Origin of the sequence: Streptomyces sp. ML-6, assembly GCF_030116705.1 — a bacterium.
Taxonomy (GTDB): Bacteria; Actinomycetota; Actinomycetes; order Streptomycetales; family Streptomycetaceae; genus Streptomyces.
In genome coordinates this window covers 57,377-171,446 of sequence record NZ_JAOTIK010000001.1, presented here as the reverse complement: position 1 = coordinate 171,446, position 114,070 = coordinate 57,377, and the positions used below count along the sequence as shown (strand labels likewise).

At 69.6% G+C, this 114,070-nt stretch carries 108 protein-coding genes and 9 pseudogenes (2 of these 117 cut by a window edge); 79 read left to right on the top strand and 38 right to left on the bottom strand.

Features of this window, described 5'->3' with window-relative positions; all coding sequences use genetic code 11:
• Both OCT49_RS00855 and OCT49_RS00850 read right to left on the bottom strand, forming a co-directional pair.
• On the bottom strand, positions 1-314 hold the 5' end (the start) of the coding sequence (locus tag OCT49_RS00855; protein WP_283849954.1) for a glycosyltransferase family 39 protein. Its footprint begins 967 nt before the window's first position; only the first 314 of its 1,281 coding nucleotides appear in the window; it begins with the start codon at positions 312-314; its stop codon lies beyond the left edge, outside the window.
• Complete coding sequence (locus OCT49_RS00850; RefSeq protein WP_283849953.1) at positions 311-1,441, bottom strand: bifunctional glycosyltransferase family 2/GtrA family protein; 1,131 nt, start codon at positions 1,439-1,441, stop codon at positions 311-313. Before OCT49_RS00850 ends, OCT49_RS00855 begins: the two co-directional genes overlap by 4 nt.
• A gap of 169 nt (positions 1,442-1,610) precedes the next feature.
• Here OCT49_RS00850 and OCT49_RS00845 point away from each other — a divergent pair, with 169 nt between their 5' ends.
• Positions 1,611-2,105 carry a hypothetical protein gene (locus OCT49_RS00845; protein WP_283849952.1) on the top strand — a complete coding sequence of 165 codons (495 nt, stop codon included), beginning with the start codon at positions 1,611-1,613 and terminating at the stop codon, positions 2,103-2,105.
• 16 nt (positions 2,106-2,121) lie between these two features.
• On the opposite strand, the gene OCT49_RS00840 is transcribed toward OCT49_RS00845, so the two are convergent.
• From OCT49_RS00840 to OCT49_RS00825, 4 genes are all read right to left on the bottom strand, one after another.
• Positions 2,122-2,628: a SigE family RNA polymerase sigma factor gene (locus OCT49_RS00840; protein WP_283849951.1), complete on the bottom strand. Its 507-nt coding sequence runs from the start codon at positions 2,626-2,628 to the stop codon at positions 2,122-2,124.
• Between the two features lie 137 nt (positions 2,629-2,765).
• The gene (locus tag OCT49_RS00835) at positions 2,766-3,707 is read right to left on the bottom strand and encodes a GNAT family N-acetyltransferase (RefSeq protein ID WP_283849950.1); all 942 of its coding nucleotides are present in this window, start codon (positions 3,705-3,707) and stop codon (positions 2,766-2,768) included.
• A 4-nt stretch (positions 3,708-3,711) separates the two neighbouring features.
• Complete coding sequence (locus tag OCT49_RS00830) at positions 3,712-4,086, bottom strand: SDR family oxidoreductase (protein ID WP_283849949.1); 375 nt, start codon at positions 4,084-4,086, stop codon at positions 3,712-3,714.
• Positions 4,087-4,133: 47 nt separating this feature from the next.
• A complete protein-coding gene (locus OCT49_RS00825) occupies positions 4,134-6,716 on the bottom strand; it encodes an NHL repeat-containing protein (RefSeq protein WP_283849948.1) in 2,583 nt (860 codons plus the stop codon).
• 155 nt (positions 6,717-6,871) lie between these two features.
• On the opposite strand from OCT49_RS00825, the gene OCT49_RS00820 reads away from it, so the two are divergent.
• From OCT49_RS00820 to OCT49_RS00745, 16 genes are all read left to right on the top strand, one after another.
• On the top strand, positions 6,872-8,035 hold the full coding sequence (locus OCT49_RS00820) for an ROK family transcriptional regulator (protein ID WP_283849947.1): 1,164 nt from the start codon (positions 6,872-6,874) through the stop codon (positions 8,033-8,035).
• A gap of 258 nt (positions 8,036-8,293) precedes the next feature.
• Complete coding sequence (locus OCT49_RS00815) at positions 8,294-9,550, top strand: Gfo/Idh/MocA family protein (protein WP_283849946.1); 1,257 nt, start codon at positions 8,294-8,296, stop codon at positions 9,548-9,550.
• A 52-nt stretch (positions 9,551-9,602) separates the two neighbouring features.
• Positions 9,603-10,856 (top strand): extracellular solute-binding protein, encoded by a 1,254-nt coding sequence (locus OCT49_RS00810; RefSeq protein WP_283849945.1) that lies wholly within the window; start codon positions 9,603-9,605, stop codon positions 10,854-10,856.
• Positions 10,857-10,950: 94 nt separating this feature from the next.
• Positions 10,951-11,856 (top strand): carbohydrate ABC transporter permease, encoded by a 906-nt coding sequence (locus OCT49_RS00805; RefSeq protein WP_283849944.1) that lies wholly within the window; start codon positions 10,951-10,953, stop codon positions 11,854-11,856.
• Between the two features lie 2 nt (positions 11,857-11,858).
• Positions 11,859-12,839: a carbohydrate ABC transporter permease gene (locus OCT49_RS00800; RefSeq protein WP_283849943.1), complete on the top strand. Its 981-nt coding sequence runs from the start codon at positions 11,859-11,861 to the stop codon at positions 12,837-12,839.
• 6 nt (positions 12,840-12,845) lie between these two features.
• Positions 12,846-13,874: an NAD-dependent epimerase/dehydratase family protein gene (locus tag OCT49_RS00795; protein WP_283849942.1), complete on the top strand. Its 1,029-nt coding sequence runs from the start codon at positions 12,846-12,848 to the stop codon at positions 13,872-13,874.
• Positions 13,875-13,897: 23 nt separating this feature from the next.
• Positions 13,898-14,965 (top strand): dihydrodipicolinate synthase family protein, encoded by a 1,068-nt coding sequence (locus OCT49_RS00790; RefSeq protein WP_283855629.1) that lies wholly within the window; start codon positions 13,898-13,900, stop codon positions 14,963-14,965.
• 75 nt (positions 14,966-15,040) lie between these two features.
• Positions 15,041-15,976: a hydroxyacid dehydrogenase gene (locus OCT49_RS00785; RefSeq protein WP_283849941.1), complete on the top strand. Its 936-nt coding sequence runs from the start codon at positions 15,041-15,043 to the stop codon at positions 15,974-15,976.
• An 804-nt stretch (positions 15,977-16,780) separates the two neighbouring features.
• Positions 16,781-16,951 carry a hypothetical protein gene (locus OCT49_RS00780; protein WP_177328114.1) on the top strand — a complete coding sequence of 57 codons (171 nt, stop codon included), beginning with the start codon at positions 16,781-16,783 and terminating at the stop codon, positions 16,949-16,951.
• Positions 16,952-17,047: 96 nt separating this feature from the next.
• Positions 17,048-20,113, top strand: a complete 3,066-nt coding sequence (locus tag OCT49_RS00775) for a lantibiotic dehydratase (RefSeq protein WP_349632773.1) — start codon at positions 17,048-17,050, stop codon at positions 20,111-20,113.
• Complete coding sequence (locus OCT49_RS00770) at positions 20,110-21,411, top strand: lanthionine synthetase C family protein (protein WP_283849939.1); 1,302 nt, start codon at positions 20,110-20,112, stop codon at positions 21,409-21,411. Before OCT49_RS00775 ends, OCT49_RS00770 begins: the two co-directional genes overlap by 4 nt.
• A 66-nt stretch (positions 21,412-21,477) precedes the next feature.
• On the top strand, positions 21,478-22,323 hold the full coding sequence (locus OCT49_RS00765) for an HTTM domain-containing protein (protein ID WP_283849938.1): 846 nt from the start codon (positions 21,478-21,480) through the stop codon (positions 22,321-22,323).
• Positions 22,307-23,296 (top strand): alpha/beta fold hydrolase, encoded by a 990-nt coding sequence (locus OCT49_RS00760; RefSeq protein WP_283849937.1) that lies wholly within the window; start codon positions 22,307-22,309, stop codon positions 23,294-23,296. The genes OCT49_RS00765 and OCT49_RS00760 overlap by 17 nt, the downstream gene beginning before the upstream one ends.
• Complete coding sequence (locus tag OCT49_RS00755; protein WP_283849936.1) at positions 23,293-23,826, top strand: hypothetical protein; 534 nt, start codon at positions 23,293-23,295, stop codon at positions 23,824-23,826. Before OCT49_RS00760 ends, OCT49_RS00755 begins: the two co-directional genes overlap by 4 nt.
• A 52-nt stretch (positions 23,827-23,878) precedes the next feature.
• Positions 23,879-24,856, top strand: coding sequence for an LLM class flavin-dependent oxidoreductase (locus OCT49_RS00750; protein WP_283849935.1), 978 nt, complete (start codon positions 23,879-23,881; stop codon positions 24,854-24,856).
• Between the two features lie 206 nt (positions 24,857-25,062).
• Positions 25,063-25,749 (top strand): GNAT family N-acetyltransferase, encoded by a 687-nt coding sequence (locus OCT49_RS00745; protein WP_283849934.1) that lies wholly within the window; start codon positions 25,063-25,065, stop codon positions 25,747-25,749.
• 117 nt (positions 25,750-25,866) lie between these two features.
• On the opposite strand, the gene OCT49_RS00740 is transcribed toward OCT49_RS00745, so the two are convergent.
• Together OCT49_RS00740 and OCT49_RS00735 are read right to left on the bottom strand one after the other, a co-directional pair.
• The gene (locus OCT49_RS00740; RefSeq protein ID WP_283849933.1) at positions 25,867-26,076 is read right to left on the bottom strand and encodes a hypothetical protein; all 210 of its coding nucleotides are present in this window, start codon (positions 26,074-26,076) and stop codon (positions 25,867-25,869) included.
• Positions 26,077-26,099: 23 nt separating this feature from the next.
• Positions 26,100-26,336: a hypothetical protein gene (locus tag OCT49_RS00735; RefSeq protein WP_283849932.1), complete on the bottom strand. Its 237-nt coding sequence runs from the start codon at positions 26,334-26,336 to the stop codon at positions 26,100-26,102.
• A gap of 645 nt (positions 26,337-26,981) precedes the next feature.
• Between OCT49_RS00735 and OCT49_RS00730 the strand changes: the two genes are divergently transcribed.
• A complete protein-coding gene (locus OCT49_RS00730) occupies positions 26,982-27,722 on the top strand; it encodes a class I SAM-dependent methyltransferase (protein WP_283849931.1) in 741 nt (246 codons plus the stop codon).
• 268 nt (positions 27,723-27,990) lie between these two features.
• Positions 27,991-28,554: a hypothetical protein gene (locus OCT49_RS00725; protein WP_283849930.1), complete on the top strand. Its 564-nt coding sequence runs from the start codon at positions 27,991-27,993 to the stop codon at positions 28,552-28,554.
• Positions 28,555-28,695: 141 nt separating this feature from the next.
• Here the strand turns inward: OCT49_RS00725 and OCT49_RS00720 are convergent.
• Positions 28,696-28,809: pseudogene (locus tag OCT49_RS00720) on the bottom strand (IS5-like element IS4811 family transposase); the annotation flags it as partial.
• Between the two features lie 248 nt (positions 28,810-29,057).
• A complete protein-coding gene (locus OCT49_RS00715; protein ID WP_283849928.1) occupies positions 29,058-29,939 on the bottom strand; it encodes an SDR family oxidoreductase in 882 nt (293 codons plus the stop codon).
• Positions 29,940-29,990: 51 nt separating this feature from the next.
• Here OCT49_RS00715 and OCT49_RS00710 point away from each other — a divergent pair, with 51 nt between their 5' ends.
• Complete coding sequence (locus OCT49_RS00710) at positions 29,991-30,359, top strand: MerR family transcriptional regulator (protein WP_283849927.1); 369 nt, start codon at positions 29,991-29,993, stop codon at positions 30,357-30,359.
• 1,075 nt (positions 30,360-31,434) lie between these two features.
• Here the strand turns inward: OCT49_RS00710 and OCT49_RS00705 are convergent.
• Positions 31,435-31,779, bottom strand: a complete 345-nt coding sequence (locus OCT49_RS00705; protein WP_283855628.1) for a CGNR zinc finger domain-containing protein — start codon at positions 31,777-31,779, stop codon at positions 31,435-31,437.
• Between the two features lie 15 nt (positions 31,780-31,794).
• Here OCT49_RS00705 and OCT49_RS00700 point away from each other — a divergent pair, with 15 nt between their 5' ends.
• The 10 genes and pseudogenes from OCT49_RS00700 to OCT49_RS39995 all read left to right on the top strand — a co-directional run.
• On the top strand, positions 31,795-31,971 hold the full coding sequence (locus OCT49_RS00700; protein WP_283856031.1) for a hypothetical protein: 177 nt from the start codon (positions 31,795-31,797) through the stop codon (positions 31,969-31,971).
• Positions 31,968-33,170 carry an MFS transporter gene (locus OCT49_RS00695; protein WP_283849926.1) on the top strand — a complete coding sequence of 401 codons (1,203 nt, stop codon included), beginning with the start codon at positions 31,968-31,970 and terminating at the stop codon, positions 33,168-33,170. Before OCT49_RS00700 ends, OCT49_RS00695 begins: the two co-directional genes overlap by 4 nt.
• Before the next feature lie 1,057 nt (positions 33,171-34,227).
• On the top strand, positions 34,228-36,279 hold the full coding sequence (locus tag OCT49_RS00690; protein WP_283849925.1) for a LodA/GoxA family CTQ-dependent oxidase: 2,052 nt from the start codon (positions 34,228-34,230) through the stop codon (positions 36,277-36,279).
• Between the two features lie 34 nt (positions 36,280-36,313).
• Positions 36,314-37,465: an NAD(P)/FAD-dependent oxidoreductase gene (locus OCT49_RS00685; protein WP_283849924.1), complete on the top strand. Its 1,152-nt coding sequence runs from the start codon at positions 36,314-36,316 to the stop codon at positions 37,463-37,465.
• 74 nt (positions 37,466-37,539) lie between these two features.
• A complete protein-coding gene (locus OCT49_RS00680) occupies positions 37,540-39,414 on the top strand; it encodes a hypothetical protein (RefSeq protein ID WP_283849923.1) in 1,875 nt (624 codons plus the stop codon).
• A gap of 1,461 nt (positions 39,415-40,875) precedes the next feature.
• Entirely contained in the window at positions 40,876-41,877 is a 1,002-nt protein-coding gene (locus OCT49_RS00670; RefSeq protein ID WP_283849922.1) for an endonuclease/exonuclease/phosphatase family protein, read from the top strand.
• A gap of 470 nt (positions 41,878-42,347) precedes the next feature.
• Positions 42,348-42,706 (top strand): annotated as a pseudogene (locus OCT49_RS00665) (PIN domain-containing protein); the annotation flags it as partial.
• Between the two features lie 42 nt (positions 42,707-42,748).
• Positions 42,749-42,898 (top strand): hypothetical protein, encoded by a 150-nt coding sequence (locus tag OCT49_RS00660; RefSeq protein WP_283856030.1) that lies wholly within the window; start codon positions 42,749-42,751, stop codon positions 42,896-42,898.
• A gap of 48 nt (positions 42,899-42,946) precedes the next feature.
• Positions 42,947-43,156, top strand: coding sequence for a hypothetical protein (locus OCT49_RS00655; protein ID WP_283849921.1), 210 nt, complete (start codon positions 42,947-42,949; stop codon positions 43,154-43,156).
• Between the two features lie 127 nt (positions 43,157-43,283).
• Positions 43,284-43,823 (top strand): annotated as a pseudogene (locus tag OCT49_RS39995) (IS3 family transposase); the annotation flags it as partial.
• A gap of 394 nt (positions 43,824-44,217) precedes the next feature.
• Here OCT49_RS39995 and OCT49_RS00640 read toward each other — a convergent pair.
• The 3 genes from OCT49_RS00640 to OCT49_RS00630 all read right to left on the bottom strand — a co-directional run bounded on the left by OCT49_RS00640 (position 44,218) and on the right by OCT49_RS00630 (position 46,344).
• Positions 44,218-44,874 carry an HAD family hydrolase gene (locus OCT49_RS00640; protein WP_283849920.1) on the bottom strand — a complete coding sequence of 219 codons (657 nt, stop codon included), beginning with the start codon at positions 44,872-44,874 and terminating at the stop codon, positions 44,218-44,220.
• On the bottom strand, positions 44,871-45,191 hold the full coding sequence (locus OCT49_RS00635; protein ID WP_283849919.1) for a RidA family protein: 321 nt from the start codon (positions 45,189-45,191) through the stop codon (positions 44,871-44,873). Before OCT49_RS00635 ends, OCT49_RS00640 begins: the two co-directional genes overlap by 4 nt.
• Before the next feature lie 391 nt (positions 45,192-45,582).
• Positions 45,583-46,344, bottom strand: coding sequence for a DeoR/GlpR family DNA-binding transcription regulator (locus OCT49_RS00630; protein WP_283849918.1), 762 nt, complete (start codon positions 46,342-46,344; stop codon positions 45,583-45,585).
• Between the two features lie 406 nt (positions 46,345-46,750).
• Here OCT49_RS00630 and OCT49_RS00625 point away from each other — a divergent pair, with 406 nt between their 5' ends.
• The 8 genes from OCT49_RS00625 to OCT49_RS00590 all read left to right on the top strand — a co-directional run bounded on the left by OCT49_RS00625 (position 46,751) and on the right by OCT49_RS00590 (position 55,632).
• The gene (locus OCT49_RS00625; RefSeq protein ID WP_283849917.1) at positions 46,751-48,283 is read left to right on the top strand and encodes an APC family permease; all 1,533 of its coding nucleotides are present in this window, start codon (positions 46,751-46,753) and stop codon (positions 48,281-48,283) included.
• Positions 48,280-49,713 (top strand): FGGY family carbohydrate kinase, encoded by a 1,434-nt coding sequence (locus tag OCT49_RS00620; RefSeq protein WP_283849916.1) that lies wholly within the window; start codon positions 48,280-48,282, stop codon positions 49,711-49,713. The genes OCT49_RS00625 and OCT49_RS00620 overlap by 4 nt, the downstream gene beginning before the upstream one ends.
• Complete coding sequence (locus OCT49_RS00615; RefSeq protein ID WP_283849915.1) at positions 49,710-51,143, top strand: NAD(P)/FAD-dependent oxidoreductase; 1,434 nt, start codon at positions 49,710-49,712, stop codon at positions 51,141-51,143. Before OCT49_RS00620 ends, OCT49_RS00615 begins: the two co-directional genes overlap by 4 nt.
• Complete coding sequence (locus OCT49_RS00610) at positions 51,143-52,393, top strand: NAD(P)/FAD-dependent oxidoreductase (protein ID WP_283849914.1); 1,251 nt, start codon at positions 51,143-51,145, stop codon at positions 52,391-52,393. Before OCT49_RS00615 ends, OCT49_RS00610 begins: the two co-directional genes overlap by 1 nt.
• Before the next feature lie 429 nt (positions 52,394-52,822).
• Positions 52,823-53,173: a hypothetical protein gene (locus tag OCT49_RS00605; protein ID WP_283856029.1), complete on the top strand. Its 351-nt coding sequence runs from the start codon at positions 52,823-52,825 to the stop codon at positions 53,171-53,173.
• 141 nt (positions 53,174-53,314) lie between these two features.
• Positions 53,315-54,142, top strand: a complete 828-nt coding sequence (locus OCT49_RS00600; RefSeq protein WP_283849913.1) for a hypothetical protein — start codon at positions 53,315-53,317, stop codon at positions 54,140-54,142.
• A 100-nt stretch (positions 54,143-54,242) separates the two neighbouring features.
• Positions 54,243-54,704, top strand: a complete 462-nt coding sequence (locus OCT49_RS00595; protein ID WP_283849912.1) for a peptidoglycan-binding domain-containing protein — start codon at positions 54,243-54,245, stop codon at positions 54,702-54,704.
• A 220-nt stretch (positions 54,705-54,924) separates the two neighbouring features.
• Positions 54,925-55,632 (top strand): response regulator, encoded by a 708-nt coding sequence (locus tag OCT49_RS00590; protein ID WP_283849911.1) that lies wholly within the window; start codon positions 54,925-54,927, stop codon positions 55,630-55,632.
• Positions 55,633-55,925: 293 nt separating this feature from the next.
• Here OCT49_RS00590 and OCT49_RS00585 read toward each other — a convergent pair whose 3' ends face one another.
• Positions 55,926-56,165, bottom strand: a complete 240-nt coding sequence (locus OCT49_RS00585; RefSeq protein ID WP_283849910.1) for a hypothetical protein — start codon at positions 56,163-56,165, stop codon at positions 55,926-55,928.
• Positions 56,166-56,272: 107 nt separating this feature from the next.
• On the opposite strand from OCT49_RS00585, the gene OCT49_RS00580 reads away from it, so the two are divergent.
• Positions 56,273-56,656, top strand: coding sequence for a hypothetical protein (locus OCT49_RS00580; protein ID WP_283849909.1), 384 nt, complete (start codon positions 56,273-56,275; stop codon positions 56,654-56,656).
• Between the two features lie 17 nt (positions 56,657-56,673).
• The gene (locus OCT49_RS00575) at positions 56,674-57,681 is read left to right on the top strand and encodes an IS3 family transposase (protein ID WP_283849908.1); all 1,008 of its coding nucleotides are present in this window, start codon (positions 56,674-56,676) and stop codon (positions 57,679-57,681) included.
• Between the two features lie 33 nt (positions 57,682-57,714).
• On the opposite strand, the pseudogene OCT49_RS00570 reads toward OCT49_RS00575, so the two are convergent.
• A pseudogene (locus tag OCT49_RS00570) lies at positions 57,715-57,924 on the bottom strand (transposase family protein); the annotation flags it as partial.
• A gap of 46 nt (positions 57,925-57,970) precedes the next feature.
• Between OCT49_RS00570 and OCT49_RS00565 the strand changes: the two are divergent.
• A protein-coding gene (locus OCT49_RS00565; RefSeq protein ID WP_283849835.1) for an IS3 family transposase occupies positions 57,971-59,223 on the top strand; the annotation gives its coding sequence in 2 pieces (ribosomal slippage) (positions 57,971-58,253 and positions 58,253-59,223; 1,254 coding nt in all).
• Between the two features lie 222 nt (positions 59,224-59,445).
• Here OCT49_RS00565 and OCT49_RS00560 read toward each other — a convergent pair.
• Positions 59,446-59,903: pseudogene (locus tag OCT49_RS00560) on the bottom strand (hypothetical protein).
• An 85-nt stretch (positions 59,904-59,988) separates the two neighbouring features.
• Here OCT49_RS00560 and OCT49_RS00555 point away from each other — a divergent pair.
• The 6 genes from OCT49_RS00555 to OCT49_RS00530 all read left to right on the top strand — a co-directional run bounded on the left by OCT49_RS00555 (position 59,989) and on the right by OCT49_RS00530 (position 63,969).
• Positions 59,989-60,330 (top strand): PadR family transcriptional regulator, encoded by a 342-nt coding sequence (locus OCT49_RS00555; protein ID WP_283849906.1) that lies wholly within the window; start codon positions 59,989-59,991, stop codon positions 60,328-60,330.
• Positions 60,327-60,998, top strand: coding sequence for a permease prefix domain 1-containing protein (locus OCT49_RS00550; protein ID WP_283849905.1), 672 nt, complete (start codon positions 60,327-60,329; stop codon positions 60,996-60,998). The genes OCT49_RS00555 and OCT49_RS00550 overlap by 4 nt, the downstream gene beginning before the upstream one ends.
• 308 nt (positions 60,999-61,306) lie before the next feature.
• Positions 61,307-62,443, top strand: coding sequence for a tyrosine-type recombinase/integrase (locus OCT49_RS00545; protein ID WP_283849904.1), 1,137 nt, complete (start codon positions 61,307-61,309; stop codon positions 62,441-62,443).
• Positions 62,440-63,003: a hypothetical protein gene (locus tag OCT49_RS00540; RefSeq protein ID WP_283849903.1), complete on the top strand. Its 564-nt coding sequence runs from the start codon at positions 62,440-62,442 to the stop codon at positions 63,001-63,003. Before OCT49_RS00545 ends, OCT49_RS00540 begins: the two co-directional genes overlap by 4 nt.
• A gap of 57 nt (positions 63,004-63,060) precedes the next feature.
• Positions 63,061-63,516, top strand: a complete 456-nt coding sequence (locus OCT49_RS00535) for a site-specific integrase (RefSeq protein ID WP_283849902.1) — start codon at positions 63,061-63,063, stop codon at positions 63,514-63,516.
• Between the two features lie 45 nt (positions 63,517-63,561).
• Positions 63,562-63,969: a tyrosine-type recombinase/integrase gene (locus tag OCT49_RS00530; protein ID WP_283849901.1), complete on the top strand. Its 408-nt coding sequence runs from the start codon at positions 63,562-63,564 to the stop codon at positions 63,967-63,969.
• Positions 63,970-64,025: 56 nt separating this feature from the next.
• Here OCT49_RS00530 and OCT49_RS00525 read toward each other — a convergent pair whose 3' ends face one another.
• The 6 genes from OCT49_RS00525 to OCT49_RS00500 form a co-directional block, all read right to left on the bottom strand.
• Positions 64,026-64,211 carry a hypothetical protein gene (locus tag OCT49_RS00525; protein WP_283849900.1) on the bottom strand — a complete coding sequence of 62 codons (186 nt, stop codon included), beginning with the start codon at positions 64,209-64,211 and terminating at the stop codon, positions 64,026-64,028.
• Positions 64,212-64,301: 90 nt separating this feature from the next.
• Entirely contained in the window at positions 64,302-64,757 is a 456-nt protein-coding gene (locus OCT49_RS00520) for a GNAT family N-acetyltransferase (protein WP_283849899.1), read from the bottom strand.
• A 9-nt stretch (positions 64,758-64,766) separates the two neighbouring features.
• A complete protein-coding gene (locus tag OCT49_RS00515; RefSeq protein ID WP_283849898.1) occupies positions 64,767-64,943 on the bottom strand; it encodes a hypothetical protein in 177 nt (58 codons plus the stop codon).
• A 409-nt stretch (positions 64,944-65,352) separates the two neighbouring features.
• A complete protein-coding gene (locus OCT49_RS00510; protein WP_283849897.1) occupies positions 65,353-65,601 on the bottom strand; it encodes a hypothetical protein in 249 nt (82 codons plus the stop codon).
• Positions 65,602-65,890: 289 nt separating this feature from the next.
• Complete coding sequence (locus OCT49_RS00505) at positions 65,891-66,151, bottom strand: 6TM ABC transporter family protein (RefSeq protein WP_283849896.1); 261 nt, start codon at positions 66,149-66,151, stop codon at positions 65,891-65,893.
• A gap of 39 nt (positions 66,152-66,190) precedes the next feature.
• Entirely contained in the window at positions 66,191-66,334 is a 144-nt protein-coding gene (locus tag OCT49_RS00500) for a hypothetical protein (protein WP_283849895.1), read from the bottom strand.
• A 152-nt stretch (positions 66,335-66,486) separates the two neighbouring features.
• Here OCT49_RS00500 and OCT49_RS00495 point away from each other — a divergent pair, with 152 nt between their 5' ends.
• From OCT49_RS00495 to OCT49_RS00390, 22 genes and pseudogenes are all read left to right on the top strand, one after another.
• Positions 66,487-67,149: a hydrolase gene (locus tag OCT49_RS00495; RefSeq protein WP_283849894.1), complete on the top strand. Its 663-nt coding sequence runs from the start codon at positions 66,487-66,489 to the stop codon at positions 67,147-67,149.
• A gap of 5 nt (positions 67,150-67,154) precedes the next feature.
• Positions 67,155-67,661 carry a DoxX family membrane protein gene (locus OCT49_RS00490; protein ID WP_283849893.1) on the top strand — a complete coding sequence of 169 codons (507 nt, stop codon included), beginning with the start codon at positions 67,155-67,157 and terminating at the stop codon, positions 67,659-67,661.
• 98 nt (positions 67,662-67,759) lie between these two features.
• Positions 67,760-68,338, top strand: coding sequence for a Dps family protein (locus OCT49_RS00485; RefSeq protein ID WP_283849892.1), 579 nt, complete (start codon positions 67,760-67,762; stop codon positions 68,336-68,338).
• Positions 68,338-68,829 (top strand): annotated as a pseudogene (locus OCT49_RS00480) (FAD-dependent oxidoreductase); the annotation flags it as partial. The gene OCT49_RS00485 and the pseudogene OCT49_RS00480, both read left to right, overlap by 1 nt.
• A 67-nt stretch (positions 68,830-68,896) precedes the next feature.
• Positions 68,897-69,154, top strand: a complete 258-nt coding sequence (locus OCT49_RS00475) for an FAD-dependent oxidoreductase (RefSeq protein ID WP_283849891.1) — start codon at positions 68,897-68,899, stop codon at positions 69,152-69,154.
• A gap of 41 nt (positions 69,155-69,195) precedes the next feature.
• The gene (locus OCT49_RS00470) at positions 69,196-70,149 is read left to right on the top strand and encodes an alpha/beta hydrolase (protein WP_283849890.1); all 954 of its coding nucleotides are present in this window, start codon (positions 69,196-69,198) and stop codon (positions 70,147-70,149) included.
• A gap of 2 nt (positions 70,150-70,151) precedes the next feature.
• Complete coding sequence (locus OCT49_RS00465) at positions 70,152-72,038, top strand: amidohydrolase (RefSeq protein ID WP_283855627.1); 1,887 nt, start codon at positions 70,152-70,154, stop codon at positions 72,036-72,038.
• 14 nt (positions 72,039-72,052) lie between these two features.
• Complete coding sequence (locus OCT49_RS00460) at positions 72,053-72,793, top strand: GPR1/FUN34/YaaH family transporter (protein WP_283849889.1); 741 nt, start codon at positions 72,053-72,055, stop codon at positions 72,791-72,793.
• Between the two features lie 45 nt (positions 72,794-72,838).
• On the top strand, positions 72,839-73,153 hold the full coding sequence (locus OCT49_RS00455) for a GNAT family N-acetyltransferase (RefSeq protein ID WP_283849888.1): 315 nt from the start codon (positions 72,839-72,841) through the stop codon (positions 73,151-73,153).
• 47 nt (positions 73,154-73,200) lie between these two features.
• Positions 73,201-73,926: an alpha/beta fold hydrolase gene (locus OCT49_RS00450; protein ID WP_283849887.1), complete on the top strand. Its 726-nt coding sequence runs from the start codon at positions 73,201-73,203 to the stop codon at positions 73,924-73,926.
• Positions 73,927-74,030: 104 nt separating this feature from the next.
• Positions 74,031-75,362 (top strand): ABC transporter substrate-binding protein, encoded by a 1,332-nt coding sequence (locus OCT49_RS00445; RefSeq protein WP_283849886.1) that lies wholly within the window; start codon positions 74,031-74,033, stop codon positions 75,360-75,362.
• The gene (locus OCT49_RS00440) at positions 75,362-76,327 is read left to right on the top strand and encodes a carbohydrate ABC transporter permease (protein ID WP_283849885.1); all 966 of its coding nucleotides are present in this window, start codon (positions 75,362-75,364) and stop codon (positions 76,325-76,327) included. Before OCT49_RS00445 ends, OCT49_RS00440 begins: the two co-directional genes overlap by 1 nt.
• Entirely contained in the window at positions 76,324-77,211 is an 888-nt protein-coding gene (locus tag OCT49_RS00435; RefSeq protein ID WP_283849884.1) for a carbohydrate ABC transporter permease, read from the top strand. Before OCT49_RS00440 ends, OCT49_RS00435 begins: the two co-directional genes overlap by 4 nt.
• Positions 77,208-79,964, top strand: a complete 2,757-nt coding sequence (locus tag OCT49_RS00430; protein WP_283849883.1) for an ATP-binding protein — start codon at positions 77,208-77,210, stop codon at positions 79,962-79,964. Before OCT49_RS00435 ends, OCT49_RS00430 begins: the two co-directional genes overlap by 4 nt.
• Positions 79,965-80,097: 133 nt before the next feature.
• Positions 80,098-80,934: an alpha/beta fold hydrolase gene (locus OCT49_RS00425; protein WP_283849882.1), complete on the top strand. Its 837-nt coding sequence runs from the start codon at positions 80,098-80,100 to the stop codon at positions 80,932-80,934.
• Positions 80,935-81,039: 105 nt separating this feature from the next.
• Positions 81,040-82,125 carry an LLM class flavin-dependent oxidoreductase gene (locus OCT49_RS00420; protein ID WP_283849881.1) on the top strand — a complete coding sequence of 362 codons (1,086 nt, stop codon included), beginning with the start codon at positions 81,040-81,042 and terminating at the stop codon, positions 82,123-82,125.
• Positions 82,122-82,736, top strand: coding sequence for an FMN reductase (locus OCT49_RS00415; protein WP_283849880.1), 615 nt, complete (start codon positions 82,122-82,124; stop codon positions 82,734-82,736). Before OCT49_RS00420 ends, OCT49_RS00415 begins: the two co-directional genes overlap by 4 nt.
• Positions 82,737-82,796: 60 nt before the next feature.
• Positions 82,797-85,634: a helix-turn-helix transcriptional regulator gene (locus OCT49_RS00410; protein ID WP_283849879.1), complete on the top strand. Its 2,838-nt coding sequence runs from the start codon at positions 82,797-82,799 to the stop codon at positions 85,632-85,634.
• A gap of 137 nt (positions 85,635-85,771) precedes the next feature.
• A complete protein-coding gene (locus OCT49_RS00405) occupies positions 85,772-87,106 on the top strand; it encodes a PucR family transcriptional regulator (RefSeq protein ID WP_283849878.1) in 1,335 nt (444 codons plus the stop codon).
• 49 nt (positions 87,107-87,155) lie between these two features.
• Entirely contained in the window at positions 87,156-88,007 is an 852-nt protein-coding gene (locus OCT49_RS00400) for an alpha/beta fold hydrolase (RefSeq protein ID WP_283849877.1), read from the top strand.
• Between the two features lie 41 nt (positions 88,008-88,048).
• Complete coding sequence (locus OCT49_RS00395) at positions 88,049-88,957, top strand: helix-turn-helix domain-containing protein (protein WP_283849876.1); 909 nt, start codon at positions 88,049-88,051, stop codon at positions 88,955-88,957.
• A gap of 170 nt (positions 88,958-89,127) precedes the next feature.
• Positions 89,128-89,841, top strand: coding sequence for an alpha/beta fold hydrolase (locus tag OCT49_RS00390; RefSeq protein ID WP_283849875.1), 714 nt, complete (start codon positions 89,128-89,130; stop codon positions 89,839-89,841).
• A 102-nt stretch (positions 89,842-89,943) separates the two neighbouring features.
• Here the strand turns inward: OCT49_RS00390 and OCT49_RS39990 are convergent.
• The 4 genes and pseudogenes from OCT49_RS39990 to OCT49_RS00375 form a co-directional block, all read right to left on the bottom strand.
• Positions 89,944-90,063, bottom strand: a pseudogene (locus tag OCT49_RS39990) (FHA domain-containing protein); the annotation flags it as partial.
• Positions 90,064-90,701: 638 nt separating this feature from the next.
• A complete protein-coding gene (locus OCT49_RS00385; RefSeq protein ID WP_283849874.1) occupies positions 90,702-90,974 on the bottom strand; it encodes a DUF6225 family protein in 273 nt (90 codons plus the stop codon).
• Positions 90,975-91,110: 136 nt separating this feature from the next.
• Positions 91,111-91,875: pseudogene (locus OCT49_RS00380) on the bottom strand (transposase family protein).
• 142 nt (positions 91,876-92,017) lie between these two features.
• On the bottom strand, positions 92,018-92,191 hold the full coding sequence (locus OCT49_RS00375; RefSeq protein WP_283849873.1) for a nitrilase-related carbon-nitrogen hydrolase: 174 nt from the start codon (positions 92,189-92,191) through the stop codon (positions 92,018-92,020).
• A gap of 146 nt (positions 92,192-92,337) precedes the next feature.
• On the opposite strand from OCT49_RS00375, the gene OCT49_RS00370 reads away from it, so the two are divergent.
• Entirely contained in the window at positions 92,338-93,183 is an 846-nt protein-coding gene (locus OCT49_RS00370) for an IS5 family transposase (RefSeq protein ID WP_283849872.1), read from the top strand.
• Positions 93,180-93,578: a hypothetical protein gene (locus tag OCT49_RS00365; RefSeq protein ID WP_283849871.1), complete on the top strand. Its 399-nt coding sequence runs from the start codon at positions 93,180-93,182 to the stop codon at positions 93,576-93,578. The genes OCT49_RS00370 and OCT49_RS00365 overlap by 4 nt, the downstream gene beginning before the upstream one ends.
• Before the next feature lie 549 nt (positions 93,579-94,127).
• On the opposite strand, the gene OCT49_RS00360 is transcribed toward OCT49_RS00365, so the two are convergent.
• Positions 94,128-95,003 (bottom strand): IclR family transcriptional regulator domain-containing protein, encoded by an 876-nt coding sequence (locus OCT49_RS00360; protein ID WP_283849870.1) that lies wholly within the window; start codon positions 95,001-95,003, stop codon positions 94,128-94,130.
• Between the two features lie 42 nt (positions 95,004-95,045).
• Here OCT49_RS00360 and OCT49_RS00355 point away from each other — a divergent pair, with 42 nt between their 5' ends.
• Genes OCT49_RS00355 through OCT49_RS00345 form a run of 3 tightly spaced genes read left to right on the top strand, consistent with a single transcriptional unit; the run spans position 95,046 to position 99,059 of the window.
• Entirely contained in the window at positions 95,046-96,266 is a 1,221-nt protein-coding gene (locus OCT49_RS00355; RefSeq protein WP_283849869.1) for a homoserine dehydrogenase, read from the top strand.
• Positions 96,259-97,683, top strand: a complete 1,425-nt coding sequence (locus tag OCT49_RS00350; RefSeq protein WP_283849868.1) for an aldehyde dehydrogenase family protein — start codon at positions 96,259-96,261, stop codon at positions 97,681-97,683. Before OCT49_RS00355 ends, OCT49_RS00350 begins: the two co-directional genes overlap by 8 nt.
• Positions 97,680-99,059, top strand: coding sequence for an aspartate ammonia-lyase (locus OCT49_RS00345; protein WP_283849867.1), 1,380 nt, complete (start codon positions 97,680-97,682; stop codon positions 99,057-99,059). Before OCT49_RS00350 ends, OCT49_RS00345 begins: the two co-directional genes overlap by 4 nt.
• A gap of 112 nt (positions 99,060-99,171) precedes the next feature.
• On the opposite strand, the gene OCT49_RS00340 is transcribed toward OCT49_RS00345, so the two are convergent.
• The 5 genes from OCT49_RS00340 to OCT49_RS00320 form a co-directional block, all read right to left on the bottom strand.
• A complete protein-coding gene (locus OCT49_RS00340) occupies positions 99,172-99,612 on the bottom strand; it encodes an Lrp/AsnC family transcriptional regulator (protein ID WP_283849866.1) in 441 nt (146 codons plus the stop codon).
• 88 nt (positions 99,613-99,700) lie between these two features.
• A complete protein-coding gene (locus OCT49_RS00335; protein ID WP_283849865.1) occupies positions 99,701-100,474 on the bottom strand; it encodes a cyclase family protein in 774 nt (257 codons plus the stop codon).
• 111 nt (positions 100,475-100,585) lie between these two features.
• Positions 100,586-101,245, bottom strand: a complete 660-nt coding sequence (locus tag OCT49_RS00330) for an HAD hydrolase-like protein (protein WP_283849864.1) — start codon at positions 101,243-101,245, stop codon at positions 100,586-100,588.
• Complete coding sequence (locus OCT49_RS00325) at positions 101,242-102,624, bottom strand: amino acid permease (RefSeq protein ID WP_283849863.1); 1,383 nt, start codon at positions 102,622-102,624, stop codon at positions 101,242-101,244. Before OCT49_RS00325 ends, OCT49_RS00330 begins: the two co-directional genes overlap by 4 nt.
• A gap of 267 nt (positions 102,625-102,891) precedes the next feature.
• A complete protein-coding gene (locus OCT49_RS00320) occupies positions 102,892-103,329 on the bottom strand; it encodes a YqfO family protein (RefSeq protein ID WP_283849862.1) in 438 nt (145 codons plus the stop codon).
• Between the two features lie 183 nt (positions 103,330-103,512).
• On the opposite strand from OCT49_RS00320, the gene OCT49_RS00315 reads away from it, so the two are divergent.
• The 3 genes from OCT49_RS00315 (at position 103,513) to OCT49_RS00305 (ending at position 107,437) form a co-directional block, all read left to right on the top strand.
• Positions 103,513-104,277, top strand: coding sequence for an IclR family transcriptional regulator (locus tag OCT49_RS00315; RefSeq protein WP_283849861.1), 765 nt, complete (start codon positions 103,513-103,515; stop codon positions 104,275-104,277).
• A 706-nt stretch (positions 104,278-104,983) separates the two neighbouring features.
• Positions 104,984-105,955, top strand: coding sequence for an alpha/beta hydrolase (locus OCT49_RS00310; protein WP_283849860.1), 972 nt, complete (start codon positions 104,984-104,986; stop codon positions 105,953-105,955).
• 1,275 nt (positions 105,956-107,230) lie between these two features.
• Positions 107,231-107,437, top strand: coding sequence for a hypothetical protein (locus OCT49_RS00305; protein ID WP_283849859.1), 207 nt, complete (start codon positions 107,231-107,233; stop codon positions 107,435-107,437).
• A 590-nt stretch (positions 107,438-108,027) separates the two neighbouring features.
• Here the strand turns inward: OCT49_RS00305 and OCT49_RS00300 are convergent.
• Positions 108,028-108,678, bottom strand: coding sequence for a TetR/AcrR family transcriptional regulator (locus tag OCT49_RS00300; RefSeq protein WP_283849858.1), 651 nt, complete (start codon positions 108,676-108,678; stop codon positions 108,028-108,030).
• 95 nt (positions 108,679-108,773) lie between these two features.
• Here OCT49_RS00300 and OCT49_RS00295 point away from each other — a divergent pair, with 95 nt between their 5' ends.
• On the top strand, positions 108,774-109,148 hold the full coding sequence (locus OCT49_RS00295) for a DoxX family protein (RefSeq protein ID WP_283849857.1): 375 nt from the start codon (positions 108,774-108,776) through the stop codon (positions 109,146-109,148).
• A 555-nt stretch (positions 109,149-109,703) separates the two neighbouring features.
• Here the strand turns inward: OCT49_RS00295 and OCT49_RS00290 are convergent.
• The gene (locus OCT49_RS00290; protein WP_283849856.1) at positions 109,704-110,021 is read right to left on the bottom strand and encodes a hypothetical protein; all 318 of its coding nucleotides are present in this window, start codon (positions 110,019-110,021) and stop codon (positions 109,704-109,706) included.
• A 78-nt stretch (positions 110,022-110,099) separates the two neighbouring features.
• Here OCT49_RS00290 and OCT49_RS00285 point away from each other — a divergent pair.
• Positions 110,100-111,352 (top strand): IS3 family transposase gene (locus OCT49_RS00285; protein ID WP_283849835.1). Its coding sequence is split into 2 segments (ribosomal slippage): positions 110,100-110,382 and positions 110,382-111,352, totalling 1,254 coding nucleotides; the frame shifts between segments, so codons are not numbered across the junction.
• Positions 111,353-111,387: 35 nt separating this feature from the next.
• Here OCT49_RS00285 and OCT49_RS00280 read toward each other — a convergent pair.
• The 3 genes and pseudogenes from OCT49_RS00280 to OCT49_RS00270 form a co-directional block, all read right to left on the bottom strand.
• Positions 111,388-111,798: pseudogene (locus OCT49_RS00280) on the bottom strand (transposase); the annotation flags it as partial.
• Between the two features lie 120 nt (positions 111,799-111,918).
• Positions 111,919-112,164 carry a hypothetical protein gene (locus tag OCT49_RS00275; protein WP_283849855.1) on the bottom strand — a complete coding sequence of 82 codons (246 nt, stop codon included), beginning with the start codon at positions 112,162-112,164 and terminating at the stop codon, positions 111,919-111,921.
• A 394-nt stretch (positions 112,165-112,558) separates the two neighbouring features.
• Positions 112,559-114,070, bottom strand: partial view of an alpha/beta fold hydrolase gene (locus OCT49_RS00270; RefSeq protein ID WP_283849854.1) — the 3' portion only. The gene runs 279 nt beyond the window's last position; 1,512 of the gene's 1,791 nt are visible here — the last part of the coding sequence; its start codon lies beyond the right edge, outside the window; its stop codon occupies positions 112,559-112,561.

The window sequence follows — 114,070 nt, the reverse complement described above, 5'->3', positions numbered from 1 at the left end:
GGGTCGTACCCGTGCACGGCGATCTGCTGGTACCACCAGCCGTCCCAGCTGGCCAGGACGTCCCACGGGTGGGCCCCGCCGCCGAAGCGCGGGTGCTTCGCGCGGTAGTCCCCGGCGGAGTGCAGCAGCCACATGAAGACGGCGAAGCCGATGAGCTTGAGCGTGCCGTAGAGGGCCAGTACGGGGCCGTAACGTTCGGCTGTGTGACGCAGCCGGCTCCGGGGGTCGGGGCCCGTCCCGGCGGGCTGCTCGGACAGCCTCGCGTTCCAGCTCGGGGTGCCGGCCCCGGTCGTACGAACGACGGTCTTGATCATGCGCGGAACACCCACGTCCGGAAGAGCAGGAACCGCAGCAGCATCGCGGCCAGGTTGGCGGCGAGGAGCACGGCGAGCTCGGCGGCCTGCCCGGCCGAAGGCACCGCGTGGTGCAAGGCGGCGAGCGATCCGCCGGTGAACGCCAGACCGACCAGGAGAACGAACAGCCCCCTGCTCTGATGGCGCAGCACACCGCCGCGGCCACGGAGGCCGAAGGTGAGCCGTCTGTTCGCGGCTGTGTTGGCGACGGTGCAGATCAGCAGCGCGAGTGCATTGGCGGCCTGGGAGCCGGCCATGGGGCGCAGCCATGCGTAGAGGAACAGATACGCGAGGGTGCTGACGGCTCCTACGGCGGCGAAGCACAGGAGTTGGGCGGCGAGCCCGCCCCGCGCGGCGGCGCCGTCGTCGCGGAGCGATCTGCCGGGCGGCAGCGTGCCCCGCGCCAGTGCCCCGCCGATCCTGGCGATGCCGCGCAGGTCGGCCAGGGCCGTGGCGAGGATGTCGACCCGGGTGTCGGGATCGTCCACCCAGTCGACCGGCACCTCATGGATGCGTAGCCCGGCACGCTCGGCGATCACCAGCAGTTCGGTGTCGAAGAACCACTCCGAGTCCTGTACGAGCGGCAGCAGTTGCTCGGCCACCTCGCGCCGCACCGCCTTGAATCCGCACTGCGCGTCCGAGAAGCGCACGGCGAGGACGGAGCGCAGGAGGGCGTTGTAGCAACGCGAGGTGATCTCCCGCTTGGGGCCGCGCACCACCCGGGAACCGGGAGCCAGCCGGGTGCCGATGGCGATGTCGGAGTGGCCGGAGAGCAGCGGGGCCACGAGCGGCAGCAACGCCGTCAGCTCCGTGGACAGGTCCACATCCATGTACGCGAGTACGGGGGCCGACGAGAGGGACCAGGCTGTGCGCAGCGCCCGGCCGCGCCCCTTCTCGGCCAGCCGAAGCCACTGCGCTTCGGGCAGTTCGTCGGCCAGCCGGGCGGCGATCCGCGGGGTGCTGTCCGTACTGGCGTTGTCGGCGATGGTGATACGGAACGGGTAGGGGAAGGTCTCGCGCAGGTGCGCGTGGAGCCGCCGTACGCTCGGTTCCAGATCCTTCTCCTCATTGAACACGGGTATGACCATGTCCAGGACGGGCTCCGGATGGTGGGGTGCCACTGATGCCCGGTGCGGCAGCGGGCTCAGGTTTTTCAGGGCAACTGAACCTTGATCTCTCACGTTTGGTCCTCTTTGTGACTTGGTGCGGGGCAGGCCGAAGACACTCGGGGCTACGGCGTTACGGCGTTATGGGGTGATGAGCGAGGACGAGGCGGTCAACGGCTGGTTCCGCGCGGTCGCCGTGCCCGAAGGCGGGATCGAGGACGAGGGGGGCGACGCGCTCTCCGTGCTTCCCGGCGCAGTCTCGGTGGCCGTGGCCGTACTCCCGGTCGTGGCCGACGGCGCGATCGTGGCGGTCCCGTCCGGGGGTGCGGGGACGGTGGAGGTGCCCGAGGGGGAGGGCGCACTCGGGGACACGTCGGGTGTTGCGGGCGGGGCGGAGGCCGACGGGCTCGTCGTGGGCCGGGGGCCGGGGTGGCTGGGCTCGACCCGGGTCGCATGGCCGGGCAGCAGGGACAGCCCGATACTGAGGCCGACGACGGCCAGGACGGAGCCGACCGCCCTCCGCGCGGCGCGTCTCCGTTGGCGGGCACGCACCCTTGCCCGGAGACGTTCCCGATGCCTCGGCTCGAACGGTGCGGGCGCCGTCCCGGTGTCGCGCATCATCTGCGCCAGCTGCCGTTCGAAGTGATCCATGGGGTTCTCCTTCACCGCACCGGCTCGTTCACATGGCCCAGGAGCTGCCTCAGCCGGGCCACTCCGCGTGCGGCATGGGACCGAGCCGTGCCCACCGGGCACCCGAGCACTTCCGCCACCTGCCCCTCGGGCAGGTCCTGGTAATAGCGCAGCACCACCGCCACCCTCTGCTTCGGCGACAACTGGGCCAGCGCGGCCTCCAGCCGGGAACGCTCCGCCACGTCCGCCGACACGTCGCCGACCACAGCCGTCTCGGGCAGCTGCTCGACGGGGCGTTCGCCCCACCAACGCCGCTGTCCCGAGCGTGCCGCCGCACGTGTCATCACCTTGCGGACGTACGGCTCCGGTGCCTCGTCCGCGACCTTGGGCCAGACGAACCAGAGCTTGACCAAGGACTCCTGCAACAAGTCCTCGGCCCGGTGCCGATCGCCTCCGACGAGCAGACGGGCCAGGTGGATCAGCACCGACCACCGGGCAGCCACGAACTCGTCGAACGCACGGGCTCGACTCTGCTCCATCCGCACTGTCCCTGTTCTCGCCGGTCGCCTACACCCTGTAGAAGGCATCGGGAGGCGGCCCACGATGCACCTGCGGACCGTGATCTGGATCACAGGGCGTATCGACGGCAAGCACATCGGATCCTGGAACCGTTGGCTCAGAACGAGTCGCCATGCCAGTGGGTTGCTCCCGTGGCCTGCAGCGTGGCGCGTATCGCCTCCGGCGGGGCAAGGAGCGGGCGGGCCATACCCACCGTCTGCGTACGCTCCCGGACCTGATCCGGGGCGAGGAACCGGGGCAGGGCGGCACGGACGGCCGGGTCCTCGGGGAGGTGGGCCCGGCCGACTGCGGCGCCCGCCGCACGGGCCCGGCGGGCCACCTCGGCGAGCAACTCGCCGAGGGCCGCCGGTGCGGCTTCCGCCACCGCGCACTCGCGGACCTCGACGGCCTCGCCGATGTGCCGGGTCACGGTGTAGCCGACCGCCGTCCCCTCGTTGTCCTCGGCGATCAGCCATTCGGCGCCGGGGCCGTACCAGGCGGGCACGCGGTGGATCCAGTCGTTGGCCGTCCGCACCGCGGTGAGGGGGCGTGCGGCGTTGAATCCGGCGTGCAGTTCTGCCAGCCGCGGGGCGTCGGCCGGGGTGGCCGCACGGATGCGGAAGCGGGGGCCGGGCGGGCCGGCCACGGTGAGCGGGCCCTCGGTCCAGGAGGTGCGGAAGCCGGTCCAGCCCGAGCGCTCGTAGACCCCGGGAGTGTCCGTGAACAGCAGGGACCAGGCGCAGGACTCGGCGGTCATGGCCTCGGCGGCAAGGGCGAGCAGCCGGCGCACCAGGCCCTGGCCCCGTGCCTCGGGGCGGGTGGCGACATTGCCGATACCGCCCACCCGTTCGACCCGGCCGTGGGCGTCGCGGAGCTGCCGCGGCACGTAGCAGACGACGGCATCGACCGTGTCGCCGCGCACGGCCACGAAGGTCCGCCGGTGGCGGTCGGGGTCCAGGGCGTGCAGCGCCGGGAGGTGCGGGGCGTCGAAGCAGAGCGCCCATAGCGCGTGCACGGCTGCCTCGTCGGCCGGGTCGAGGGTGCGCAAGGTGTGTGTCATGGCGTCAAGTTCCTTCTGTGCTGACCCGGCCACCCGAGGGCGGCAGAGCTGGTTGTCGTGAGCCGCGTACGCGGTGGGGCGGATGGAAGCGCATCCGGTGCGTCTGTCCGGCGAGCACGCCGCCGTCCACGACGATCCGGGCCCCGTTGAGGTACGCCCCGGCGTCCGGGGCGAACAGCAGCAGCGCGCCCATGTTCTCGTCGGGCACCGAGTAGCGGCCGAGCGGAATGCGTTCCCGGTAGGCGGTCCTGACCGCATCGCGGTCGAAGGGGAACGCGCCGTCGACCGGCGTCCGGACCGTGCCGGGTGAGAGGGTGTCGGCGGTGATGCCGGGCGGTGCGGGTCCGACGGCGAGGGCTGAGCACCGCTTCGACGACACCGGGCCACGGCGTACGGTCGCCGTGGCCCGGTGTCCGCGCGGGTGCGTCACCCGCGCCTGGTCCGTTGGAGGCTCACCGCGTCGACGTACCCGGTCATGAGGTTCCACGCGGACGAATACAACGAGACGCGGACCGACGCCGTACCGGGCGGAGCCGTACCACTTGCCTGCGTGTCGATCCAGCGCCGCTGGTCCACGCCGCGGAGCGGTGCGCTCGCCATCCGGCCGACCGGCTGGCCGGCCCTGTCGAAGAAGCTCAGCAGCAGCACCGAATCGTCGGTGCTTCCGTCCTCGATGTACACCTTGGCACGGACCCGGTAGTACGCGCCCGCGGCAGCCGGCACCGGCTCACCGGTCAGCTCCGCCGACGCCTCGGGGCCGCTCCGGGCCGCATCGACGATCTTCATGCTGCGTCTGCCGGTGTACGCCCGCTCTTGGGAGAGGGCGAACAGGCTGCCACCACCCTGCCACCCCGGGACGGTGCCGTTGGCAGACGGCGCCACCTCGAAGCCGGCGTTGCCGACGGCCACCGCGCCGGCCGGGCCGCGGCGCACCGGGATCATCCGCAGCCGGGACTCCGCCGCCTTGCCCAGGAAGTAGATGTTCTCGTGGCCGTCGGCGTCCCGCGCCAGGGTCATGAAGGCGACTTCCTCGTCGTAGTCGCCGAGTGTCACATGGTCCATGGTCCGGGGGTCGACCACGGTGAGCTTGCCGGCCAGGGTGCTGTACAGCAGGCCGTCGGCGCCCCAGCGGAGGTAGACCGGCCGCCACATGCCGTAGTTCTTCACCGCGGGGTAGATGTTCTTGTACTTGACGACTCGGAGGGTGTCCGGGTCCATCGCGAACAGGAATCCGTCGGCCGCGCCCCACAGCAGGCCGTCGCGACCGAAGCCGAGACCGCTGATCATCTTCGGGTCGTCGAGGCCGGGAAGGCCGGGAGTGAACTCCTTGACCTTGCGTTCGCCGGCGACATCCCAGACGAACACCTTGGCCTCGGACTCGGTGGCCTCGGTCCCCAGACCGCCGTGGACGGTGGTGGAGCCGTAGATCCGTCCGCCGCGCTGGGCGAGCCCGACGACGCTCTGGTTGTGGACGATGTCGGGGTAGGTCTTCTTCTCCCCCTTGCCGGGGTCGTAGATGGTCAGCGCGCCCCCGAGCTTCCCGTAATCGGGGATGGAGCCGATGAGCAGCTTGCCGTCGTGGGCCTTCATCACGTACGGCCGGTCCTGTCCGGAACCGAGACGGAACTTCTCGGAGACGGCCGGGGCCGCCGCGTCCAGCTTCGCCGAGGAGATGATGCCTCCGGGGTAGATGCCGAAGTACATCGTGTCGCCCAGACCCGCCATGCCCTCGGCCTGGCCCATCGGGAAGCGGGTGGTGCGGCCGGTGCGCGGGTCGAAGCGGGACCCGGTACCGCCGGGGTAGCCGCTCATGAACAGTGTGCCGTCCGGCGCGGCCTCCAGGTTGTGCAGCGGGTTCGGCGCGCCCTGCACCACTGAGGGCAGCGCCTTGCTCCGCCGTGACGCGATGTCGAAAGCGGTGATGCTGCCGCCCGACTGCAGGGTGACGAGCGAGGTCCCGGGGAGGTCCGGATCATTGAGCGGTATCCAGGCGGCACCGCGCAGCGAGGTGCCGAAGGAGATTCCGGTCGAGCGGGACTCCAGCGTCGCCGTGTCGATCTCGTACAGCTCGCGGTTGTTGGTGACGTACACCTTTCCGTCCCGCGACTGAAGCTGGTTGAAGGAGAAGACCCCCGCGTCCGAAGGCGTGTTCCTGCCCACGGACTTGTCGCTCCACTTGCCGGCGCCGAGGTCGTAGAAGAGCAGCTTCATCTGCGGGTCGGCGAACTTGACGAACAGCCAGCCGTCGACGACCGCCATGTCGTAGGCGAAGGGCACCTCCTGGGGCTGCACTCCGAGGAGCGCCGGCACCTGGTCGGAGATCTTCGTCTTCGTACCGGTGGCGGTGTCGAGCCGGATGACGGCACCGACGGAGCCCACACCCGCGTAGACGGATCCGTCGTGGTAAGCGAGGGAGCGCACGTACTGCTGGCCGGGCACCAACTGCCCGTAGTCGTGGAAGTCCTTGCTCTGCGGGTCGTATCTGAACACCTTGCCGTTGGGGAAGGTGCCGATCCAGACGTTGCCCTCGGGGTCCGTGGTCATCGACCACGGCGACTTCTCGCCCGGAACGGTGCCGAGCTTGCGCACTTCCTTGCCGGCCGGGCTGTAGCTCCACAGCTCTGCCGTCTGGCCGCCGGTGATGGCGGCGATGTAGACGGTGCCGTCGGGGCCGATCGCATGCCGCCAGGACTGCTGCACGCCGGGCAGAGTGAACGAGCGCAGCAGCCGGTTGTCCCGGACGTCGATGACGTTGAAGATCGCGTTCTCGGCCGAGACCGTCGCGTACATCGTGGGCCGGCCGTCCTCCGTGCCCACCACGGCGTCGTTGATGGAGACCGTTTCCTGCTGGACGCCGAGGTCGGCCTCGGGGCCGAACCATGTCCGGTCCAGTGCCGATCTACCGGGGCCGCCACCTCCCCGGGCCGCGGCCAAGGGCGCAGGAACCGCGACCAGAACGGCCAGGGCCAACAGCAGGATGAGGAGCGGTCCAGGGCGTTTTCGGGCCACCGTAGTGCCTCCAGATTATGAGAGTCTTCCAAATAACTGGGCGTTTTGTTCGCAGGCTTGAGTGGCATCAGCGCTCGTCTGGCGCTTGACCGCTGCAATATTTTCGTGGACTCTCTGATTAATCCCTACGGTCGAAACGACGTCAAGAGGAGTACATGGACACATCCCGACCCGCCGGTGGTGACCTGGCGCAACTGCGTCGGCTCAACGCGTTCGGCGCGCTGCAGGCGCTGAGAAGTGCGGGCGCGCCGGTGACACTGACCGAGCTGGCCACGCTCACCGGTCTCTCCCGCGCCTCGGCGGAGGACCTCGCCACCGAGCTGACCGACCAGGGGTGGGCGGCCGAAGTCCCGCCCGCCCCCGGCACGGTGGGGCGACCGGCCCGCCGTTACCGGTTCCGGGCCGATTCCGGTTACGTCTTCGGGCTGGACATCGGCGCCCACAGTGTCCTCGCCGTGCTCGCCGACCTCTGCGGCACGGTCGTCACCACGGCCCGCCGAACGGTGCCGTCGGACATCCGGCGCGCCGACCGGCTTGCCGCCATCGGCGCCGTGATGACCGAGTGCCTCGACGAGGCGGGCATCGGCGCCCACCAGATCTGGACGATCAGCGCCGGCACCACCGGCGTCGTCGGCCCGGAGGGAGACGTCGTACTCGCGGGAGCCGCTGCCGACTGGACCGGCGTACGACTCGCCGAGCACCTGGGCGAACACTGTGCCGGGGCGGTCCTGGTGGACAACGACACCCGGCTGGCCGCACTCGCCGAGCAACGCCTCGGTGCGGCGCGGGACATCGAGGACGCCGTCTACATCCACGCCGGTCTCGGCCTCAGCGCGGCGCTGATCATCGGCGGCCGGGTGCACCGGGGATACGGCGGCGCGGCGGGCGAGATCGGTAGCTTCCCCGTCACCCCCTGGGCGACCGCCGCCACCCGCCTGGCGTGCTCTCCCGCCGTCCCCTCCGACGTACCCCCGCGGAACGCCGCCGCCCATGTGCTGGCCGCCGCCCGCCGGGGCGACACCGTCGCCGTGCGCGCCGTCGACCGCTACGCCAGCGACGTGGCCCTCGGCCTCGCAGCCATGGTGCTGACCATCGACCCGCAACGGGTCGTGCTGGGCGGGGGACTGGCCCAGTCCGCCGACATCCTGCTCCCTCGCCTCCGTAACCGTCTGGAGCCGCTGTGCATCCGGGTCCCCGATCTCCAGCCGTCCTCGCTCGGCGACGACCGGGTCGCGCTCGGCGCGATCTGGCGAGCCATCGAGCACGTCGAGACGACGTACCTCGCGCACAACCGGCGGCCCACGACGGCCACCCCGTGAACAGCCGTTCCGGGCCTCCCGTCATCACCCCGGGCAGCCCGTGTCCCGCATCGCAAAGACCCCTGCGCGATCCGCCTTCCGGCTTTCAGACGGCCCCGGTACCCGCCGTATGCACCGGCAGCCGGCCCCTGTCAGCCCTCCGCACCCGGTAACCGTTGACGGCCCCGCTGCCAGGCATCGCCGCGGGAGCCGCCTCCCGGCCCACCGCACGCCTCGTCCGTCGCATGCCTCTCCTTCACCTCCAGGGAGCTCTTGGGAATGTCCATGCACCTTCCGATATCCGACCGGCCCGTCCGTGTGGCTCTCGTCGGCGCCGGCAACCGCGGCCTCACCTATGCCGCGTGGATCAAAGCCCACCCCGAACGCGCCCGCCTCGTGGCCGTGGCCGATCCCCGCCCGGCGGCCCGCGCCGCGGCCGGGGCGGAGCTCGAGTTCGACGACTGGCGCCCGCTGGTCGAGAACCGCATCGCCGACGCCGTCATCGTCGCCACCCAGGACCGCAATCACGTCGAGCCCGTCCTGGCACTGGCGCGGGCCGGGTACGCGATCCTCGCCGAGAAGCCCCTGGCACCCAGCGAGGCCGAAACACGCACCCTCATCGAAGGCGTGGAGAAGGCAGGCGTACTCTTCGCCGTCTGCCACGTCCTGCGCTACACCCCCTACACCGACCTGGTGAAGGAGGTTGTCGGCTCGGGGGTACTGGGCGAACTCGTCAGCGTCGAGCACCTGGAGCCGGTCGGCTGGTGGCACTACGCGCACAGCTACGTGCGCGGGCCGTGGCGCAGCGAGAAGGACTCCTCCCCGATGCTGCTCGCCAAGTCCTGCCACGACCTGGACTGGATCTCCTACATCACCGGGGAGCGCATCGAGCAGGTCGCCAGCTTCGGCGGACTCAAGCACTTCCGGCCCGAGAACGCCCCGGCCGGGTCCGCGGAGCGCTGCCTGGACTGCGCCGTCGAGGACGGCTGCCCCTACTCCGCACTCAAGCTGTACGTGCCGAGGCTGCGCGAGCACGGCTCCATCTGGCCGGTCACCCACGTCACGGACTCCACGGACGAGACCGAGCTGCTGACCGCGCTGCGCGAAGGCCCGTACGGCCTGTGCGCCTACCGCGTCGACAACGACGTGGTCGACCACCAGGTCCTCGCCATGCAGCTCTCCGGCGGCATGACAGCGACGTTCACCATGGTCGCCTTCACCGAACAGACCGACCGCCAGACCCGGATCTTCGGCTCGCACGGCTGGCTGATCGGCGACGGCAAGCGCGTCACCGTCCACGACTTCCGCACCGACGAGGTCACCGTCCACGAGGTCGAGGCGAGCGGTTCCAACGCCGCCGAGGGACACGGCGGCGGAGACACGGCGCTGGTCGATGCCTTCGTCCACGCCGTCGCCACCGGTGACGCCGGGGCGGTCCGCTCCGGCCCCGCCACCTCGCTCGGCAGCCATCTGGCGGCGTTCGCCGCCGAACGTGCCCGGCACACCGGCACCGTACAGAGCGTGCCGACGCGCTGATTCACGTCCCCGAACCACACCCTTCCCCGCTCATCCCAGGAGGTTCCCGCTCATGTTCCCTGTCGCCCGTCGCCGACCGAGACCCCGTGCCCTCACCGTGCCGCTGCTCTCGGCTGCTCTCGCCACCACCGTCCTCGCCGGCTGCGGATCCGGGACCGACGACGACACCATCACCATGTGGACCTACCCGGTCATCTTCGACGAGGCCAAGAACAAGGCCTATTGGGACGGCCTGATCAAGGAGTTCGAGAAGAAGCACGCCGGCACCAAGGTGAAGGTGGAGACCTTCCCGTGGGCCAACCGCGACACCGCGCTGGCCACCGCGATCGCCTCCGGCAAGGGCCCGGACGTCGTCTACCTGATCCCCGACCAGCTGCCGAAGTACGAGCGGAGCATCGTCCCCGCGGACCAGTACATGCCGGCCGACGCCAAGCCGGACTACACCAAGTTTGCCCTCGACTCCGTGACCGTCGACGGCAAGGTGCTCGGCACTCCCGTCCTGACCAGCGCCAACCCGCTGATCTGTGACAAGCGGGTGTTCGAGGCGATCGGGGAGAAGGGCTACCCGACGAGCTGGGCGGAGCTGGAGGCGCTGGCGCCGAAGCTGAAGAAGAAGGGCTACTACGCCACCAGTTACGGCGGTGACACCCAGCAGACGCTGAACATGACCTTCTACCCGCTGCTGTGGCAGGCCGGCGGGGACGTCTTCTCCGAGGACGGCAAGCAGGTCACCTTCAACGACGCGGCCGGTGTGAAGGCGCTGACGTACCTGAAGAAGCTCGTCGACGGCGGCTACACCGACAAGGACCTGGTCACCACCACGCCGAAGCTGGAGCAGACCCCGACCGCCAAGGGGAAGGTGGCCTGCACCTGGCAGAACACCCCGGCGGACGTGGAGCCGTTCTGGGGCAAGGAGAACATCGTCGTCCAGCCGCCGCTGAAGGACGTCAAGTCGGTCGGCTACGGCACCGTGGGCGCGCTGTCCATGCTCAAGGGCGCCGACGTCAAGGCGGCTGGAGAGTGGATCTCGTTCGTCGCCGAGGCCAAGAACGCCGCCGGACTGCAGAAGCAGTCCGGCAACTTCCCGGCCCGTACCTCCGCCGGGAACCTCTACCCCGACGACGAGATCCTCACCGCCGTCGCCGACACACTCCCGGCCATGGATGCCGGGCCGCTGGAAGAGAAGTCCCGCGAGGTGATGGGCGTACTCGCCCCGGAGATCCAGGCCGCGATGCTCGGCAAGAAGTCTCCCCAGCAGGCCCTCGACGATGCCGCCAAGGCGGCCGGTCCGCTGCTCGGCCGCTGACATCGGCGCCCCCGCCCGTCCGCCGAACCACACGTCCGGCGGACGGGGGAGCACCGCTCCCCACCCCTTCCCCCCGTATCGCAAGGAGATCGCCGTGGCAGTGGTCGCGGAACCCACCCGCCGGGGCCGTCGCAGCGGGCCGCAGGCGCGCCGCGAGGCCCGGATCGGCCTGCTCTTCGTCCTGCCGTGTTTTCTGCTGTTCCTGGCGTTCCGGTTCGGTCCGGGTATCGCCGGGGTGCTGATGAGCTTCACCGACTACTCCCTCACGGGCGGGGGGAGTTTCGTCGGGCTGGACAACTTCACCCGTCTGTGGGACGACCCGCTGTTCTGGCAGGCGCTGAGGGTCACGGTGCTCTACACCGTGCTCGCGGTGCCGGGCACGCTGATCGCCTCGGTGTCGCTGGCGCTGATCACCCGCCGCGCGTTCCGGGGGGCGAGGTTCTTCCGGTCGGTGTTCTTCCTGCCGGTGGTCACCTCGCTGGTGCTGGCCGCCACCGTGTTCGTCTGGATCTTCTCCACCGGTGGGCCGTGGTCGACCGTGATGGGCTGGTTCGGGCTGCCGGAGGGTTCCTGGCTGTCCGACGACGTGCTGGTGCTGCCCGCGCTCGCGCTGGTCGGGGTCTGGTCGCGCTTCGGGTACGGGATGCTGATCCTGCTGGCCCGGATGCAGGACATCCCGCGGGAGCTGGAGGAGGCGGCGCTGACCGACGGCGCCGGTGCCTGGCAGCGGTTCCGGCACATCGTGCTGCCGCAGCTCAAGCCCGCCCTGTTCTTCCTCGCCGTGATCGAGACGACGGCCTCCTTCCAGGTCTTCGACGCCGTCTACACGATGACCGGCGGCGGCCCCGCCAACGCCAGCTACACGCTCGTCTTCCAGCTCTACGACGCGGGCTTCAAGTACTTCGACCTGGGTTACGCCTCCGCCATCGGCGTCGCGCTCTTCGCGCTGACCGTGGTGGTCGCGGTGATCCAGCGGCTCGTGATCGGGAAGGACCAGTGACCATGACCCCCACCCCCACCCCCGTTTCCGGCCGGGCCGAGACCCCGCCCCCGCCCGGCACCACAACCCCGCCCGCGGCGAAGACCCCCGCTTTTGACCGGGCCGAGCGGCGGGCCGAACGCAGGCTGCGCAAGCTCTCCGAGCGGGACACCGTCCCGTACGGGATGCGTCCCACCCGGGCCGGCCGGATCGGGCGCGCCGTGCTGCTGGGTGTGGCGGCGCTCGTGACGGTTTTCCCGTTCTACGCGATGGTCGTGCTGTCGCTGAAGCCGTCCGCGGCGGTCGAGTTCCCCGGCAGTCTGCTGCCGTGGCCGCTGGCCGGCGAGGCCTACGACACCGTCATGAACGCCCAGGACGTGCCGCGCTGGCTGGTCAACACGCTGGTCTACTCGGTCGTCTCGGTGGTCGGGGTGCTGCTGCTGGCCTCGCTGGCCGGGTACGCCTTCGCCAAGAAGCGCTTCCCGGGCCGGGAGGCGATGTTCTGGTCGTTCCTGTCGATGGTGATGGTCCCGTACCACGTCACGATGATCCCGACGTTCGCGATGATCGCGAAGCTGGGCGGCGTGGACACCTACTGGGGCCTGATCGTGCCGACCCTGGCCAACGCCCAGGCGGTCTTCCTGATGCGGCAGTTCATCCAGGGCCTGCCCGACGAACTGTTCGAGGCGGCCCGCCTCGACGGCTGCAGCGAATGGCAGGTCTTCCACCGCATCGTGCTGCCCCTGCTGAAGCCGATCCTGGCCACCCTGGGCGTCTTCGTCTTCCTGTGGCACTGGAACGACTTCCTGTGGCCGCTGGTCATCGGCCAGTCCACCGACATGCGCACCCTCACCGTCGGCATCGCCTCGCTCCAGCAGCAGAACGTGCCCCTCAACGTGGTGCTCTCCGGCTCCGTCATCGCGTTCGTGCCCATCTTCGCCGCCTACCTGGTGGGCCAGCGCTACTTCACCGAGGGCGTCACCGCGTCCGGAATCAAGGGATAAACACACATGTTCACCGATGAGGCCGCGCTCGAAGAGCGGCTCGCCACCCCCACCCCCGCCCTGACCGCCGACCTCGGCCGCCTGGAGGGCGACCTGCTCATCCTCGGCGCCGGCGGCAAGATGGGCCCCAGCCTGTGCCGGCTGGCCCGCCGGGCGCTGGACGCCGCCGGCCGCCCCGATGTGACCGTGTACGCGGTCTCCCGCTGGTCCGACAAGTCCGCCGCCGACGAACTGGAGGCCGCCGGCATCTCCACCGTCGCCTTCGACCTCATGGACCCGGCCGCCGACCTGGCCGAGCTGCCGGACGCCGGGAACGTCGTCTTCATGGTCGGCGCCAAATTCGGCTCCGCCGGGGCCCCTTCACACGCCTGGGCGGTGAACGCCGCCCTGCCCGACCGGGTGGCGCGCCGCTGGCCCACGGCGCGGATCGCCGCGTTCTCCACCGGCAACGTGTACCCGCTGGTGCCGGTCTCCTCCGGCGGCTGCACCGAGAGCGACCCCGTCGGCCCGGTCGGCGAGTACGCCATGTCCTGCCTGGGCCGCGAACGCATCTTCGACCACGCGGCCCTCACCCGCGGCACCAGGGTCGCCAACATCCGCCTCAACTACGCCGTCGACCTGCGCTACGGCGTCCTCGCCGACATCGCCCACCGCGTCCACACCGGCCAGAGCGTCGACGTGACGACCGGTCACGCCAACGTGGTCTGGCAGGGATACGCCAACGAAGTCGCCCTGCGCACCCTGCTGCACGCCACCGACGGCGAGGCCTTCACCCTCAACCTCACCGGCCCCGAAACCGCCCCGGTGCGCCGCCTCGCCCACTGGTTCGGCGAGGAATTCGGCAAGGAGCCGGTCGTCGCCGGCGAGGAAGCGCCCACCGCGCTGCTCTCCGACGCCAGCCGCTGCCACGCCCTGTTCGGCTACCCGGACGTCTCCCTGCGCACCCTCGTCGAATGGCAGGCCGACTGGCTGCGCCGCGGGCTGCCGCTGTCCGGCAAGCCCACCAAGTTCCAGGTCCGCGACGGAAGGTTCTGATCCCCGTGTCCACTCCCTCCCTCCTGTCCGGAACCCCCTCCGGCGCCCCTTCCGTCTCTTCCGGTGCCCTGGACGTGCTCGCCCGCGGTGCGGTGATCCCCGCGCACCCGCTCGCCCTGCACGACGACGGCTCCTTCGACGAGCGCCGCCAGCGCGCACTGACCCGCTACTACCTCGCCTCGGGCGCGGGCGGCGTCGCCGTCGCCGTGCACACCACCCAGTTCGAGATCCGCGAACCGGAAGTCGGCCTCTTCCGGCCGGTCCTGGAACTGGCGGCCGAGACCATCGACACCGAGGCCGGCCGCCCCTTCATCAAGATCGCCGGGGCCTGCGGCTACACCGCCCAGGCCGTCGCCGAGGCCGAGACCGCAGCCGAACTCGGCTACGACGCCGTGCTGCTGAGCCCCGCCGTGCCCGGCGCGGACGAGAAGGGCCTGCTGGACCGGGCCCGCGCCGTCGGCGAAGTGCTGCCGGTGATCGGCTTCTACCTCCAGGAAGCCGTCGGCGGCCGCTACCTCTCGCCGCACTTCTGGTCCTCGTTCACCGACCTCCCCAACACCGCCGCCGTCAAGATCGCCCCCTTCGACCGCTACCGCACCGCCGACGTCATCCGCGCCGTGACCGCCGCCGACCGCGCCGACCAGGTGGCCCTGTACACCGGCAACGACGACGACATCATCGGCGACCTCCTCACCCCCTACGGCACCACACCCGACGGACCCCGCTGGTTCGCCGGCGGCCTCCTCGGCCAGTGGGCCGTATGGACCAGCTCCGCCGTCACCCTCCTCGACGACATCCGCCACGCACGCACCGGAAACCACGACGCCATGGTGCGCTGCCTGGCCCGCCGCCCCGAACTCACCGACGCCAACAGCGCCGTCTTCGACGTACGCGGCGCATTCCGCGGCTGCATCGCCGGCGTCCACGAAGTACTGCGCCGCCAGGGCCTGCTGGCGAACACCCGCTGCCTCGATCCGAAGGAGGTCCTGTCTCCCGGACAGGCCGAGGAGATCACCCGGGTCGCCACGGCCTACCCCTGGCTCACCGACGACGCCTTCGTCACGGAGCACCTCGATGCCTGGCTCTCCTGACCCGGGGACGGCCCGCCTGCCGCGGGCCGTCGTCGCCGTCCCCCGCACCTGCGCGAGCAGTTCTTCACCCCCCAGGTGTGGCAGGAGCTGGAACGGGCCGCGGAGCTGACCGTCCTCGACCACCACACCGACCGGGCGGCGGTGACGGCGGCGCTGCCCGGCGCCCGAGCCCTGATCACCTCCTGGGGAACACCCCGCCTCAGCGAGGAACTCCTCGACGCCGCCGACCGGCTGGAACTGGTCGCCCACACCGGCTCGGCGGTCGCCCCGTACGTCACCGAGGAAGTCTTCCGGCGCGGCATCCTCGTCACCCAGGCCGGCGACGCGATGGCCCGCCCGGTCGCCGAAGTCGCCCTCGCCTTCACCCTCACCCTGCTCCACCGCATCCACCGCTTCGACCACGCCCTGCACAACGGAGCCGACTGGAACGAAGCCGGCCAGGCCCCGCCACGCCACGAGATCCACGGCAGCCCCATCGGGGTCATCGGCGCCTCCCGCACCGGGCGCGCGTACATCGCCCTGGCGAGGGCACTGGGGGCACGGGTGGGCGTGAGCGACCCGTACCTCTCCGAGGCGGACGCGCGGGAGCTCGGCGTGGAGCGCGTACCGCTCGACGAACTGCTGCGTGGCAGCCGGATCGTCGCCGTGCACGCCCCGGCCACCGCCGAGACCCGGCGCATGCTGGGCGCGCGCGAACTGGCGCTGATGCCCGACGGCGCCGGTCTGGTCAACACCGCCCGTTCCTGGCTCGTCGACGAGGACGCACTGCTCACCGAGCTGGCCACGGGCCGGCTGGACGCGGCGATCGACGTCTTCGACACCGAACCACTGCCAACGGACCACCCGTTCCGCTCCCTGCCGAACGCACTGCTCACCCCGCACCAGGCGGCGGGCACCACCGAATGCCGGCAGCAGCTCGGCGCAAGCGCCGTCGAGGAGGTGCTGCGGTTCCTGCGTGGTGATCCACCCTTGCACTTCGTGGGGCCGGAGGCACTGGCTCGCGTCCTTTGATCACTTGATCGCAACCACAACCGGGCCCAGAGGCCGACCAGTTGTTCCTCGACCCCGAAGGCATCCCTGTTGCCTTCGGGGTCGAGGTACTCCTGGAGGTCGTAGAAGACGCGTGGCGGGTTTCTGCTTCGGGGTGGGTGGAGGCGTGGCGGGACAAGGCCAACTCGCCACCGCCACCGGGGCCTGGTGATTCCCGCTCCCTGGGACGCCGCGGGATGAGGACAATCGCCACGATGCTGTCCAGGACGGGTCGGACGCCGTGATCACACCGGCCACCCCGACGATCGCCCCACTCGTGACCAGCTGTACCGGGACAGCCCTGAGCCGTCCAGGAACCTTCCCGGTCGCCAGGACCCTTACGTTCTCAGTGCGGATGAGGGCATTCTTTGGCCGGAAAACGACCCTGCCTCGTACTGTCGCAGCGTTTCGATGCCCGGATCGTCAGGGCCAGGACTGAAGTGGCGGAATCTTTCCCACGGGTGAAGGCCCCAGGGAGGGGGAGTGGTGGCGGCGCTTTTCACAGGGGGAGGTTGAGTGTCAAGTGAATTTTGATGACAGGGTGGCGCAATGCGACTCCCATGATCAATAGTCACATATGGGGCATAGATTGGGGAATCTTTACTTCCTTTTAAAGGGCTGTTGACACGAGTGATCATCGGCACTTAGGTTCCTGAACGGAAAGTTCTGGCGTTCGGCATGGAAGCCTGTAGCAGATATTTCTTCCTCGCAGGAGCACGAGTCATTGGGCGCGGGAAATATCCGTTACTTTCCATGCACGCCCTGACTATGAACGGGAGTTGCATCATGAGCACGGATCTTCTCATCGCAGCGGCTGACGAGGAACTGAGCGACCTCGACCTCGACGTCCACTTCATGTCGAGTGGCGACGTGGCCGACCAGATGTACAGCTGTGCGGTCGACAGCATGGGCAACGGGTCCAGCACCTCCAACGGTTGGCGCACCTGCTGCGCGTAATCATCCCGTGAGGGATATTCGGAAATGCCAGGCCTGTGAAAAGGGGCTCAGCCTTCTTTTCATGGGCCTGGCGGCTCGTTCTTATGGAGGCAGGGGATGAAGACGGGTTACTTCACGTCACAGGAACCGCTGATGCTTCGTGCGGTGGCCACCTCTCAAAGCCCGGCTGAAATTCCCTCGCCTCCGGCGAGCGAAACGTACGAATTCTGCGACATGGATCTCCTGGCCCAGATCCGGCTTCTGGCATCGGACCGACGCCTCCGCGACGCCGTGACGGTGTCGAGCCCGTCTCTCGACAAGACGCTGGAACGGCTGCTCGAGGGCGCGGAACTGCCGCGGAAGCGCCTGATGAAGATGGCCGTCTCGCTCACCAAGTACGCCCTGCGCATAGCCGGCCGGCCGACACCTTTCGGCCTGCACGCCGGAGTCTCCGTTCTGGAGACGGCGGGCACCGCGCGCGTGGAGCACACGGAGCGCCGTGTGAGAGCACGGTTCGACGAGGCATGGTTCTCCGAGGTGGCGCGGACCCTGCTGACGTACCCGAGCGTGCGCCACTCGCTGACCGTCGTCGTCACCAACCTCAGCCACGTCCGCGGGGACAGGCTCGTGCTGCCCAGCACGCAAGCCCCGGACGGCACGGGGGAGAAGGGCAGCGGCCAGGCGAGCATCCGCATGACCCGGCTCCTGGCCACCGTCCGTGAGACGGCGGCGAGGCCGATCCGGTACGCGGAGCTGGCCGACCGGCTGGCCGGCACCATGCCCGACACCCCGGCCGAACAGATCGACCGCTACCTCCTCGGGCTCGTGCAGAACGGCGTCCTGCTCACCTCGCTGCGCCCCGACCTCCTCGACGAGCTGCCGCACGACGGCACCTGTCCGGAGGCCGACACGATGCGGGAGCTCCGCACCCGCCTGCGCCGTTACGAGGAGCGCCCGGAATCGACGGAAGGGATCGAGGAGCTCAGGGCAGCCTCCCGTACGGCCAGTGGTCTCGCCGAGACGGCGAAGGGCGCCATCCAGGTGGACTTGGACCTGGGGATCCGGGCCGCTGTCCCGCCCGGCGTGCTCGCGGAGGTCAATTCGTACGCGTCCTCGATGTGGCGCATCACTCCCGACGAGCCCTCGCACCCGCACATGGTGTCGTACTTCTACGCGTTCATGGACCGCTACGGCAAGTACGGGGCGGTCCGGCTCGAGCAGCTCGTCGACTCGCACCGCGGCCTGGGCTTCCCCACCGGCTACCGCCACCCCCTCGTCAACTCCCGGGTCTTCCCCGACGTCACGGGCACGAAGGACGAGCTCCGCCAGGCGCGGCGCGAAGAGCACGTGGCTGTGCTGCTGCACAGCGGACTGACGCACCCGGACGGAGAGGTCGTCCTGGACGAGTCCGATGTGGAACTGCTCGCGGACAGCACACAGGCACCCCCGTACGACATGGACCTCTGCTTCCAGCTCAGGGCCCGGGACACCGACGCCCTGAACGCCGGTGACTTCGAGCTGGTCTCGTCACCACTGGTCGGCGCGCGTGTCATGGGTGCCACCATGGGGCGGTTCGCGGAACTGACCGGCAGCGTGGACCGGCTCGCCGCGCTCTACGCCTCCGGCCACTCCTCCGGTGTTCACGCGCAGGTCTTCTTCGAGCCGACCTCGGCGCGCGCCCGCAACGTGATGCGCACGCCGCGCCTCGTCCCCTTCACCCTCCCCATCGGCACCTTCGCCGGCCGGGAGGACGGCAGCCGTCCCATCGACTGGCGAGAACTCGTCGTCCACTCCGACGGAACGAGGCTCCGCCTTCACTGGCCGCGTGAGGACACGGAGGTGCACCCCTTCGTCCCGCACATGCTCGCACTGCAGGGGGGCGCGCCGAACCTGGCGAGGTTCCTCAGCGAACTGCGGTACACGAGCGGCCGGAAGGCCTGGCGCGAATGGAACTGGAAGGGGTACGACGCGCTGCCCATGCTGCCGCGCGTCCGTATCGGCAAGGTCGTCGCCTTCCCCAGGACCTGGCGTGCCACCCCTGCCCTGCGCCAGGCCGCGGGGGACCCTTCGGCCTGGCACGAGGCGGTCTCGCGGTGGCGCGATGCGTCACGCGTCGACCGACGGGTCGGCGTCGTGGACCAGGACCGCGTCTACGGGCTGGACCTCGACGACGCCTTCCACCGCGAGATCCTCCGCCGCGACCTGCTCAAGGGCGGGATCACCCTGATGGAGGCACCGGGCAGGGCCGAGGAGGACTTCGGCTGGCTCCAGGGCCGGTCCAACGAGATCGTGGTCCCGCTGCGCGGGAGGGCCGAACCGGACAGTCCCCGGCCGCCGCACCCGCCGGCAGTGATCGAGCCCGTGCACCACGGTCTCGGCGGCGACTGGGCGTACGTACGGCTCTACGCCGACCTCGACACCCATGACGAGTTGATCGCACACCATCTGCCGCACGTGATAAGGGAGCTGGCCGATCTGGCCGACCAGTGGTTCTTCATCCGCTTCAACGATCCGGAACCGCATGTCCGCCTGCGTCTGCACAGCGCCGATGCGAGGACGACGGACCGGATGCACGAGCGGCTGCACGAGAACCTGCGGGCCCTCATCCGCAAGGGGCTCCTCCGCCGCGCCAGTGCCGAGTCCTACGAGCCGGAGACCGAGCGCTACGGCGGCCCCGAGGCGCTGTCGCTCGCCGAGAGGATCTTCTGCGTCGACAGTCAGGTAGCCGTCAACCAGATCCGTCTGTTGAACCGTGGCCAGACCCTCGGCGTCACCGCCAACACCGTCCTGGTGGCCGACTACGCGTCCCTGCTGGAAGCCCTCGGGGTGGACTGGACCACATGGGCGGCGGAACGGTTCATGAAGTCCAGGGACGGGGCCGTCGGGCGTGACCAGATCGACGAGGTGTGCCGGATCGTGACGGCCAAGGATGTCGCACGAAGCGTCACCGAACGCCTTCCGGCCCTCGACCTGGTACGGGCCTGGGGAGACAACGCTGCTGCGCGCGGCTACGGCGAGAGCATCGCGCGGGATCCGTCCCGGTTCTCCGAGAAACAGCAGAACTACGCCATCTCCAGCCTTCTCCACATGCAGCACAACCGTCTCGTTGGTGTGAACCCGGAGAACGAGGAACGGAGCCTCATCCTGCTCGGCCACGCGGCGCGAAGGCTGCGACACCGATGACCGACAGAATCAACCACGTACACCGGGTCTGCCAGGACGTCTCGGCCAGGCTCGTCGAACCCGCCTCCGTCGTGAGGACGTTCACCGACGCGCTGGGCGACGGCGCGACCCCGGCGCAACTGGAGGCACAGACCCGGAGCCTGGGCAGCGGGCTGCCCGGCGTGGCCCTCCTCTTCGGCGACTGCGCACCTCCCGGCCTGCGGATGGACCGCGTCTCACACCGGCATTTCACCGCGGCCGTCCAGTTGCTGCAGCGCGGTCCGGCCAGTGACCCCGGCCTTCACTCCGGGATCAGCGGCCTGGCGCTGTCGCTCCTTCTGTGCCGTGGGAGCAGCAGCGGGTACGGACGCGCCCTGCAGCAGCTCGACGCTTCCCTGAGCGGCATCGTGGCAGCGATGTCCACCTCCGTCGAACGCGACCCCATCGGTGACCGGGCCCGCTTCGACACCATCAGCGGTCTGGCGGGCGTGGGCCGGTACGCCCTGCTGAGGGGCGCCCCGATGCGGGACACCCTCATGGCGGTCCTGAAGGCACTGGTCGCTCTCGGAACGAATCATTCCGTCGACGGCCACCACATCCCCGGCTACTGGACGTTGACGAGACCGCGCGGCGGGCTCGTCGCCTCGCCACGCGCCGGCAACCTGAACCTCGGCATGTCGCACGGCATCGCCGGCCCGCTGGCACTTCTGGCCCTCGCCCACAAACAAGGAGTGTCCGTACCCGGCCAGCTGAAAACGATGGAGATGCTGGCCGCCATCTACCGGGATCGGGCCCGGACGGGGGAGCACGGTGTCTCCTGGCCCGACTTCATCTCGTGGGACGCGTGGCTTTCCGGTGACACCGACGAGGAGAGCGGAAGAACGGCGTGGTGTTACGGCAGTCTCGGCATCGCCTCGGCGCTGCGCCTTGCGGCGGACGCGACCGGTCAGGAGGAACTGCGCCTGCTGGCCCATTCGGCCGTGGAATCCATGGTCCGCGTACCGCTGGACCAATGGCCGGTGCGGAGCGCCGGGCTCTGCCACGGCTGGGCCGGTGCGCTCAACTGCCTCAAGTTCTTCGCGACGGGGCCCCATGCGGAGGAGGTGAACCGCGTTCGCGGAGAGATCGCCGATGTGGTTCTCCGGCTCTACGACGAACAAGAACCCTTCGGGTTCGGATACCCGGACGAAGACGGCCGGACGACACTCGCGCTCCCGGGTTTCCTCGACGGCGCCACCGGCGTCGTCCTGGCACTGGACGCCTACGCCTCGGGAAGCACCGAGGCGGCGCCGTGGGACGCGGCGCTCCTGCTGGCCTGACAGCAGCCCGGCGGACGATCGGAACAGGTGGGGAAAACAGACATGCGGTGGTCAGGGAAATTTCGAGTGCCGCGGCCGGGCCGCGCACGCGCACTGACGACGACCGAGCAGATCAGCGCGATCACGCATCTGGTCGCAGCTCTCGAGTCGCTGACGAACGAGCGCCGGACGCGCAACGCGCCCCTCGTGGACTGGGACCTGGTCCGTGAGGAGTTTGCGTGGGCGCCTCCCCCCGTACAACGGGCCCTGGACTTCGTCGGCCGGCCGCGGGTGAGCCGGTCGATTCAGATCGCCCGCGTGGCCGCGGCTGCGACGCTCCTGGTGCCGTCGACAGGGCGCCGGACCAGAGCGGCCGCCGGATCCTTCCTCGCCCTGTCCTCCCTGGCGGTCAATCCTCGCCAGCACTTCGGGACGGACGGATCCGACCAGGTGGCCTTCACGGTGCAGGGAGTCGCTGCCGTGGCCCGGCTGAGCGAGCGGCAGCCGAAGGTGGTCGACGCCTGCCTCTGGTTCATCGCACTCCAGTCGGCCCTCTCGTACTTCGCCGCCGGCGTCACCAAGCTCGCTGGCCCGGGCTGGCGTTCGGGCGAAGCGCTGCCCGGCATCCTCCGGACCGAGATCTACGGCGACGAGGGAGCGTACCGGCTCACGCAGCGCTTCCCGGAACTGTCGAAGTACGTGAGCCACGGGGTGCTGTTGTTCGAGTGCGCATTTCCCGTGATCTTCGTGGCGAAGGGGAGGACGGCTCCTCTCATGCTGGCCGTCTCCGGCTCCTTCCACCTGGTCAACGCCCGGGTCATGGGGCTCTCGCGCTTCGTGTGGGCCTTCTTCTCCACCTATCCCGCCATCCTTTACGTGACGCGTCCGAACATGATCGGCACAGCGGAGGGACGCCGTGGACACCAGGGATGACACGCTGCCGCGCCTGATTGCCACGGTGTTCGGCACTGCTCTGCTCGCAGGAGCGGTCGCGCAGCGACGGACGGCCCGCCGGGTCGCGCGGGGGAGCGGTTCGGAGCGCTTCGTACGCACCGGCAGCGGCAGCACCATCGCATATCGGCTCAGGCCTGCACCTCGCCCCGCGCTCGCCGCGGATCCCGTGGTGGTGCTCCTGCCGGACCTGGGCGACACCGTGGAGCGATGGAGCGCGGTCGAGGCCGCGCTCGGCGAGGACTTCTCGGTCCTGGCGGCCAACCGCGCCGGTTATGGCAGAAGCCGCCTCGGAAACACCGTCGCGTTCTCTCTTGACCTGCTCGTGAAGGACACTGCGGACCTCGTGCGGGTGACGTGCGAGGGCCGTCGCGTGGTACTGGTCGGCCACGGCCTCGGCGGACTCCTCGCCCTGCGGGCCGCAGCGGACGCACCCCAGCTGGTCGACGGAGTGGTGGTGATCGACCCCCGGTACCCGGGCGAGCTGCATCGGTCGAAGCTGCTTCGATCACTCTCCGAGCAAACCGGATTCGGCTTCACCCTGATGCCGCAGTCCCTGCGCTCCGGCCTCTCCCCGCTGCTGCTGGCGCCCCCGTGGATCGAGCAGGTCCCCCGACACGTGAGGTCGCTCTGCCTGGATCAGTACCGCGCGGCCTCGACCTGGACCGCGGCGGAACGCGAGTGGCGGGCCGCACATCGGGAACTGGCCGAGCCGGCCGCGATACCGAAGGTCCCCGTCCCCGTGTCCCTGCTCATGTCGAGCCCCAGGAACGCCGAGAGCCTCGCATACCAGGAGATGCACGCGGAACTCATGGACCTGCCCGACTTCGCCGGCAGCACGGTCCTCGACGACGTCAGGCGAGAAGAAGTGCCGTACCAGGAAGGAGCGAAGAGGATCGTCCATGGGACAAGACGCTTTCTGCATGACCTCTACGAGGTGGAGACCGACCGTTGAGCCGCACTGTTCTCGACCGTTCCGTTCGCATCGCTCTCGCGGGCTGGTTCACCGCGACGGTCCTCAGCCAGCACCCCCACCGGGTGTTCGACGGGCTGCGGCAGTTCGACCGTCTCGGCCTCATCCCGAACTGGCGGTTCTTCGCGCCCATCCCCGCCCAGCACGACTACGTGGTGCTGTACCGCCTCGTGCACGCCGACCGCTCGACCGGCGGGTGGCAGCGGCCGTCGCAACCGTGCGAGAGGGGCTGGACCTCCGCCCTGTGGTCCCCGCAGCGGCGGCACGTCAAGTCCGTTCTCATGGTCTGCGGCAAGTTGAGCGGAGTCGTCGCATCCGCCGGCGTCCGGGGGATCACGGAGAACCACCTGTACCGAATCCTCCGGGAGTACGTCCGCGCCGAGATCGCCTCGTGCCCCGCGAGCGAGCGGGAGAACGCTGTGGCGTTCCAGTTCGTCGTCGTCAAGAGCGGTGGCTACGATCCGGGCGTCAAGCCCAAATTCATCTTCTCCTCGCCGTCCGTTCCGCTGTGATCGCGCCCGATTTTCTCTCGTACCTATGGGGGTTGATGTGCAAAGGAGCACGATGATGCCCGACATCGGGCTCATGATGCCCGTCGGAGGCGCGCGGATGCAGGCCGTCCTGCCCTACGCCGCGCTCGCCCAGTCGAGGGGCGGGCGCACGCTCTGGCTCGGCCAGGTACTGAGCGGCGACACCCACCATCCGTTCATTCACGCGGCGGCGGCCGGATTTCCGGTTCCCGCGGGCATCGGCGTGTCGCTGATGCCGCTGCGCCACCCTTACGACGCGGCTGTCCAGGCCCAGTCGGTGGCCGCCGCGACCGGGCACCCGGTCGTCGCCGGCTACGGTCCCGGCAGCGTCTCGTTCCAGAAGAGGCTTCTGGGCGCCCCCTACCGAAGCCAGCTGGGAGCGGTACGGGAGTACGTGAGCATCCTGAAAGGGCTGCTGGACGGGGAAGAGACAGCCGTCACGGGCGAGTACTTCTCCTTTCACGGCAGACTCCCCAAGGTCACTCGTCCCCGGGTCGAGGTGGGCCTGGGCGTGCTCCGGCCAGGGATGGCGCGGCTTGCCGGAGAGACGGCCGATGTCGCGATCACCTGGCTGGCGCCTGCCGCATACATCCGTGACGTGATCGTGCCGGCGCTGCGAGAGGGAGCAGCCGCTCGCGGCCGCGCAGTCCCGCGCGTCGTCGCAATGGTGCCTGCCGCGCTGGACAAGGCCGGTCGGGCGACGGAAGAGCTCGTCCTCGCCGGAAACCGGGCCCATCTCGCTCTGCCCCACTACCGGGACATGCTGAGGCAGGCCGGCATGGACACCGATGTGGAAGCGGACCCGGTGAAGGCGGCGAGGACCCTCGTCGATGGTGGTGTCTTCCTGTACGGGGACGCGGCCGAACTGAAGGACCGTGTGGCCGAGTACGCGGCGGCCGGAGTGGACGAAGTCGTGGTCAGCGCCGGTGGTGTGGTCGCCCTCGAGGGGCCACGAGCCGGTCTTTCGGAGACGCAGGCCCTCCTGGCCGCGTTGGGGCATCCCGCGGTCTGACCGATCGCATGCGGATCGCACAGCAACCGAGGAGAGGCATGGAGCAGTCGGAGGACCTCCGTCGCGTGGAGGCGACGCCCGGGGGTGCGCCAGGCGTGGAGCCGACGGTCGAGGAATACGTCCTGCGAGTGGGGGCACGGGATGTCGGGTCCCTTCGTCTGGCCACGGGCGGGGGAGCGCCCGTCGGCAGGATCCACTCGTTCCAGGTGGAAGACGACGATCACGAACGCCGTCTCGCCCTCCGGGCGGTGCGCGCAGCGGAGCGAGTGCTGCTCAGCGCAGGATGCGATCACGTTCTCCTGACGCTTCCCTCCTTCCGGTTCGGCGATCTCCCGATGCTGTCGCGGGCCGGATACAAGGAGTTCGCCTACGACCTGGGCAAGCGGATCGGCCCGGGCAACGGGGTCGGTACGGAACTCGGCGAGGGCTATGCGACCGTGTGCGCGTCGCAGGCCGGGCGGGAGTCGTGGGAGCGGGGCTTCCTGCGCGGGTACGCGACAGTGCTGCGCGACCTGGGGCTGCCCGGCGACTACGCGGAGTCCAGCGCACGGAAGACCCTCACCTCCCTCGCACGACTGGGTGGAACAGCGGGGTCCTACCGGCTCCAGGACTTCTTCCATGGGGGCGAGCACATCGGACGCCTATGCCTCGGCAGGAGCGCGGACGGCCGCACGGCATTCGTCCACGACATAGGAGTCGAGAAGAAACATCAGGGACGAGGGCATGGGCGAGTGCTGCTCCAAGTTGCGGAGAACCATGCCGCGTCCGCGGGAAACACCGACCTGGCTCTGACCGTGTTCAGGGAGAACACACGGGCCACCCATCTGTACCGGTCGACAGGTTTCAGCCGAACATCCATCCACCTGATGCGCCGGCTCGTTCGGATGCCGTAGAAGCGCCCGCCCAGCGGCGGATCACGGGCTTCGGTCCGGAGATGCGGCACCTCCGGACCGCACGCCCACACAACTCCAGCGGGCACTTCCTCCGCGCAGGCATCGTCCGGGCTCCTCTCATGAGACCCAGCCGACCTTCTGCCACCCATCCCCGCGCCTCGGGGGAACCTCCTCGTACATCCCGCGCTCCGCCGTGCCGGTGCCGGTGCCGGTGCCGGTGCCGGTGCCGGTGCCGGTGCCGGGACCAGGGCCGTCGCCGTCGCCGTGCCGGGTTGTAATGCCCGTGTCCGGGGCGCCCTTGGGTGCGGTGAAGGATGTGGGGCGCACCGCCGACGAATGGAGGTAGCACATCACGAGTACCGGATAGCGGTTCCGTACCCCTGGTAGATCGTCTGGGTCTCGATTGACTCGCCCGACAAGAAGCCCACCCTCGTGTGCGTGTCTGACGCCGCGACGAACCGCACCGCAATGACGGCGTCAGCTGCTTGGCTCGTGGCTATCGCCTCAAGGTTGGAGTACGCCTCGGTGAGGTTCCGGGCCTCAGCACCCCAGATGATCCAACTCAGTGCTATCTCACGCCCCGTCATTGGCGAATCAGTAGTGGTCATAGGAACCGGTTGGCTCTGTCTCCTCATCTCATCAGTGTGACGGGGAGCGCAAGGCCAATGAAGCCCTGCCACCCTGCCGCCCACGACAAAGTGTCCTCGCACCGCGAAACCCGGCGGGGGCGTCGACGTTTCCCGTCAGCCGGCAGCGGAACGGCGGTGCTTCGTGACGAGCGAGATATCCGCTGGGCGCCATGCCAGAGAAGGCCGCCCCGAATCCTGCGAGGGTGGCCGGCGCTCGGGTCGGACCGGAAGAGTGACGTCTCCGCGCCCGCATCCGCAGGATGCCCTGATGAACCAAACTCACGAACACGGCCTTCGTGCTGCCCCACTCTGTGACAGAGCACAGGATCAGACGAAGACCGCCTCCACGTCCGCTGAAAAGCGAAAACACTGACCCATTCCGATCCGCGCTCGAAACCGGCCGTTGAACGACAAGATCAGTACCTGCTCCTAAAGACCCGGGGCATGTTTTGCCAGGTCAGGAATCGAACGCTGGTGGTTCCGAGGAGAGAGCAGGGACAGCGACCACCGGCTCCACGAGATCAGTCCCGCTGGGTTTAACGGAAGGATGGCCGCCCGCTCAAAACGGTTGCTCCAAGGCAACACGCGACAGACACTGTCACGGTGTTTTCAGATGCTGACGCTGCCGCTCTGTACGACCTGCTGAACCCGTGGGATCCGGGCCGACGGCCCGAAGATGCCTTCTACTTCCCACTGGTGATGGGCGCTGAGACGGTTCTGGACGTCGGCTGCGGCACCGGGGCCATGCTGCACCTGGCACGTGAACGCGGCCATGCTGGCCGGCTGGTGGGCCTCGACCCGGACCATGCCGCGCTGGAGCGGGCCCGACGTCGAGCCGACATCGAGTGGATCGACGGCACCGCGGCGGAGGCCGAGCGCGGTGCCGACTTCGAGCTGGCGACGATGATGGGGCATGCCTTCCAGAACCTGATCACCGATCAGGACGTGCGCGCCTCGCTCGCCGGGATCCATGGCGCGCTGCGCCCGGGTGGGCGTTTCGTGTTCGAGACGCGTCATCCGCAGGCACGAGCCTGGGAGGGATGGACATCCTCGAATCCGGCCGACGTGACCGAGGTGGTCGACGAGTCCGGTCGAGCGCTTCGGTACTGGCACGGTGTCGACTCCATCGTGGGCGACGTGGTCAGCATCAGCGGCACGTTGGCCGAGTTGGATGGCACGGTGCTCCGAGGTTTCACCGAAGACCTTCGGTTCCTCGACGTCGCCACGCTCAACGGGTTCTTGGCCAAGGCGGGCTTCGAGGTCGAGGCACAGTACGGTGACTGGAACATGGCACCGATCGGCAGCTCCAGCCGCGAGATCATCACGATCGCCCGCCGCGGATAGCCGAAGACCTGTCGGGCCCTGTCAGCGCCTTCTCTGAGCCTTCTCCGGCCATGTTGCCCGGGTTGCGTTTCTCCGTTCGCCCAGCTCGGGGTTCGAACGGAGAGGCTTGGGTGGCAAGGCCGGCTGGTCGGCGGCAACGGCCAGCCTCCGCGCCTGGGCGATCAGGGGTTCTGCCGGCCGGCCGTCGCGGCGGCCCTTGGGTGACGGCGCGAGCCCGTGTGATCCAATGCCTGCGGAGCCAGGACCTCGCGAAGGGAAACACGAAGGCATGTCGACGGTCATACCTGTGCCCGACAACTGGCAGTCAACGTTCGACAGTTGGGACGATCTCCGGAACGGATACCCTGACGAGGACGAGGACGAGACGGTGCGCCACTGCGTCCGCCAACTCGAGACGACGTCGTCGGGGTCGGAGGGCGATCCCGTGCTGTTCTGGACACTGGGCCTGGTGATGCTCGCCCCCTACGTGGCCTTCGGCAACCCCGGCCCGGGAGTCGAGGACGAGGCCGTCGCCGTACTGAGCCGGGTCGCGCGCGATGACGACAGCAGGACGTGCACGCACGTCTGGCATCCGTACGAGGTCGACCTGGACGATGTGGTCGAGCATCTTCCCGCCTACCTGGAGGTGCTGGGCTCCCCAGCGAACCAGGCACTCGACAGCCTGCTTCCTGAGGATCTGCTTCCCGAAGCCTCCCTGGATGAACCCGAGGACGAGGAGACCGAACCCGCGAACCTCTCCGGTCCCGAGATGCTCGCCCGCTGGCAGTGCCCGCGTACCGCACCGGGATTCGCCTGCGCGGCCCTCGATTACCTGGGCGCAACCATCCGCTGAGGGCGACGACCCCTCGAGTGCAAGTAGTTGAGCGGTTGGTGGACCCGGCTCTCCGACCTGCGCACGACCACCTTCAGGGCAGGGACGTATCGCTGTACCTCACTGGCCATGCGCGGGGGTACGCCGACAGCCTTGATAAGCCTTGATCGTCAGGTTCGGGAAGACCTTCGCCCAGGCGATGGTGATCTCGGGGTGCATCAGCCGCAGCCGGAACAGCACTTCCTCGGCGGCGTTGCAGTCGGTCATGGGGGCCGGGGGTCTCGCAGGCCGGGCCCGCCGGTCAGGGATCGGTGTCGGTGTAGTCGGCGATGACGTCGAGCGTGGAGTCGACCGAGGCGGGTCAGGTGCCGGGTGACGGCGCGACGGTTGATGGCCGACGGAGCGTTGGCGTGTGCCATGGATGCCTTCCTGCCGGAGAACGAACGACGATTGCCTCCCCGAGAACCCCATGCAGGTCAGCGAGCACGTTCATCAGGGTGGGGTGGGGCGTTGTGCGGTCCTCGTCAGTTGAACTCGGCCGCATGGTCGATGGCCCACCTTGCGAAGGTGCCGGCCGGATGGCCGGTGAGACGCTCGACATGATCGGTGACGCGATGGGAATCCGGCCGCCGCCCCGAGGCGGCGATCAGTGCATCCACGAGCGGCCCGGGACGACCGTCGGCAAGCATTCGTGACCGCGCGAGATCGGCGGGAAGCACCTGGAATCGCAGATCGCGCCGGAGTGCAGCACCGAGGAGGGCGATCTGGTCGGCGCGGCCGAGTACCTCGGGACCGGTCAACACATGCGGGCCATAGTCCAGTTGATCGTGATGTGCGAGCAATACGGCTACGGCTGCATCAGCGGCGTCGCGCTCGTCGATGACGGCTGTGCGTGCCGTCTCTGGACCCGACACGACATCACCCGCCCGTATCTGTTGCACCCAGCCACGGGCGTTGGAGGCCAGCGTGTCACTACGCAGCACCACGGGTCGCAGGCCGGCATCGTGGAGCAGGGCTTCCATGTCCGCGTGCACTTGAACGATGGGATCACTCTGACGAGCGGCTTCGTCGTCCACAGCGCTCGAGGACAGGTAGACGACTCGCGGCCCAGCCGTGGTGAGTTCGGCGATCAGGTCGCGGGCAGCGGCGGAATCGAGCAGGGGCCAGATCAGAAATACCGTGTCGATGCTCACGAGCGCCTCGCGCACGGTACCGGGATCCGTGAGGTCGCCGACCACCCATTCGACTCCTGGTCGCGGCCTGGTCTGACCGCGCGCAAGGCATCGTACGCGCGCGCCGTGGGATCGGAGACGGTCAACGATCTCTCGGCCGAGGTTGCCGGTGGCGCCGGTCACGAGGATCGACGGACGGTACGGGGAATTCGTGGAGGGGGTGGTGTCAGGCATGATCGTGACGCTATGGGTTCAGGTCGACATGAAGGCAAGGTGCGTGTGGTGATGACGATCGGGGAAGCCGCCACAGAGCTCGGCGTCGAGGCTCACGTGCTGCGGCACTGGGAAAACGTTGGCGCCCTCACCGTGCGTCGCGATGGCAACGGCTACCGCATCTACGACGACAGCGCGCTGGAACAGGCCCGTACCGTGCTGAAACTGCGACGCGTCGGGCTCTCATTGCCCGAGGTTACTGCTGCCATGGCACCGAAGAAGTCGGCGGCGCAGGCCGTCGTGAGGGCGAAGATCGCGGCACTCGAGAAAGAAGTCGCCCATAGGCAGCAGGCAATCACTTTCCTGCAACACACTGTTGAGTGCCGGCACCGATACCTCGACGACTGCCCGGACTGCACGATGTTCGTCCGTGGAGCTTGAGCCGCACTCCCACTGGAATGGGCAGCCCCGACGGTGCTCGGCCTTCCCGGCCCGGCCGAGTGGTGAGAGCGCGGCACCGCTCTTGCCGCCGCAGGGGCAGGACACCAGGGTGAGCCCGTCGCGGGTTTGCCGACGGCCGCGCAGCCACGCCTCCACCTCCCCGGCCCCGAACCGCGGACTCTCGTCGGTGCTGAGAAGTCCGGCTGCCGGCACAGTCAGTTGACGACAGCCACGTGGCCCGCGCCCGCACGCGGCCCGATCTGCACCCATGGAATACTTCTGCCACACCGAGACCGGCCGAACTCCCTTGCGTGGCACAAGGAACTGTTGGAAGACCACCGGTCCTCCATCAGCTCCCTGGACCAGGGAGTGATCTTGCCGGTTCCGTGTCCGCGGGCGGGGACGGGCGCGGGCCGGGCGGTGTCCTGCGGGGGCGCGGGACGGTTGCACCGGGCGGCACGGATGCGCCCGGAGGCCTCGCGGTAGTGCCGCTGGGCAGACCGGCGTACCCGGCAGACGTCCACGAAGGTCTGCAACTGTTCGGCGTTGGCGGGCAGCCCGCAGCGTCTGATGATGCGCCACGCGGTGGGGCGCGCGGAGTGCGTGGCCCGGTCCCCGTCGAGGCGGACGAGGCCGCTCAGGAGTGGTGTGCCGGCTCGCTCATACTCCGAGGCGAGCGCGGAGCCGAGGGCCCACGCGGTGCGGATGACCTCCGGCGCAGGTGCGTCGAGGCCGCGGTGCCGGCCACTGCGCTCGTCTGTCGGTTGCCTGGTCCGGCGGCGCACATGCCTGTCTCCTCCTGGACGGACGCTTGCGCCTGCCCACCGAGGACCACAACACACGCCGGGTGTGCGGCACGGACCGGGACCTGATCACGGCCCGCCTCGGAGGAGACCGGGGCGACCGCCAGAACGAAGACGTCTGGGGCCACCCCGCCGTTGAAGTCGTTCGCGGACCGGTCGGGCCGACTTCTGATCGCTTCCGATGCTGCCTCGGGGGCGGGGCTTCTCGGCGAAGGAGGTCACCACGCCGCAGCTGCTTCGTGTTGGCGCAGAGGTGGCCTGCGCGTAGGAGGTCAGTTGTTGCCGGCGGGGGTGCGTGGGTCGCGGAAGCGGGCCTTCTTTGCGCGGTTGCCGCAGATGTTCATCGAGCACCAGCGGCGGTTCTGGCCCTGGCTGGTGTCGACGTAGAGGCCTCGGCAGTCGGGGTTCTGGCAGGTCTTCACCTGGCCGCGCTGGGGGCCGCCGAGGAGGGTGACGGCGTCGTGGGCGATGCGGCTGAGCGCGCCGCGCACATGGTGTCCGGTGATGGGCTGCCAGCGCAGCCCGGTCTGGGTGAGTTCGGGGCAGAGCTGCTCGTCGCGCAGGAGCCGGTTGAGCACGGCTCGATCCGTCTCGGTCGTCGGCTCGTCGTGGGCGATCGCGGTGCCGATGCGGTGGATCGCCTCACGGAGCCGCCGGGCCAGGCCGCCTCGACCGGGCTCGGGCTCCCGATGGCCGATCTGCTCTCCGAACTGCTCACCGACGCGATCGAGGCCGGGCACGGACAGGACGACTGGGCCTCGCCGGCCGACATGCAGCGCCACCGCGACCTCGACGAGGCCGGCCGGTGACCACAGGAACACCCGCCACCACCACGCCCGAACACACTCAACACGCAAGGTTGCCGTGGGCGGCACTGCTGGCGCTGGCCGCGGCGGGGTTCCTCGCGATCTTCACCGAGACCATCCCCGCCGGACTCCTCCCACAACTCTCGGCAGGGCTGAGGATCTCCGAATCCGCAGCGGGGCAGCTGGTCACGCTGTACGCGATCGGGTCGGTGCTCGCTGCGATCCCGCTCGTGGCCGCGACCCGACGGGTGAGCCGGAAGAAGGTACTGCTGGCCGCGGTGCTCACGCTGCTGGTGTTCAACACCGTCACTGCGCTCGCACCCGGGTACCCACTGATCCTGGCGGCCCGGTTCATCGCCGGTGCGGCCGCCGCGCGCGTGTGGGGTGTGCTGGCCGGGTACGCCCGCCGCCTCGTCCCGCCCGCCCAGCAAGGACGCGCGCTCACCGTCACCGGGATCGGCCAACCCATTGCGCTGGCCGCAGGAGTCCCGCTGGGGGCACTCGCCGGCTCGCTCGTGGACTGGCGGTGGGTATTCGCCGCGATCTCACTGGCCGCGGCCGGCCTGGCCGCGTGGATCGGCGCCGCCGTGCCCGATGCCCCCGGCCAGGCGCCGTCGGCGCATCTGCCGCTGCGGCGCGTGATCCTGCTGCCCGGTATCCGGGCGGTGCTGGTCGTCGCACTCGCGTGGGGGCTCGCGCACAACATCCTCTACACCTATACCGCACCCCTGCTCGCCCCGACCGGGCTGCGCCTCGACATCGGGCTCGCGATCTTCGGCATCGCCTCCTTCGCCGGGATCACCGCCACCGGCCTGCTCATCGACCGGGCCCTACGAGCAACCGTGCTCGGCGTGCTCACCCTCATGGCCACAGCCGGCCTCGCCCTGGCCAACCCGGCCCTTGGCGCCGTGCTGATCGCTGTCGCGATCGCGGTCTGGGGCCTCGGCTTCGGCGGCGCGCCCGCGCTGCTGCAGACCGCCCTGGCCGACCGGGCCGGCGAGCACACCGACGCCGCCCAGTCCGTATTCGTGACCGTGTTCAACCTGGCGGTGGCCGGTGGTGGCATCGTCGGCGGCGCGGTCCTGGCCACCCACGCGAGTGCCCCCGCCCTGGCCTGGACCGCGCTTGGCCTGACCATCGCAGCGTTCCTCGTCGTCGTCGCCCGAACCCGGGCATTCCCTGCCACACGTGCAGAAACATGACGCGCCCGCCCCTGAGACCTGGCGTTCCGGGACCGGGAAGTCCGTGATCTGGACGCAGGCTGAGGTCCTGCCCGGTGGCACGATGCGCATCCTGACCCGCCGACTCGACGGGCCCGGAGAGTGCCCCGGCTGACGAAGGAGATCCGCCGAGACGAGCTCGACGGGCCTCCCGTGGCCGCCGTGATGAACTCCTGGCCGGCCGCGACGAACTCGTGGCCGCCCGGTACCCCTGTCGCACGCATCGGGGACCCGCCGCGCATGCAGGACCCGGAAGAACTCCGGGTCCTGCATGCTGCCTACGCCGAGGAGCCGCCGGCGGCCGTGTGATGTCCGGGGAGACCTACCGGGCTCCCGCAGACTGCGGATGGGGCAGCGAACTGTCCACGACACGGCGTCGGGACCTCACCCCCACGGCCGGCCCGAACCCCACCACGAACGCCAGAACCAGCGCACCGGCCCCGAGGAAGGGCAACTGCCCCGCGCTGTACCCCGCCAGGACCGAAGGAAGTGGGCCGTGACCCGTGCCTCCCGACCAGGATCGTCGTGACCATGTGCGGGGCGAGTGGTGTGGTCGTGCTCGGTGGCCGGTCCACCTCCCGGGTTCTCTCGCGGGCCGCGTCCAGGAGACGCACCAACCGCGCGTCGGCGCGTCCGGCTGCCCGGACGGTCCCGCCTGTCATGTTCGGCGGCTGTAACGGTGCTTCCCCATTCCGGTTCGTGGACGGGTGATTGCGTGTTTGTCCGCACCACGCGGACACAGGGGCGCCGACGTCGCACGGGCGGGGCCGACGGGCGTGGCAGCCACATCAGGCGGCGCGGGGCCCACTGCCCAGTCTGGTGGAGTTCCGGGTGACATGCGACTCACCGAAGCTCACCCCGGGGCGCCGCTGCGGGACCGCCTCTCCGTGAGGAGTGCAGGTCCGCCCTTCGGTCGCGCGTCGCATGCTTGTTTGTCAGCATGGAGAACTGTACGGACGATGCACCCCTGCACAACACTCCACGAGCCCTGCGCACCCGAGTGCACCCCTGGTAGCGCCGCATCGCGGGAGATCGAGTCATGGCCGTCACTTCTGCTTCCTCGTCCTCAGGACCCTTCGAGAACGACAACCACGCCAACGGCATCCCGGTCGCCGAGCCCGACCCGGTCCAGCCCCCGTCCACCGAGCCTCCGGCGTGCGACACCCGGATCGTGCGGGCCGCCATCCACCCCGCGATCGGCGTCGCCCGGGTCGGCGACAGCGCCGACGGTTTCTTCCTCGCCCCCGAGACCGACGACGAGCCCCCACTGCCCACCGGCTCGTACAAGGACGCGACCGGCGCCCTGAAGCGGCAGGCGGCCCGGTTCCGGATCTACGGCTACAACGCGGCCGGGGAACCGGTGGCCGAGCTCACCGCGGACAACGCCGAGGTGCGCTGGACCGTGCACGTCGCCAACAAGAAAGCCGACTGGTACCAGTTCCAGCTGGCCCTGGACATCCCAGAGGCCGACCAGGCGGCCGAGAGCCAACTCCGCAACCCCCTGGTCGCCGGTGCGGACCGCCACGGGCTCGTCATCGACCCCGGCCCCCGCTCCGTGCAGGGCCCCGACCAATCAGGCGGTCCCGAACTGTGTTTTGACACAGGGAAGTTCCTCCGCATCCCGGTCTACCTCGGCGAGCTGCGCACCGACGAGGCCGGGCGGCTGATCTTCATCGGCGGCCGGGGCGTCTCCGAATCCGTGGACTTCAAGGAGGCCGAGGACTTCGCCAACAACGACGGCTGGTACGACGACGTCTCCGACGGCCCGGTCACCGCCGAGGTCCGTGTCGACGGCCGCAAGCTGCACGTCGAACCGGCCTGGGTGGTGGTCGGCCCGCCCAACTACGCGCCCGAACTGAAGTCCGTGCGCACGCTGTACGACCTCCTCCGCGACGCGTTCACCACGGCCGGAATGCTCCCCGAACCGGAGCAGGTCTCCTTCACACACGACATCCTGCCCATCCTGCGACGCCTGTGCGATCTGCAATGGGTCAACCAGGGCCTGGCCACCCTGTTCGGACACGGTGGACGCGAACACTTCCTCGCCCCCGATCTGCTGGCCGCCCTCGCCGACCCCGGCGCGCGCCACAAGGAGTTGCGCCGGCAGATCTCGAAGGCCATGCGTGACCCGGACCGGGACGGCACATCACCGATTCCCTGGCCGCCCGTCTACGGCGACGCGATGAGCCTGCCCGCCGTCTCCGCACGCCAGCACCTGGCCCTGTCCCCGCTCCAGACACGGCTGCTGGAGCGCTGGACCCGCGGCGACTTCGTCCCCGACCACGTCCCCGGTCCCGGCGCCACGCACACGGAACTCGACCAGCTGCCGCTCGCCGTCCGCCCCGCCGCCCTCGACCGCGCGGCCCTGTCCTTCTGCCTTGCCGACGCCTTCCATCCCGGCTGCGAGATCACCTGGCCGATGCGCCACACCACGCTGTACAGCGCGCCGTTTCGCATCCGTCTGCGGAGCAGCCAGGAACGTTCCTACGGCAAGGTGCTCACCCCGAAGACCGCGCTGTCGTACGACGGGCCGCTGTACGCCCAACGACCCGGCGGCCTGACCCGCTGGATGGCCGTGCCCTGGCAGACGGACACCGCGAGCTGCCGCTCCGGGTACGAACGCCGGTACGACCCGTATCTGCCGACGTTCTGGCCCGCCCGGGTGCCCAACCACGTCCTCACCGAGGAGGACTATCTGATCGCCCTCGACCCCACGCGCCCGCGTGAGGAGCGCCTTGAGGCGTTCTACCGGCGGGCCTCCTGGGACCGCTGGCTGCCCTCGCCCTACAAGGCCACCATCAACGCCATGGTGAAGGACTTCGGCAGGCTCGGCCTGGTCGAACGCCGTCCGGGCGTCACCGACGACCCCCTGCTGCCCGCCGAGATGCTCGTCGAGTCCGAAGTCTCCTTCCCCGCCGAGCCGGCCCCGCCACACGGCCGCAACCTGCTGAGCCTGCACGTGCCGCTCGCCGCCGACGAGCGGCTGCGGGACGCCGTCCTGGCGACCGCCGTCGCCCTCGCCGAGGAACCCGACGAGGAACTGTCGGCGGGCTACATCGCGAAGGTCGCCCGCTTCCCGGGCAACCGATGACCCGGCACACGACGGCCCACCCCGGCGGCCGACGGTGACGCGTCACGACGTCTACGACGCGGTCGTCGCCGGCGGGGGACCGGCCGGCGCGGTGGCCGCCCTCGTGCTCGCGCGGGCCGGGCGGCGCGTGGCGATCGTGGACGACCCACCCGCCCCCGCAGCGTGCGCCCACAAGGTCGGCGAAAGCCTGCCCTCGGCCGCCGCCCCGCTGCTGCGCGACCTGAACCTGTGGCCCGACAGCACCGCCGCGCCCCACTTGCGCTCCACCGGGATGTACGTCTCCTGGGGCTCGCCCGTGCTGCACGAGCGCGGCCCGGTGCAGGACCCGTACGGCGCGGGATGGCAGCTGGACCGCCTCCGCTTCGACGCGTTCCTGCGGGAAGCGGCCCACGCGGCGGGCGCTGAGCCGCTCCGCGGGCGGGCCATGGACGCCGTGGACGACGGCCCCGGCCTGCGCCTGCTCGTTCGCCAGGAGCACAGCACAAGGGAGCTGCGCTGCGCCTGGGCCGTCGATGCGACGGGACGGCGCGCGGCCCTCGCCCGGCGTCGAGCGGTCCGTCGGCGGCAGGACCGGTTGGTTGCCGCTCACGTCCTGATGTCACGCCAGGAAAACCCCACCAGCGGGGAGTCGGACCGGGAGACCAGGACCGTCGTCGAAGCGGTACCGGGCGGATGGTGGTACACGACGCTGACCCCCGTGGGCCGGATCGTCGCTCATCTGACGGACCCCGACCTCGCCGACCCCCGCCTGCGCACCCCCGACGGGTTCCTGGGCGCCGCCCTGCGCACCCGGTACATCGGCGCCCGCCTCACGGCCGGGGACTTCACCGGTCCGCCGGCTCCGCGCTGGAGCACCGCCCACGGCCTGCGCCTCACGCCGTACGGCGGCCGGGGCTGGCTCGCCGCCGGTGACGCGGCACTGGCCTTCGACCCGCTCTCCTCGCAGGGCATCCTCACCGCTCTGCACAGTGGAGCCCGCGCCGGCCTCGCCGTGGCCCTGTGCCTCGCGGGCGCGCCGCCCCGCCCGGTCCTGGCCTCGTACACGGACTTCCTCGACGGCGTCGCCACCGCCTACGTACACCATCACGCGAAGGCGTACGCGATGGAAACCCGCTGGTCGGAACTGCCGTTCTGGCAACGGCGGGGGGCCGTCCGCCCACACGACGGCCAGGGGCTCCGCGAGTAGAGTGGGCAGAGGGGCAAATCACCCGTTCTGGGGGTTCCATCATGGTTTCGCAGCCGCATTGCGTTCTGGACGCAGTGGAAATCACCCAAGCCGTACAGAACCTCAACCACTCGGTGACCCTGATCGCGGGAAAGACCACTGTCGTCCGGTTGTATCTCAGGAGCACCTCCGGCCCGGCAGTCTCCGTGAGGGGCGCCATTGCCGTTCGCAGCTCCCCGGCGGAACCGGCCGGCACGATCGCCTCCGTCAACGCGATCACCCTCGATCCGGTCCAGCCCCACGACCTCGCCACGTGCCGTGGGGACGCCGGACTCAGCCTCAATTTCCTGCTGCCCAGCTGGCTGACGGCCGAAGGCCCGCTCAGCGTCACGGCGGTGAACGTCGTCGACGCGGGCAGCGGGATCCCGCTGCCGCTCACCGGTTCTGCCGGACCCACGGTCTGGTTCAAGGCCGGGCCGCCGCTGCGTCTGCGCATTCTGGGTGTGCGCTATCCGTTCGGCAGTCCCGCCACCGTCCGCGCCCCACGGGAGAAGGACTACCAGGCACTGGTCTCCTGGCTCCGGCGCGCCTATCCGGTGGCCGAGGTCATCAGCACGCGCGGAGTCGTCGACGCGGTCGTCCCGCCGCAATTCGGCCCCGAGGACATCAATGCCCAGCTCGCCGCGATCCGGTCGCTCGACATGAGCGCCGGCGGGGACCAGCGCACGCACTACTACGGGCTGGTGGCCGACAGCGGCTTCTTCATGCGCGGTGCCGCCGCGGGCATACCCGCGCTGCCCGACCCCACCACCGTGGCGTCGGGACCAACCGGCTCCGCCGACTTCGGCTGGGACTTCGACGGCACGTACGGCGACTGGTACGGCGCCCACGAATTGGCCCACACTCTGGGCCGCAGACACCCCGGATTCTGTGGGGAGAGCCACGACGACCTGCTGAACTACCCCTTCAAGGACGGCCAGCTCGGCGACGAGACCCACGCGTTCGTCGGCTTCGACGTCGGCGACGAGGCCCTGGGCCTGCCGATGAAGGCGCTGCCGGGGGATCAGTGGCACGACGTGATGACCTACTGCGACTTCCAGTGGCTCAGCTCCTACACCTACGAGGGCGTGCGGCGCCGCCTGCTCGCCGAGGACGCCCTCGTGTCGGGCACCGGCCCGGTCCCCGAACCAGCCCCGATGGTTCCGCTGCTGACCACCACGGTCAGGGCGGGACTCGGTGGCAGCGGCGGGCGGCCCGACGACCGCCACCCCACGCGCACCGTGACCAGGGTGACATCGACGGGCCCCGGCGCACAGGCGGGGGCGGGTCCCGGCCCGGACGGGGCGCCCGAACAACTCGTCAGCGTCGTCGGGACGGTGAACCTGACCCGCCACGAGGGCAGCATCCGGTTCGTCAACCCGGTGGACCGGTCGGCCGTTCCCCCGAGCCCGCCGACCGGGCAGGAGGCGGCGGACGGCGTACAGGCCCCGACGGCCGTGCTGCGGATCCTGCAGTCCGGGGGGACACCGCCGCAGGAGATCCAGGTGCCGGTCAAGTTGAACTCGGAACTGGAGCCGAGCGCCGACCGGACCGGCCTGATCGACGCGGTGGCGTCGGCCGGATCCGCTCCGGAGGCGGTCGAACTGGTCGTGGACGGTCAGGTGATGGACACCTTCCGGCCGGGCGGCAGCCCGCCCGCACTGCGGACCGTGCGGTCCGCGGGCACCGAGGAGGGCATGCTCGGCATGGCCCTGGAGTTCGACCAGGACCTCGAGCCCGACCTCTCCTACTCCGCACAGGTCAGCGCGGACGGGGGCCGCACCTGGCAGACCCTGGGCGTCGGGCTCAAGGAGCCCACGGTCCACCTCGACCGCGGTCAGTTCCGGCCCGGGGACGACGTCCGTCTGCGCATCACGACGACCAACGGCTTCAGCAGTACGGCGGCGGAGACGGCACTGTTCTCCGAGTGAGGCCCGCGCGGCCCGAGAACAAGGAGGGCGCACACCGACGCGCCGGAGACGACCTCCGTCCCCGGCGCCCGGCTGTGACCCACGGGCGGACGGGGGAAGTCCCTCGGGACTGCCGTCCGGACACCGGGTCTCGCGTTTGCGTGGCGCGCGCACGGAGAATGGTCGCGTAGGCGAACTGGGTCACCACGTGAGGTGGGCTGGAGGGGGCTACCTGAGAACGCATCTGGGTCTGGTCGGAAACCGGTCGGCCTCGGTTCTGGCCGGGTCCTGTAGCCGCGCACCTTCATAAGAGGGCGTTTTCGTCTCAACTGCCCGCTTGTTAGAGGATCCTCGGAGTGTCGGGCTGCGGTGCAGGTGAGGTTGTAGAGGCGGTCGATGCCTGCGGGGCGGGTGGGGTTGCGGATGAGACGGAAGGCTACGTGCTCCTGTGGCATTTCAGGATTCCGGCCCCCGCGGCAGGGCCCTGGCTCTTCGGCCCTACGGCACTGCCCACGACGCGAGCGTCGCCTGGACCGAGGACGGCACTCCCGTGGTCTTTCACGGTCTCGACCACCCGCCACCCCCGAGGCAGCCGCCGACGAACTCCTGATCTCCGGCTTGGTAGATCTTCTCGCGTCCGTGTTGAGAGGAAGGGGGTGAGAACGGACAGCCGTACCCTTGCGGATCCTGCCAGACGATCCCCGCGAAGCCGTCGCCGCCCTTCGCGGTGGCGCCGGGCGGGACGAGGACGTAGGCGACGGATACTGCAGTGTGGGCTGATCCGGGCGGTGCGGGGTTTTTGCGGGTGTGGGCGAGGTGGCAGGTGCGGCCGACGTTCAGGAGGACGGTCGTTTTCCCTGCGGCGCCGGGTCCGGTGACGATCAGTGAGGGCCGGGCGTTCTTCCATGCTGCGGGGCGGGTCGCCGGGCCGGGGCGGGGGGACGGGGCCGGTGGTGGCGAAGCGGCGCCAGCCCTGCCAGGTGGTCAGGGGCCAGGACGGCTCGGCCCCGCCGTCGCCGGCGGGTGGGCTGCTTGCGCTTGGCGGGCTCGGGTTCACCATGCGGCGGCTTCCTCGTAGGCGTTGTAGAGCCCGAATCCGACGGCCGGGGCGGGGCTGAAGCCGTTGATGCTGTCGTCCTCGTCCTGGTGTGCCGGGCGTTACTATGCCGTGCCCATCAGCTGGCGGGCGCGGACCGACAACGTTTTCATCCTCAGGGAGGGCGAGGGCGTACGCATCGAGCTCACGCCCGATGTGCTGTAGAGAGGCGCCTGATCGTTCCTGCCCGCCACGCCTCGTCTGTGCCACCTGAGAGACGGGCGCCCCGCAGGACATCCAGCACCGATCCAAAACCTCCAGAGTGGGCGTCGCAGGATGCGGCGAACTGCCGGGCGGCCGACGAACGCAAGCGCGCCTCCTTTTCACTATGGGTAATGTCTGATTACGTTACGTATTCCGACTTGCGGCGAGCCCTGGGAGCACGTGTGACACAGATCCGGATTGCCACGTTTAACCTGGAGAACTTCGACGAGCCCGCCCCGAACGTGCCGCACCCGTCGCTGGATGAACGCATCGCGTTGATGAAGCCGCAGATCACCCGGCTGCGCGCGGATATCGCCTGCTTCCAGGAAGTCCACGGCCAGGAACGCCCCGGACAGCCGCGTGACCTGCTCGCCCTCAAGGAGCTCCTCGCCGACACCAACCTCGCCGGTGCGTCCCTGACCAGCACCAAGCCCGCTGACGACGCGGTCTTCGACATGCGCAACCTGGTCATCGCCACCCACCTGCCGGTCATCAAGCACCAGCAGTTGAAGAACGACCTGGTCAACGAGCCCCGCTACCAGCGGCTCACCGCCAACCCCCCGGACACGGCGCCGGTCACGATCGGTATCGAACGGCCCATCCTGCACGCGCAGATCGACATCGACCACGCAGCCCCCGGCCGGCTCCTGCACGTCATCAACGTGCATCTGAAATCCAAGATCCCCAGCGACATCCCCGGCCAACTGATCGGCCCCCGGAAGGACATCTGGAGCAGCGCCGACAGCTGGGCCGAAGGCAGCTTCCTGTCATCCATGAAGCGAATGAGCCAGGCCCTGGAGGTCAGGCGCCTCATCGACCAGATCCTCGACCACGACCCGGATGCGCGCATCATCGTCGCCGGTGACTTCAACGCCGAGCCTGAAGAAGTCCCGGTCCTGGCGATCTGCGGCAACGTCGAGGACACCAACAACGGCGAACTTGCCACCCGGGTCCTGGTCCCCATCGAGCACACCATTCCCAGCGAGGCCCGCTACACCCTTTTCCACCACGGCCGCGGCCAGATGATCGACCACATGCTCGTCACCCGCAACCTCCTCGCCCACTACCGCGGCTCAGAGATCCACAACGAGATCCTCCACGACGACTCCATCGCCTTCGCCACCGACATCAAATACCCCGAGTCCGACCACGCCCCCGTCGTCGCCACCTTCGACTTCGACTGACCCTCAAGCGCCCTGCCGCGCCACGGGGTCGTCCGGCCGACGCCATCGAGATTCGTCAGCCGGACGCGGTCAGTGACACCTGCTACCAGACCAGCGCCCGACCCCACCGTCGACGTCCCCGGTGCCCGGACCAGCGCCGTGCCGGAGGAACGGGCTGTCGACGGGCCGCAGACCTGGACCATCCGACTCCGACGTACGCCTCCGGGGATCCCATGGAAGCTCTGTTCAACGTCATCCCCCTCCTCCTGATCGCCATTGCGGTATACGCAGCCATCGTCCTGCTCCGCCGGTCCCGTCAGGTCAGCGACGCCTGGTCCAGATGCCCTGACACCCGGGCCCGAGGCCCGTCGCTGCCGCGACGCCCGCTTCCCGGATCACCAACCTGCCCCTCCAACCGCTGCCCAGGAACAGGACCTGGACAGCAAGCTGGACCGGCGCCTGGCCCAGGTGACCAGCCGGTGAGCGACACCATGCACATCGTCCTGGACGACACCGCGATGGCCGCAGCCGGCCGGGCAACGTCCTCGCTTCCTGTCTGATCCACCGCGCCCAGGCCGAATCGGGCTGGTTCCTGTATGCCCCGGCATGCGCGTTAGTCGAAGCCGACCGCGCCCGGCCCTGCACGGTCGAACACCTGGCTTCCCTGCCCGGAATCACCGTCCTCGATCTGGACCTGGCCGCCGCCCTGGCCGTCGCGCGACAGGAGGCGTGGGCCGCGGCGCACAGCCAGTACGCGGCGCAGCCCACCCCGGACCGTCCCGACGGCGCGATCATCGCCACCACCGCCCCGCACCGGTGGACGGGCGAGCCGGTGCGCGTACTGGATCTCAAACGGCGCCGGTGGACCACGACCGGCACCAGTCTCATGAGTTTGAAGACGCTCGACCGGCTTGCCCGGCGGCTGGCCGAACGCGTCCTGCGCGACATCGATCCGCAGTCGGTGAGCGTCTGGGACATCATCGAGCCAGACGTCCTGTCCCTGGATGACACGCTGCGGCGCCTTGGGCTTGATCCGCTTTGACGGACATCGGAGATCAGGGGCTTCGGCCCCGGAAGGATGATGTCCGTCATGGAGAGCATGGGGAAGAAGAAGCCGCGTCCTCGCCGCTCGTTCACGCCGGAATTCAAGGCCGAGATCGTCGAGCTGTGCCAGTGGGACGGCCTGACCAGCGGCGAACGCGAGGAACTTGCCGCTTCGCGGCGGGAGAACCGCAGGCTGCGGGAGGACGTGGAGATCCTCAGGCGTGCGACGTCTTTCTTCGCGAAGGAGACCCGGTGACGGTGCACCTGTTCATCGAGGCGGAGAAAACCGCAGGTCACAACGTCAAGCGTACGTGTGAACTACTCAAGGTCTCCCGAGCCGCCTTCTACGCCCGCCGCACAGGCACAACCGGACCCCGCGCGGTGCGGGACGCCGAGCTGACCGAGAGATCACTGCCGTGCACGAGCAGTCCTGGGGCACCTACGAGGCCCCGCGCGTTCACGCCGTCCTCCAGCGCGAGGGCGCCGGCTGCGGGCGCCGCAGGGTGGCCCGGCTCATGCGCCTGGCCGGACTGGCGGGGCGGCACCGCAGAAGCCGACACCGCACCACGCTCCCCGACCCCCACGCGGCCACCCGCCCCGACCCGGTCCTTCGCGACTTCCGTAGTGCCGGCCACCTCGCCTCCTACGCCGGACCCGCCCCGGCCACAAAGTCGTCGGGGACCTCGATCCACGGCGAACACGCACCACGGGGAGGCAACCGGCAGCTCAAACGGGCGATGTTCCTGTCCGCGTTCGCAGCCCTGCACGATCCCGCCTCCCGCACCTACTACGACAAGTGCAGAGCCCGAGGAAAGATCCACACCCAGGCTCTTCTCCGGCTTGCCCGGCACTGCATCAGCGTGCTGTTCGCGATGTTCCGCGACGGCACCTTCCACGAACACCGAGCACCCCGCCTCGCTTGACGAAGGACATGGAGGCCCTCGCGTCCGCGCGTTCATTTCCGTGGCCTGCGCTCAGCAGCTGCGTCGCGGTCGTCGCACGCAATTGTCCCGGTGCCGTGTTTGCCGCCGAGCAACGGCCGTAGTCGTACGTACGGGCCCCGGTGCCCCGAATCTCGCCGACGAACAAGACCGGGTGGCTGGGCAGGACGGCGGCCATCCGGGCGGGCTTCCCCTTGCTCAGGGCCCTGTCTCGGGCTCGGTGACGGGGAACTCCTCGACAACGTGACAACGCCGGCCGGGTATGCCACGGCCGTCATCTTCGACGCGGCAGGCCGGGCGGCGCTTTCATGCTCATTTCACTTCTGGATGCGGCAACGGTGGTTATGGAAAGGGACAGTTGGGACAGCGTGCCGCCTCAGTGCCAGCGCTCGTGAGAGATGTCTGCGGAAGCGCTGGTGAGCTTTGCGATCGAGCGACGGTCGGCGTTGACGGCGACGGTTCGGCGGGCGATACGGGCGAGCGGGATGTCGCTGGCCGAGTCGGTGTACAGGACCGCGTCCTCCGGGGCGAACCCCAGCGCTCGGACGGCGCCGACCTTTGCCGCGCCCACGTTGTGCGCGACGAGTCGAGGCCCTCGTGGGGTGAAGTCGAGCCGGGAAGCGGCCAGGGGGATGCCGTGCAACCCGACGCCGTCCAGAAACGCACGCGCGAGGTTCTCTTCCGAGGCTGTCGCCACGACTGTCGGACCGAGAGTGCGGGCGTACCGGCACCTTGCCACGGCTTGCTTGACAGCTGTCCGGGCTGCCATGGTCCGCCCTGTCACGGTTGCCAGTTTCTCGTACTGGCCGCAGGTCATTCCGCGCAGCGCCAAGGCTACGATCGCCCGGTGCATTGCGGGCTTCAGCGCGCCTCCGGGCGGTGTTGCCGAGGCGAGCAAGAACGGTGGGATCGCAGTGACGAACCGGAGAGGATGAGTTGCCAGACGGGCTGCGACCAGTGACGCCATCGTGTCCTCGCTGGTCAGGACGCCATCAAGGTCGAAGATCGAGGTGATGTTCTTGGCCGGGTTCACTGCGGGACGGCGTCGGCTTTCATCTCGACGAGAAGGCCTGCGGCAACGAGCGCGCCCGCCTCGACGACTGTCGTGACAGGGGAGATGCCGCGGAAGAATTCTCCGTGGCCAGCGCCCGCCGAGTCGTGGACAGCGCCCGCCGAGTCGGAGTCGGCACGACCGAAGGTCTCGCGTGCATGTGCTGCTGCGTCGGCACCTTCGGCGGGCCCGGCCGTCATGCCGGCGACGAAGGCACGCTTCCCGATTCGGACGGCCCGGGGGTACCCGAGCACAGGCTCGCGGGAGGAACACAAGAAGGTGTTCCCGCGTCGGGACATGTGTTCCCTCGATTTCAATGCGTGTGAAAGCCGGGGTGAAGCGGAGGCCCGTGCTGCCGAGTCGGCCACACTCACACACGGGGTGGTAGTGGTTCGTCCGGCCGTGGAAGGCGGGTTGCAGCGTCTCGATCCTGCCATGATGCGCCGTCGCTCCGATTGCCCGAACATGTGGAAAGTTGACTGTTTCTGTCTGTGATTGTGGACGTGCTGGGCGGAGGGAGTCAAGAGGAGGTCCAGGCGGGGGCTTCGATGGATGCCTCTGGACAGCCGCGGTGGAGCGGCTGGATTCTCACGCTGCTCCTGGGGAGGGGGCCCACCGTGCCCGATGCAAGAGGGAGTTGCCGACGCCGAAGGAAGTGGTTGGCCGTCCTGCCTTCAGGCCGCGAGGGTTTCAGGCCACGACGATGTTGTCGCCCGCCGCGCCGAGGGCGTCACTCAGGTCGTCCGGGCAAGGGCTGTCGGTGACAAGGGTGTCGAAGCCGTCGAGTTCACAGACGCGGTGGGCGGCCGTGCGTCCGAACTTGCTGGAATCGGCGAGTACGTAGCGGTGGGACGCGTTGGCCAGCATGGTGCGCTTCGTTGCGACTTCGTCGAGGTGGAAGTCGGTCAGGCCGTAGGAGGCGATACCCCCGGAGCCCAGGAAGACCGCGTCCGCGCGAAGGTTGCTGAAGAATTCGACGGTCTGGGCGTTGGAGCAGGCCAGATCGCCTCCGCGCAACCGCCCGCCGCTGACCAGGACCTCGACGTGCGGACGGGAGCTCACTTCGGCGGCCACGAGCAGGGAAGGGGTGGCGATGACGCCGACGTGGTCGGCGGGCAGAGCGCGGGCCACCTCCAGGGCCGTGGTGCCGACATCGATGACGACCGTCTGGTTGGGTTCGATCAGGGCTGCCGCGGCGCGGCCGATGGCCTGCTTCTCGGCGAGGAAAGCGCTCCTGCGCTCATTGAAGGATGCCTCCTCCCCGACGGGGGACTGGACGGCGGTGGCCCCTCCGTGGACGCGTGCCAGCTCGCCGCGGCGCTCCAGGAGAGCGAGGTCCCTGCGGATCGTCTCGTGGGAGACACCGAGCAGGCTGGTCAGGTCGTCCGTCGTGATGAATTTGAGCCGAGTGATCTCGGCGACGATCCTGCGGTGACGCTCGGCTGCTAGCACGTCCGGCCCTCTCTGATTGACTGTTTCTGTGGAACCCTGACTGCATTCTAGGGCTCATGTGATGTCCGAAACGCGCTGTCGGCGGCCTCAAAGTTGGCTTTCTCTGCAGATCAAGGCGGTTTCTGCGAGCTGATCGGCAGTGGTTCACCAGGTCGGGAGGGCGACCCCTTGACGGCAAACGGGCAAGGGTCCACACTCTCAGCAGTCAATAGTCCACACAAACGGTCACGAGGGTGCTATTGACAGGCGTCGAGGTGGCGCGCGGATCGCGCCCTTGCAGCCGTCCCACGGACAGGCTCCAGCGCATCCCTGGGGGACGCGCCTTGATGCCGATCACATTCGGTTCTCCCACCACCCGCTGGCTTTCACGGCTGTGGCGGGGCACTCTGAAGCAGGGAACGAGGGCATGGCCAAATCAGAAGCAGGTGCTCAGGCGCCAAGAACGGCTGAGGTGCAGCAGGGCGAGCCGAACCCGGTGATGGCGCGAGAGCTGGGCTGGTACGCCTCGTTCTCCGTGGCTTTCGGGTTCGTGTCGATCGCGACAGGCATCTTCACGGCCTACGGCTCGGTGCTCGCCACCTCGGGCCCGCGCGGCATCTGGGCCTGGCCGATATCCGTGATCGGCCAGCTCTGCATCGCCCTCGTCTTCGGAGCGCTGGCGGCGCGCATCCCGATCAGCGGCTACTCCTACCAGTGGGTCTCACGGATCGTCGGTCCCGTGTGGGGCTGGATCATGGGCTGGATCTCGTTCGCCTTCCTCGGGGTCGTCGTGGTCGCCGTGGACTACACGATCGCCTCCACGATCCTCCCCGAGCTGTTCCAGTACGTCGGAACGACACAGAACGCCTGGGTCATCACGGCCGGCGTGGTGCTGCTGCAGGCCCTGCTGGTCGCCGCGTCCACGCGTATCACGCACAAGGTCAACAGTGCGGCGGTGACAGCACAGCTCATCGGCATGATCGCGCTGACGGTGCTGCTGTTCGCGGTGGGCTACTTCACCGGCAAGCTCGATTTCGCCAACCTGTTCGACACCGGGACGGTCCCGGAGAGTGGCTACTACGGTCTGGGCGACGGAACCCATGCCGGCCCCTTCGCCCTGGCGTTCCTGCTCGGCGCGTTCACCATCGTCGGATTCGAGTCCGCGGCAAACCTGGCGGAGGAGACCAAGAACCCCGCCCGTGTCATCCCCAAGGCGATGGTCCAGGCCGTCCTGTCCCTGGGCGTCCTCGGCTTTCTCTTCCTGATCGCCGTGACCGCCGCCGTCGGTCAGGTCGACGGCGCCACCGAGTCGGCCACCCCGGTGGCCACCGTGATCACCGCCGTCCTCGGGTCCGTGGTGGGTAAGGCCCTCCTGGTCCTCGTCGTGGTCTCGATCTTCTCCTGCGGACTGGTGATCACCCTCAGCGGAACCCGCCTGGTCTACGCGATGTCCCGGGACGAGCGCTTCCCCGGATGGCGCCTGCTCAAGCGCATCCACCCCCGGACGGCGACGCCGCTGAACGCCACTGTGTTCATGATGATCATCGCGCAGATCGTCCTCGCGGTCTTCTCCCGTTCCACCGACGCACTGTTCCAACTTTTCTCCGCCGCCACCCTGCTGCCCGCCGTCATCTACGCCGGCACGGTCGCGATGTACGCGGCCAAGCGCTCCTCCCTGCCGCCGTCGCGCGGCTTCTCCCTGGGAAGGTGGGAGGTCCCGGTCCTGCTTCTGGCCGCGGTCTGGCTGGTGTACGAGCTGCTCATCTTCCGGGACGCCTCCTTCCGCGGTCCCTGGGCCTACGTCCTGGTGCTGTGCGGGATCGGCGCCGTCTACCTGGTGGCGCTCATCGTCCGGCGTGGCCGCGCCGCCCTGACCATGCCGGACATGGCTGACGTCGACCGGGCCCTGGACAACACCACCGTGTCCTCCGCGGCCGGCATGGAAGGGGCCCCGCGATGACCACGATCCTCGCCATCGACCAAGGCACCTCGGGCACCAAAGCCATCGTCGTCGACGCCGAGGACGGAACGGTCGCCATAGCCGAGGAGACCATCCGTCCCACCTACCTGCCCGGCGGAGGCGTGGAACAGAACCCGCACGAACTGCTCGATTCCGTCCTCACCGCCGGCCGCCGGGCCATGAGCATGGCCGGCCGGCCCATCGACGGCGTGGCCCTGGCCAACCAAGGGGAGACCGTTCTGGCCTGGGACGAAGCCACAGGAACGCCGCTGTCCCCGGCGATCGTCTGGCAGGACAGCCGTGCGGAGAGCATCTGCGCCGAGCTGGCCGAGCACCGCGAGGCCATCGCACAGCGCACCGGTCTCGTTCTCGACCCCTACTTCTCCGCGCCCAAGATGGCGTGGCTGCGCCGCAACCTCACCCGTGACGGGGTGGTGACCACCACCGACACCTGGCTCGTGCACCACCTGACGGGCGAGTTCGTCACCGACGCCTCCACCGCCAGCCGTTCGCTGATCTTCGACCTGGACGGCGCGGCGTGGGACGGGCATCTCGCCGATCTGTTCTCCCTCGGCGACGAGCGGCTGCCGCGCATCGTCGGCAGCGACGAGGTCGTCGGTACCACGCGCGCCTTCGGGCAGGAGACGCCGGTGGCAGGCCTGATCGTCGACCAGCAGGCCGCTCTGGTCGCCGAGGCGTGCCTGGAGCAGGGCACTGCCAAGTGCACCTACGGCACGGGCGCGTTCCTGCTGGCGAACACGGGGCCGATCCCCGTGCGCTCCAGCGCAGGCCTGACGACATCGGTGGCCTGGCAGGCCGCGGGGCAGACCCGGTATTGCCTGGACGGTCAGGTCTACACCGTGGCCTCGGCCGTACGCTGGTTGCAGGACCTCGGTCTTCTCCGGTCCGCCACCGACCTCGACGCGCTGGCCGCGGAGGACAGCGAGGGCGTCATGTGCGTCCCGGCGTTCGCCGGACTCGCCGCTCCGTGGTGGGCTTCCGAGGCCACGGCCTCCCTCACCGGCCTGACTCTGTCCACCCGCCGCGAGCACCTCATCCTGGCTGTACTCCAGGGCATAGCCGCCCAGGTCACCGAGTTGACGGCCCTCGTCGGCCGCGACCTCGACCGGCCCCTGAACCGGCTGCGCGCCGACGGCGGGCTGACCAACTCCGCTGCTCTCATGCAGGCCCAGGCCGACATCGCCCAGCTCCCCGTCGACATCTACCCCAACGCGCACGCCACCCCCCTCGGCGCCGCCGCGCTCGCCCGCTGCGCTCTTGACCCCGCCGTCAGCCTCGAAGAGGCCGTCGGCCACTGGCAGCCGTCGGCTGTCTACGAACCCCGCTGGTCCGAGGACCGGGCCCAGGAGTTTCGCACCACATGGGCGCAGGCCGCCGCAGCGTGTGCCACCAAGGGAGACCACTCATGACCCCCACCCCCCACCGTCCTCACCCCGAAATCTTCGACATCGCGGTGATCGGAGGAGGCATCGTCGGCTCGGCCATCGCACGCGAACTGTCGGGCCACGATGTCTCCGTGGCGCTGCTCGAAGCCCGCGACGACGTCGGAGACGGAACCAGCAAGGCCAACACCGCCATCCTGCACACAGGCTTCGACGCGAAACCGGGCACCCTGGAGTCCCGACTCGTGGCTCGCGGCTACCACCTGCTGAGCGATTACGCCAAGGCCACCGGAATCCCCGTCGAGCACACCGGCGCCGTGCTGGTGGCCTGGAACCAGGAAGAGCTCGACGCCTTGCCCGCCCTGAAGGAGAAGGCCGAGGCCAACGGATACGAGCACTGCCGCATCGTCGACGCGGACGAGGTGTACCGGGTCCTGCCCGATCTCGGCGAGGGCGTGCTCGGCGGCCTGGCCGTTCCCGACGAGTCCATCATCTGCACCTGGACCACCAACCTCGCCCTGGCCACGGACGCCAAACAGCGCGGGACGACGCTACTGCTCGAACACGCCGTGACCGGCATCGACGTGGGCGACGACGCGACGACGCTGTACACCGCCCGGGGCGACGTGCGAGCCCGCTGGGTCGTCAACGCGGCAGGCCTCGGCGCCGACATGATCGACCAGCTCTTCGGCCACGACCGCTTCACCGTCACCCCCCGCCGCGGCGAGCTGTTCGTGTTCGACAAGCTGGCACGGCCCAAGGTCGGCAAGATCGTCCTGCCAGTGCCCTCCTCCCGCGGCAAGGGCGTGCTCATCTCCCCGACGATCTACGGCAACGTCATGCTCGGCCCCACCGCCGAGGACCTCACCGACCGCACCAACACCGCCACGTCCGAGGACGGCTACGACTTCCTCCTCAGCAAGGGTGCGCGGCTCATGCCGAGCCTGCTCAGCGAGGAGGTCACCGCCAGCTATGCCGGACTGCGCGCCGCGATCGACCGCGACGACTACCTCATCGAAGCCACCCCCGAACAGCGGTACCTCCTTGTGGGTGGCATCCGCTCCACCGGCCTGACAGCCGGCATCGCCATCGCCGAGCACGTCACCGGGCTCCTGGCGGAAACCGGTCTCGGGCTCCGCAGCCGCAGCGACCTGCCTGCCCCGCCCCGGATGCCGAACATCGGCGAAGCCACCACACGCCCCTACCAGGACACCGACCTCATCGCCGAGGACACCGCGTACGGCACCATCGTCTGCTTCTGCGAACGGGTCACCGAGGGCGAGATCCGGGACGCCTGCCATGCCCCGGTGCCCGCGCGCAGTCTGGAAGGGCTGCGCCGACGCACCCGGGCCATGAACGGCCGCTGCCAGGGCTTCTTCTGCGGCGCGGCCGTCGCCGCCCTGCGCACCCAGCACCAGACCGACGACGGCTGCTGCAGCCAGCACAAGGACAAGTGATGACCCACCAGCTGCCCCTCATCGAGCCCGATGTTCTCATCATCGGTGGCGGCCCCGCAGGGCTCACCGCAGCCGCCGAACTCGTCGACCGCGGTGCCGGCCGGGTCATGGTCGTCGACCGGGAAAAGCATGCCGGCGGCATTCCCCGGCACAGCGACCACACCGGATACGGCCTGCGAGACCTGCGCCGCGTGATGACCGGCCCCGCCTACGCCCGTCACTTGACCGACCGGGCCACACGGTCCGGAGCGGAGATCCGCACCAGCACCATGGTCACCGGCTGGTCCGACCAGCACACCGTCGACGTCACCAGCCCCGAGGGCCGCTATCAGATCCGTGCCCGTGCCATCGTCCTGGCGACCGGCGCCCGCGAACGGCCCCGCACCGCACGCCGCATCCCCGGAGACCGCCCCCACGGGGTCTACACCACCGGACAACTCCAAAATCTTGTCCACCTCCACCACCAGCCCGTCGGCAAGCGGGCCGTCATCGTCGGTGGCGAACTGGTCAGCTGGTCCGCGGCCATGACCCTCCGCGAAGCCGGCTGCACCCCTGCGCTCATGATCAGCAAGTACCCGAAGGCAGAGTCCTACGGCGCCTTCAACGCGGCGGGCCGCACCATTCTCCGCGTTCCGGTCGCCACCCGCAGCCGTGTCACCCAGGTCCTGGGCAAGGGCCGCTGCGAGGCTGTCGAGATCGAGCACCTCGATACGGGCAAGCGCCGAACGGTCGAATGCGACACCGTCGTCTTCACCGGCGACTGGATCCCCGACCACGAACTCGTGCGTTCCGCGGGCATCACCCTCGACGAGAGCACCCTCGGCCCCCTCACGGACACCGCGCTGCGCACCAGCCGACCCGGGGTCTTCGCCGTCGGCAACATGCTCCACCCCGTCGACACCGCCGACGTGGCCGCCCTCGACGGCAAGCACGTCGCCCAGCAGGTGATCAACCACCTGGACGGAAGGAGCAAGCCGGCCGAAGGGGTCCGCCTGATCGCCGACGCCCCGTTCCGCTGGATCGCACCGCAGATCCTCCGCCCGGGCGATCCTGCTCCAGCCCGCGACCGACTCCTGCTCTGGACGGACGAGTTCGTCCGCTTCCCCAGGGTGACGGTCCGTCAGGACGGCCGTGTCGTCACCCGCCGCACCCTCGCCTGGCCTGCGGCCCCCGGCCGGGTCTTCCGCATCCCGTCCTCGGTCCTCGACGGGATCTCCCGCACCGGAGGCCCCGTCCACATCACGATGTAGCCCGTCGTGCTGCCCGTCTGCGGTGGTGGCCACCACCGCAGACGGGCAGCGCTTTCAGGAGCGCCGGTAAGCCGGCCGCACGAGTGACACCGGATGGCGATGAGACACTGCTGGTCGCTACGGTCGCTGGTGTATCTCGAACCCAACGACCCTGGTCACAGCGGTGAAACCGGCACCCGAAGACGACAATTGCTCACCGGCCCCCCCACCACTGCGGATGCTCCCGGTACCACCCCACCGTCCGCATCGGCCCAGCGGCGAAGGAGGCCGCGGGTCTGTGCTCGCCGGAGGCGTTCGGGTGCGTGCCGTCGTACGTGTCGCGGTGGAGGTCCCAACCAGCGCGGCGGGAGACGGGAGGCAGGGACGACCGAGGGGTGCGGAACCTCCCTCGATCCGCAGGGGTATGACCGGGCGCTGGCCGAGCTGGCGTTGCCGGGCACCATCGACGAGGCCGGCCAGGCGGCCGTTGAACCCGCACTGCAGGACGACACCGACAGCTCCGATGCAACAGGTACTTCGCCGTTCACCGACGGCGTGCGCTTGTACGTGCCGGGCGCGCACCAGACTTCGCTCGTGCTGTGCGGGGCGGGCGCCGAGCGCACCCTGGCACGTGCTCCCGCGCTGGCCTCACGCGTGCTGACCTGGCAGCACGTCCCACGCCTGGATTCCGCGCAGGTCCCCGGTGTGCTGCGCCTGTTCCACCCCTTGTGGGACACCGCGACCGACGCCGATCTGCTGCATACGGACGAGACGCGCGCACACGGCAACTTCCGCACCTGAGCGAAGACCACCTCCCACGCGTACGCCGCCCCGGACCGCCACCCCGAGCACACGGCCGATGCCGCCCTCTGCACCCGCCTTGGCCCGCGCCCCTGCCCGCCTTCACACCGGGCGATTCCCGCACGCGCGGGAAGGACCACGATGGACACCACGCCCTCCCACACCACCCCCGCCCCGGCGTCCCCGCCCGACGAGGCCGGACCCGCCCTTGACGCGGTGTCGCTGACCGCCCTGCGCGCCCCGGCCGTACAGCATCTGCTTACGCTGCGCGCCGAGCCCCGGCTCACCCGCGCCCACGTGCACACCACGGCGCAGTGCCTGAACGTCTCCGATCGCACCGTATGGCGGTGGCTGGCCGAGGCCACCACTACACCCGCCACCGCCGCCGCTCCCGGCGCCCGCCGTACCGACCGCTTCGAGATCACCCCCGAGCTGCGGGTGCTGCTGGCGTACTGGCACGGCAACGCCTCCGCGGTCCACCGCGAGCTCCTGGACGACGGCGCGGACCCGGCCACGGCCCGGCTGGCGATTGTCCTGGGGCAGCCGGTCGAAGAGATCGAGCGGCGCAAGACGACCCCCTTGTCCGCTCTCGACTTCACCTTCCGGGCGCAGGCGTCCCTGATCGTGCTGTGGATGCGGGGAGACTCCAGGACACGCCGAATCATCGAGCAGGCCATCACCAAGACGCTGCGCCGGCTCGAGGATGAGGTCGCAGAGACCCGATGGCCGTCGGGCCTGGTGATCGCGAAGTGGTGCCTCACGCCGCGCCATCGCCGCCCTGCTCCTGGCCGCCGAGGTGCTGTCCGTTCCAATGGCCTCGCCGCCACAGAAGGGCTGCGTCGGCCCGATGGTGACCTTCTGGTCCTGAACTCGGCCTGGACCGAGGTCGTGATCTGGCGGTTCCAGCCAGGTGGTCGAGCACGGCCGTCAGCTTGTTCGCCCTTGGCCTGCCCTGTTCCGTGCGGGTAGAGCGCAGTACAGGTCATCTGCCCGCGTTCCCGCCTGAGTGTGGCGGGGCCGTGCCACTGTGGTCCCACCCGCTTGGCGGGTCGTCACAGAAGGGCACCACATGCGATCGAACACGGTGAAGGCGTCGCTCGCGAGCATTGCGGCGCTGCTCGGGATCACCGCCGGGACCCTGTCGGCCTCCGGGACGGCCGTCGCGGCGACGCCGGAGAGGCACCAGAGTGTGGTCTCCGGGCCGGCCGCGGTCACCGAGGTCGAGAACCTGGGGCTGAATACTTCGCAGGCGAAGAGAGTCCAGTTCTATCTCCGCTACTACGCCGGGGTCTACAGCGGGGCGATCGACGGTCTCCTCGGGACCGAGAGCTGGAAGGGCATGCAGCGGATCCTGCGCGACAACTGGGGCTACACCGGTGCCATCGACGGCATCGTCGGGCCCGAGACGATCAAGGCCCTTCAGCGGTTCCTGAGGAGTGCCGGATACTACTCCGGTGCGGTCGACGGCATCGCAGGGGCGGGGACCCGGGCCGGGTTCGCGGCTTGGGCCAATCAGCTTCCCATGGACTGACGCCCCGACAGCCGGGGGCCTGGTCCCCGGCTGTTGCGCCGACGGGCCGCGGGGGGAAGCGCCCCCTCGCGTTCGTGTTCACCGGCCGGACGGCCGCGCAGCACACCAGCCGGATCGAGCGCCTGGAGCAGGCCGCTCATCTGGCGCTGCTCCCGTTCACGGCAGTACCACGGTGGCCGGCCGCACTCGGTCCGGCGCGGTACGCCGGAAGCCTGCCGAGTTGTCCTATGGCACCGAGTCGTCCGGCGGCCCGGTCCGGGTTTTGATCGCCGACGACCAGGTACTGCTGCGCGGCAGCCTGCGGGTGCTCGTCGACGCCGAACCCGGCCTGGTGGCCACCTCGGAGGCGGCGAACGGGATGGAGGCGGTGCGAGGTGCCCGGCAGGACCTGCCGGACGTGGTCCTGATGGACGTACGGATGCCGGGCATGGACGGCATCGAGGCGACCCGGCAGATCTGCGGTTCTCCCGGAACCGCGGCCGTCAAGGTGCTGATGCTGACGATGTTCGACCTGGACGAGTACGTCTACGCCGCGCTGCGGGCCGGTGCCAGTGGCTTCCTGCTCAAGGACACGCCGCCTGGCGAACTGATCGCGGCGATACGGGTCGTCGCCGCCGGTGACGCACTGCTGGCACCCGCGGTGACACGGCGCCTGATCGAGGAGTTCGCCCGCCGTCCGCAACCCTCGCGACCACTGCCGAACACCCTGGACGGTGTGACCGGACGCGAACGCGAAGTCCTCGTCCTCGTCGCCCGAGGCCTGTCCAACACCGAGATCGCCGAACGGCTGTACCTCGGCCTCGCCACCGTGAAGACTCACATCGGACGACTGCTCACCAAACTGGACTGCCGCGACCGCGCCCAATTGGTGATCGTCGCGTACGAGAGCGGCCTGGTCACGGCGGCACGGCCACCGACCGGTTTCTGAACGGGAGGCCAGGCCGTCGACGAGTGCGGCCCACAGCAGCAGCCCGCACAGCAACAGGCAGGGGCTTGCAGATCATTGACACGTCGTCTTGATCTTGTTGCTGGGCTCACTGGTTTGGGCGAGGACCCGGGCCCGAAGGGCTGCGAGGCCGACGGGTGGTGTCGTCGGGGGCCAAACTTTCTGTGAGTGTGCCCAGTTGCTGCCGGGACATCCCGGTCAGGGCCGCGAAGGCCTCGCCAAGTCTGTCGGTGCCCGCCTGTCACCGCCGGTGGCGCGGGCCCTCCTGGCCGGCGTCACCAACGCAGCGGGTCGCTCACCGCGTCGGTGCCCCATCGGGCCAACTGGTCAGCTATTGCGGCGAGTTCCTGTGCTGCGTAGTGGTCCGAGTGCCAGGCCGCGTACAGGGTGACCGTCAGCCGTCGCCCGTCCAGCATCAGGTGCGCGCCCTCCAGGCCGAAGCGCCGCGGTTCGATGACGATCGCAGGTCCGCGCCCGGCCCGGGCCGAGGCCTGGGCGACCGGCGCACTGGTCACCGAGTGCACCTCGATGTCGAGACCGATCCCCTCTCTGTCAGCCTTGGGTGAGACGTCCCGCTTCGTCGGGTTAGCCTGAGAGGGCACGACAGGAGAACCACCCGCTCATGACCAGCACCAACCCCGCCGGACCCGACCCGGCTGCCCGGCCGAAGCGCCGCACTTTCAGTCCCGAGTACAAGCTGCGGGTCGTGGCCGGGTACGACGCCGCGCCCAAGAACGAGAAGGGCGCGGTCCTGCGCCGCGAGCGTCTGTACCACTCGCATGTCAGGGAATGGCGGTCCGCGCGGGATGCCGGGGCCCTGGAGAAACTGGTCGACAAGCGCACCGGTCCGGCCCGGCCGAAGAAGTCCGCAGCCGAGGCGGAGAACGAGAAACTGCGCCGCCAGGTGGAACGGCTGGAGAAGGAACTGGCCCGGAACAAGGCCGCGCTGGAAGTCATGGGAAAAGCTTCCGCGCTCTTGGGAATGATCTCCGAGGGCGCGGACTGAGGGCTGCCGCCGACCCGGTGGCCGACGACGCGTTCACTGGCGTCGAGCACGAGCTCGGTATCATGGCGGCCTGCCGGCTGACCGGCCGCTCCCGGGCCACCCACTACCGCCGGCTGCGGCCCCCGCCCGAGCGAAAGCCCAGGAAACCGCAGGTCCAGCCCTCGGCCCTCACACCCGAGGAGCGGGCGGCAGTCCTGGAGCTGATGAACTCGGGCGAGTACGCCGGGCTGCCTCCCGCGCAGATCTGGGCCCGCGAACTGGATGCCGGGCGCTACCACCGCTCCATCTCCACGATGTACCGGATCCTGCGCGAGAAGGGGCAGTCCGGCGAACGCCGCCGCCAGGCCGCCCACCCGGCGAAGACGGTGCCCGAGCTGGTCGCCACCGGGCCCTCGCAGGTGTTCACCTGGGACATCACCAAGGCGGCCGTACCGGCCAGGGGCGTCTGGTACCACGCCTACGTCATCATCGACATCTTCAGCCGCTACATCGTCGGCCACACCGTCGAGGCCGCCGAATCAGCCACACGCGCCGAGGAGTTGATCCGGGAGACCATCGCCCGCAACGGCATCGTGCCCGAGACCGTACACGCCGACCGCGGCACGTCGATGACCTCCAAGAAGGTCTCCCAGCTGCTGACCGACCTCGGCGTCACGCGGTCGCACTCGCGGCCGAAGACCTCCAACGACAACCCCTGCAGCGAGGCCCACTTCAAGACCGTCAAGTACATGCCGGACCATCCCGAACGGTTCGATTCGCTGGCCCATGCCCGCGAGTGGTTCGAGGCGTTCACCGCGTACTACAACCACGAGCACCGGCATTCGGGCGTCGCCTGGCACACGCCCGCCAGCGTGCACTTCGGCACCGCCGAGGAGGTCCGCGAACAGCGGGCCGTCACCCTCGCCGAGGCATACGCCCGCCACCCCGAACGCTTCGGCCGACGCCCCCGACCACCCCGGATACCCCAGCAGGCATGGATCAACGACCCGGCCAAGCGCAGGGAACCCGCACCACAAACCTCATAGCGTCACGACCGTCTCACTGGACTTGAAATCTTCCGGGCGGACTGCTTGGTTCGCGCGGCTGATGGTCACGGCGGAGACGTTGAAGAGCTGGCCGAGGAGGTTCACTGTGGCGAGTTTGCGCAGGTGGAGCACTGTGGCCAGGATTCGGTCAGCTGGGGTGAGCTTTGCTTTTGCGCCCGTCCCGGGAGCTACCAGGCGCTCGTGACCACGAATCGCGCGGAGTGTCTGTTCACGCTGTATGAACCGCCCCGGGTGAAGTGGAGACTCGATTTCATGAAAGGATCGAGTCATGGCACGACCTTCCCGTTACCCGCTTGAGCTGCGCCGACGTGCGGTGCGCATGGTCGCCGAGGTCCGCGGCGACCACCCGACCGAGACCGCGGCCTTGCAGGCGGTGGTCGAGAAGCTGGACATCGGCTCCCGCGAGACGCTGCGGAACTGGGTCAAGCAGCACGAGATCGACGCCGGGCAGCGGCCGGGGACGACGACGGAGGAGTCCGCCCAGCTCAAGGCGTTGAAGAAGGAGAACGCCGAGCTGAAGCGGGCCAACGAGATCCTGAAGGCGGCGGCGTCTTTCTTCGCGGCCGAGCTCGACCGGCCACACACACGCTCGTAGCGTTCATCGACGAGCACAAGGGCCGCTTCGGCGGCGTCGAGCCGATCTGCAGGACGCTCACCGAGCACGACTGCAAGATCGCCCCTTCCACCTACTACGCCCACCACAAACGCCGGAGCACACCGTCGGCCAGGACCGTGCGCGATACCGAACTGAAGGAACGGATCAGCGAGGCCTTCCAGGCCAACTACCGTGTCTACGGGGCGAGGAAGATCTGGCGTGAGCTGAACCGGCAGGGCCACCGCGTGGCCCGCTGCACCGTCGAGCGCCTGATGCGTGAACTTGGCATCGCCGGAGCGGTCCGCGGCAAGCGCGTGATCACCACGCTGCCCGGCGGCCAGTCCGAACGGGCGCCGGATCTGCTGGACCGCGACTTCGTCGCCGCTGCCCCGAACCGCTGCTGGGTCGCGGACTTCACCCACGTCAAAACCTGGTCCGGTGTCGTCCACGTCGCCTTCGTCGTGGATACGTTTTCCCGCCGGATCGTGGGCTGGTCCGCAGCCACCGTGAAGGAAACGATCTTCGTCCTGGACGCCCTGGAGATGGCCGTGTGGCAACGTGACCGAGACCAACATCCGGTGCGGCCGGGCGAGTTGATCCACCACTCGGATGCCGGATCGCAATATACGAGTTTCCGGCTCGCCGAGCATCTGGACACCGCCGGCATCGCCGCCTCGATCGGATCGGTCGGTGACGCCTACGACAATGCCCTGATGGAGAGCACGATCGGCCTGTACAAAACCGAGCTGATCAAGCCCCGGCGGCCCTGGAAATCGCTCGCCCAGGTCGAGCTGGCCACCGCCGAATGGACCGACTGGTACAACCACCGCAGGCTCCACGGTGAGATAGGCCACGTCCCGCCCGTCGAGTACGAAGCCAACTACTACATGGAATCCACGAAACCCCAGGTCACAACCACAATCTGAGATCTCTACCGAACCCGGGGCGGTTCAGAGCGCCATCGGGCGCCCGTCGAGGCGGCAGACGGGACCATTGAAGTGGCTGCGATGACGACGAGGTAGGCCGGCCGTGCAGCGGGCCGACGAGCGTCGCGATCGCTTGCGTGTGTGTGGTGAGCAGGTTGCCCAGCAGAACCGCGAAGGAGGCGGTCTCGGCGCCGGCCGCGATCCGCAACATATGCACCGGGATCACGCTCCCGTGGTCGAGCCGGGGCGGACGATCATCAGGATGACGACGATCGCCCAGAGGGCGTTGAAGATGCCGGTGAGCATGGTCAGCCGGGTCGCCGCGGGACGCTGCCCGTCCTGGGGCAACGCGAGCAGGCGCTGCTGGCCGGGCAGGATGGCCATGGCCAGGATGGCCGCGGCGATCACGGTCAACGTGAGCGACGCGAGCAGCCAGGCGTCGGTGAGGACGCCGGCTGGGCGCCGGTGGCCAGCCCGAAGACCGGCACGGCGAGACCGGCGACGGCGTAGCCGCGGCAGATCCGGTGCAGGAGTGCGGCGATCCCGGCGGCTCGCCCGTCCGGATCCTGGCCGCCGGATGCCTGCAGCGCGTAGCGGGGGAACATGGACGCGGCCACTGTGATCGATCCGACCGCCAGAATCGCCGCGAGGACATGTACGGACAGCAGCACCTTGGTCACTGCGGATTCCTCCGAGCAGAAGCGTGAATGTGTTGGCTGCCAATACATACACTGCCTACGGCAATTTTGGGTAGGCTGCCTACTCATGAGGGCAGACGCGGTGCGAGGGCACCTGGACGGACTGTTGCTGGCCGTGCTTGAACCAGGCCCGCTGCACGGCTACGCGATCATCGCTGCGGTTCAACACCGCAGCGGGGGCGCACTTGAGCTGCGCACGGGCACGATCTACCCGGCCTTGAACCGGCTGGAGCGGCTCGGGCTGCTGAGCAGCAGCTGGCAATCTTCTGGTGAACGACGACGGCGATGCTACGAACTCACCGACGCCGGACGACGCACCCTGGCCAGCGAGCGCACCGCGTGGAGCGAGTTCACCACAGCGATCGGCTCGGTCCTGAACCCCGCCGCACCGCCCGGGTTTGCCACATGAACGTCACCAGCCGGCAAGCCGACCCCATCGAGGATTACATCGAGGCCCTGACAGCCGCCCTGCACGGCCCGGCCCGAATCAAGGCCCGGATGATCGAGGAGATACGCGACGGCCTCATGGACACGGTAACGGCGCACACCCGCGAAGGAATGGCCCACCAGCGCGCCGCCCACCAAGCAGTAGAAGAGTTCGGGACCCTCGATGAACTCGTGCCGAGCTGCCAACGGGAACTGACCATTGCCCAGGCCCGGCACACCGCCCGGGCCGTCGCCCTCACCGCCCCCTTCCTGGTCGCCTGCTGGTACCTGGCCTGGACCACCGACCACGATCAACCCTGGCAGCTGCCACGCACGGCTCAGATGCTGGCCGTTCATCTAGCCGGTTTTTCCAGCGTCGCAGCACTACTCGCCGCGGCGACGCTGGCCGCCACCGGCACCCTCGCCCGCTGGCTGCCCATTCCGCACCAACTACCCCTCGCGGTCGCATGGACCGGCACTACCGCCAGCGTTGTCATGGCGGTCGCGACGCTCGCGCTCGCCACCGCCTCCGTCCTGGCCACGAACTGGCCACTGCTCGCGTTCGCTGGCGCACTCGCAGCCGCGTCGCACGCCGTGGTGGCAGCCTCGGCCCGCGCCTGCCGCCAATGTGCGCGCCTGCCGGCCATGTGACCCATCGCCTCTTGGTGGCGCGGCTGACGTGCCCTCAGACACGTCACCGGGTCATCAGCCACTGGATCAAGATCACCGAATCGCCGGTGGTCACCCGTGTGCGGCCGGCTGCTGGTCGTCGGCGGCCACTGGTGCGCGAGGGCCCGGCACGGTAACCGCGGCGAGGTCCAGGCGGGCGTCCATGTCGAGGTTCACCTCCCCGTACATCTCCTTATCCGGACACCTTCGAGTGACGCCTGAACTGGTGCCGTGGCGGTGAAGGTGCCGGTCTCGTCGGGCCGTCCGAGTGCAGGCTCGGGGAGGCCGGTGTGCGGGTGGTCGAGGAACGCGATGGCGGTGTCGTACGACGGGTCCGGTTGGTGGACGGTGACGGTGAACCGGCCACGGCGGCCTGCCGGTTCCTGCATCATCTGGTCGACCGGGGTTTCTCGCCGCATACGATCTGTGCGTACGCGTACGACCTGCGGCGGCTGTTCACCTTTCTCGCTGCTGAGGGCATGGACTGGCGCGAGTTCCGGGGCCCGGATGCCTTGCGGCTGCTGGCGTTCCTGCGGCAGGCGCCGTCGCGTCGGCCCGCCCAGCGGCTGGGCCTGACGGTCGTGGTCGGCGGTCCGGAGGCGTCGGGCAGTCTGCTCGCTCCGGCGACGGTGAATCGGATCCTGGCGGCCGTCTCCAGCTTCTACGACTGGGCGGTGGCCGCCGAGGAGTACAACGGCGACTCGCCGATGCAGAAGCGCCTTGACCCCGCGCTTGCCCGGGTGCCGGACCGGCATCAGCCGTTCATGGGCCGCGCGAGCCGTCAGCAGCGGACTCGCCGCACGGTGACGGTCAAGCAGCCGCGGCGGCTGCCGCGCCCCGTGGACGAGGCGGTGCTGGAGCAGTTCATCGGCAGCTTGGAGCGGTTGCGGGACCTGGCGGTGTTCTTGCCGATGCTGGATGGCGGGTTGCGGCCGGGCGAGGTGCTGTCGCTGCACCTGGATGACATCTCCTACGGCCGCCGCCGGGTGAGGGTCCGCAAGCGTGACGATCATCCGCGCGGGGTCCGTGGCAAGTCCCGCACCGAGAGGGTGGTGGACCTGCACGAGCCTCGCACCCTGGAGGCGGTCAGCCGCTATGTGATGCACGAGCGTCCCCTCGATGCGACCAGCCCGTTCGTGTTCCTGGTCGGTGGGAAGGGCACCCGCTGTCTGGAGCCGTTGGGCTACGACGCGGTGGTGCGGCTGTTCGCGCGGCGGCTGGACAAGCTCGGCCTGCGCACGCCGGAGACCACGCCGCACGCGCTGCGGCACACGCACGCCACGGCGATGTGGGAGGGCGGGATGCGGGAGCTGTCGTTGCAAAAGCGATTGGGGCATGCGTCGCCGGAGTCGGCGAAGGTTTACACCCGGGTCTCCGACGAGGCCGTGCTGGCCGACTACGCCCGCGCCCTGGAGAACAACCGGTGACCGCGCTCACCCTGGCGCCCGCCCCGGAACCGGGCCGCCGCCGGTGCCACGCGCCGAGGCAGGAGTACTTCGCCTGGGTCCGCGCGACGTTCGCCGACGCCCCGGCGTCGATCAAGTTCCGCCGCTACTCCTACAACCGCTTCCTCGAACACTGGCCGAACCTGGAGGACTGGTTCGCCGAACCACTGCTGGTCCGCCTGGACCTGCACGGACGCGTCGCGCACGAGTCCGGCAAACGCATCGGGTCGGCCCACGAGGCAGGCCCCTATCTGGCCTACCTCTCGCTGGTGCACGGTCTCCGGCTGGACGCCGACTACGTCCTCAGCCGGAACTTCGACAGCCTGTTCGTCCCCAAGGTCGCCGTCGGGCTCGGGCTGGACCTGGATCTGCTCGATTCGTTCTCTGCCCGCATGCTCCAGCTCGGTTATGCGCCTGTCAGCGGCCGGTCCGTCCTGACCTGGACCTTCACCCGCCTTCTCCTGATGCGCGGTGACCCCGATCTGCGCGCGATCCGGCTCGACGACCTCACCGCGCTCGCCGAAGAGATCAAGCGCTACTGAGCCCGGCCGGAGGCCGGGTTCGTGCGGGCCGGCCATGTCTCCAACGCACGCCGCCGCATGCCCACGGACCAGCTCGCCGAGATCTACCAGAAGGCGTGTCTGACCCGGCTGCCCGGCGTCCATGTGCTGCTGTTCAACATCGGACAGGTCCCCGAGCCGCCATTCCACGACCTGAAGACCGCCGAACTCTGGCGAACCGAACTCACCCCTCCCGAGACGCCGTCGGCCCTCGCCGCCCCAGTGACGCGCTGGCTTTTGGGCCGGTTGCAGACGAGCGACCGCGCGGAGTCCGTCCGCCACTCACGCGACGCCCTCCGCTACTTCCTGCGCTGGCTCGCCCGGGCTCACCCCGAGATCGATGCGATGACCCAGCTGGAGCGGCGGCACGTCGAGGGCTTCATGGCCCACCTCCACGAACACACCAACGCCCGCACCGGACGGCCGCTGACAGCCCGATCCCGCTGTACCTACCTCAGCCCACTGCTTCAGTTCTTCCGCGAGACCAGCCAATAGGGCTGGAGCGATGTCCCGGGCCGACCCCTGCTCGGCCGCTCGGACATGCCCAAACTCCCCTCCGCGCTGCCGCGGTTCATCCGCCGGGCCGAGCTGGACCGCCTCATGGACGCGGTCGAAGAACTCGAAGACCCGCACCAACGAGCCGCTCTGCTTCTGCTGCGCTGGAGCGGTGCCCGGCGCGGGGAGATCGCACGGCTGACCCTGGACTGCCCGGACGCCTACCCCGACGGCTATCCGCGTCTGCGGATCCCGGTCGGCAAGACCTACGCCGAGCGCATGGTCCCCCTGCATCCCCAGGCGGCGGACGCCCTGCGCGAACTGACCGACGCGGCCAAGGTCGCGAACGCCGCGGCCCGCCACGACACATGGGCTCAGCGGCCAGTCCGCTACGTGTGGCTTCGTTCACTTCCAGGGGCAGCGTTTGTCTGGCAGTTCGGGCAGCAGTTGTGAATCTTGAGGCCCGTGAATGTTCATGAGAGATAGCAGCGCGAGCCACGCGCGGTGCGTCACTGCCCGGCGGGTGCTCGGGTGAGTCCGATTCCGACCTTGGTCAGCATCTGGCCGAGGGGGCGGAGGGCTCGTGCCCGTGTCGGCACTCCGCGCGCTGTTCCCGTCCAGTGGGCGTCGGTGAGCTTCTCTGCCGCAGCGAGGGTCCGGTCGTCGTCCTGGGCGGCCAGCGTCTTCGGCAGCAACCGCACCGCCTCACGGCCCTCACCAGCGGGCGGCGGGGAACCTGGTGTCAGGGGGCCGGCCGGTAATGGGTGACGGAGATTCCGCGCCGCTCAGTCGGTGGCGGACAGACGGAACTCCAGGATGTCCTCATCGCCGAGGACCTGCCCGGTGGGGACGAATCCGGCAGAGGTGTAGAGCGCCCTGGCCGCGAGGTTGTCCGTGCGTACCCCCAGCCGCAGCACCGGCGCGTCGAACGCTTCCCGCACGTGGGCGATGACCTGCTGGAGAGCGGCTCGTCCCAGACCCATTCCCTGGTGATCCTTGTCGATCATCAAGCGGTAGAGCCACATCTGACCGTCGTCGGGATCGGGACCGTACATCGCGAAGCCCACGGCGTGCTCATCATGCATCACCGCACGGGTCACGAAGCCCGGCAAGAAGCGACTTTCCGCGATCGAATACAGGTTGGACGCGATGAGGTCGCGCTGGTCGTCGGCCACCGTCAGGTCGGCCACCTCCTCCCAGGTCTCCCGGCACAGGTCGTCAAGGCTCACACGAATCGGCATGGGTTATCCCTACCGGATCTCCGCGCGGGCCGTCATGCGGATATTCATGCGATCAGGTGCATGTGGACGTCCACCGGGGTCTTCCAGACGCTCGTGGAAGCGGTGATCACCGAGGCCGCGGCACGCGACGACACCGATCTCGGCCTGGTCGGCGTGGATCCCACCGTTGCCCGCGCGCATCACCACGCAGTGAGCATGGCTGCCGTAACGCTGGGGGGTGGTCAGTTGGGGTGTGGGGGGTGTGTGAGCTGGGGTGTTTTCGACGGGCAGTTTTGGCCCCACTCCACACCCGCACCGCCCTGACGCGCACCGGACGGACCCGAGTCGACCAGGAGGTACTGCGCTGGGCCTTCAGCCGACTCGGCTCAGGCGTGTAGGTTGCCCCGGCCCCTCAGACAACGGCCGGTCGGCGACACGGGCCCGGGGCCCTGGGGGGCCGGGAATGACAGGGCCTTCAGGACTTTGTGCCTGTCACTCACCGTCGGTCTGGGCTGCACGGCCCTGCACGGCTGCTGTCCGGGCCGGCTGCTTATGTGAGGCGGCCCAGGGGAATTTCGCCGGCTCGGGGGTCCGCTTCCGGTCAGTGCGCCTGGCGTTACGCTTGCGGCGCGGCTTGCGCGAGGGCGTCACGGTACCCGGGGATGTGCCGGGTCGTCCGCATCTCGATCAGGTCGGACCAGGTGAGCACCGAGTCACTCACGTACTCCCCGTCGCGGTCGTGCATGCGCAGCGTGAGCCGGGCCTGGGTGTTGGCGGGGGAGCATGCCACCAGCAGGGACCGCAGTTCCGCCCAGTTGCGACGCACGCTGTCGACCCGCTGCGCATGCGTGGTGGTGCTGACCATCTTCTTGATCCGGTCGGGGTCCGTCGAGGGCTGGTTGTCGACGGTGGCGGGGTGGCCGTTGATCTGCTCGCGGAGCGCGGTGGTGATGATCCGGTCGGCCGGTGCGATGTGGCACAGCCGCCAGTCGATGTCGGCGCATGTGGCTGCATCGAGGGGTGGGGTGTCGGTGATGGCCTCGGCCTGGGCGATCAGGCTGTCGTAGTGCCGGTCCTTGGGAGCGAGCTGGTTGATTTCGGTGATACCGCCGAGGAAGGCCAGCCCTGCCCGACGCCGCCGATGACGGTGGCGGTCAGCAGCAGGGCGAGTGAGCCGGCGCCGCTGCTACCGCCGGCAGGACCAGACCGGAAGCCGGCAGGACCAGGCCGGGGATCCGGATACCGAGCGCCTGGCGGCCTGACGCTGCGATCTGGGCGGCCACGGAACAGGCGAGCATCAGCGCGACTGCACCACCGGCCAGGGCGAGGTTGCCGCTGCCGGAAAGCTTGGTGACGTAGGTCGGTACGAGGCTCAGGAACAGTCCGATCACCGAGAAGGCCAGGAAGCCGGCCATACCGCTGGAGACGAACGCGCCGCGCCTCGGGGTCAAGGTTCACCAGATCGTCTTGCCCTGGGCAGGAGGCGGGTGCCCCAGCGGGGCGGCGAACCGGCCGACGAGGTAGAGGCTGTGGCCACCCTCGTCCGTGTCGGCGGGGTTACCAGCGTCGCGCCCGTGTGCGGTTCGCGCCGGTGACACCGCACGGCTCTCGTCCTTGACCGGTTGTGCGCTGTCGTGCCAACCCCTGGGCGCAGGAGGTCAACACCGTCGGTCGGGTCGCTCATAGCTTGAAGAAGTGCCGAGCCGCGGAGGTGGCGGGCACGTTACCGATTGCTTCGAAAGGACCCCTCATGTTCGACGTCAGCAAGGTGCAGGCCGCTCCGAGCAAGGATCTGCTCACGCCCGACAACTCGGTCATGCTCTTCGTGGACCACCAGCCGCAGATGTTCTTCGGCACCGGCAGCGGTGACCGTGCCGCGATCATCAACAGCACCGTGGGTCTCGCCAAGGCGGCCAAGGCGTTCGACGTTCCGGCCGTCCTGACCACGGTCGCCGCCGAGTCCTTCTCCGGGCCCCTGCTGCCGCAGCTTGCCGAGGTGTTCCCCAAGAACGAGGTCATCGACCGCACCACCATGAACGCCTGGGAGGACGAGGCGCTCGTGGCGGCGGTCAAGGCGACCGGGCGCAAGAAGATCATCCTGTCGGGTCTGTGGACCGAGGTCTGCCTGGTGCTGCCCGCGCTCTCCGCGCTTGAGCAAGGCTACGAGGTGTACGTCGTGACCGACGCCTCTGGTGGCGTCAGCCCGGCCGCCCACGAGCACGCACTGCAGCGGATGATCGCCGCCGGCGCCGTCCCCGTGACCTGGGTCCAGGTCCTTCTGGAGCTGCAGCGCGACTGGGCGCGCCAGGAGACGTACGGCGCCGTCATGGAGATCGTCAAGGCCCACGCGGGTGCGTACGGCCTGGGGGTCGTGTACGCGCAGTCGGTCATTGGCGCGCACGCGGCAGGCTGAATCCTGTGGACACCGGCATTCTGATCCTGCGTCTGCTGGTGGGACTGCTCGTCGCCGGCCACGGTGTGCAGAAGGTCAGTTCGCACCTGGGCGGCAAGGGACTTGAGGGTGGTACCGAGGAGTTCCGCGCCGACGGCTTCCGCGGCGGTGTCCTCACCGCCCTGGCGGCGGGCGGTGGTCAGATCGGCTCCGGCCTGCTGCTCGCCGCCGGCCTCCTGACCCCGCTCGCCGCGACCGGCGCCATCGGGGTCATGACCGTCGCCCTCACCGTGAAATGGCGCCACGGGCTCTGGGTGCAGAACGACGGATACGAGTACCCGCTCGTCCTCATCGGCACCGCCGCCGCTCTCGCCGCCACCGGACCCGGCGCCTGGTCCCTCGACGCGGTCCTCGGCCTCACGCCGTACCCGCTGTGGTGGGCCGCCCTCGCGCTCGTGGCCGGTCTCGGCAGCGGCCTCCTCACCTGGCTCGTCCTGCACCGGCCCCCCGCCCCGGCGATTGCCGAGCGCTGAGCGCGAGCAACGCAGACCGGGTCCGGCCGCCCGTGTACCCCCGACCGGGCGGCCGGGCCCACCCATCTCTTTCCCCACCAGTCGATCAGGAGTACTCGATGGACACCCTCACGACCCCGCACGGCGGCGGTCAGCCGCTGCTGCATCAGAAGGGCGCCGAGACCCAGGCGTTCGGCACGCTCAAGCAGTTGCCGATCGGCCTCGGCCACGACACCCGCATGTACGCCTGCCAGCGGCTGAACCGCGTCCTCGCCGACACGCAGATCCTCTACTCCCTCTACAAGAAGCACCACTGGCTCATGCGCGGGGCGACCTTCTACTCGCTCCACCTGATGCTGGACAAGCACGCCGAGGCCCAGCTGGCCATCGTGGACGCGCTGGCCGAGCGGGTACAGAGCCTCGGCGGCGTCGCCGTCGGGGACCCGCGCCACGTCGCGGAGCTGACGGCGATCCCCCGTCCGCCGGACGGCGTCGAGCCGGTGCCCGTCATGCTGTCACGGCTCCTCGACGCGCACGAGCGGATCCTGATCGACGCGAGGGACGCCGCCGCCCGGCTTTCCGGGGAGGGCGACGAGGGCAGCGCCGACCTGCTCGTCTCCGACGTCATCCGTACCGGCGAGGCGCAGGTGTGGTTCCTGGCCGAGCACCTCGTGGACACCCCTCTGGTGCACGGCTGATGGACACGTACGACGTCGTCGTGGTCGGTGGCGGTCCGGCCGGCGAGGTCGTCGCCGACCGGACCGCCAGGTGGGGGCTGACCGCCGTCGTCGAGGCCGAGGCGGTCGGCGGCGAATGCTCCTACCGCGCCTGCGTGCTGAGCAAGGCCCTGCTGCGTCCCGGCGCCGCCCGAGCGGAGGCCCGCTCGGTCGACGGGGCCCGCCAGACGGTCACTGCGGCCCTCGACCCGGCGCGGGTGCTGGCCCGCCGGGACCGCTTCAGCGGGCGCGGTGACGACGCAGGCCAGGCCGACTGGCTCGACGGTGCGGGCATCGCGCTGGTACGGGGGCACGGACGGCTCGCCGGTGAGCGCCGGGTGGAGGTGACTGGGGCCGACGGCACGGTCCGCACCCTGCGGGCCCGGCATGCGGTCGTGGTCTGCACTGGCACGGAACCCGCCCTTCCGCCGGTCGAGGGGCTCGACCGGGTCGGTGTGTGGACCAACCGGCAGGCGACCACTGCCGACGTGGTGCCCGCGCGGTTCGTCGTCATCGGCGGGGGGAGTGGTGGCCTGCGAGATGGCCACCGCGTGGCGCTCGCTCGGCGCCTCCGTCACCCTGCTGGTCCGCGACCAGGCCCTGTTGACCGGCTGGGAGCCGTGCGCCGGCGAAGAGGTCACCCGGGGGCTGAGCGATCTGGGCGTCACCATCCGCTTCGGGGTGTCGGCCGTCCGGGTCGCCCGTGACGTCGGCACCCGCACCGTGACCGTGGACACCGACGACGGCACGACTCTCGTCTGCGACGAGGTCCTCGCCGCCGCGCGGGCGACCCGCTGACGCCCCGCCCCGTTCCGTACAACTCAGAAGGAGAACCCCTCATGAAGAACCGTCCGGTCCTCGAACCCGCCGCCCAGGCGTTCGCCGACGCCACCGCCCAGCCGCCCTACCTCTACCAGATCCCCGTCGCCGAAGGCCGTAAGGCCGTGGACGACGTCCAGAACGGTGAGGGCGTGCCCCTGCCGGACGTCGACGAGGAGTGGGTCACCGTCCACGGCGGCCCGACCGGCGACGTCCGCGCCCGGATCGTCCGCCCTCGCGGCGCCACCGGCCCGCTCCCCGTCGTCCTCTACATCCACGGCGCGGGCTGGGTCTTCGGCAACGCGCACACCCACGACCGGCTCGTCCGCGAACTCGCCGTCAGCACAGGGGCGGCCGTGGTGTTCCCCGAGTACGACCTGTCGCCCGAGGCCCGCTACCCCGTCGCGATCGAGCAGAACTACAGCGTCGCCCAGTGGGTCGCCCGCGAGGGACATCACAAGGACCTCGACGGCACGCGGATCGCCGTCGCGGGCGACTCGGTCGGCGGCAACATGAGCGCCGCCCTTACCCTCATGGCCAAGCAGCGCGGCGACGTGACGCTCGTTCAGCAGGTCCTCTTCTACCCGGTCACGGACGCGAGCTTCGAGACCGACTCGTACCACCAGTTCGGTGAGGGGTACTTCCTGCGCCGCGACGCCATGAAGTGGTTCTGGGACCAGTACACGACCGACGAGGCCGAGCGCGCCGAGCTCACCGCCTCGCCGCTGCGCGCCTCCACCGAGCAGCTCGCCGGCCTGCCGCCGGCCCTGGTCATCACGGCCGAGGCGGACGTCCTGCGCGACGAGGGCGAGGCGTACGCGGCCAAGCTCCGAGCCGCAGGCGTTCCCGTCACCGCCCTGCGCGTCCAGGGCGCCATCCACGACTTCGTGATGCTGAACGCGCTGCGCGAGACGCAGGCCGCGGAACTCGCCATCGGTCTCGCCACCGACACCCTCCGGAAGGCCCTCGCATGACCATGACCGGATTTTCGACGAGCATGCCGGTGGCGGGCCTCGTCCCCGCCCCGAGCCGGGAACACGAGCACGCCGACCTCCTCGTCCGCAACGCCAAGGTGTTCACCGGTGACACCGACCGCCCCGAGGCCCGAGCCGTCGCCATCCGCGACGGCCGGGTCACGGCCCTCGGCGACGACCACGACCTCGCCCACCTCGTCGGGCCGGGGACCAGGGTCGTCGACGCGCTGGGCCGCCGGGTGATCCCCGGTCTGAACGACTCGCACCTCCACGTCATCCGGGGCGGCCTGAACTACGTCCTGGAGCTGCGCTGGGACGGCGTACGCAGCCTCCGCCAGGCCCTGGCCATGCTGCGCGAGCAGGCCGGCCGCACGCCCAAGGGGCAGTGGATCCGGGTCGTGGGCGGCTGGACCGCCGAGCAGTTCGCCGAGCGCAGGATGCCGACCGTCGCCGAGCTGAACGCCGCCGCCCCCGACACCCCGGTCTTCGTCCTGCACCTGTACCAGTCGGCCCTGATGAACCGGGCCGCGGTGAAGGCAGCTGGGTTCACCCGCGAGACCCCCGATCCCCGGGGCGGGCAGATCGTCCGGGGCCGGGACGGTGAACCCAACGGCGTTCTCCTCGCCGCTCCGAGCGCTCTCGTCCTGTACTCGACGCTGGCGAAGGCACCCGCTCTCGACGAGGCCGACAAGCGGACGTCGACGCGCCACTTCCTGCGCGAGCTGAACCGCTTCGGACTGACGTCCGCGGTCGACGCCGCGGGCGGGTTCCAGAACTTCCCCGACAACTACGCGACGGTCGTCGATCTCGCCCAGGCGGGGGAGCTGTCCCTGCGGATCGCCTACCACCTCTTCCCGCAGACGGCCGGGCAGGAGCTCGCCGACCTCAAGCGCTGGACCGAGATGGTCAAGCCCGGGGACGGCGACGAGTGGCTCCGGCTGAACGGCGCGGGTGAGAACCTGACCTGGGCCGCGGCCGACTTCGAGAACTTCTCCGAGCCCCGGCCCGAGCTCGCCGCGGGCTACGAGACCGAGTTCGAGAGCGCCGTACGGATCCTGCTCGAGAACGGCTGGGGCTTCCGGCTCCACGCGACGTACGACGAGACGATCCGCCGCGACCTGGCCGTCTTCGAGAAGCTCGCCGCGGAGGGACTCTTCCCCGGCGGCAACCGCTGGCTCTTCGACCACGCGGAGACCGTCTCGGCCGACAGCCTCGACCGGATCGCGGCCCTCGGCGGCGCCGTCTCGGTCCAGAACCGGATGTCCTTCCAGGGCGCCGCGTTCCTCGATCGCTACGGCGCCGAGGCGGCCGCCCACACCCCGCCGGTGCGGGCCATGCTCGACCGGGGCCTGACCGTCGCCGCCGGAACCGACGCCACCCGCGTCTCCTCGTACAACCCGTGGGTCGCACTCCACTGGCTGGTGACCGGGCGCACCGTCGGCGGCACCGCCCTCTACCCGGCGGGGAACCTGATCGACCGCGAGACCGCCCTCGGCCTCTACACCCGGGGCGGAGCGCAGCTCACCGGCGAGCAGGACGTCAAGGGAACCCTGCGAGAAGGCTCGTACGGCGACCTCGCGATCCTCTCCGACGACTACCTCACCGTGCCCGAGGACGTCATCCCCGACATCGAGTCCGTCCTCACCGTCGTCGGCGGCCGCATCGTCTACGCGACCGCGGAGTACGAGGGTCTCGACGAGGCCGTCCCGCCGGTGACACCCGAGTGGAGTCCGGTGGCCCACTTCGGCGGCTACCGGAGCGGCGCCCATCAGGCCTCGCTCCTGGCCGAGGCCGTCGCCGAGTCCGAGCAGCACCGCCGGTGGCGCGTCGCGCGCGGCTCCCTCCCCGACACACAGCCGTCGTTCGTCGACCCCTGCTTCGAGCACTGAGAGAGATCCACACGATGAGTACCGCCTCACCCACCGCCGACAGCGGCGACGACGCCGTGGCCACCTCGCCGGACGCACCCCCGGAACGCCGTTTCGAACCGGACCTCCGGTCGATGACCCGGATCAACCTGCGGCCGATCGCCTCCCCCATGCCGCTCGGCTTCTTCACGATCGCCATCGCGTCCGTGATGACGGGCTGCCTCCAGCTCGGGATCTTCGGGGAGGAGGCCCGCACCGCCGTCGCCTTCACCGTGCTGCCGGCTTTCGTGCTCCAACTCCTGGTGAGTTTCCTGGCCTTCGGCGCCCGTGACGTGATCGCGGCGACCTTGATGGCGGTGTTCGCCGGCAGCTGGCTGCCCTACTCGCTCATCATGCTCAGCGACGCGGCCGACGGCCTGAAGGTCCTCGGTGTCTTCAACCTGGCGCTCCTCTGCTTCGGCGCGCTGATGACCGCCGTGACCGGGCCCAAGCGGGCGCTGTGGCTCGTCCTCGCGGTCTCCCTGCCCCGCTGGGCGGCCACCGGCCTCGCCGGCATCACCGGCGCCGAATGGCTGACGCGCACGTCCGGGGCGCTCGGCCTCGTCGTGGCGCTCGTCGCGATGTACACGGCGTTCGCCCTGATGCTCGAGGACATGCGCAGCGAGCAGGTCCTGCCCATCGGACGTAGCGGCCCCGCCCACCTCGCCGTGGAGGGCGACCTGGCCGTCCAGCTCCGCAACCTGGAACGCCAGGCGGGCGTGCGCCGCACGCTCTGATCGCAGTCACCGACCCCGTAACACCGCGACCGCACAGGAGTACCCATGGAATCCCGAGTGACCGACCGGCCCGAGAAGTCCCGGTACGAGATCCTCGTCGGCGCCGACGGCACCGAGACCGCGGGCTTCGCCGAGTACCACCTCTCGGAGGGCGAGATCGCCTTCATCCACACCGAGATCGATCCCCGCTTCGGCGGCCAGGGTCTGGGCGGGCTGCTCGCCTGCGGCGCCCTTGACCACGCCCGGGCCCGTGGGCTGCGCGTCCTGCCGTACTGCCCCTTCATCCGGGGCTGGATCGGCAAACACCCCGAATACGCCGACCTGGTGCCCGAGGCGCGCCGCGCCCGCTTCGGCCTGTGAACCACCCCACAACCACCTTCTCCGTCCACTCACCGAGGAGTTCCCCCATGCCCCGACACGCCCGCCCCACCGTCGTCCTGGTCCACGGCGCTTTCGCCGACGCGTCCAGCTTCGCCCGCGTCATCCCCGAACTGACCGCCGCCGGCATGGAGGTGATAGCCCCGGCGGTGCCCAACCGCAGCCTCGTCGACGACGCCGCGTACATCGCCTCGGTGGTCCGTGCCGTCGAAGGCCCCGTGATCCTGGTCGGGCACTCCTACGGAGGCGCCGTCATCACCCTCGCCGGGACGGAGGACAACGTCCGCGCCCTGGTGTACCTCGCGGGATACGCGCTTGAGGAGGGCGAGAGCCTGGGCGAGCTGCAGGGCGGCTTCCCCGACTCCGGTCTCGCCGACGCGCTCGTCTACACCCCGTTCCCGGTGGCCGGCTCCACCGAGACCGGCACCGATGTCTCGGTGGAGATCGAGAAGTTTCCCGCCCTGTTCGCGGCGGACGTCGACCCCGACCTCGCCGCGGTGCTCGCCGTCTCCCAGCGCCCCCTGGCCGCGCGGGCCTTCTCGGAGGCGGCGCCGGTCGCGGCGTGGAAGACCAAGCCCTCGTGGGGCCTGGTGGCCTCCGCCGACCGTACGATCAACCCCGATGTGGAGCGTTTCGGCTACCAGCGCGCCGGCATGACCATCGTCGAGGTCGACTCCTCGCACCTGATCATGCTCGCCCAGCCCAAGGCCGTAGCAGAGCTGGTCATGGACGCTGCCCGGTCCACGGCGCACTGATCCGACGCTTGAAGATCGAACGATTGGTCTATGTCGTTCGAAGGAGGTAGCTTTCCGAAACGCCCGCCGAGGACATGCGGCGGGCGATCGGAGGAAGCACACCCATGAGGTTCGGCGCGAGGCTCGCGCTCGCCGTCATCACCCTCGCCGTCACAGCCACGGCCTGCGGCACCCCGCAGGACAGCGGTTCGCGGTCGCACACCACCGCGGACTGCGCACCGTACGCCAGGTACGGCAAGCACCCCGGTACCAAGGTCACCGTCTACGCGGAGAACCGGGACCGGGAGGCCGACCTGTTCGAAGAGACCTGGGCGGACTTCGCGGCCTGCACGGGAATCGACGTCCAGTACGAGGGGGACGGAGAGTTCGAGGCCCAGATCCAGCTCCGGGTCGACGGCGGGAGTGCGCCTGACGTGGCGTTCTTCCCTCAGCCCGGACTCCTGGAACGTTTCGCGCGGGCAGGGAAGCTCAAGCCTGTGAGCGCCGGGGTCGCGACCCTGGCGAAGCAGGGCTGGTCGGCGGACTGGAACAGCTACGCGACCGTGGACGGCACCCTCTACGGCACGCCGCTGGTCGCGAACGTGAAGTCGTTCGTCTGGTACTCCCCGAAGTTCTTCCGGGACAGGGGACTGAGCGTTCCCCGCACGTGGTCCGAGCTGATGGCCGTCACGGAGAAGGTCGCGGCGTCGGGCGTCAAGCCGTGGTGCGCGGGCATCGAGTCCGCCGAGGCGACCGGCTGGCCCGTGACGGACTGGATCGAGGACGTCCTGCTGCGCCAGCAGGGCACGCACGTCTACGACCAGTGGGTCGCCCGCGAGATCCCGTTCGACGACCCGCGTGTGATCAAGGCCATGGACACCGTGGGGTCCATCCTCAAGAACGACCGATACGCCAACGGCGGTTTCGGCCCGGCCCGGTCGATGGCGTCGATCTCCTTCCAGGAGGCCGGCACACCGATTCTCTCCGGCGACTGCGCGATGCACCGCCAGGCCTCGTTCTATGCCGACATGTGGCCCAAAGGCGCCGAAATCGGACCGGACAAGGATGTCTACGCCTTCCTCCTGCCGGGAGCCGATCCGGCCGGCCGCCCTGTACTGGGCGGTGGGGTGTTCACAGCGGCGTTCGCCGACCGCCCCGAAGTGCGGGCGTTCCAGGAGTACCTGGCCTCTGCAGACTTCGCGAACGCGCGCATGAAGAAGGGCCCGTTCGTCTCGGCGAACAGGGGCGTGGATCCGGCGAACGCCGCGACCCCGGTCGACAAGCTCTCGATCCAGCTGCTCCAGGATCCCAGGACACAGTTCAGGTTCGACGGTTCGGACCTGATGCCGGCGTCGGTCGGCGCCGGGACGTTCTGGAAGGGAGCCGTCGACTGGATCGGCGGCGCGAGCACCCGGCAGGTCGCCGACTCCATCGAACGGTCCTGGCCGAGAAACTGATGTCGTTCGACTCCGTCGCCCAGCAGCCCAAGCTGCTGTATCTGCTCCAGGGCATCGCCGCCTTCGCGGCGGTGGTCTCCCTGGTCCTGCTTGCACTGCACCGGAGGCCGGTGCGGAGGAGGGCCGCGGCCCTGATCCTGCTGGCCCCGGCGCTGCTGCTGCTCACGGTCGGTCTCCTCCTGCCCGGTCTGCGCACCCTGGTGCTGTCGTTCACCGGCAGCGGGGGAGACACGTGGGTCGGCTTCGACAACTACGTGTGGATGTTCACCGACCACCGGTCGCTGGTGGCGCTGCGCAACACCCTGGCGTGGGTGGTACTCGTGCCGCTGACGTCGACCGCGGTCGGCCTGCTCTACGCGGCGACCGTCGCACGGTCGCGGTTCAGAGCGTTCGCGCTGTCCCTCGTCCTGACGCCGATGGCGATCTCCTTCGTCGGCGCGGGTGTCGTCTGGAAGTTCGTCTACGCCTACCGTCCCGCGGAAGCCGGGCAGATCGGGCTGCTGAACCAGCTCGTCGTCGCGTTCGGCGGCGAACCGCGTCAATGGCTCGTGGACTCTCCCTGGAACGTCCTGTTCCTCATCGTGGCGATGGTGTGGACACAGGCGGGCTTCGCGGCCGTCCTGCTGACCGGCGCGATCAGGGCCGTTCCCACCGAGCTGACCGAGGCGGCACGGCTCGACGGTGCGTCCCCCCGGCAGATCTTCCGGCGGATCACCCTGCCGTCGATCAGGCCCACGCTGCTCGTCGTGCTCCTCGCCCAGGTGATCGGCACCTTCAAGGCCTTCGACATCGTCAAGACCATGACCGGCGGACAGTTCGACACGGGCGTCATCGCCCACGAGATGTATGACCAGGCCTTCCGCTACGGCGAGACGGGCCGCGGCGCGGCGCTCGCCGTGCTCCTCTTCCTCCTCGTCACCCCCTTCGTCGCCCACCAGGTCCGGGCGCAGCGGAGGACGGGGTGAACGGCGTCCAGGAGCGTCTGGCCTCCCGCGCCTTCACGTCGATCGCCGTGGTGATCGCGGTCCTCTGGACGACACCGACCCTCGGTCTCCTGCTCTCCTCGTTCCGCCCCGAGCCGGAGATCAAGACGACGGGCTGGTGGACCGTGTTCGGTACGCCGCACCTCACGCTCGACAACTACGGCGAGGTGCTGTCCGGCGGCGGGAACGGGCCGGGGCGGCTCGCGGAGTACTTCGTCAACTCCGTCGTCATCACCGTTCCCTCGGTGCTGTTCCCGCTCGTCCTGGCCTTCTTCGCGGCGTACGCCCTGGCCTGGATCGACTTCAGGGGGCGCGACGCGCTCGTCGTCGGCATCTTCGCGCTCCAGGTCGTGCCGCTCCAGATGGCGCTCGTCCCTCTCCTGAAGCTCTTCTCCCAGGGCTGGCTGTTCCTGCCCGCCTGGCACCTCACCGGTCCCGCGCGGTTCGGCCAGGTCTGGTTCGCCCACACGGTCTTCGCGCTGCCGTTCGCGGTGTTCCTCCTGCACAACTTCCTCGCGGGGCTGCCCCGGGACGTGATCGAGGCCGCCCGCGTGGACGGCGCCTCGCACGGGACGCTGCTGCTCCGGATCGCGCTGCCGCTGGCCCGCCCGGTGCTGGTCAGCTTCGCCATCATCCAGTTCATCTGGGTGTGGAACGACCTCCTCGTGGCACTGACACTGTCCGGCGGAACGGCCGAGACCGCGCCGATGACCGTCAGATTGGCGAGCCTGGCCGGAACCTACGGCAACGAATGGCAGCGGCTCACCGCAGGAGCCTTCGTGGCGGCGCTCGTCCCGCTGCTCGTCTTCTTCGCCCTCCGGCGGCACTTCGCACGGGGACTCCTCGCCGGATCGGTCAAGGGATGAGCCCCGACCGGCCCGACGAGCAAGGCGGGGCGACGGGGCTGAGCCAGCCCGGGCTGCGGGGCCGCGAAGCCGAGCTGGAGCGGCTGCGCACCCTGGTGGAGACGGTGCGTGACGGGGAGGGAGGAGCGATCGCGCTCCTCCTGGGCGAGCCCGGGATCGGGAAGACCGCGCTGTTGCAGGAAACCGTCTCGATCGCACGGGCCCATGGATTCGTCGTGAGCCACGGACGTGCCGAGGAACTGCACGAGCTGGCACCGCTCGCCTCACTGGCCTCGGGCCTCCTGCACGGCGACCCGCCGCTGCTCTCCAGCACGGACTTCGCGGACCTCGCCGGCCACCACGACCAGCGCATCTGGCTCGTCGAACGGCTGGCCCAGCTGATCGAGGAACGCTCTGCGGGCACGCCCGTACTGATCGCGGTCGACGACGTCCAATGGGCCGACCCGCTCAGCCGGTTCGCCCTGAGCGTCATGCCGGCACGGCTGCTCAGCTCCCCGGTCCTCTGGCTGCTCACGGGCAGGGAGGACCCGGAACTTTACGGGCAGGGGCCGCTGACGACGACCCTCCCGCTGCGGCCGCTGTCCGATACGGCCCTGGCCGAGCTGGCACGCGACGTCCTCGGCGGGAACGTGCCGACGCAGGTCGAGGAGCTCCTCGAAGGGGCGGGCGGCAACCCCTTTCTCGCGGCCGAGATGCTCGCGGGCATTGCGGCGTCGGGCGCGGACGGGCCGGAACCGCCCGAGCGGCTGGTCCTCGGCGTACGCGGCCGGCTGGCCGACCTCCGGCCGGACACCCTGCACTTCCTGCGGATCGGCTCGGTCCTCGGCCGCGCGTTCTCGCTCGCCGACGCCGCCGCCCTGTGCGGCCGGCCCGCCTCAGGACTCAGCGCCGAAGTGGACGAGGCGATCGCCGCCGCCCTCCTCCACGACGACGGCGAAGGCCTGCTGTTCCGCCACGACCTGCTCCGCCAGGCGGTGTACGCCGACCTCGCCCCCTCCGTACGCCGGGCGCTGCACCGGGAGGCCGCGAGCCGGCTCGTCGCGGCGGGCCGGAGCTCCGTCGACGCGGTCCCGCACCTGCTGAAGAGCGCCGAACCCGGCGACATGGAGGCGATCGGACTGCTCGGCACGGCCGCCACGGACGTGAGCGCCGTGATGCCCGACCTCGCCGCCGACCTGGCCGTACGCGCCCTGGAACTCGTACCGCCCCGTGCGCCCCTGGCGTACGACGTGGGAGAACAGGCCATCGTCGCGCTGACCCGCGCGGGCCGGTACACGCAGGCACGGGAAACCGGCGACGCGCTGCTCGCCCGGCAGCCGCCCCTCGACGTCTTCGCCCGTCTGCAGTCCGTACTCGGCGACACGCTGTGGCACCTCGACGACGTCCACGAGCTGACCCGCCGCTCGACGGCGGCGCTGGCAGCCGTCACCGACCCGGTGATCCGGGCCCGGCTGACCGCCCGGCAGGCCCTGGCCCGGTCCCGCGGAGGCGACCTCGCGGCCGCGCGCGAGACCGGCGAACGGGCGCTCGCCGAGGCGGAGCGGGCCGGTGACCGGGAGGCCCGCGTCCTCGCGCTGTGGGGTCTCGGCGAGATCGCCCTCAACGCGGGCGACTGCGCCGCCGCCGTCGAACACCACACGGCGCTGAGTGTGTTCGACACGGCCTTCCTTCCCGAGGAGGCCGTCGCCCTGATCCACATGGACGACTTCGACACTGTACGGCGACTGCTCGGGACGGCGGGCGACGCTCCCCTGCGCCCCGCCATGTTCATCTGGGCCCAGGGAACCCTGAACATGGGGCTCGGCCGACTCGACGACGCGGACGCCGACTTCGCCACCGCCGAGCGTCTCGAAGCGGATCTCCACGTGCCCGGCAACCTGGTCAACATCCGCGTCAACCGCGGCCTCCTCGCGATGCTGCGCGGCGACCGCGAAGCCGCGCGGGAACACCTGGACGTCATGCGGGCGACCGTGGCTGACCGGCCGAACACGGGTAACCACGCCACACACCAGTACTTCGAGGCCGTGGTCGCCGACGCCGACGGCGACCACGCGGCAGCGGCCGAACTCGTCCGGTCCGTGCAGCGCGACCACCCCTTCCTCCGGTGGCGGCTCCTGCGCCCCCATGTCGTCCAGGCCGTGCGGATCGCCCTGCGCGGCGGGGACCGGGGCCTGGCCGAGGACCTCGCGGCCCAGGCCGCCGAACACGCCATCCGCACCCCCACCGTGCCGACCGCCCAGGGGACGGCCGCCCACGCGTCCGCCCTGGTGAACTCCGACCACGAACTCCTGGAGCGGGCCGTCCGCATCCTCCTCGCAGGCCCCCGGCCGCTGCACCTCGCCGCCGCATCCGCCGACCTCGGGCGCGCTCTCCTCACGGCAGGCGACCCCGCTGCGACACCCGCCCTGACCAGGGCGCACGACATCTACGCCCAGGCCGGGGCCGACGCCGAGGCCGACCGGGTCCGGGCCGATCTGGAGCGAGCCACAAGCCGCTCCGGCCGGCGCACCGGGCGCCTTCGGCCGCGCACCGACCAGGGCTGGAACGCGCTCACGGCCTCGGAACGCAAGGTGGCCCGGCTGATCGCCGCGGGTCACACCAACCGGTCGGCCGCGGAGGCCCTCGTCGTCTCCCCACACACGGTCAACACCCATCTGGCGTCGATCTTCCGCAAGCTCGCGGTGCGCTCGCGGGTCCACCTGGCCCGGATCGTCCTCGCGGAGGACGACGCCGGAACGGCCACCGGCGACTGAGCGACCTCTACGTCCCCGTGCAAGACGTGGTGCGCGGGACGGCAACAGGAGGTGCGCGACCGGTCCTAGCGTGACGGGCATACCGCGCCGCTCCGACGCGCGGACCAGCCACCCGAATCGAGGAAGCACCCCCATGCCGTACATCACCGTGGGCCAGGAGAACACCAGCCCCGTCGAGCTGTACTTCGAGGACCAGGGAGACGGACAGCCCGTCGTCCTCATCCACGGCTTCCCGCTCGACGGCCACTCCTGGGAGCGCCAGAGCGCCGCTCTGCTCGAAGCCGGCTACCGCGTGATCACGTACGACCGCCGCGGCTTCGGGCAGTCCTCCCAGCCGACCACCGGCTACGACTACGACACCTTCGCCGCCGACCTGAACACCGTGATGGAGACCCTCGACCTGAAGGACGCCGTCCTCGTCGGCTTCTCCATGGGCACCGGCGAGGTCGCCCGCTACGTCTCCGCGTACGGCTCCGGCCGCGTCGCCAAGGTCGCCTTCCTGGCCTCGCTCGAGCCCTGCCTGCTCAAGAGCGACGACAACCCGGACGGCATCGCCCCGAAGGAGTTCTTCGACGGCGTCGTCGCCGCCGTCAAGGCGGACCGTTACGCCTACTACACGGCCTTCTTCAACGACTTCTACAACCTCGACGAGAACCTGGGCACCCGCATCAGCGAGGAGGCCGTCCGCAACAGCTGGAACACCGCGGCGCGTGGCGGCTCCTTCGCCGCGTCCGCCGCGCCGGCGACCTGGTACACCGACTTCCGCGCCGACATCCCCGCCGTCGACGTGCCGGCCCTGATCCTGCACGGCACCGCCGACCGGATCCTGCCGGCCGAGGGCACCGCGCGCCCCTTCCACAAGGCGCTGCCGTCGGCCGACTACGTCGAGATCGAGGGCGCCCCGCACGGTCTGCTGTGGACCCACGCCGAGGAGGTCAACACTGCCCTCCTCGCCTTCCTGGCGAAGTGACGCCCCACCGCTGACCCGCCGGGGTGCCGCCGCAGCCCGGCGTCACCCCGGCCCCCCGGTTCCCGGCGAGGGAACCGGACGAGCTCAGGAGAGCAGGGACACCCCATGCAGTTCGGCATCTTCACCGTCGGGGACGTGACCCCCGACCCCACCGACGGTCGCACTCCGACCGAACGCGAGCGCATCAAGGCGATGGTCGCCATCGCGCTCAAGGCCGAGGAGGTCGGCCTGGACGTCTTCGCGACCGGCGAGCACCACAACCCGCCGTTCGTACCGTCGTCACCGACCACCATGCTCGGCTACATCGCGGCCCGCACCGAGAAGCTGATCCTGTCCACGTCGACGACGCTGATCACCACCAACGACCCGGTGAAGATCGCCGAGGACTACGCGATGCTCCAGCACCTGGCCGACGGCCGGGTCGACCTCATGCTGGGCCGCGGAAACACCGGTCCCGTCTACCCGTGGTTCGGCCAGGACATCCGCCAGGGCATCAACCTCGCCAGGGAGAACTACGCGCTGCTGCGCCGGCTGTGGCGCGAGGACGTCGTGGACTGGGAAGGCACGTTCCGTACGCCGCTCCAGGCATTCACCTCGACACCTCGGCCCCTGGACGGGGTCCCGCCCTTCGTCTGGCACGGATCCATCAGGTCCCCGGAGATCGCGGAGCAGGCCGCCTTCTACGGCGACGGCTTCTTCCACAACAACATCTTCTGGCCGGCCGACCACACCAGGCGCATGGTGCAGCTCTACCGGCGCCGGTTCGCGCACCACGGCCACGGCCGGCCGGAGGACGCGATCGTCGGCCTGGGCGGACAGGTCTTCATGCGGAAGAACTCCCAGGACGCCATACGGGAGTTCCGTCCCTACTTCGACAACGCGCCGGTGTACGGCCACGGCCCGTCGCTCGAGGACTTCACCGAGCAGACCCCGCTGACGGTGGGCTCTCCCCAGCAGGTCATCGAGCGGACCCTGTCGTTCCGGGAGACCGTCGGCGACTACCAGCGCCAGCTGTTCCTGATGGACCACGCGGGCCTGCCCCTGAAGACCGTCCTGGAACAGCTCGACATCCTCGGCGAGGAGGTCGTGCCCGTGCTGCGGAGGGAATTCGCCCAGGGGCGTCCGGCCGACGTGCCGGAGGCGCCCACGCACGCGTCCCTCCGAGCCGTCCGGGAGGTGCCCGCCGCGTGAAGCTGATCGTCGTCTCCGCAGGGCTGAGCACCCCCTCCTCCACCCGCCTGCTCGCGGACCGGCTGGCCGAATCGGCCCGCGACGAACTCGCCGGCCGGGGCCACGAGGCGTCCACCGAGGTCGTGGAGCTGCGCGAACTGGCCGGCAACATCGCCGACCACCTCGTGACCGGATTTCCACCGCCGCGACTGAGCGCCGCGATCGACGCGGTGACGGCGGCCGACGGCCTGATCGCCGTGACTCCCGTGTTCGCGGCCTCCTACAGCGGTCTCTTCAAGTCCTTCTTCGACGTGATCGATCCGGACGCCCTCACCGGGAAGCCGGTCCTGACCGCGGCGACCGGCGGTACCGCCCGCCACTCCCTGGTCCTGGAGCACGCCGTGCGCCCGCTCTTCGCCTATCTCCGTGCTGTCGTCGTCCCCACCGCCGTGTTCGCGGCCTCCGAGGACTGGGGCCCGGGTGGGGACGAGTACACCGACGGTCTGCCCGGCCGCGTCCGCCGGGCGGGCGCCGAGCTCGCCACGCTCATGGCGGCGCGCCCGGTCGGTGAAGAGCCCGAGGACGACGTCACGGTCCTCGAACGGCAACTCGCCGACCTGCGCTTCGACTGAGACGGGCCTCCGGGCCGGGCGACGGCGGGGTGGTTCATATGGTTCATACTGTTCCGCCGTATGAGCGTGAACCGAGTGACGACAAGGACCGTGCCCGAGGAGCTCGACGGCGTACGGACACCCCTCCGCGGCAGGGACGCGGAACTGGCGTTCATCGAGGCGCGGCTCGACGCGCTCGACCGGGGCGAAGGCGGAATCGTCCGCGTCGAGGGTCCGGCCGGCATCGGCAGGACCAGGATCCTGGCGGAGGCCGCAGCAGCCGCGCGGCGGCGCGGGACGAGGGTCTTCGAGGGGGCGGCGGACCCCGACGAACAGTTCGTGCCGCTCGGCCCGCTCCTCGACGGCGTGCTCGCCGACAAAGGGCCGCTGTCGGACGTCGTCCGTCTCCGGGACCTCGCCACAACACCCGGCCAGCGGTTCTGGCTGCTCCAGGAACTGGGGGACCGCTTGCGGGAGACCGTGCGAAACGGCTCCCTGCTCGTCGTCCTCGACGACCTCCAGTGGTGCGACGACCTGACCCTCCTCGCCTTTCACACCCTCGCGGCCGGACTCTCGTCGCACGCCATCCTCTGGCTGGTCGCCGTGCGCGGCGGCAGCGTGCCGTCGGGCGTGCGCACCACCCTGGACAGGATCCGGCAGGCAGGCGCACACGAGCTGGCGCTGGGCGCGCTGGGGGACCGGACGACCGCACAGATCAGCGAGGACGTCCTGGGCGCCACTCCCGACCCGGATGTCCTGCGCGTCGCACGCCGCGCCGAGGGGGTGCCACAGCTGCTGGTCGAGCTGCTCGGCTCTCTGCGGGAGGACGAGGCGGTGACGATCGAGAACGGCATGGCCAGGCTGTCCGCCGGACCCCCGGCCCCACGGGTGCTTCCCTCCGTCGTGCGCCGCCTCGACCAGCTGTCGGACGAGGCCCGGGAGCTGGTGCGGACGGCGGCCGGCGTGGGCGGCCCGGTCACCGTCGCACAACTCGCCGAACTGCTCGGCAGGTCCCCGGCGGCGATGATCAGGACGGTGCAGGAATCCCTCGACGCCGATCTGCTCGCCGAAAGCGGCGATCGCCTCGCGTTCCGCCACGACCTGATCCGCGAGGCGGTGGAAGCCGGCCTCCCCCTGCCCCTGCGCCAGGCCCTTGGCCGGCAGGCCGCCGGGCTGCCGCCGGGAAACGCACCGGCAGACGCGGCGGAGGCCGGGAGAGCGGCGCCGGGAGACGTTGCGGAGGCCGACCGGCTGCGCACCGAAGCGGCGGAACTCGCGGCCACCGCTCCCGGACCCGCCGCGGAGCGCAGCCTCAAGGCCCTGGAACTCACCATGGCGGACGCTCCGGAGCGGCCGCGGTTCATCGCCGAGACGATCCCGCTGCTCTGGCAGACGGGCCGGGCCGCACAGGCGCGTGAACTGGGAGCCTCCGCCCTGGCGACCGGCGGTCTCGGACCCGAGGACGAGGCGCTCATACGCCTCGCCCTGGCACGCCTCGCCGTACCGTTCAACTTCTCCGAGGCGGTCCGGCAGGCCCGCGCCGGGGCGGCACTGCCAGGGATCTCCGCGACCGCGAGGGGGCGACTCCTCGCCATGCTCGCCGTCAGCCTGTCGATGTCGGGCGAGCACGCGGCAGCCGAACAGGTCGCCGCGGAGGCGTGGGAGACCGCGGCCGCAGCGGGGGACCGTACCGCCGAGGCCACATTGACGACGGTCCGCTCGGCCGTGAGTTTCCACCGCATGGACCTGACCGAGGCGTTCCGGCAGGCCGAGCGGTCCGCCGCGCTGGCCGACGCCCTGGGCGTCAGCACCTCGCTGTGGGTGCCGGAGGCCTTGTGGCACGCCCTCCTGTCGAACACCACCGGACGCACCGCGGAGGCGCTCGCCGTCGCGGAGGAGGGCATCCGGATCACCAGGGAGCAGGGCCGGACAGCCGCCACCCGTATGTGGCTCATGACCCGCTCCCGCATCCTTCTGGAAGTCGGACGGCTGACGGACGCCCGGGCCGACGCCGAAGCCGCGTCCCCCACGGCCGACGATCTCGGTCCGGGCAACCTCGCCGACGTCACGCTCAGGTACGTGATGATGCGCGTCGCCCTCCACACCGACGACCAGCGGACCGCACGCGCGTACGCGGCGGAGGCGAGGCGCATGCGGAGCGACGGCGCGCCCGTCGTCCGGCACTTCGGCTCCTGGATGCTGGCACTGATGGCCGACTTCGAAGGCCGGCCCGACCGTGCCATGGCCGAACTCGACGCGGTGATGACGTCGTCCGCCGAGGACCGGCCCGCGTACGCCGGCCTGATCGACCCCGCCGACGCCCCGGTGCTCGTCCGTCTGGCGCTGAGGGCGGGCGCGCTCGAACGGGCCGCGCAGGCGGTCGCCCAGGCCGAGCGGCGAGCCGCACTCAATCCCGACCTCACGTTCCTCGCCGCCACCGCCGTGCACGCCCGGGGGCTCCTCGACAACGACCTCGACGGGCTGGTACGTGCCGTCCGGTTGTACGAGGACTGCCCGCGGGTGCTGGCCCGGGCGTCGGCACTGGAGGACGCCGGACGCAAGCTGGCGGCCACCCGTAGGTCCGAAGCGGTGCCGTACTTCGAGACGGCCCTCGCGCTCTATGCGCGAGCGGGCGCCGAACGGGACGCTGCACGGGTGCGCCGGCGCCTTCGGGCCGCCGGTGTCCGCCGGCGGCCCTCGCTCGCCGGACTCGACGGCGCATGGCCCGAACTGACGGCCGCGGAGACACGGGTGGTACGGCTCGTGGCCCGAGGGCTGACCAACCAACAGGTGGCCGAGCACCTCTCCCTCTCGCCGCACACGGTGAGTTCGCACCTGCGCCGGGCCTTCACCAAGCTGGACGTCACCTCGCGCGTGGAGCTGACCCGGCTGGTGAAGCATCGCGACAGCGGAGAGTAGTCGCTTCGTATCCCACGTGGGCGTCATGGCAATGGACGATTCATGCGATGTGCCGACGTCGTCGCTTCCTCAGAATGATCAAAAGCCGCGGAATGAAGACGTCCGCGGGGAACAGTTGATCCAGAGAGGAACAGCGCATGACCGCAAGGATCCAGCGAGCTCGCCCCGGCAGCGCCGAGCTCCAGGCGCTCGTCGACGAGCTCGCGGAGCGGCTCGGCCGGTCCGTCGCCGTCGACGACCCACTGGTCCGCATGGTCTGCACGAGCCGCCACTTCGGCGACGAGGACCCGGTGCGCATCGGCACCCTGCTGCAGGGCCGCGCCGACAACGCGACCATTCGCTACGTCCTCGCCCAGGGCGTGACCCAGTGGTCCAGGCCCGGGTTCATCGACGGCCGTGACGATCTCGGACTGCTGCCCCGTTACGTCGTACCGCTGCGTGAGCGCGGACATCTCCTCGGGCTGCTCGTGGTGGTCGTGCCCGAGAAGACGCTGGGGAAGAAGGAGACCGCTGCCATCGCCAGGGCCGCGGACGCCATGTCGGCCCAGATGTACGGAGAGCACATCGCCGCCGACACCCGGAAGACCGACGAGCGGGACCTGGCCCTCGCACTCGTCGGCGTCGACGTCGCCGCACGCACCACCGCGCGTCGGCACGGCAAGGAGCTCGGCCTGCTCGGGGCGGCGGAGCACGTCCTGGTCACCGTCGTCCAGCTGAGCTGCGGGACGGAGCTCGTACGGCAGTCCGAGGCAGCGCTGTGGGCGGCATTGGAGGGGTACCGGCAGACGCGTTCCGCCCAGGGCCTCATCGCGATCGGCAAAGAGCGGGCCATGCTGCTCCAGCTCCGCGACCGGCCGCCCGGGCCGGACGAGATCGCCGCCCAGTCCGCCCGCATCCTCGACGAACTCCGCACCTTCCTGGACCCGTCGGCGGACCCGGTGATCGGCGTCGGTGGCCGGCACCCCAGCCTGGACGACGCCTGGACATCACACGAGCAGGCGCTCGTGGCGGCACGCGCGGCACGCCGACTGCCCACCCTGAAGAGCACCGGTGACTGGGAACTGCTCGGGGAACTCGCCGTGCTGCTCCAGCTCCCCGAGCACGCCCTGAACGCGTCGCTGGTCCCGAAGCCGCTCCGTACCCTGAGCGAGGCTCATGGCGGCGACCGCCTGCGGGACACCCTGCGGTGCTTCCTCGAACACGGGGGATCGATTCCCAGGACCGCAGACACGCTGGGAATCCACCGCACCTCGCTCTACTACCGCCTGCGCCAGATCCAGGAGATGACCGGACTCGACCTTGACGACGGCGCCCACCGGCTCACCCTGCACCTCGGCCTCAGGGTCGAGGAACTCCTCGATCCGGCGGAGACGGGACCCTGTGACCCCGGACTCGCTTCGACAAAGCGAGGAGGATCCACGGCCCGATTCCTACAGCTCGCGGTGGTGCGGGCGGCGGGCCCCATTCGATGATGTCTGGGACGGGCGGGACGATGTACCGCCTCTGACCAGGGGAGAGGTCATGAAAGAACTGATCACGACGGACGGCGCACAGCTCGCGTACCAGGACACCGGCGGCGAGGGCGTCCCGCTGGTGATGCTGCACGGCTGGGGACAGACGCAGGCGGTGTTCCGCCACCAGATCGAGGGGTTGGCGCCCGCTCGTCGCGTCGTCACCGTCGACCTCCGCGGCCATGGGAAGTCCGCCAAACCGCATCACGGCTACCGCATCGCTCGGCTCTCCCGCGACGTGCTCGAGCTCGTCGACCATCTCGGTCTCGACCGTTTCGACGCACTGGGCTGGTCCATGGGCGTCTCGGTGTGGTGGAGCTTCATCGACCAGTACGGGACCGGGCGGATCCGGCGCTTCGTCGCCGTCGACCAGCCCGCGGCGGTCGCCGCCGTGCCCTGGATGACCGAGCGGGAACAGCGGGACTCCGGCGCCATCTTCGATGTGTCGGGGCTGTTGTACCTGGGCGTGGCCCTCGCGGGGCCAGAGGGCGACACGGTCCGCGCCGACTTCGTGCGCGGCATGTTCTCAGGCGAGCCCGACCCCGAGGTGCTGGCCTTCGTCGCCGAGGAGATCAGGTCGACACCCGCCTACGCGGGCGTGCCACTGCTGTTCGACCACTGCGCTCAGGATTGGCGGGACGTGCTTCCCCGGATCGATGTGCCGACCCTGGTGATCGGCTGTGAGGGGAGCCATGTGCACCCCGATTCGCAGCGCTTCATCGCCGAGCGAATTCCCGGCGCACGCCTGCACGTCTTCGCCCCCGACGTGGCGAGCTCGCACTTCCCCTTCCTGGAGAACCCACCGGCCTTCAACGCCGTGGTGGAGAAGTTCCTGGCCGAGAAGCCCGCGAACGAGGCGTGAATCCGCCCTCCGCCTGCACGAACCTACGGCTAGGAACCACCATGCCCCTCACACTGATGTCCCGTGCGCCCGAACGGGTGCCCCGGCAAGCGTCCGACCCGGCCTCGCCCTCCTCCCGCTCGGGGTGGCTGGTCCAGATGCTGTCCGAGATGCCGGACACGAGTGACCGGAACCACGTCTACCTCGGCGTCCACGTCCGTGGGCCCGTCACCGTCGTCCACGAGCGCGCCAAGACCCTGCTGGAGCCGAACGACCTGGTCTTCTGCGACCCGGCCCGACGGCACCTGCTGCGGTTCGGCGAGGACTGCCAGATGATCTTCTTCCGGGTGCCCCGCTGCTATCTGGGCGTCACGGAGTCGGAACTGAACCAGGTGCTCGGGGTCCCCGTACGTGGCGGGGAGGGGATCGGGGCACTGGCCTCCGACTTCCTGACCGCGCTCGCCGCCAAGGCGGAGTTCCGCCGGTCCACGGTCGGGGACCGGCGTGCCAGGACGGCCGTACATCTCCTCTCCGTCCTGGTCATGGAGCTCCTCGAAGCGGAGATGACGGACGCGGCCGACGACGCGTCCGGGGTCGGCAACGAGACACTGGCCCGGATCCACGCCTACATCGAAGAACATCTGATGGACCCGGACCTGTCGCCGGAGTCGATCGCACGCGCCCACCACATCTCCGTCCGGTACCTGCAGAAGCTCTTCCAGAACGACGGCAGCACGGTGAGCCAATGGGTGCGGCAGCGCAGGCTCGAGTTCTGCCGGCTCGAACTGGGCCGCTCCAACCGGAGAATCACCATGGCGGCGGTGGCACACCGCTGGGGCTTCAGCAGCCCGTCGCATTTCAGCCGCACGTTCCGCGGGGCCTATGGCATGAGCCCCAGCGAATGGCAGGCCCTGGCGACCTCGGCCTTCGCGCCGATGACCGCCGACGCCCAGGACGAGCGCAGGCTCTGAGACGCGTGTGCGCCGTCATGACAGTGCGGATGCGCGCACGTACAAGAGGCGCCGCTCCCGCAGCTCTACCGTGAGTGACGGTCGCACGGACCTCTCGCCGAACTCCGGGCCGCGCCCTGACCGTCGTGAAGACGCCCCACACGTGGCCCGACACCGAGAAGAGAACTCGCATGACCAACCCCACCGTCGTCCTCGTGCACGGTGCCTTCGCCGACGCGACCGGTTGGATAGGCGTCATCGCGGAACTGCGGAGCAGCGGTATTCCGGTGATCGCTCCGTCGAACCCGCTGCGCGGCCTGACGTCGGACGCCGCCTACCTCACCTCCGTCCTCGCGCAGGTCGACGGCCCGGCCGTACTCGTCGGCCACTCGTACGGCGGTGCGCTGATCACCGTGGCCGGCGCCGCGGAGAACGTCGTGGGGCTCGTCTACGTGGCCGCCTACGTGCCCCACGAGGGCGAGAGCCTCGGCCAGCTTCAAGCGTCCTTCCCCGAGTCCCCGCTGACGGGCAGCCTGAAGGAGTGGACGTACCCGCTCCTCGACGGCGACTCCGGGGTCGAGCTCACCATCGAGGAGACGGCCTTTCCCTCCCTCTTCGCGGCGGACGTGCCCGAGGACGTCGCCGGCGTCCTGGCAGCGGCCCAACGCCCGCTCGCCACGGCCGCCTTCACCGAGACCGCGTCCGCTGCGGCGTGGCGGACGAAACCGTCCTGGGCCCTGGTGGCCGGGGCGGACCGCACGATCAGCCCCGAGATCCAGCGCTTCGGCGCCGCACGGGCCGGAGCCGTCGTCGTCGAACTCCCGGACGCCTCCCACGCCGTCGTCCTGTCCGAGCCCACCCGGGTCGCCGACCTGATCAGGGACGTGGTACGGGCGACGAGTTGACCGCCTGGCCTCCGCAACGACAGGAGCGGGACCGCGTCGGTCGGGCCGGGCCCGGCCCGACCGACGCGGTCCCGCTCAGGAAACCCGTTGGGGACGCAGGGCTCATTCTCCGTGCTCGGGGAGCGTACTGCGGGCGGCCTGCTGCCCGTCCAGCACGATGCCGTTGGTGGACCCGGGATCCTGGATCGTGAAGAGGGTTCTGGTCCAAATCTCGTGGTGTCGGTTCCTGGTGAGTCTGTGGATCAGCGGTCATCCACTCTCTGTGGAGTCCAGCCTGCTGGTGACCGCGTGTGGGCACCGGGAGCGTATCGGCTCCATGTCCCGCCAGTCTCGTCGCGGAACCGGGTGGTGGTCTTGTCGTGGTAGCCGAGAGCGTCCGCGACGACAGGGGCCGGCAGTTCGAGCAGCTGCTGGCGAATGGCCGCGCCACGGGCTGCGGGGGCAGGGACCCCGATCTCGTTCAGGAGCGCGGACAGGTGATCCGGGCAGGACGGCTGGGCCGCCTGCGACCGAGTCAATGAAGCGCTGGAGCATGCTCAAGCCCATCCCGAGGGCGCCACCTGGTACGCAGCACCGCACATCGCCGAGTTGCTCGCCGACGCCGGACGCACCGAGGAGGCCATAGCCGTCCTGCGCCCCCACGCCCCGCAAACAGCCACGACCTGGCCGGGTACCTCATCGACCTCGGCCGCATCGAAGAAGCCGTGACCGCCCTTCAACAGGACAAGCCTCGTCCGCCACAGCCCTCCACCACCGCTTGGAGCGAAGACCCCCCGTTCTGAAGATCTGCCTGGCACAAACCCGGGCACGGCGTAACGCCCGACGCAGACCACGCATACCTGATCAGGAATACGTCTCGCTCACTCGAGGCGGTCGTACGCACCCGGCTCCCAGTCGACGAACAACGTCAGCCCTTTCTCGGTCTCGGTGCGCTCCGGTTCGGTGGCGGTGGCCGGCCACCAGTTCTCGACCCGGTGAGCGTCCACGAGAACACCCCCGCGGTATCCGCTGAAATCACCGGGATCTTCCGCGACACCGATATGGATGGGCGCGTCGTCGGGAAGGCCCTTCAAAGCTTCCCGAAGCTGCGCGGCATTCCAGACCTGCGGGGCGTGCTCAAAGATTTCAGTCATGGGCACAGGCTCCCGGAGCGGGATCTCCTGGCGGGGGAGACACGACTGTACCCCCGGGCCAGAGCACTGGTTCGGGGGCACAGGGGGCTGAGGTGTGGCTTCGTTCACGTGAAGTAGCAGTGAGCCCTTTCCAACCTCATTTTGAGCAGTTCAGGTGGAGGGTGAGGACGGCCTGGACGATAGCGGTGATACGGGTGGTGGAGCATCGCAGTTTGCGCCGGAGGCGCCAGGTCTTCAAGGTAGCCATGGCCCGCTCGCCCAGCGCGCGGATCTTCGCGTGGGAGACGTTGACGGCCCGCTGACCTGCGGACAGCTTCTCCCATCAGCCGCGATATGGAAGCCGCACGGTGCCGCCGGCGCCCTGGTAGCCCTTGTCGGCCCAGCAGCGGACGCCGGCTGCGATCAGGGCGTCGATGATGCCGTGGGTGCGGGCCGCGCGGATGTCGTGTACCGCGCCGGGCAGTGCGGACGAGGCCCACAGCAGGTTCCCAAACGGGTCGGTGATGACCTGGACGTTCATACCGTGCTTCTTGTGTTTCCCGGAATGGAACGGGCGGTCGGCGGCGGTCCGGTCGATCGGCAGGAGCGTGCCGTCCAGGATCACGAATGCCTTGCGCGCCGCCGCCTTCACCGCCGCTTCGATGCCGGGAGCGAGCGCCGCCAGGAGCGCCACGGCCTCGGCGACGTACCGGTAGACGGTCGCGATCCCGATCCGGAAACCGGTCGCGAGCTGCGCGTAGGTGTGGCCGCACCGCAGGTGTGTCAACACGAGCAGGGCCTGCCGGTCCGGTGTCAGGCGCCTCCATCGTGTCCCGTGCTCGCGCCGCCTGGCCGCCAGCCGCTCCGTCAGGAACCGCAGGTGTGAGGTGGACAGATCGACGCCAACTGGGCAGACAAGCACGTGAAGCTCCGGGCAGACAGGTTGATCTTGGTCGACAACCCATCTACCAGGAGCTTCGCTCCTTCCGGAGTCCAGGTCCGCTCCAAATGGGACACCGGATCCCGCGGATGGCCTCCCACACTCGAAGGGCGGCCACGAACCGTCAGTTGAGGGTCTCGGTGACCACGGCACCGGCCTCGGGGCCGGCCTGGGCTACCAGTGTGCCGTCGGGCGCCCACACCCCGGAGCCGCCGGAGGTCTCCCGGTACTCGCCGCTCGATCCCGCCGCGGTCGACAACACAACCCATACGCCGTGCGCTGCTGCCCGCTCCTGCATGTGCCCGTCCCGGCGAGCCGACTGCTCTGGGCCCGCACCGTAGTGGGCGGTTCGTGAGTCTTTGAGTCGTTCTGTGGTCGCCAGATGGAGTGGGGTGGGGGCGGAACCCGTGGGTCCGTGGTGCGGGGTCTGCTGGGGTTGGCGGGATGAGTGAACGCAAGCCGTACCCCAGCGACTTATCGGACGAGCAGTGGTCGTTGATCGAGCCGGTGATCACCGCATGGAAGGACCGGCACCGCTCGGTCAGCGGTCATCAGGGCGCTTACGACATGCGGGAGATCGTGAACGCGATCCTCTACCAGGGGCGGACCGGCTGCCAATGGGCCTACCTCCCGCACGATCTGCCGCAGAAGAGCGCGACGTACTACTACTTCGCCGCCTGGCGGGACGACGGAACCGACCAGGTCATCCATGAACTCCTGCGCTGTCAGGTCCGTGAACGCGCCCGACGATTAGAGGACCCGACCCTGGTGGTACTGGACACCCAGAGTGTCCACGCGGCCGTCGGGGTCCCCGCCGCCACGACCGGCTACGATCCGGCCAAGCGGGTGCCGGGCCGCAAGCGCGGCGTGGCCGTGGACGTCCTCGGCCTGGTCATCGCGGTCGTCGTCCTCGCCGCGAACACCCACGACAACACCGCGGGCATCGTCCTACTGGACCAGGTCGCCGAGCACACCGGCGACACCGTCCGCAAAGCCCTGGTCGACCAGGGCTTCAAGAACCAGGTCGTCGAACACGGCGCCGCCCTGGGCATCGACGTCGAGATCGTCGAACGCGAGCCCGGATACCGGGGATTCCTGCCGCAGCCGAAGCGGTGGAGGGTCGAGCAGACCTACGGAATCCTGATACTCCACCGGCGACTGGTCCGTGACTACGAGCACCGCACCGCCTCGTCCGCCTCCCGCATCTACTGGGCGATGTCCCATGTCATGATCCGCCGTCTCACCGGCACGAGCACCTCCACCTGGCGCGAAGAGGCAGTGAGCGCGTGAACATTCGCCCCCTCCTTGAGGCACTGGACCTGCAGGAAGACGCCGCCCGGGCCCTGGCCGACGACCTGCGCACGCAGATCGACGACCTGCAGACCCGGCTACGGGAAGCCGAGACACACCTCGAGCACCTCGTGATCACCCGCAGGACCGTCACCGGCCTTGCCGACCGGCTCCCTGCATCCCCGCCTGAACTGCCAGAGCACCCGGACTACCCGCGCATCCTCGCCGCCTTCAACGAGGCGACCGGCCCCCTGCGGGCCAAGGATGTCTGCCAGGCCCTTGGCCATGAACTGCTGCCGAAGAACGTCGAAGGCACCCGGGCCAAGCTGAAGCGCCTAGTCAAACTCGGCATCCTCACCGAAGCCGACACCGGCTGGTTTGCCCGGCAGCAGTAGCCGGCCCCGCGGCCAGCACCCCTACCCCAAGCCTCACTTCGAAACGGACATCAACTCACGAACCGCCCACTAAGGAATCCAGCACCAAGGGCTGTCCCGTAATCCCCGGCGGGCGCGCGAAGACAGCTACTTCCCCAAGCTCTCGGCTGCGCTCGAGCAGGGGAGGCCCCACTCCTCGCCGCGTTGTCGGAACGTCCGAATACATCCAGTGTGCGGACGCTCCTCCGCCTTGCGATGCACCGCATCTGACGCCGCGCGCTGATCCACCGGGGATTACGGGACAGCCCTTGGCTTCGTGGTATTGGGGTACTTCCTTGGTGCACGCATCGGACCTGTGTTCTCCCATCCGCCGAGGCGATCACGCCTGGCTTCAGGGCCGCTACAACATCCGGTTCAGCTCAGAGTCAACCAACCGTGTCCCGCCGGACGGGGGCACTGACGAACTGCAACCGACGTGGTTCCGGCCGACCGTGGGCGGGGCACGGCGGCGAGAATGAGAACCGGCCAGGAGCGGGCGGACTTCGAGAGGCCGTTGCTACGCGGGCCTGGTCAGGACAGGTTCCCCAACTCGGCCGCCGCTGCCGTCAGATCGGTGCGGACCAGTTCCTCGTGCGGGGCGAGGTCGTTCTGCCGCCCCAGGACGGCGACGGCGGCGAAGACCTGGCCCCGGGCGTCGCGCACGGGCGCGGCGTACTCGGTGATGCCGTGCTCGAACTCCCCGTGCGCGGTGACCAGACCTCCGGGCGCGTCGCGTGCGTTGGCCCGGGCGACCTCGGCTGCCGAGTGGGCGGCGTTGGGGCCGCCGACACCGATCAGTTCGTAACCCGCCAGCAGCATGGCGATCTCCTCTTCGGTGTGGTCCCACAACAGTGCGCGTCCCGCCCCCGTACACCAGCAGGGGGTCACCAGCGTCGCCCTGGTCAGCCACTGGTCGGCCGTGCCGGGCGAGGACTCGGCACGCAGCAGACGTACGAGGACACCGTCCCGGACGGACAGCCGGGCGCCGGCCCCGTGCCGGATCGCGAGGCGGCGCAGAATTGCCCGGCTGCTGTGCAGCAGACCGGGGTTGAGGGAGGCCGCCAGGGCGAAGAACTCGTGGGCGGCGCGCAGAGTGGAGTCCTCGCGGCGTTCGAGGAAGCCCTTGTCGCACAGCTCCTGCGTCATCCGTGAGGCCTTGCTCCGCTCCAGGCCCATCTCGTCGGCGAGCCTGCTGACGTTGAACCCGGTGCGCCCGGACCGCTCGCGGTCGATTACGGCGTTGACGAGGCGCAGCCCGGCGCGCAGCGACGAGGCCGTGGAGTTCCCGGAGCTCCTGCCCGGCCGGCCGCACCCGGACGGCCCAGATCCTCCGGGACCGGGCCGGTCAGGGGAGTCGCCGCCCTGCGCGGACCGCTCGGATCGCTTGTCGGGGCCGAATGCTGTCACGTCGGCACTATAGCGATCCGCTCGTCGCAGGAGCGGATCGTCATGAGCTTCGGCCGCATCGGCACGGTCTGGATAACCGCCCCGGGCGCGACGCTGTTCAGCACGCACAGGGTCCACGTGAAGGAGAACCAGATGACCCGATACGACCTCGCCCTCATCGGATTCGGCGGTGTCAACCGCGCGCTTGCCGAATTGATCACCGAGCGGGGCGACGCACTTGCCGTCGAACTGGGGTTCGGTCTGCGCGTGGTGGCCATCACCGATCTGCGTGCCGGTTCGCTGGTGCGCGCCGACGGCATCGAGCTGGCTCCGCTGCTCGCGGCCACGCCCAGCGAACTGGACTTCTCCCGCATGGCGGGCGGCAGCCCTGATCCCCGCAACGAGTGGGTGATCCGGGAGGTCCCGGCCGACATCGTCGCCGAGGCGACCTTCACCAATCCCGAGGACGGTCAGCCCGCCCTGTCGCACGTGCGATGGGCGCTGGAGGCCGGTAAGCACGTCTGTACCACCAACAAGGGTCCGGTGGCACTGCACGGGCGTGAGCTGAAGGAACTGGCCCGACGTCATGACGTCGCCTTCGAGTGCGAGGGATCAGTGCTCAGCGGCACGCCCGTGCTGCGCACGGCGCGGCGGATGTTCGGGGGGCTGCGGGTGTCGGCCGTCGAGGGCGTCATGAACGGCACGTCCAACTACATCCTCGGCCGGCTGGAGAGCGGCATGGACTTCGCCGACGCGGTGGCCGAGGCCCAGGCGCTGGGATACGCGGAGGCCGACCCCACCGCCGACGTGGAGGGGCATGACGTCCAGCTGAAGGTCATGATCCTGGCCGGTGAGGTGCTGGGCGCGGAACTGAAGCGCGCCGACGTGCCCTGTGAAGGCATCTCCGGCATCACCGCCGAGGATATAGAGGCAGCCGCGGCCGAAGGACTGCGCTGGAAACTGGTCGGATCGGCGACCCGGCGCCCCGACGGCACCGTGGATGCGCGCGTCGCCCCCGTGGCGCTGCCGGACAGCCACCCGCTGGCCGGGACCTCAGGAGCGGTGAACGCGGTGGCCTTCCACACCGACCTGCTGGGAACCGTCACGGTCTCCGGGCCCGGCGCGGGGCGCACGGAGACCGCGTACGCCCTGCTGTCGGACATCATCAGCATCCATGAGAGCCGCAACGACCGCGCCACCCGAACCCAGGGAGCCACCGGCGGGACACGCGCCGGCGCGCCGGTGGACAGTGCACGTGAGCTGGAGGAGACGAACCGTGTCTGAGACCGTGATCAACACCGCGCTGCACCTCGGCGACATGGCGCCTGTGCTCAACCCCTACACCGGCGAGACGATCGGCTCGGTCTGTGCCGTCCCCGCAGACGCCCTGGAAGCCGTGATGCTGCGGGCCCGTGACGGCCGAGCCACTGCGCGGGCCATGTCGCGGGCCGCCCGGGCCAAGGTCATCGACGGCGCGGCCCGGCTGGTGGAGGAACGCGCCGAGTCTTTCGCCCGGCTGATCGTGAGTGAGGCGGGGAAGACCCTCGTCCAGGCCCGCAAGGAGACCGCCCGCGCGGTCAATACCCTGCGTCTGTCGGCCGCCGAGGCCCGGCGCAACGCCGGTGAGGTGGTGCCCTTCGACGCGTACGAGGGCTCCGAGGACCGCCAGGGGTGGTTCACCCGGGAGCCGCTGGGGATCATCGCCGCCGTCACCCCGTACAACGATCCGCTGAACCTGGTCGCTCACAAGCTGGGGCCCGCCGTCGCGGGCGGCAACGCGGTGGTGCTCAAACCGTCCGCGCTGACCCCGCTGTCGGCGCTGCGCCTGGTCGACACCCTGGTCGAGGCCGGTCTGCCCGAGGAGGTCGTGACCGTCGTCAACGGCGGGCCCGAGCTGGGTGCGGCCCTCGTTGCTTCGCGCGACGTGCGGATGGTGTCCTTCACCGGCGGTTTCCGCACCGGTGAGGCGATCGCCCGCTCGGCGGGACTGAAGAAACTCGCGATGGATCTCGGCGGCAACGCGCCCGTGATCGTCATGGAGGACGCGGACCTGGACGCCGCCGTGGAGGGCTGTGTGTCCGGCGCCTTCTGGGCGGCCGGCCAGAACTGTATCGGCGTCCAGCGGATCCTTGTCGCCCGCCAGGTGTATGCGGCCTTCCGGGACGCCTTCGTCGCGCGGACACTGCGGCTGAGAGCGGGCGACCCGACAGACGAGCGTACGGACGTAGGGCCGATGATCACAGCCGGCTCGGCGGCCGCTGCCAAGGCCCGTGTCGACGCGGCGCTCGAGCAGGGGGCGACTCTGCTGTGCGGCAATCGGCTCGACGGCAGTGTCTATGCCCCGACGGTCCTGGAGGACGTCCCGGGCACGGCTGCGGTGTGGCAGGACGAGGCGTTCGCACCCGTCGTCGTCCTCCAGCCCTTCGACTCGTTCGGGGAGGCCGTCGAGCGGGCCAACGAGATCGAGTTCAGCCTCCACGCCGGTATCTTCACCACCCGGCTGGACCGTGCCCTGGCGGCTGCCCGGCGGCTGGACGCCGGAGGCGTCATGGTCAACGACTCCTCCGACTACCGCTTCGACGCGATGCCCTTCGGCGGCTTCAAGTACGGCAGCATGGGCCGTGAGGGGGTGCGGTTCGCCTACGAGGAGATGACCCAGCCCAAGGTCGTCTGCTTCAACGGGACGGGCGACGGCCGGTGAGCGGCTTCCGCATCGAGTCCGACTCGCTGGGCGAGGTGGAGATCCCCCAGGCGGCGTACTGGGGCGTGCACACCGCCCGCGCTCTGGAGAACTTCCGGATCAGCGGTGTCCCCGCGGCCTCCCATCCGCACCTGGTGCGGGCCATGGCCGCCGTGAAGCACGCGGCGGCCATGGCCAATGAGGAGGTCGGTGCGCTGGAGCCGCGCAAGGCACGGGCCATCGCCGAGGCGTGCGCCGAAATCGAATGGGGTCGCTACCACGAGGAGTTCGTCGTGGACGTCGTCCAGGGCGGTGCCGGCACCAGCACCAACATGAACGCCAACGAGGTCATCGCCAACCTCGCCCTGGAACGCCTGGGTTGTGCCCGTGGACAGTACGACGTCCTCCACCCGCTCGACGATGTCAACCGATGCCAGTCGACCAACGATGTCTACCCGACGGCCCTGAAGATCGCCGTGAGTGCGGCTCTCGCCGACCTCTCCGTTGAACTCGGCCTGCTGTCCGAGGCGTTCACGGCCAAGGGCAGGGAGTTCCGGCATGTCGTGAAGGTGGGCCGCACCCAGTTGCAGGACGCGGTCCCGATGACACTCGGCCAGGAGTTCGCCGCGTTCGGCGTCACTCTGGCCGAGGACACGGCCCGCATCGCCGAAACGCTTCCGCTGCTCGCCGAGACCAACCTCGGCGCCACCGCGGTCGGCACCGGCGTCACCGCGGCACCCGGATACGCCCAGGCTGCTGTCCGGCATCTGCGGGCACTGACCGGGCTGGACCTGAAGGCGGCGTCCGACCTCGTCGAAGCAACCTCCGACACCGGTGTGTTCCTCCAGGCGTCCGGGGTCCTCAAGCGCACGGCAGTGAAGCTGTCGAAGATCTGCAGCGATCTGCGGCTGCTGTCCAGCGGCCCGCAGTCCGGCCTCGGGGAGATCAACCTGCCGCCGCGCCAGGCCGGCTCCTCGATCATGCCGGGCAAGGTCAACCCGGTGATCCCGGAACTGGTCAACCAGATCGCCTTCGCCACGGCCGGGGCCGACGTGGCGATCACCATGGCCGCCGACAACGGGCAGTTGCAGCTCAACGCCTTCGAGCCGCTCATCGGCCACCTGCTCCTCCAGCACATCGCGTGGCTGACTCGCGGCTGCGCCACGCTGCGCACCCTGTGTGTGGTCGGGATCACCGCCAACGAGGAGCGACTGGCGCGGCAGGCCGCAGGGTCCGTCGGGGTGGTGACGGCACTGACACCCCGCATCGGGTACGCGGCAGCGGCCGAGGCCGCCCGGCAGGCACTGGCCACCGGTGCCGACGTGCTGGACGTGGTCGTCGACAGCGGACTGCTCGACCGTGACAGCGCCGAGCAATTGCTCCGGGCGGGCGTCTGACAGGACGCCCGCAGCCCCTGGGGCATGGGACGCGGCCGGCCCCGCAGGGCAGGCCGCGTACCGCTGCTGCCCGCCGGCCTGCCGGGGGCAGCAGCTCCCTCGGCCCTGCGATTCAGGACCGGCTGCGGTCGACGACGCGGGACAGCACGAGAGTGGTGACCGTGTCACGTACACCGGGCATCTGGGCCATGTGCTCCCAGATGCCCCTTACGCGTTCCAGGGACCGGGCCTCCAGACTGACCAGCAGGTCGAACTCGCCGCTCAGCACGTCGCAGGAGACGACTTCGGGGATGCGCCTGATCGCCGCGAGGACGTCGCCGCCGCGCATCCGGTCCTTCCGGTAGACGAGGACATGGGCGCGGACCAGGTCTCCGGCCGCCGTGCCGGACGGGCGGACCAGAGTGTAGCCGCCGATGTGCCCCTGCCGCTCGAGACGTTCCACCCGTTGGCGCACGGCGTTCCTGGACAACTGCACACGCTGGCCGAGTTCGGCGTGGGTGATGCGGGCGTTGCGGGTCAGTTCAGCGATGATCTTCTCATCGACGGCGTCCATGGCCTCGACTCCTGGTCCTGGTCGTGAAAGGACCCCGGCGGCCTGCTGGCCGCCGGGGCGAGGGGTATCGGTTACCGCTGCGGCTGTCTCATCGGACAGGGCACTCCGCCCCGTGGAGGGCGAACACCCGGGCCGGGAAGCCGGAACCGCCCTGCGGCTTCGGCCAGGTCGCGACGATCAGTGCGCCCGCCTCGGGAACCCGGTCGAGGTTGGCCATCAGCTCGATCTGCCACCGGTCGCGCTCCAGGACATACCGCTCCAGGCTGAAGTCACCTGCCGAGGTAGCCAGACCGGGGTCGGTGTCGGTCTGCTCGTGACCGATGGCGGTGACGCCCACCTCCTCGAAAAGATGACGCAGTACCGGGCCCGACCAGCCCGGCGCGTGGCTGAGGCCCGCCTCGTCCCGGTTGGCCATGGCGGACGGGGCCGGCCAGCGGCGGCTCCAGCCCGTGCGCAGGGCCACAAAGGCCCCGGCCGGTATGCGGCCGTTGCGCCCTTCCCAGGCGGTCACGTCGTCCAGCGTGGGCACGGAGTCGGGGTCGGCCTCGACACGGTCGGAGATGTCGAGGACGACCAGCGGCAGGAGCATCTCCTCGACGGGAATGTCGTCCAGCGTGCGTGCGCCGTCCACGAAGTGCACGGGCGGGTCGACGTGGGTGCCCCACTGGCCGACGAGCGTGTAGAGGTGCACATTGAAGCCGTCGCCGCGCTTCATGTCGAAGGGCATCTCGCGGCGCTCGTCCGGGAACGCCGGAAAGTGCGGCTGGCCCGGATGGAAGGCGTGGGTGAGGTCCGTGTGCACGGACGTCTCGGTCAGTTCGCGCAGGGCGGCCCACAGGCGGGGCTCGGGGAAGTGGTCCATGTGCTGTTCGACCTTGTTTCTGTGGCGTGGGCGGGCGCCGACCCGTGCGACGCGCACGGGCCGGCCGGTGTGGTGGGTTGCTTAAGGGGCCGCAGGCTGACGCCCGGTCCGTCAGGTCGGATCGTTCGTCAGCAGGTCGGCCAGTTCTGAGGGCTCGGCGATGGACGCGACGGCACCCGCGGCCTCTTCGGGGCCGCCGTAGCCCCACCGCACATGGACGGCGGGGATCCCCTCGGCCGCCGCGCTCTGCACGTCGTACGCCCGGTCGCCGACCATGAGCGGCCTGGAGACATCGACCCCACGTACACGCAGCCGAGCGAGGCAGAGCCGGATGACCTGGCGCTTGGTGGTCCGTCCCGCCGACTCGTCGATGCCGCAGACTGCAGCCAGACGAGCGTCCAGACGGTGGTGCCGGGTCATGCGTTCGGCCTGGTCCTGGACCTTGGACGTTGCCACGCCCATCGTCATCCCCAGCCCGGCCAGGGCGTCAAGCATCTCCGGAACGCCCGTGAACAGGGAGCTGTCGAGGGCACCGTGCTCCGCGTAGTCGGCCCGGTAGGTGTGCAGGGCCCGCCGCGCCGTCTCCTCGTCGAGGCCGACGACGTACCGGAAGGACTCGTACATCGGCGGTCCGACGAAGGAGCGCAGGGTGGGCTCGTCCGGCACCCCTGCACCCACGCTGCGCAGCGCGGCCGCGGCACTGGCGGTGACGCCCGGCGCCGAGTCGACCAGGGTGCCGTCGAGGTCCAGCAGGAGACAGGTCGGATTCATGAACATCCCGTCTCCGTCTTTGTCGCCTTGGCCGACTGCCCGGCCCCGTGGCGCAGGTGGTAATAGAGGTAGCAGGCTCCGACGAACGGGATGCCGAAGTACAGGGCGGTGACCTGCGCCGGGTCGAAGGCGATGCCGACGAGCGATGCCAGGCAGAGGGTGAAGGCGAGTACCGGCACGACCGGGTAGAACGGGGTCCGGTAGGCCAGGGTCCTGATGTCTCCGCCGGACTTGACGAACTGCCGACGGTGCAGGAACTGGGAGGCGACGATGGACATCCAGACGCCGACGGCAGCGAAGCCTGCCACGGAGACGAGCACCAGGTAGACCGTCTCCGCCGCGACCACGCTGCTGAGCAGGGAGGCGAGGCCGCCCAGCATGCTCAGCAGCAGCGCGGTCATGGGGATGCCGCGGGAGTTGAGGCGGCGCAGTGCCGGTGGTGCCTGTCCTTCTTCCGACAGGGAGAGCAGCATGCGGGCGCAGGAATACAGTCCGCTGTTCCCGGCCGACAGCAGCGCCGTGATGATCACGAAGTTCATCAAGTCCGCCGCGTACGGGATGCCGACGGTCGAGAAGACGGTGACGAAGGGGCTCTCGTCGAGACCGACCTTCTCGTACGGGATCATCGCGGCGATCACCGTGATGGCACCGACGAAGAAGATCAGCAACCGGACGACGGTCACCCGCAGCGCCTTGGGGACGGCGGTAGCAGGGTCCGCGGTCTCGCCCGCGGCGACGCCGATGAGTTCGGACCCGGAGAAGGCGTAGAAGGCTGCGAGGACGGTGACCAGGACGCCCGAGAAGCCGTGGGGGAAGAGACCGCCGTCGGTGGTGAAGTTCTCGAAGAGGGACGGGAATGCCTGGCCGCTGTCGGCGAGCGGGTGGAAGCCGGCCAGGGCGGCACCGCCCAGGACGATGAGGGCGACCACGGCGACGACCTTGATCAGCGAGAACCAGTACTCGGTCTCACCGAAGACCCGTGCCGAGAAGGCGTTCACGGCGAAGACGACCGCGGCGAAGACCACGCACCAGACCCACACGCTGATCGAGGGGAACCAGCGCTGCATCAGCAGACCGCAGGCGGTGAACTCGGAGCCGAGGGCGACGGCCCAGGTGAGCCAGTACAGCCATGCCGTGGCGAATCCGGTCGCCGGGCTGATGGAGCGGGCGGCGTAGATGTGGAAGGAGCCCGAGACGGGGTAGATGACGGCGAGTTCGCCGAGGCAGGTCATGACCAGGTAGACGACGAACGCGCCGACGACGTAGGCGAGCACGGCACCGAGAGGGCCGGCCTGGGAGATGGTGAAGCCGGAACTGATGAACAGTCCGGAGCCGATGACGCCGCCCATCGCGATCATGACGAGGTGGCGGGCGGTCATGGAGCGGCGCAGTGCCTCGCCGGGCGCGTCGGACGGGGATCCGGGCGGTGCGGGGGACCGAGGAGGGGACGAAGGCGCTGTGTGCGGCTGCGCCGGGGGGCTTTCCGGCGTGAGTGGCAGGGACATATGAGGTGTCCTTGGGTGGCAGCGGCTGGGGACGGCAACGCATGGCGAAGGGGTGGTGCCACTGGTGGGGCCTGCGGCGCGCGGGATGGGTGGCCCCGCGCGCCGCGGCCGGGAGGAGCGCATGAGGTCTGCGACGTCGAATCAGGCGCGGTGGACGAGGTCGAACGGAGCGGACAGTTCGACGACCGGGACTTCCCAGGGATGGGCATCCAGGATGCGGCCGAGGACGCGCGACACCTCGTCGTCCGGCGTACGAGCGTCGATGTGGACGGTGACGGTGAGCGTGGGGGAGAGGGAACTGTTGCCGACGGAGCCGAAGGCCGGGCGGGCGCCCGGCTCCGTGGTGAAGCCCTCCACGCCGATACCCACCTCGAAGACGTTGCTGTAGACACCGAAGTCGCCCGCGCACGGTGAAGAACGCAGGACCTGCAGCAGCGAGCCGAATGCCGCGTCGTCGCGCAGCGTCTCGGTGTGGCCCGCTCCCAGGGCGGCGACTGTCTCACCGGTGACCGGCCAGTACACCCGGACCGACCGGACTGAGCGGAGCTTGATGTCCCCGAGGGGTGGTCGTTCGGACACGCCATTGAGTGCCGATGCCGTCGTGGCGGGGGTCATGTGTGTGAGTTCCCTTCTCCGATTGACCGTGATGCTATGCGTGCATTAAGTGCACGACAAGATGTGAATGCTGCACAGTTTGAAAAAAGTTCGCCGGTGATCACCGAGGTGATCGCTGGGGTTTCCGCGCCGGGTAGAGTGCCGCGCATGGAATCGAGTGTGGGCCGGGGCTTCGACGTACTGTCCGCACTTGCCGGTCGCACGGTTGCCAACCACCGCGGCGTCTCGATCAGCGACCTGGCCCGCGACATGGGACGTGACCGCAGTCAGGTGTCCCGGACCCTCAACGCCATGTCCGAGGAGGAATTCCTCCTGCGCGACGCCGCGTCACGCACCCTCGCACTGCACTGGCGGCTGTATGCGGACGCACAGGAGCTCACAGCCCACCGGCTGCGCACGGACGGGCAGACGGCGTTGGAAGGGCTGGCCGCCGACACGGGCGAGAGCTGCTACCTCGGCATACTCGTCGGCGACGCCACCGTCACCATTGCGGAACGGGTGCCGCCGGGCAGTAACCAGATCGGCTCCTGGATCGGGCGGCCCTACCCGGCGTACTGCAGCGACTGCGGCCAGGCCCTGTTGTGCGACGCCGAAGACGATGAGGTCGCCTCGGTCCTCGCCCGCACCGATTTCGTACGCCACGGACCCAACACCCCCACCAGCGTCGACGACTTTCTCCAGCGCCTCGCGGGGACCCGCGAGCGCGGCTACTCCGTCATCGACGAGGAGGCCGAACCCGGCCTGTACTCGATCGCCGCACCGGTACGCGACTTCCGCGGTGAGGTGATCGCCGCGATCCAGGTCGTGGGACCGCGTGTCCGCCTGGCCCCCCGAACCGATGACCACGCGGCGGCGGCCCTCTCCTGGAGCCGTTGGCTCCAGGACGCACTGCGCGGCCGCAGCACCCGCTGACTCGGCTGCAAGCAGCCACAAAGGCCTTCAGGCCTCCGACACGTGGCGCCTTTGCGTGAACCACAACGCCTCGGAGGTCTGGCACACCTGTCCCGCCTGCACCGATCCTGACTACCCACCCCCTGGCTGTGGACTTTCTGGGCGAGGGTGTCGAAGGGACTGTGGGCGCCTGAGGCCGCAGGAGCCACCGACAGCAGGACCATGGCGTTGGAGGCGCTGGTTGCGGCCCCGTCATGCTCCTCGCGTACGGCTGCGCGCACGCACGGACTTTTCCGTGCGAGGCCGGCTGAGTGACAAATGTCAGTGAAAGCGATGAGGAATCGCAGCAGTTCGTCGGCAGCGCGGTTCATAGCCTTTCGGTAGGCATCCACGTGCCTGGGCACCGCGCGTACGACCTGCGAAGGAGATCGCCATGCCGCGTCCAGCCTCATCCTCACCGAGCAACACTCGCAGGATCACCGGAATCAGCAGGAGACGTATGGTCACCATGGGATCGGCATTCGCAGCGGGACTCGCTCTGACCGCCGCCCCCGGCGCCCCTGCCGTCGCGGCGATGCCCCGCCGAGCGCCGGGTGATGTCCAGCCGCCCGTACGGCTCGTTCTTCCGCGACCGAGCGGTCCCCATGCCCTGGGCACCATGGCGTTGCATCTCAGCGACCGCAGCCGCCGAGACCCCTGGGTCGCTACACGGCCGGTACGGGAGCTGATGGTTCAGCTCTGGTACCCCGCACACGCAGCAGCCGGCCTGCCCAGGGCGCCGTGGATGGCCGGACAGGCCGCCGCGGTCTTCCAGCAGACGGGGTACCTCCTCCCCGAGTACGTCACGCTGCCGGAGACGCACGCACGCATCGGCGCGGCAGCGGACAGGCGTGGGGGCCGACGTCCTGTGATCCTCTACTCCCATGGGCACGGGCAGCACCGCGGTTCCAGCACGGCGCTGGTCGAGGAACTTGTCAGCCACGGCTACGTCGTGGTCACCATCGACCACACTTATGACGCCGGGCAGGTCGAGTTCCCCGGTGGCCGGGTCGAGAAGTACGCGATGCCACCTCTCACGGGGGAGGACGACGACCCGACGATCCTCAAGGCCGTAGACGTGCGGGTGGCCGACACCCGTTTCGTGCTGGAGGAGTTGTCGCGGTTCGTACGAGACCGCCGGGGACCGCTCCCGCACGGACTCGGTGACATCCTCGACCTTGCCGGGGTCGGTATGTTCGGCCACTCCCTGGGCGGTGCGACCGCCGCCTCGGCGATGGCGGCAGGGGTGCCGATCACGGCAGGCACGAACCTCGACGGCAGTCTCTTCGGTCCTGTGGTGGCCAACGGGCTGCGCAAGCCGTTCCTCCTGATGAGCGAGGACGCGGACAACAAGCCGAGCTGGCCGGAGATCTGGCCCCGGCTGCGAGGATGGCGTCGCCATCTCCGGCTGACCGGTACCCGGCACTTCTCGTACACGGACTATGAGACATTCATGCCGCAGGCCGCCTCGCGGCTCGGAGCGACCGACGAGCAGCTGGCCGAGTTCATAGGGCCGCTCGACGGGACGCGCGGTATCGACGTCCAGCGGCACTTCCTGCTCGCCTACTTCGACCTTCACCTGCGCGGCTGTCGCGCCCCGATCCTCGATGGGCCGTCACCCCGGTATCCGGAGGTGCGTTTCATCGGTGGTATCGGATGATCCGAAAGGAAACGCGGTGGTCGCCGCATCTCGCAGCCGGCGAAGTCCACCCGTTTGGTGGCATCGTGCATGTGCCGCCCGTTCTCCAACAGGGGTTGGGAGCCGTGGGCCCCAGCCGGTACGGAGCGTCGGGCGGAGGGCTGGTGCCGCCACATCGACGTCGGGGACCCGGTCGTCAGCGTTGACACCAAGAAGGAGGAAGTGCGACACGATGCTGCACGAGATGAGTGAATGCGCTGGTCAGAGGCCCGACGACTGACGTCGGCAGCGTGTTCCCGGCCAGTGCTCAGGGCCAGTGCCCACCCCGACGTGCGTTGCCGGTAACGGCTCGGTGCGGAGCTCGGGGGAGAAGCCCAAGGGCCTGCGTTCCATCCGCAGGCCACAGGCAAGGGGAAGACCGGACGGGTGAAGGCGACTGAACCCCTGATGATGCTTCGTGATCTTTGGCTCCGCAGGTGGGATGTTCCAGCGGGGTGCAGGACTGGCCGTTGAGAAGCGGCAGGCGCCGGTTGGGGATTCTTTACCAGCCGGGAGAGCATCGCCGTCCCGGAGTAAAGGGGGCCCCGCCCCGGTCGTATCTCGCTCGTGTGGAACGTGGAAACCTCGATGGGTCCGGAGGCTTCGCCTTCGGTAAGCCGACCGCAAGGAAGGCCCAACTCCCCAGCGGGCACAGGATGATCCAAGAAGCCAAGGCCGGCAGCCGAAAGGCAGCAGGAAACCGGGACTGGTGGTCGGCGCCTCCGCTGGCCGTCCCGCACAACTGGCCGGATACGGGCACTGCCCGGACCCGAAAGGGTGCTGACGTGGATCAGGTGGGCCTGTGAGGACCCGATGAGCATCAACGCTCGAACCGAAGGACAAATCGGACACCATGGCGACACCGGCACCCACGGAGGACTCTGCCGTGGTTCACCGGGCTGCGGTGAGCGGACCGGAGGACGACCCCACCGGCTGGCTGTCGATCGACTGGCAGGCGACGGAGGGGGAAGTACGGCGGCTGAGGCAGACACCCGATCGGTCAGCCCGTGCAGGTCAAGACGCATGACTTCCTGGACCGGCAAGGTCCTGGCAAAGCAATTCCGTACGGGATCTACGACATCTACGGCGCAGAGATCGCGCGCTTCCTCACCGCGAACGAGGTCACGGTCATCGAGGTGGACCGGCCGGACCGCAAGGCGGGGCAACGGCAAGTCCGACCCCATCGACGCCTCCGGGGCCGCGACCGCGGTTCTGTCCGGCCGGGCCGGAGGAACACCCAAGACCCGCAACGGGATCGTGGAGGCGATCCGGGCCCTGCGGGTGGTCCGCGAGAGCACGGTCAAGGCCCGCACCCAGACCATCAACCAGATCCGGACCCTCATCGTCACCGCTCCTGCCACGGTGCGGGACAAGCTGCGAGGGCTCTCCACGCGGGAACTCGTCGACACCCTGGTCCGCTCCCGAGCCTCCCCGCCCGGCACCACTGAGAACCCCGCCCGGTAGACCCTGGCGTACCGGACGATCCCGTCCGCGCCCCGACTTGTCGCAGGGGAGGAGCAGGCCGCGAAGACGGCGCCCCGTCCGCCCGCGCGGATGTCTACACCGCGCCGACCGAGGAAGCAGCACTCGAGCGGTTCTGGCACCTCGGCCACCAAGCCCACGTCGCCCACTTCATGATCCGTAACCTCACCGCGGCCGAGCCCGGCCCGTTGCACCGTCGCCGACCTGCTCCAGGCCGAGCCGGTCGCCGCCGCGCGCACAGTTCAGGACTCCGGCCCAAAGGCGTCTGTCGTGCGCGGCATCGGGCGTCTCGGGACCGGCGACCTGAGGTACGCCTCGCCTCAGCAGCCGACCTGGAGAAGGCAGCACCGCTGATCCGGCGAGCGTTCGAGGCGGTCTGACGCAAGCGAAAGGGCGGCCGGCGCATCGGTTGCTCGATGCGCCGGCCGCCCTTCGGCGTCTGCCCCGGGCTCTCTGCTCTCATGATCGAGACCATGGGCCGGCCGGCCTGCTCGGCCGACGTCTTCAACGCCCGCGGTTCCTCTCGGGTCAGGAACTGTCCCGGAAAGGCGCCTGGGCCGCAGGGGCTTCGATCAGCGACGCGGCCGTGCCGCGAGCATCGCGTCGTGAAGCTCCTCAGGGCCGGGAACGGGCGGCAGCGGCGACGAGGGTCCGTCGGGGCGGCAGGAGTCGAGCAGCAGGGCGACCAGGCGCTGCCAGGCGCCGGGGGCGACGTGTCGGGTGGAGGACAGAACGCCTGTGTTGGCCATCAAGAACAGGATGACGTCGCTGCTGGTGATCTCGGGGCGCAGGCGGTGTTGTTGCTGTGCTCGGCGGATCAGGGCGTCAAGGGCTTCTATCGCGCGGGAACGTGGCTCTTCCATGGCCGGCGAGTCGGGAAAGCAGGCGGTGAAGGCCTCGGTGACGGCGCGGTCGGCGGCCTGCATGGCGCAGATGCGCTCGACGAAGCCCTTGAAGCCCTCCCAGGGGTCGGGGTTGAGCATCGCCTCCTCGGCGAGGCGGGCCAGATCAGTCATGCGGTCGGTCAGCACCGCCTCGATCAGGGCTTCCCGTTCGGGGAAACGCCGGTAGAGCGTGGCGATGTTGACTTCGGCCTGCCGCGCGACGTCCTCCAGCGGCGCGCCCAGTCCGCGCTCGGCGAACACGGTGCGGGCGGCCGCCATGATGCGTTGCCGGTTGGCCTCGGCGTCCCTGCGCAGCCTTCGGCCCTGCTCGGATCCCATGGCCTGGATTCTACAAGTGAAGGTGGTGCTGCGGTTTCTGGTAGCTTGAGCGCAACAAACCGCAGGGTTCCCTTCACTTATGGAATGAGTGTGCCGTGTCCGTCGTCCTGTGGGTCGCCCAGGCCCTCCTCGCCGTACTGTTCACCGCCGCCGGCGGGATGAAGCTGATCATGTCCCCGGAGGCCATGGTCCCCCTCATGCCGTGGGTCGTGGACTTCCGTCCCGAGACGATCAAAGCGATCGGAGCACTGGAGGTACTTGGTGCGGTGGGGCTGATCCTCCCCCGCGCCACGAACATCGCCCCGGTACTCACCCCGGCCGCCGCGGTCGGCCTCGCCGTCATCATGGCCGGCGGTGCGGTCGTGCATGTCACCCGAGGGGAATATCCCCACAGCATCGGCAACCTCACCGTGCTCGTGGTGGCTCTGCTGACCGCCTGGGGAGCACTTCGCTCCCTCTCCTCCCCCTGACCCTCCCCCCCCACATCGCCTCAGGACTCCTCAGCTGGGTGACGCCGAGGGACTGGGCGGGGTTCGCGGCTCATGGCACGCAGCGGGTCGGGACTCTCCGCAGCAGGGTTCTCGCGGCAAGGGCGTTCAGGGGCGGACTCTCCGGTGCGGACACCGTGCTGGTCTCCTTCGAGCGTCGACATCTCGCAGATCAGCCGGTGGCCGTTCTCATAGCAGCACGGGACAGGACGCAATCGTAGGAGCAGGCCGTCGCCGGCGGCTCCGACCAGGGCCTCGGTGTCACCGTCGTTGTGTCGTTCTCGGCACGCGGCCGTGTGTCCCGCCTGCCGGTCCCCCGGTTCGCTGGAGGGCATCGTTTACGCACCTTCTCCCCGGACACCACCGGCGGGCCACGCATTCGCTGACAAGTTCCAGGACTTGGGTCTCACCAGCTGCCTGACGCCGCGCCGGTACCCTTCGGCCCAGCGAATGCCGGGCCGGAAGAGGTGGTTGAGATCGGCCACGACGTGCCCTGGAATGGGCTCGGCCGGCCAAGTTGTCTGCGCGTGGGCGGGGTCAGTTGGGCAGGGCGCCTTCAACGAGTGACACGGTCGCGCGGGGATCGGGAACCTGGATCACGAGGCGGGCGTAGCGTTCGTCGGCCAGTTGGATGACCACCGCCTTCGCCGGGTTGCGGACGTCCCAGAAGACCCGTTCGCCGTCGATGTGGAAGGTGCCGGCGGTGACGACGCCCGGGACATGGGCGCCCGGGGATCGGAGCCCCTTGGGCTCCTTGACGATCCCGGGGTCAGCCGTGGCGCCGCGCACGTGGGCCAGCGGAATGGTCAGGCGGCTCTTGAGCGCCCAGAGTTTGTCCAGCCCCTCGATCTCCACGATCAGGTTGTCGTCGTCGATGCTGATGTGAACCGCCCCGGGTGAAGTGGAGACTCGATTTCATGAAAGGATCGAGTCATGGCACGACCTTCCCGTTACCCGCTTGAGCTGCGCCGACGTGCGGTGCGCATGGTCGCCGAGGTCCGCGGCGACCACCCGACCGAGACCGCGGCCTTGCAGGCGGTGGTCGAGAAGCTGGACATCGGCTCCCGCGAGACGCTGCGGAACTGGGTCAAGCAGCACGAGATCGACGCCGGGCAGCGGCCGGGGACCACGACGGAGGAGTCCGCCCAGCTCAAGGCGTTGAAGAAGGAGAACGCCGAGCTGAAGCGGGCCAACGAGATCCTGAAGGCCGCGGCGTCTTTCTTCGCGGCCGAGCTCGACCGGCCACACACACGCTCGTAGCGTTCATCGACGAGCACAAGGGCCGCTTCGGCGGCGTCGAGCCGATCTGCAGGACGCTCACCGAGCACGACTGCAAGATCGCCCCTTCCACCTACTACGCCCACCACAAACGCCGGAGCACACCGTCGGCCAGGACCGTGCGCGATACCGAACTGAAGGAACGGATCAGCGAGGCCTTCCAGGCCAACTACCGTGTCTACGGGGCGAGGAAGATCTGGCGTGAGCTGAACCGGCAGGGCCACCGCGTGGCCCGCTGCACCGTCGAGCGCCTGATGCGTGAACTTGGCATCGCCGGAGCGGTCCGCGGCAAGCGCGTGATCACCACGCTGCCCGGCGGCCAGTCCGAACGGGCGCCGGATCTGCTGGACCGCGACTTCGTCGCCGCTGCCCCGAACCGCTGCTGGGTCGCGGACTTCACCCACGTCAAAACCTGGTCCGGTGTCGTCCACGTCGCCTTCGTCGTGGATACGTTTTCCCGCCGGATCGTGGGCTGGTCCGCAGCCACCGTGAAGGAAACGATCTTCGTCCTGGACGCCCTGGAGATGGCCGTGTGGCAACGTGACCGAGACCAACATCCGGTGCGGCCGGGCGAGTTGATCCACCACTCGGATGCCGGATCGCAATATACGAGTTTCCGGCTCGCCGAGCATCTGGACACCGCCGGCATCGCCGCCTCGATCGGATCGGTCGGTGACGCCTACGACAATGCCCTGATGGAGAGCACGATCGGCCTGTACAAAACCGAGCTGATCAAGCCCCGGCGGCCCTGGAAATCGCTCGCCCAGGTCGAGCTGGCCACCGCCGAATGGACCGACTGGTACAACCACCGCAGGCTCCACGGTGAGATAGGCCACGTCCCGCCCGTCGAGTACGAAGCCAACTACTACATGGAATCCACGAAACCCCAGGTCACAACCACAATCTGAGATCTCTACCGAACCCGGGGCGGTTCATCGGCCGTATTCGGCGCCGCGTCACCGGCCAAGCTCCAGACTCGCTCGCGGACTTCGGCACGGGCCTGCCGCACGGCGGCCAGGGCCCGGGGGCCGGCCGCGGCAAGCGTGTCGACCAGACGGGAGACGGTGGGATCGGAGGCGACCAGGCCGAACAAGTCGGGCTCGGCCCGCAGCATGGCCACGTCGGACAAACAGTCCCCGCCCAGCGCGACCGCCAGTGCGAGGTCCAGCAGGACCTTGCCGGGATCGTGCACCGCCCGCGGCCTGCGCCACGGCTCCAGCGCCGTCGACAATGCTGTGTCCAGGCCAATCCGGCGGACGGTCTCCACCAGCAGCACCCCACCGGCCTGCGAGACAGCACCAGCCCCACCGCCCCGGACACGGACGCGCGGATAGAGCCCACTACGCTTCTTCACCTGGAGAGTGCTTCTTCCCTGCGGCGACTGGACCCTAGACAAGCCCTATCGTCCCAGGTCAGAGGCACTCTCCGTTTGATTGATCAAGACCCGGACAAGCTCACTCGCGGGGAGCCCGGGTCAGCCCTTCTCCCGCCCTGGCAGGGCCGCGCCATCCAGGAACGCGTGATAGGTCTCAACGGCATCCGGCTCGACTTCCGGGTTGGACGGGCCATAGCGGGTGTCGGAGCGGTCCCGCTTCGGTCCGGAGACCCAGAACTCCTCATTGGTCTGCGTGTCGTAGAAGTTCGCGTCGAACATCCCGCCTGCCCGGCGCAATGTCCTTCCCTGAAAATACGCAGTGCTCCAAGTCTTCGAGAAGTCCACCCACCCGATCCACGAGGGTCCACGGTCGGTGTCATAACCAGACTTCAACTGCACGAACATGAGGCGTCGAGGCATGTACCCAGCGTCCCGCACAGCCCGCACCCGCGACCAGCGCTTTTACAGCGGACAGACGGGCACGCCCGCCCGCGCTTCTTCACCTGGAGAGTGCTTCCTTCCTGGCAGCCGACAGGACTCAGACAAGCCCCATCGTTGCAGGTCAGAGCCGCTACCCATCCGCTCGATCAAGCCCCGGAGAGGCTGGCTCGTGAAAGCCCGAGGCTAATAGGCTTTTCCTGCTGGGCGGCTCCGGTTCTGAGCTCGAGGAGGCAGATCGTTCGTCGCGTGCTGTGGGGCGGCCGCTCCTCATGTGTGCACGCTTCCCCGGAACGCCTGTCTACTTCAAGTCCTTGAGTAGATCGATGAGTGCGTCACCGTGGGTCAGCTGAGGGTGGTGTCCGGCACCCGGTACCGAGACGAGGTTGACATTCGGGAGCGCTGCAAGCTCGTTCGCGGCGCTCCGGTCGAGCGGGTCATCGCTTCCCGTGATGATATGGACGGGGCCATCGAACCGCCTGAGCGCTTCCCATAGCTCGGCGCGCCAGCGCTTCGATCCTGTGCGTACGAGCTGGCTGGCCACGTACGCGGCACGGCCACGTCTGAGGTCGTCAACTGTGGTCGCGAGCGCCGTCGCGCTCGCATCTGACCCAGTAAGTCGACGTGACAGCTGGTGTGCATCCGTGTGTCGCAGGTAACTGCGTACGAACGGCCGCAACCTAGTCCCCGCGTCTGCAAGGGGTTGCAAGAAGAACGGTGCGATCAGCGTAAGGGATGAGACTCGAGCCGGAATCCGGTCTGCCGCGAGCACGGCCGCGGCCGCACCGATGGAATGGCCGATGAGTTCGACAGGTTCCTCGCCCAGTACCGCTGGCAGCCAGCGTTCCCAGTCCCGAATGCCCGATCCGCCACTCAGGCCGAGGCCGGGCAGATCGACCGCTCGCGCGCCAATGCTCGCGGCGACGTCGGCCCAGGTATCGGCGTTGACCGGCAAGCCCGGTAGGATCAACTTGTTGGATCCAGGTGCGCCGAGTTCGAATGTCCGCACGCCTCCTGCATCGATGAACCATCGTTCGTCGCCCTTCGACGCCCCGAACCGGTGTGCGGCCATGTAGTCCGCCCAGCGTTCGAGCGAGATCCGTACATCGGGCATTGGAATGCCATGCCTTGCGGCGAGTTCGATGGCGGGCCCCGTCGGGTATCGATCGGAGGACAGGAAGCCGAGGGTCTCCGGATCCGCTTTGGTGACCCATTGGGGAAGGCGCTTGATGACACCGATCGGGATCCTCAGGCTCGGGACCTTCGCGCCGAGGTGCTGACCAACATGGGTGAACAGGTCCCCGAGCGGCGGGGTCGCATCGTCAAGGATCCAGTACGCTTTGCCCGCAGCATGGGGATCGACCGCTGCCGCGGCCATGAAGTTCGCCATGTAGTCGACTGTCAGGACCGGGACGAACGTGGACTTCCCGGCGGGGAGTGCTGACGCGGTGCCGCGCCACATCTGCTCGATAGTGGTGGCGATCCCAATGTGTTGATCTGACTCACCGGTTGCGCTGTCGCCAATCACGGTGGCCGGATTGATGATGGTCCAGGGGACCCCACGCTCGGCGGCCCGGGCTTGGAAGATGGCATCGGACTCAACCTTTGACGCCTCATAGCCACCCAGCTCCGCATACACCGCCGCGCGGTGCTCGTCCGACCAAGGCACGGCAGCGGGATTCTGGCCACCGACGCGGTAGCCGGAAATGTGCACCAGGCGCTGCAATTGCGGGAGATCCGAAGCGAAATCGATCAGCTTCTCGACGATGCCGACGTTCGCGCTGCGCGCCTCCTCAGCTGGCATTCCGAACCG

Excerpts from the sequence above, each read along its gene's own strand:
- OCT49_RS00475 (WP_283849891.1), top strand. The coding sequence starts at position 68,897 with ATGGCCACCGCGTGGCGCTCGCTCGGCGCCTCCGTCACCCTGCTGGTC.
- OCT49_RS00410 (WP_283849879.1), top strand. The coding sequence starts at position 82,797 with ATGAGCGTGAACCGAGTGACGACAAGGACCGTGCCCGAGGAGCTCGAC.
- OCT49_RS00455 (WP_283849888.1), top strand. The coding sequence starts at position 72,839 with ATGGAATCCCGAGTGACCGACCGGCCCGAGAAGTCCCGGTACGAGATC.
- OCT49_RS00690 (WP_283849925.1), top strand. The coding sequence starts at position 34,228 with ATGGCCGTCACTTCTGCTTCCTCGTCCTCAGGACCCTTCGAGAACGAC.
- OCT49_RS00580 (WP_283849909.1), top strand. The coding sequence starts at position 56,273 with ATGACCAGCACCAACCCCGCCGGACCCGACCCGGCTGCCCGGCCGAAG.
- OCT49_RS00450 (WP_283849887.1), top strand. The coding sequence starts at position 73,201 with ATGCCCCGACACGCCCGCCCCACCGTCGTCCTGGTCCACGGCGCTTTC.
- OCT49_RS00395 (WP_283849876.1), top strand. The coding sequence starts at position 88,049 with ATGCCCCTCACACTGATGTCCCGTGCGCCCGAACGGGTGCCCCGGCAA.
- OCT49_RS00715 (WP_283849928.1), bottom strand. The coding sequence starts at position 29,939 with ATGCCTGACACCACCCCCTCCACGAATTCCCCGTACCGTCCGTCGATC.
- OCT49_RS00655 (WP_283849921.1), top strand. The coding sequence starts at position 42,947 with ATGGAGAGCATGGGGAAGAAGAAGCCGCGTCCTCGCCGCTCGTTCACG.
- OCT49_RS00460 (WP_283849889.1), top strand. The coding sequence starts at position 72,053 with ATGAGTACCGCCTCACCCACCGCCGACAGCGGCGACGACGCCGTGGCC.
- OCT49_RS00430 (WP_283849883.1), top strand. The coding sequence starts at position 77,208 with ATGAGCCCCGACCGGCCCGACGAGCAAGGCGGGGCGACGGGGCTGAGC.
- OCT49_RS00625 (WP_283849917.1), top strand. The coding sequence starts at position 46,751 with ATGGCCAAATCAGAAGCAGGTGCTCAGGCGCCAAGAACGGCTGAGGTG.
- OCT49_RS00370 (WP_283849872.1), top strand. The coding sequence starts at position 92,338 with ATGAGTGAACGCAAGCCGTACCCCAGCGACTTATCGGACGAGCAGTGG.
- OCT49_RS00770 (WP_283849939.1), top strand. The coding sequence starts at position 20,110 with ATGACCGACAGAATCAACCACGTACACCGGGTCTGCCAGGACGTCTCG.
- OCT49_RS00325 (WP_283849863.1), bottom strand. The coding sequence starts at position 102,624 with ATGACCGCCCGCCACCTCGTCATGATCGCGATGGGCGGCGTCATCGGC.
- OCT49_RS00815 (WP_283849946.1), top strand. The coding sequence starts at position 8,294 with ATGTCCATGCACCTTCCGATATCCGACCGGCCCGTCCGTGTGGCTCTC.
- OCT49_RS00390 (WP_283849875.1), top strand. The coding sequence starts at position 89,128 with ATGACCAACCCCACCGTCGTCCTCGTGCACGGTGCCTTCGCCGACGCG.
- OCT49_RS00780 (WP_177328114.1), top strand. The coding sequence starts at position 16,781 with ATGAGCACGGATCTTCTCATCGCAGCGGCTGACGAGGAACTGAGCGAC.
- OCT49_RS00385 (WP_283849874.1), bottom strand. The coding sequence starts at position 90,974 with ATGACTGAAATCTTTGAGCACGCCCCGCAGGTCTGGAATGCCGCGCAG.
- OCT49_RS00485 (WP_283849892.1), top strand. The coding sequence starts at position 67,760 with ATGGACACCCTCACGACCCCGCACGGCGGCGGTCAGCCGCTGCTGCAT.
- OCT49_RS00620 (WP_283849916.1), top strand. The coding sequence starts at position 48,280 with ATGACCACGATCCTCGCCATCGACCAAGGCACCTCGGGCACCAAAGCC.
- OCT49_RS00725 (WP_283849930.1), top strand. The coding sequence starts at position 27,991 with ATGTCGACGGTCATACCTGTGCCCGACAACTGGCAGTCAACGTTCGAC.
- OCT49_RS00505 (WP_283849896.1), bottom strand. The coding sequence starts at position 66,151 with ATGGCCGGCTTCCTGGCCTTCTCGGTGATCGGACTGTTCCTGAGCCTC.
- OCT49_RS00810 (WP_283849945.1), top strand. The coding sequence starts at position 9,603 with ATGTTCCCTGTCGCCCGTCGCCGACCGAGACCCCGTGCCCTCACCGTG.
- OCT49_RS00440 (WP_283849885.1), top strand. The coding sequence starts at position 75,362 with ATGTCGTTCGACTCCGTCGCCCAGCAGCCCAAGCTGCTGTATCTGCTC.
- OCT49_RS00340 (WP_283849866.1), bottom strand. The coding sequence starts at position 99,612 with ATGGACGCCGTCGATGAGAAGATCATCGCTGAACTGACCCGCAACGCC.
- OCT49_RS00375 (WP_283849873.1), bottom strand. The coding sequence starts at position 92,191 with ATGCAGGAGCGGGCAGCAGCGCACGGCGTATGGGTTGTGTTGTCGACC.
- OCT49_RS00330 (WP_283849864.1), bottom strand. The coding sequence starts at position 101,245 with ATGAATCCGACCTGTCTCCTGCTGGACCTCGACGGCACCCTGGTCGAC.
- OCT49_RS00470 (WP_283849890.1), top strand. The coding sequence starts at position 69,196 with ATGAAGAACCGTCCGGTCCTCGAACCCGCCGCCCAGGCGTTCGCCGAC.
- OCT49_RS00400 (WP_283849877.1), top strand. The coding sequence starts at position 87,156 with ATGAAAGAACTGATCACGACGGACGGCGCACAGCTCGCGTACCAGGAC.
- OCT49_RS00335 (WP_283849865.1), bottom strand. The coding sequence starts at position 100,474 with ATGGACCACTTCCCCGAGCCCCGCCTGTGGGCCGCCCTGCGCGAACTG.
- OCT49_RS00310 (WP_283849860.1), top strand. The coding sequence starts at position 104,984 with ATGGTTCAGCTCTGGTACCCCGCACACGCAGCAGCCGGCCTGCCCAGG.
- OCT49_RS00405 (WP_283849878.1), top strand. The coding sequence starts at position 85,772 with ATGACCGCAAGGATCCAGCGAGCTCGCCCCGGCAGCGCCGAGCTCCAG.
- OCT49_RS00775 (WP_349632773.1), top strand. The coding sequence starts at position 17,048 with ATGAAGACGGGTTACTTCACGTCACAGGAACCGCTGATGCTTCGTGCG.
- OCT49_RS00750 (WP_283849935.1), top strand. The coding sequence starts at position 23,879 with ATGATGCCCGACATCGGGCTCATGATGCCCGTCGGAGGCGCGCGGATG.
- OCT49_RS00520 (WP_283849899.1), bottom strand. The coding sequence starts at position 64,757 with ATGCCGATTCGTGTGAGCCTTGACGACCTGTGCCGGGAGACCTGGGAG.
- OCT49_RS00820 (WP_283849947.1), top strand. The coding sequence starts at position 6,872 with ATGGACACATCCCGACCCGCCGGTGGTGACCTGGCGCAACTGCGTCGG.
- OCT49_RS00610 (WP_283849914.1), top strand. The coding sequence starts at position 51,143 with ATGACCCACCAGCTGCCCCTCATCGAGCCCGATGTTCTCATCATCGGT.
- OCT49_RS00850 (WP_283849953.1), bottom strand. The coding sequence starts at position 1,441 with ATGGTCATACCCGTGTTCAATGAGGAGAAGGATCTGGAACCGAGCGTA.
- OCT49_RS00795 (WP_283849942.1), top strand. The coding sequence starts at position 12,846 with ATGTTCACCGATGAGGCCGCGCTCGAAGAGCGGCTCGCCACCCCCACC.
- OCT49_RS00550 (WP_283849905.1), top strand. The coding sequence starts at position 60,327 with ATGAACGTCACCAGCCGGCAAGCCGACCCCATCGAGGATTACATCGAG.
- OCT49_RS00420 (WP_283849881.1), top strand. The coding sequence starts at position 81,040 with ATGCAGTTCGGCATCTTCACCGTCGGGGACGTGACCCCCGACCCCACC.
- OCT49_RS00535 (WP_283849902.1), top strand. The coding sequence starts at position 63,061 with ATGCCCACGGACCAGCTCGCCGAGATCTACCAGAAGGCGTGTCTGACC.
- OCT49_RS00555 (WP_283849906.1), top strand. The coding sequence starts at position 59,989 with ATGAGGGCAGACGCGGTGCGAGGGCACCTGGACGGACTGTTGCTGGCC.
- OCT49_RS00600 (WP_283849913.1), top strand. The coding sequence starts at position 53,315 with ATGGACACCACGCCCTCCCACACCACCCCCGCCCCGGCGTCCCCGCCC.
- OCT49_RS00315 (WP_283849861.1), top strand. The coding sequence starts at position 103,513 with ATGGAATCGAGTGTGGGCCGGGGCTTCGACGTACTGTCCGCACTTGCC.
- OCT49_RS00445 (WP_283849886.1), top strand. The coding sequence starts at position 74,031 with ATGAGGTTCGGCGCGAGGCTCGCGCTCGCCGTCATCACCCTCGCCGTC.
- OCT49_RS00300 (WP_283849858.1), bottom strand. The coding sequence starts at position 108,678 with ATGGGATCCGAGCAGGGCCGAAGGCTGCGCAGGGACGCCGAGGCCAAC.
- OCT49_RS00845 (WP_283849952.1), top strand. The coding sequence starts at position 1,611 with ATGAGCGAGGACGAGGCGGTCAACGGCTGGTTCCGCGCGGTCGCCGTG.
- OCT49_RS00510 (WP_283849897.1), bottom strand. The coding sequence starts at position 65,601 with ATGGTCAGCACCACCACGCATGCGCAGCGGGTCGACAGCGTGCGTCGC.
- OCT49_RS00835 (WP_283849950.1), bottom strand. The coding sequence starts at position 3,707 with ATGACACACACCTTGCGCACCCTCGACCCGGCCGACGAGGCAGCCGTG.
- OCT49_RS00495 (WP_283849894.1), top strand. The coding sequence starts at position 66,487 with ATGTTCGACGTCAGCAAGGTGCAGGCCGCTCCGAGCAAGGATCTGCTC.
- OCT49_RS00530 (WP_283849901.1), top strand. The coding sequence starts at position 63,562 with ATGCCCAAACTCCCCTCCGCGCTGCCGCGGTTCATCCGCCGGGCCGAG.
- OCT49_RS00635 (WP_283849919.1), bottom strand. The coding sequence starts at position 45,191 with ATGTCCCGACGCGGGAACACCTTCTTGTGTTCCTCCCGCGAGCCTGTG.
- OCT49_RS00840 (WP_283849951.1), bottom strand. The coding sequence starts at position 2,628 with ATGGAGCAGAGTCGAGCCCGTGCGTTCGACGAGTTCGTGGCTGCCCGG.
- OCT49_RS00355 (WP_283849869.1), top strand. The coding sequence starts at position 95,046 with ATGAGCTTCGGCCGCATCGGCACGGTCTGGATAACCGCCCCGGGCGCG.
- OCT49_RS00595 (WP_283849912.1), top strand. The coding sequence starts at position 54,243 with ATGCGATCGAACACGGTGAAGGCGTCGCTCGCGAGCATTGCGGCGCTG.
- OCT49_RS00735 (WP_283849932.1), bottom strand. The coding sequence starts at position 26,336 with ATGACGGGGCGTGAGATAGCACTGAGTTGGATCATCTGGGGTGCTGAG.
- OCT49_RS00425 (WP_283849882.1), top strand. The coding sequence starts at position 80,098 with ATGCCGTACATCACCGTGGGCCAGGAGAACACCAGCCCCGTCGAGCTG.
- OCT49_RS00465 (WP_283855627.1), top strand. The coding sequence starts at position 70,152 with ATGACCGGATTTTCGACGAGCATGCCGGTGGCGGGCCTCGTCCCCGCC.
- OCT49_RS00800 (WP_283849943.1), top strand. The coding sequence starts at position 11,859 with ATGACCCCCACCCCCACCCCCGTTTCCGGCCGGGCCGAGACCCCGCCC.
- OCT49_RS00615 (WP_283849915.1), top strand. The coding sequence starts at position 49,710 with ATGACCCCCACCCCCCACCGTCCTCACCCCGAAATCTTCGACATCGCG.
- OCT49_RS00710 (WP_283849927.1), top strand. The coding sequence starts at position 29,991 with ATGACGATCGGGGAAGCCGCCACAGAGCTCGGCGTCGAGGCTCACGTG.